The sequence below is a fragment of the Komagataeibacter sp. SM21 genome, assembly GCF_041402665.1.
Classification (GTDB): domain Bacteria; phylum Pseudomonadota; class Alphaproteobacteria; order Acetobacterales; family Acetobacteraceae; genus Komagataeibacter; species Komagataeibacter saccharivorans.
In genome coordinates this window covers 173,014-286,235 of record NZ_JBGLOV010000001.1, presented here as the reverse complement: position 1 = coordinate 286,235, position 113,222 = coordinate 173,014, and the positions used below count along the sequence as shown (strand labels likewise).

Here is a 113,222-nt window from a genome sequence, read left to right as displayed (position 1 = left end):
CACTGTTTTCGACCGGTTCGACCGACTGGCGACCGCTCGCGTCGGGCAGGCCCAGCTTCATGCGGCTGGCGCGCACGCCCGTTACGCTGCTGTCGCCTTCAAACGCCTGCGGGGCTGCGAGCCATACGAACTCGACACCTTCTTCCTCGGCGTTTTTCACTTCACGCACCGAACCGGGCATGTTGGCGCGGTCGCGGCGGTACAGGCATTTGACCGATTTCGCGCCCTGCCGGATGGCCGTGCGCACGCAGTCCATGGCCGTATCGCCACCGCCGATCACCACAACCGACTTGCCTGCCGCATTCAGTTCGCCACTGTCATATTCCGCGACCGTATCCCCAAGCGAGACACGGTTGGACGCGGTCAGGTAATCCAGCGCGCGCACGATGCCGCCCAGCCCCGCGCCGGGACCGCCGATATCGCGCGACTTGTACACGCCCGTCGCGATCAGCACGCTGTCATGGCGCGCACGCAGGGTGGAGAACGCGATGCTGTCCGCCCCGTCGGTATCACCAACCCCCTTGCCGAGATGGAAGGTAATGCCCGATTCCACCAGCAGCCTGTGGCGGCGCGTGACAATGTCCTTCTCCAGCTTGAAGCCGGGGATGCCATACATCAGCAGGCCGCCAATGCGGTCGTAACGGTCGTAGACGTGGACCTGATAGCCCTGTTCGCGCAACTGCACGGCAGCCGCCAGACCACCGGGACCAGCCCCGATGATGGCCACGCTTTCATTGCGTTCGGCCACCGGCACGACCGGCCTGACCCAGCCGTTATCGAAGGCGGTATCCGTGATGTAGCGTTCCACCGCGCCGATGGTGACGCTTTCGAACCCTTCCTCGATCACGCAGTTCCCTTCGCACAGGCGGTCCTGCGGGCAGATGCGGCCACATATCTCGGGGAAGGTGTTGGTTGCGGAGGAGAGTTCATACGCCTCCTGCATCCGGCCTGCCGCCGTCATCATCAGCCAGTCGGGAATGTTGTTGCCCAGCGGACAATGCACCGAACAGAAGGGCACGCCGCACTGCGAACAGCGCGAGGCCTGCGTTTCGGCCTTCGCGGGCACGAATTCGGCGTAAATCTCGTTAAAATCCTTGCGGCGCGCCTCGGCAGGCCGTTTGTCCGGCTGCTCCTGCGCCACAGAGACGAATTTCAGCATGCGCTCGGCCATCGGTCTGCCCCCGGTGTGCGTGAAGGTAAGGAACGCGGCAGGCACGACAGGCGTGCCCGCGACGTGGCACAGGTCTTACGCAACACCCCGCGCCAATAAAAGACAGTAGTACTGACCTTAATACCGAAATATGCTGAAAAATACCGAAAAACCGAAGTTTTCTGTCTTACGGCACCCCGGTCAGGATCAGATCCATCGGGGATGGGGCAATGCCCAGCATGGCAATCGTGCGCGCGCCGGGGGCCACGACATTATCGACATATAGCAGCCTTACCTGATCGCGCGTCAGCACCCGGCCCGGCAGGTGTTCGAGTATGCCGCCCTGCAGCAGCGCCAGCCAGCGCGGCACGGCCACAAGCGGGCGTGGATGTCCGGCCCACCGCGCCGCCCATGCCACGATCTGGCGCATGGTCAGGATACGGGGACCACCGAATTCGAAAATCGCGCCCGCCATGTCCTCCCCTCCGGCTGCGATACGGACAATCCCCTCCGCCACGTCCCCGACCCATACCGGCTGGAAACGCGTCGCCCCCGCATAGACCGGCATGACAGGCAGCATCCGGGCCATGCGGGCAAACATGTTGGGAAACGACCCTTCCTGACCGAATATGAGCGATGGCCGCACGATCACCGCTTCGGGCATGCACTGGCTGACCGCCGCTTCTCCCGCCGCCTTGCTGCGCGCGTAAGCCGATGGGCTGTCCATCGTCGCCCCCAGCGCGGAAACATGGACAAGCCGCCCCACCCCCGCTGCGGCGCACAGCCGGGCCACGCGTCCCGCACCCTGCACATGGATGGCATCGAACGTCGCAGCCCCGTGGGGCGAGAGAATGCCCACCAGGTTTATGACCAGTTCACTCCCCTCGATAGCGGCGACACAGGCTGCCTCCTCCGTAATGGAGGCGACAATCGGCACGATCTGCCCCACGTCACCCAGCATGCGCAGGCCCGCTGCGCTGGTGGCGGCGCGCGCGGCCACGCGCACCACATATCCAGCCTGCGCCAGCCGCTGCACAACGTGGCGGCCCACAAAGCCGCTACCACCAAAAACCGTCGCCACCCTGCGTGTCATTCCCTGCTCCCGTTCCGGGGTTGGTAATCGTGGGCGTATCCTGCGCCTTTGAGGACGGATGAAGGCATTCGCTTTTTCCACCCCTCCTTCCACCGCACGGACAGGCCCGAAAGAAAAAATGCGCCTGTTTTCAAAAAAATGCATTTACCCTGTTGACCGCCCCGGCGTGCCGGACTAAACAGCGCTCACACCACCCCGGCGGCCTCCGCTGGGGAGCCTCTGAGCCCAGATGGCGGAATTGGTAGACGCGCAGGTTTCAGGTACCTGTGGCCGCAAGGTCGTGGAAGTTCGAGTCTTCTTCTGGGCACCATCTCTCCTAAAAAGATAATAAACCCCTCCGGGGGCGGTCAGGACAGCCTCTCGAGGACTGTCCCGTTATCTTTTTGCCTGTTCGCCCGTTCAAATTGGTGTAAACCGCCCACGAACACACAATTTACGTACAGGCCCACCGTCCGCGCCCCGCATCCGGGACCCGGCGAACAGAGAACGGATTGCCTTCCTTGCGGTTGCGTTCCAGACCTGCCACCGTGAACTGACCATCGTGACGGAGCAATTTCCACATGGCTGTAAGCCCAGCACCCGAGAGCATCCATTTCCATCGCGGCGACCTGCCGGCGGACGTTACGTTTCCCGCCGCCGTTGCCGTCGATACGGAAACGATGGGGCTGAACCCGCATCGTGACCGGCTCTGTCTCGTGCAGCTTTCAGGTGGTGACGGACATGCCCATCTGGTGCAGATGCCCGCTGGCGTCACGGCGGCGGACTGCCCCAACCTCGTACGCGTGCTGACCGACCCGGACCGGCCCAAGATCATGCATTTCGCCCGCTTTGACGTGGCGATCCTCCAGCACACGCTCGACATCACGGTAGCGCCGTGCATCTGCACCAAGATCGCATCCAAGCTGGTGCGCACCTATACCGACCGCCACGGGCTGGCCAATCTGTGCCGGGACATGCTCGGGGTGGATCTGAGCAAGCAGCAGCAGTCCTCGGACTGGGGCGCGCCGCAGCTTACGCCCGAACAGCTTGCCTATGCCGCCTCCGACGTGCTGTACCTGCATGCATTGTGGGAAAAACTCGAAGCCCTGCTGCTCCGCGAGGGGCGGCGCGAACTGGCGCAGGCATGCTACGATTTCATGCCCACCCGCGCCCGGCTGGATATTCTGGGCTATGGGGAACCGGATATTTTCGCACACCGGGCCGCCTGATAGAGCGCCCCCGGTCTGACCGGAGCCATTCCATGATGATAGCAGGTCGGGCATGAACAGCAGCCTTTCACCTTCCCTTACCGCCAATATCGGCGAAAGCGCCACGCCGCAGCATCTCCATATGCTGGCGGAGGCATGCAACGTGCTGCGCACGGAATCCGCGGGCCTGCACGCCATGATCAGCGCACTGGAAGCCCCGTCCACGCCCGATCAGGAGGGACTTGGCGCCGCCTTCATCGAGGTGGTCGAGCGCATCCTGTCGGGTAATATGCGTGTGGTCGTGACCGGCATTGGCAAGTCGGGGCATATCGGGCGCAAGATACAGGCGACGCTGGCTTCCACCGGCACGCCCGCGATTTTCGTGCATCCGGCGGAAGCCTCGCATGGGGATCTGGGCATGCTGCAGAAGGGTGATGCGGTCCTTGCCATTTCCAATTCGGGTGAAACGGCGGAAATGGCGGACATCATTTCCCACACCCGCCGGTTCGGCCTGCTACTGATCGCCATGACATCGCGCGCGCATTCCACGCTGGCCCGCACGGCGGATATCGGGCTGCTGCTTCCCTACGCGCCCGAAGCCTGCCCCATCGGCCTGGCCCCCACCACCAGTTCCACCATGCAGCTTGCGCTGGGCGATGCGCTGGCCATCGTGCTGCTGCAGCGCCGGGGGTTCAGCGCCAATGATTTCGGCATTTTCCATCCCGGTGGCCGGCTGGGGACGCAGTTGCGCCGCGTGCAGGAACTGATGCACGGCGGCGACCGCATGCCGCTGGGCCATCCCACCATGCCGCTGCGGCAGGTCATTATGGAAATGACCCGCAAGACCTTCGGCTGCATGGGCGTTGTGGATGAGGGCAACCGGCTGATCGGCCTGATTACCGACCGCGACCTGCGCCTTGCGCTGGAACAGGACCTGGACCACACCTGCGCCGCCGACATCATGAACGCCCATCCCCAGACCATCGGCCCCGATGTGCTGGCGGCGGAGGCCCTGCGCATCATGAACGACCGCCCGCGCCCGATCTCCAGCATCTTCGCGCTGGATGAAGGCGGGCACCCGGTTGGCATCGTGCATCTTCATGACCTGCTGCGTGCCGGCGTTGCATGACCGAGCCGACCGACGACAGGGATACCGGCACCGATCCCGGCGGCATCCAGCGCGAGGATTACGCCCGCAGCGCCGCCGACATCGAACGCCAGCGCAGCATATTCGACCAGTCCACCCGCACGCGTCTGCTGCCCAATGCGGAATCCCTTGCGCGCCGCCAGACGATCCTGCGTTCGGCCAAATGGGTTCTGCCGCTGCTTGCCCTTGTCCTGCTTGGCTCCATCGCTGCGTGGCCCGCGGTTGAACGCGCGGTGATCATGCATACCGGCACCATGGCGCAGATGAGCCGGGTGCGCGTGAAAAGCGGCAGCATGCTCAACCCGACCTATCGCGGTCTGGACGATCACGACCACCCCTACATGGTCACCGCCGATGAAGCCCGCCAGATATCGAACGAGCGGATCGACCTTACGAATGCAGCCGCCGACATATTGCTGGATGACCGGAACTGGCTGTATGTCACCGCGCGCGATGGCGTGTATATCCAGCACAGCCAGTTGCTGAACCTTACGCACGACGTCACCCTCTATCGCAATGACGGGACCATCATGCTTACCCCCAGCGCGGATATCGACATGCGCCACAACATCATCGTATCCGATAGCTGGATTCATGGTGAAGGCCCGATCGGGACCATCGACGCAGGCGGCAGCATGCTGGACACGCGGGGCGGCATCATGCTGTTTCGTGGCCCCGGTCGCATGATCCTCAACGCAGCGGAAAGATCGAACTGATGGTGCGCGTATCCTCCCACCTGTCGTTTGGCGGGGTTCTGCTCGGGCTGGTCGTGGCAGGCCCCGCCATGGCGCAGGGGCTGGACATGTCCCATGGGCAGCAGGTCAACGTCACCGCGCTGGGTGGCTTCGACTGGGACCAGAACGCGCAGACCGTCACCGCCTATGATCAGGCGCAGGCCATCCGTGGGGATGTGACCGTGCGGGCGGACCGGCTGATCGCCTATTACCGCAAGAAAACGCCCACGACCGCCACTGTGGCGACAGGACAGGCCGCCACGCCCCGGCCCGGCCCACCGGGAGCGGACGCCCCCCTATCCGCCCATCTGGGCATTGCCCCCCCGGTCGAAACCCGTCGCCCGCATATTGTCGATGACCCGACCCAGCCCGCGAATACGCAGGCTTCCCCAGCCCCCACGGCAGCAGGAACGCAACCGGCCGCCCCGGCAGCCGCAACAGCCGGGGGCGCAGGGGATGTGGATACCAGCCTTGCGACCGCGACCGACGTGCTGCCGCAGGATCTGCCCACACCCGATGGACCTGCGCCCGCCGGTGCGCCCGGTGGCGACAAAGGTGCTGCAAGCGCAGGCGGCCCACCGTCCGATGGCGGCGATGGCGGCGGCGCGAGCGAGGTCTATCGCCTGGAAGCCATCGGTCATGTCCATGCCTTCAACACCAATGACCAGGCATGGGGCGACCATGCGGTCTATGACATGGACCAGGCCGTTCTGGTCATGACCGGCGCGCACCTGAAAATGACCTCTCCGCAGGATATCCTGACGGCGCGGGACGTGCTGGAATACCATTCGCGCGAACATATGTCCGTCGCCCGCGGCAACGCGACCATGACCACGAATGATGGCCGCCAGATGCGCGCCGACGTACTGGTGGGCTATGACAAGCCAAAGGACCAGCGCACCCATCCGGGCCGTGATCACACCGGTAGCCAGCCGGGGAATGCAAATGGCGCGCCCGATGCGTCCCAGCCCGCCGGAACAGCCGCCACCGCCAATGACAGACCGGCCCCCGGCGCAGGCACGATGGACCATATGAACGCTTTCGGTCATATCGTGATCCGGACCCGCATGGAAACCGTGACAGGCGACCGGGGCGTATACGTGCCCGATACGGGCATTGCCCGGCTGGTGGGTGACGTGCATATCACCCGTGGGGAAAATCAGGTCAGTGGTACGGCGGCCATCGTGAACATGCACACCGATATCGCCACCCTGACCGACAGCCCCGGCTCACGCGTCAGTGGCCTGATCATACCCAATCAGGCCGGAAAAGGTGACAAGGGATCAGCAAGATGAACATGACACAGCCATCCGATGGTCCCCAGACCGCCGAACCGCCCGCCCCCTCCGCCGGGCTGATCGCCAGCGGCATCGGCAAAAGCTACAAGAAACGGCAGGTCGTGCGTGATGTGTCGCTACAGGTCCAGCGTGGGGAGGCCGTGGCCCTGCTTGGCCCGAACGGCGCGGGCAAGACCACCAGCTTCTACATGATCGTGGGGCTGGTGCGTCCCGACATGGGCACCATCACGCTGGATGGCGCGGACATCACGCAGTTGCCCATGTATCGCCGCGCGCGGATGGGCATTGGCTACCTGCCGCAGGAATCGAGCATTTTCCGTGGCCTTAATGTCGAACAGAACATCATGGCCGCCCTTGAGATCGTCGAACCCGACCCCGACCGGCGCCAGACGATGCTTGATGGCCTGCTGGGGGAGTTCGGCATCACACGGCTGCGTCATTCCCCCTCCCTCGCCCTGTCGGGGGGTGAGCGGCGACGGCTGGAAATCGCCCGCGCGCTGGCCAGCCAGCCGCATTATATCCTGCTTGACGAACCGCTGGCCGGTATCGACCCCATCGCGGTGGGGGAAATCCGTGATCTGGTGGCCCACCTGAAGGACCGTGGCATCGGCGTGCTGATTACCGACCATAACGTGCGTGAGACGCTGGAAGTGATCGACCGGGCCTATATCATGCATAGCGGGCAGGTCCTGACCGAAGGGCGGCCAGAGGAGATCGTGGCGAACGAAGATGTGCGCCGTGTCTATCTGGGTGAAAAATTCACGCTGTAAGCCTGCGGTCCCCACCCTGTATTTCTGCGCCCCCGTGCAAGGGGGCGGACTGTAAAAAACTGTAGTCTTTCATGCAGGGAAAGCATGGACAGCAGGCGGGGAACCGTGCCCAAATGTACCCGTTCGGGATCATGTGCCCGACAGGTACAACGCAACCACCCCTATCATGCACGCCTACGGGAGCAGGATCGTCACCCTGACTGAAACAATAGCTGACTGAACGTATTCCGTCTCCCGCATGCGACTGCGCTGTGATTTTATAAGGAGTTGCCCCTTATGCACATCAGTGTTGCCGGAAAACAGATCGACCTGTCCGATGCCCTGAAATACCGGGTAAGCGCCCATCTGGACCGTATTTCGGAAAAGTATTTCGGACAGGCCATGGAAGCACGCGTGACCTTCAGCCGTGCGCGTTCGTTTTTTACCTGTGACATCAATCTTCATGCCACGCGCGGCCTGACCCTGCGCGGTGAAGGCGAAGCCGCCGATGCCAATTCCGCCTTCGATGACGCGGCGGAACACATTGCGCGCCGCCTGCGCCGCTATCACCGCAAGGCCACCAACCACAGTCACCTCAAGACCCGCCAGCAGATGCCGGAAATCGGTCGTGACTATGTCCTGCGCCCCGGCATGACCGAAGCAGCCGCCACGGATGAGGAAACCCCCGTCGAGGAGGAGGACGCGTCCCTGCCCGCGACCGGCCCCTACGCCACCATCATTGCCGAACACCCGGCCGAGATCGTGACGCTGAGCGTCAGCGAAGCCGTCATGCGCTTCGATCTTGCCGACAGCCAGATCCAGCTTTTCCGCAACAGCGCGACCGATACGGTCAATGTGCTCTACCGCCGGCCGGACGGGAACATCGGCTGGCTTGATCCTTCGGCCAGCCCGCAGGACGGCTGACCCGCCCTGCCCGCGCCGCCCGCCAGTGCGGGCGGGCAGCATCGTGACCCTTCCATACAAACCGGCCCTGTCCCGACATGCGGGACAGGGCCATAAAAATGTAAGGCTGCTGACGGTTACCGTCAGTCCATCAGTGCAGCGGGACCGGCATCATCTCGTGCTGGAGGATGGCGTTGACCGCCGTTTCCCGGTCATCCGTCACCGCCATCGGCGTGCCATCAGCGGCATGGATGGCAAAGGCATCTTCCCCATCCACCTGAATTGCCCGGATATAGGCAACCGATTCCACGCCCAGTCCACGCAGCTCACCCGTGCTGATCGTGTGGGGATCGCATACCGGCGTCTCCGCCTCGTTATGCAGCAGGACCCGGCCATTCTGTGTTGTGACTCTCATCACGTTCTCTCCTGCATCATGAAGGGATGTCACCCTTCTTCCGCGCATCGCAACATGGGCCGTTCCATTACGGCGCAGGCTGTCATTCCTCGTCAATCACCCTCACGACACGTTGTTTGCGCGCGGGCGGCACATCCACCACGGGCGGAACACGTTCATGCGACGGCGCCACCGGCGCACGCGAGATCTCGATCTTGCGTATCCGGGCTTCGGGCTGGGGACGGGTCAGTTCGATATGCAGCAGGCCATTATCCATCCACGCGCCGCCGACCTCGATTCCTTCGGCCAGTACGAAAGCCTTCTGGAACTGGCGTGCCGCGATGCCACGGTGCAGGAAGATGCGGCCCTGACCGTCATCACTCTGCCGCCCGCGAATGACAAGCTGGTTGTCTTCCTGTGTTATGTGCAGGTCTTCCATCACGAACCCGGCGACAGCCAGTGTGATGCGCAGGGTCGTTGGGCTGACCTGCTCTATATTATAGGGCGGATACCCGTCCGACGCATTCTTGGATGCGCGTTCGAGCATCTGCTCCAGATGGTCAAACCCCAGAAACATGGGCGACCCGAAAACTCTTCCCGACAAATCGGCCTCCTCTGCTTGAGCGAGACAGGAAACGGAAAAAACGGACCCGGAACGGCGCCCGCCTTCCATCCCTTCACGATATGGTAGAATAATAGCCATACGCAAGGGTACGCTCCCATAACCGTACATATGCCCCGTTTACGGGCATTTTGGCTGCATCACCCACTGGCATCCCGTGTGTGGAAACGCTAAATGGCGAACTATGATTGATCATGATGTCATCGCTCAGGCGACCCCCATGCCGATCCTGGTCGCACCCCAGGCGGTCCTGCGCCAGAAAACCCGCCTTGTCCGGCCCGAGGACATGAGCGAACTGCGCACCACCATTCCCCGCATGTTCTCCGCCATGTACCAGGCCCCCGGTATCGGGCTTGCGGCCCCGCAGGTGGGGCTGGGCATGCGCTTCGCCATCGTGGACGTGGCGGACAAGGACGAGAAGCGCAACCCGATCGTGCTGATAAACCCCGAAGTCATTGCCGAAACGGACGGCATGGCCGCACGGGAAGAAGGATGCCTGTCGCTGCCCAACCAGTATGCCGAGGTTGTCCGCCCCGAAGCCGTGCGCGTGCGTTATCAGGACATGGACGGCAGGCAGCAGGAACTGGAGGCCGACGGCCTGCTGGCGACCTGCCTGCAGCATGAAATCGACCATCTCGAAGGCATCCTGTTCGTTGATCATCTGTCCACGCTCAAGCGCAACATGATCATGCGTCGGCTGGCCAAGGAACAGCGCCAGAAGAACTGATCAGCCCCGCTGAACGCCCCTGCGGACCACCGCCGGAACCACGGCCTGCCGCCCATGGTTCCGGCCAGCCTGAACGGACCCAAACGACATGCGACTGGCCTTCATGGGCACGCCCGACTTCGCGGTGCCGGCGCTCCGCGCCCTGCATCAGGCCGGACATGAAATCGTAGCCGTATACAGCCAGCCCCCGCGCCCGGCGGGACGGGGGAAGAAACTGCGCCCCTCACCCGTGCAGTGCGCGGCGGAAGAACTGGGCATTGCGGTACGCACGCCGCTGCGCCTGCGCAATAATACGGACGAACTGGCCCATTTCCGTAACCTGCATCTGGATGCCGCGATTGTCGCCGCATACGGGCTGATCCTGCCTCAGGACATGCTGGACGCCCCCCGGTATGGCTGCCTGAACATCCATGCCAGCCTGCTGCCACGCTGGCGGGGGGCTGCCCCCATTCAGGCCGCGATCCTGGCGGGTGACAGCGAAAGTGGCGTGACCATCATGCAGATGGATGCCGGACTGGATACCGGGGCCATGCTGCTGCGCGATCGCGTGGCCCTGACCCCGCACACCACCGCAACCAGCCTGCATGACGATCTGGCCGCAATGGGGGGGCGCCTGATTGTCGAAATCCTGCGCCAGATGCCCCAGGCAGGTACGCCGCAGCCCGATACGGGCGTTACCTATGTGCAGCGTCTGAGCCGGGAAGACGGACGCATAGACTGGACCGCCCCCGCGTCCCATATCGACCGTCAGGTCCGCGCCCTGACCCCATGGCCCGGCACCTTCACCACGCTGGACGGTCAGATATTCAAGATCGGGGCCACGGCGATCACAACCGATACGACGCAGGCCGTCCCCGGCACGGTCATTGACGATAGCCTGCTTGTCGCCTGCGGTTCGGGCACGACGCTGCGCATCACCCGCCTGCAGCGCCCCGGACGCGGCATGATGGAAGCCGCGGACTTCCTGCGTGGGCAGGCCATCAGCCGCGGGACCCGCTTTGGCATGGAACCGTCCGATGCCTGATACGCCTGTTTCCCGCCCGGATGATGCAGCCCCCCCTTCGGTCTGCCGGTGGGCGGTATTGATCGAATATGATGGGCGGGGCTTCGTGGGATGGCAGCGACAGCCATCGGAAACCCTGCTGTCCATACAGGGATTGCTGGAAGGGGCCGCCAACAGGCTGACCGCAGGCCGTACCGTGCCCAGCATTACCGCAGGCCGCACCGATGCTGGCGTGCATGCCAGCGGTCAGGTCGCGCATCTGGATTTCCCCGCCGATGTGACATTATCCAGCGCCACGGTGCGCGACGGGCTGAATTTTTACATGAAGCCCCATCCGGTGGTGGTCCTGATGGCCCGCCCCGTGCTGCCACAGTGGAACGCCCGCTTTTCGGCGCGGATGCGCTCGTACCGCTACCGTATCCTCAACCGCGCGGCCCGACCGGCACTGGATGAAGGACGGGTCTGGCACGTCAAGTCACCGCTGGATGTTGAAGCCATGCAGCAGGCAGCCCGGGTACTGGTGGGCCGCCATGATTTCACATCCTTCCGCGCCACCGCCTGCCAGGCCAGAAGCCCCATCCGCACGCTGGATCAGCTTGAGGTCCGGCGCGAGGGAGAGGCCGTCATAATCGAAACCCATGCGCGCTCCTTCCTGCATCATCAGGTACGGAACATGGCCGGGACACTGAAGCTGGTGGGTGAAGGCCGGTGGGACGTGGAACGTGTTGAACAGGCCCTCGCCGCCCGTGACCGCCGCGCCGCCGGCCCCACGGCCCCACCCGATGGCCTGTGCCTGACCGGGGTGGGCTATGAAGACAATCCCTTCATCCGCTAGCCCGGCAGACCTTCCCCGCCGTTACACAGCAGACAGAAGCATGCCTTGACTGGTGGCCTTCTGAGCGGGTGCCTGTGCGGAGTTTCGTGTTTCATCCAACGCCCGAAAGCATTCGACACGCATCGTCCTGATCTGTTTCTGACGGGATAAGGTCTGTCATCATTCGACCAAAGGACGGCGGATTACCGGCAACTGCGTGCACCATATCCGGCTGAAGCAGAACCATAAAAGGCTGCTCGTTTCCGCCCTGCACCCAGGACATGTTGCGCGTGGAGATATTCAGCACGCTTTCCGACGCATCATAGAAGCCGTTTGAAACAGCCTGTCCAGAGATCATAAGAAAGCTTCAGGTGAAGCTTCTTGTAAAAAGGCGACACCAGAAAACTGTTCCTGTTTTTTATCAGGAATTTCTTTTCAAACAATCTCTCCGGTCTATCTGCCCGACCGAACGTGCCTCAACGGGCATGATTTACGCAGCGACACGAGACCTCGGACTTCGCGCGGGACCACCCCATCGCGGCACATGTTCAGTGCGCGCCGCCCTGTTGCATGAGCAGGGGATAGAGGAATTCATGCCACGCCCGCTGGTCGGGTGAAAACAGCGCCGTCACGCCACCCAGCGCGACAAGGCTGCCCAGAATGGCCAGAACCATCAGGACCGCCTGCCCGCGCCGCAGCAGCAGGCCCACGCGGGCAACATACCATGTCAGCCACAGGCTGTAGACGAACTCCGTCCCGTTCAGGACCAGTTCACCGGTCTGGGTTTCCAGCAGTCTGGGCGAGGCCAGCGCCATGATCAGGGCGACAACAAGCCCCACGAACAGCGTGACCCAGTCCGTCCACCATGCAGCCGTGATGTAGCGCAGCCACAGCCCTTCGCGTTTCCAGTGCCGCGCCAGCGCATGTGTCACCACGGCGGGCATCAGGATCAGGCACAGGGCGAACAGCACCTTGACCCCACTAAGCGGCTGCGGGGCGTAGGCAACGGTCAGGCCACCACCCACCAGCCACAGCGCCAGACGGGGGGCAAGGGCTGACAGCACGGAATCGCGCGTATTGCCAAAATAGGCAATGCCTTCCGCACGGCCACGCCCCAGCAGCAGCATACCCTTAAGGATACCGCCTAACCCGGATGCGGTCGGGTCGGGAGAGGAACCGCGATCGGCCATTAGTGCATTACCTTTTCAAGAAACCCGGCATAGATCGCCGTCAACTGCTTCAGGTCAGCCAGACTGACATGCTCGTCCACCTTGTGCATGCTCGCCCCCACCAGCCCGAATTCCGCAACGGGGCAGTAACGGCTGATAAAGCGCGCATCGGATGTGCCACCACCCGTATCAAGGCGGGGTACCTGACCGGTCTCGGCGCGGATTGCGGCACGCAGGGCCTCGACCGGCGCATCGGGCTGCGTCAGGAACGATTCCCCACTGATGGAAATACTGACTTCGGCGCCGGGAGCATGCCGGGCCGTAACCGTACGCAGCCAGCCGGACAGGTCCGCACCCGTATGCAGGTCGTTAAAGCGGATGTTCAGCCGGGCATGCGCCTGCGCCGGAATGACATTTGTGGCCGTATTGCCCACATCCACGCTGGTCACCTGCAGGCTGGAGGGTTCAAACCACTCGCTACCCGTATCCAGCGGTGCCGCAGTCAGTTCCCCCAGCAGCGCCAGAAGGCGGTGCACGGGATTATCCGCGCGGTGCGGGTAGGCCACATGGCCCTGCGTGCCGTTGACGGTAATGCGGGCGTTCAGGCTGCCACGGCGACCGATCTTGATGACCTCTCCCATCCCGGCGGGATTGGTCGGTTCGCCCACAAGACAGAAATCCGGTATCTGCCCCTGCTTTTCCATCCATTCCAGCACGCGCACGGTGCCGTTGGTGGCGGGGCCTTCCTCGTCTCCGGTAATCAGCAGGCTGATGGAACCACGCTGATCCGGGGTCTGGTCCAGATACAGCCGTACGGCTGCGACAAAGGCGGCGATGCCCCCCTTCATGTCGCATGCACCCCGACCGAACAGGATGCCGTCATGAATTTCCCCGCCGAAGGGATCATGCTGCCACCGGGCGCTGCCTACCGGCACCACATCGGTATGCCCGGCAAAACACAGATGGGGATGGCCCGTGCCCAGACGGGCAAACAGGTTGGGCGTGCGGGCCTCTCCCTCCCCGAACGGGAGGAGGGTCACGCTGAAACCGATCTGCTCCAGCACACCGGCCAGCGTGTTGATGCAACACCCATCATCAGGGGTGACGGAAGGACAGCGGATCAGATCCCGCGCAAGGGTGACAACACCACCGGGGTCGTGTTCCATACCGGCCATTCCGTCATCCGCCATCGCGATCAGCCGCGCAGCAGGTCGTTGATCGAGGTCTTGGAGCGTGTGCGTTCGTCCACGCGCTTGACGATCACGGCGCAGTCCAGCGACGGCAGCGGCTTGCCATCAGCCGATGTGGCCTGACGCGGCGGCAGCGTGCCGGGCACGACGACCGAGTAAGCCGGAACGCGGCCCATGAACACTTCGCCCGTGGTGCGGTCGACGATCTTGGTGGATGCGCCAAGAAACACGCCCATGGACAGCACGCTGCCGCGTTCGACCACCACGCCTTCGGCCACTTCCGAACGCGCACCGATGAAGCAGCCGTCCTCGATGATGACCGGGGCGGCCTGCAGCGGTTCAAGCACGCCACCAATACCGACGCCGCCGCTGATGTGGCAGTTCTTGCCGATCTGCGCGCAGCTTCCGATCGTAACCCAGGTATCGACCATCGTCCCGCTATCGACATACGCACCGGCGTTGACGAAGCTGGGCATAAGCACGACGCCGGGGGCAATGAAGGCGGAACGACGCACGATCGAACCCGGCACGGCACGGAAACCGGCCGCGGCGAAAGCCGCCTGATCCCAGCCTGCGAATTTCAGCGGCACCTTGTCATAGCTGGGCGCACCCGCACCGCCACCTTCGACCAGACGGTTGTCATTCAGGCGGAAGGACAGGAGCACGGCCTTCTTCAGCCATTCATTGACAGTCCAGCCATCCGCGCCCGGCGTGGCGACGCGCAGCTTGCCGGAATCCAGCGCCAGCAGGGCGGCCTCCACCGCATCGCGGTCGGCCCCGGTTGTGGCGGTGGACAGCGTCTCGCGACGCTCCCACAGGGCCTCGATCTGGCTCTGAAGGGATGTATCGGTCATATTTGCAAAATCCTGTCTGGGGCTGGTTTCCCCGGCGGGACATGCCGGGGGCCTGTGTTAATTTGCCTGCGGACCATGCGGAGGATCGGGGGCAATGTCAACGCACCGCCCCGGATTACCCCGCTCGCCCGGTCATGCGCCGCGGATCAGGGTTCCGGGGCCAGCTTCGGTGAACAGTTCGAGCAGGCAGGAATGCTGCACGCGGCCATCGAGAATGACCGCCGCCTTCGCACCCGCGCGCACGGCTTCAAGGCAGGTCTCCACCTTGGGGATCATGCCACCCGAAATCATGCCGCTGGCAATGCCCTTACGCGCGTCTTCCGCCGTCAGTTCCGGGATAAGCCTGCCTTCGCCATCAAGCACGCCGGGCACGTCCGTCAGCATGATCAGGCGGCTGGCATTGATCGCGCCTGCAATCGCACCGGCAGCCGTGTCGGCATTGATGTTATACGTCTCGCCATTCTCGCCGCCACCGATGGGGGCGATAACGGGGATCAGCCCCGAGCCGGACAGTGCATAGATCACGCGCGGGTCGATGCGGGTAGGTTCCCCCACGAAACCCAGATCAAGCAGGCGGTCGGTTTCCACCCCGCCCACGCGCGCGCGGCGCTGGAGCCTGCGGGCCGAAATCAGACCGCCATCCAGCCCGGAAATACCTACGGCCAGCGCGCCCGCGCGGTTGATGAGACCGGCGACCTGCTTGTTCACCTTGCCGCCTAGCACCATTTCGATCACGTCGATCATGGCCGCATCGGTTACGCGCAGTCCATCGATGAAGGTCGATTCAATCTGCAGCCGCTTGAGCATGGCGCTGATCTGCGGACCACCGCCATGCACCACGACGGGATTGATGCCGACCTGCTTGAGCAGCGCGATGTCATGGCCAAACGCGCTGGACAGCGAGGTATCGACCATCGCGCTGCCACCATATTTCACCACGATCGTGTCACCGGCATAGCGGCGCAGATAGGGCAGCGCCCTGGCCAGAACCTCGGCCCGTACCTGTGCTTCCCGGTCGCCCGGTTCTGTTCCTGTCATCCGAACGGTCCCTTCGCTCCTGACTGCTGAATATCCCTGCCCCCGCCCGTTAACATGGGCGGATGGACCCTATCTGGCGGCCTGCACCGGATTGGCCAGTCGGGCCAGTTCCGCGCGCAGCATCTCGATCCCTTCCCCGCTTTCGCTGCTGGTGGCCAGCACATCGGGGAAAGCCGCGGCATGCGCCCTTACGATTTCACCCACTTCGCGCAGCTTGGCCGCCAGCGCATTGGGTTTGGGCACGTCGCATTTGGTCAGCACCACCTGAAAGGTTACGGCGGCGCGATCCAGCATCTTCATGATTTCCTGATCACTGGCCTTGACCTCCACCCGGCTGTCCAGCAGCAGCACGACACGGCGCAGCGTCGGCCTGCCGCGCAGGTAGGAAAACATCATGCCCTGCCAGTCTTCCTTCACCGCTTTCGCCGCCTTGGCAAAACCGTAACCGGGCATGTCGACCAGCGTAAGCCGGTCGGCCAGTTCAAAGAAATTGAGCTGCTTGGTACGTCCCGGCTCGGACGAGGCGCGCGCCAGCGCCCGACGCCCGGTCAGGGCGTTGATCAGACTGGACTTGCCCACGTTGGAGCGGCCCGCAAACGCGATTTCCGGCAGCAGCGGATCAGGCAGCTGGCCGAGCTTCTGTGCGCCAAATACAAAATTGAACTCACCGGCGAACAGAACGCGCCCGATTTCACGGTCGCGTTCCAGTTCTTCAGGTGTCAGCGGGGGGGAGGAAAAATCCACCATCTCGATCCCTGTGGTTATTTCTTCCCGGCGGGGAGTTTGGGCTTGCTGTCAGAACGGTTCTTCACGCGGCGCTGGATCAGCGTCTGCTGCGCCATCGTCAGCAGGTTGTTCCAGCAGTAGTAGATCACCAGCCCCGAAGGCTGACGCGCCATGAAGAAGGTGAAAATGACCGGCATGAGCTGGAACATCTTCTGCTGCGCGGGGTCCGCCGCCGGGGCGGGATTGATCCGCTGCTGGATGAACATCGTCAGCCCGAACGCAATCGGCCACAGGCCAAGCTGGAGCATGGGCGAAATGACGGTGGGGTCCCACGGGATCAGGCCGAACAGGGTGAACAGGTTTGTCGGGTCAAATGCCGACAGGTCATGAATCCAGCCAAAGAACGGCGCATGACGCATTTCGATGGTAACGTACAGATCTTTATACAGGCACCAGAAAACCGGGATCTGCAGCAGCATGGGCAGGCAGCCGCTGGCCGGGTTCACGCCTTCCTGCTTGTACAGGGCGATCATCTGCTGGTTGAGCGCCATCTGGTCGTCCTTGTAGCGCTCACGCAGGGCTTTGATCTTGGGCTGAAGCTGACGCATCTTGCCCATGGACTGGAACTGCTTGGTCGCCAGCGGGAAGAACAGCGCCTTGACCAGCAGGGTGAACGCCATAAGGGCAAGGCCGAAATTGCCCAGCATGGTGTTCAGCCAGTCCAGCACCGTAAAGATCGGACGCGTCAGAAACGCAAACCAGCCAAAATCGACCGCTTTCCAGAAATCGGGGATATGCAGGCTGGATTCATATTTTTCCAGCAGCGGCACTTCCTTGGCACCGGCAAAGACATGGCTGGCGGAAACCGCCTCCCCGCCACCCGCCACAACCAGTGGCGTGCGCGCGGTAAAGCCTACGTCATAGACACCCTTGTCCCCGCCGGTGGGCTGATAGGAATAGGTGCCCGCCACGTCGCTATCCTGCTGCGGAATAACGGCGGACAGCCAGTATTTGTCGGTAATGCCGGCCCAGCCGCCCTGCCCCGCCTTGGTCCATGCGATGTTACCCGGCGGCACGGCCCCCTTGCGCAGGGACTTGTACGAGCTTTCGTCCAGCTTGTGATCAATGACCGAAATCGGCCCTTCATGCACAAGGTAACCACCCGTCTCGACCGGGGTGTAGCCACGTTCCACGCGCGAGAAGGGATAGAGGGAAACGGCTTCCCCCCCATGGTTGATCACCTTCTGCGTGACCGCGAACATGTAATTCCGGTCAATGGCGATATTGATCTGGAATACCTGTCCCTGACCGTTATCCCATGACAGGGTCACTGGCTGGGCCTGTGTCAGCGTATCGTGGTCGGCAGTCCAGACGGTGTTGGCATCAGGCACGCTGACATGGCCACCACTTACATTGGCCCAGCCGACCTCGACCAGATTGGGTTCCGCCTGATCGCGCGGCTCCAGCACACGGACCAGCGGGCTGCCTGCTTTCACGGTCTCATGATAATTCTTGAGCACGAGGTCATCGAGACGTGCGCCACGCAGGTCGAGCGAACCATGCACGCGGTCCGCGTCGATCGCCACGCGCGGATCGGGCTGGCTGGCGTCAGCCACCGGCGGTGCGGCGGACGTATTGCCGCCAGCCGCGACGGGCGGCAGGCCCGGTGTGGCATTGGGGGCCTGCTGCTCGACCGTCTTATGGTTCTGCTGTGGCAGGAAATACTCGAAACCGACCAGCACCACGGCAGACAGTGCTGTTGCCACCATAAAACGCTTGATATCCATCAGCGACCCGCCAGACTTTTACTGTTTTTCATGGAGTCATGCATGCCACATCCGCAGGCCCCATGGGGAACCGGATCATGACCGCCCGCGTTCCACGGGTTGCAGCGCAGGATGCGCCACACGGCCAGCACCGTACCGCGCGCTGCCCCATGCCGGGCAATCGCGTCACGTGCGTAATGACTGCATGAAGGGGTAAACCGGCAATGCGCGCCCCATATGGGCCGGATCACCAGTTGGTATGCGCGAATGATCGCGCGCAGGATGTGGGCAGGCGGGCTTAGGGAAGACGTAGTCACGATTCTTCCTTCACCCCCGCCTTGCGCAGGGCCTTGCGGTAATCGCCCACAAGGGCATCAAACCGCCGATCCCGCGTGCCAGACCGGCCGATAACCACGATATCGACACCTTGCAGCGTACGTTCGCGATCCAGCAGCCGGACGACTTCCCGCAGGCGTCGCCGGACCCGGTTGCGCACAACGGAATTACCCACTTTCTTGGTAACGGTAAAACCGTACCGGGCAGCTTCCGTGTCGCCGCGTTCAAGCGCCTGCAGCACCAGCCCCGGAACGGGTGCCTTGCGACCTTTGGCCGCCACCCGCAGGAACTCGGCGCGTTTTTTAAGACGCGTGGACTTATCGGCCACTTTCAGCCGCCCCTTTGTAGAGACATTTCGCGTTCCGGACGCACAGGCGCCCGGAACGTGCAGACGTCACCTGCCTCAGGCAGAAAGACGCTTGCGGCCCTTGCTGCGACGGTTTGCAACAACCTTGCGGCCACCAACGGTTTCCATACGCGAACGGAAGCCGTGGCGACGCTTGCGGACCAGCTTCGAGGGTTGATACGTGCGCTTCACAACGGCACTCCCAGATTGACAATGACAGACAGGTTACGGAATAAATTCCAGCAGGCCCCATATCATACGGAAGGCCCGAGCGGCGCCTTATACTGCCGCTTTCAGGCAACGTCAATGCTGACCGCCCCTTCCCCCCGTAACCGGATGTTTTCCATGACCAGCCCAGCCTGCGACTCTGCACCCGCCCTGAATGAAATGCTGCGCAAGCACCTGCATGATATCCGGGGCCATCTTTCCCCGGCCATGCTGCAGGCGGATTCGCTGGCGCTGAGTACTGATGAACGGACACGAAAGGCGGCACAGGCCATTCTGGACGCGCTCGACGCCACGACGGCGGAACTCGCCGCCATGCGCCGCCTGCTGGGATCGCGCCAGCCGTAACGGGGAATGCAGGATGGAGACGGCTATTTCTTTTCGATCAGTTCGATCTTGTAGCCGTCCGGGTCTTCCACAAACGCGATGACGGTCGTGCCAAACTTGACCGGCCCGGCTTCACGCGTGACCTTGCCACCCCCGGCACGCACCTTTTCCACAAGGGCCGCGACATCAGGCACGCCCACGGCAAAATGACCGAATCCGGTGCCCACATCGTAACCGTCATCCTGACCCCAGTTATAGGTCAGTTCGATTTCAGCCTGTCCGGCAGCGTTATCGCCATAACCAATGAAAACGAGGGTATACTTCCCTTCCGGCACGTCCTTGCGCCGCAGTTCGTGCATGCCCAGCAGCCGGTAAAAGGCAAGGCTTGCATCAAGGTTGCGGACGCGCACCATCGTATGCAGGTAGCTTCCCATTTTACGTTCTCCCTTCAGGTTATTTTTTCATCCCCGCCACCGATACCGGTCAGGAAAAGTCCCGCTTCATTCGCCATGGTGATGCAGGCGGCGGGATCGGTAATCAGCGTGGCCCCGGCCTCGATGGCGATACCGCGCAATCCGGCCGCGATGACACCGGCAAGGGTACGCGGACCTATTGTGGGCAGATCAGCGCGGCGTTCCTGTCCCGGCTTGGCCATTTTGACCAGAACGCCACCGGGGCGGTCCGGTTGCCGCAGACCTGCCACGCGTTCGAGCATGCCATCCGTGCCTTCCAGTGCCTCCACCGCCAGCACGAGACCGCCCTGCACCACGCAGCCCTGACCGATATCCAGTTCACCCAGCCGCCGGATCACTTTCCGGGCCAGCATGATATCGGCGCGGGCAGCTTCATCGGGTGTCACTGCACCCATCGCCCCACGACGCGCGACGGAGCCGGACAGATATTCATGCGCCCCCCGGATGGTGAAGCCTTCCTCACCCAGCACGCGCACGATGGCACCCAGCAGTCCGTCATCGCCTGCAAACAGGGCCTTGCCGATACGCGCCAGAATACGCGCGCCCGTCGCATCCGGCCTCAGGTTGATAAGGGAAGGCCGACGCACCGGCCCGATCAGCACAAGGTTACGGCAGCCATGTTCATGCAGCGCGGACAGGATTTCCCCCGCGGCCGCAAGCCGGATCATGCGGTGTGGCCATCGGCCGATCACATCCGGGTCTGCAAAGCCCTGAAAGCCGACGATAAAGACGCGACCGCCCGCCTGCTCAACCGCCTGGGCGACCTGCCCCGGCAGGGGACCACCACCGGCCAGAATGCCGACGCAGGCCGTCTCCCGCCGATACGCGGCAATATCAGGCGCCATCGCTCTCGATCATGTCCCCGCTCTGAACACGTACCAGGCCGCGATGGCTGGGGGCTGCGATGAAATCAAGAATCTCGACCACGCGCGCATCATCGGCGTAGCTCTGCCTGACATGCTCCAGCCGGTCCTGAAAAACCGCGCCGGTGGCATGGGCGGCCTTGGGATACAGGGCACGGAAGGCCTGACGCATGCGCCGCACTTCCTCGGGCTGGACGCCGTTACGGCGCAGCCAGATCCAGTGCAGACCCACCAGTCGGGCGCGATTGCCCAGCACGCTGCCATACGGGATCACATCGGCCTCGACACCACATACACCCCCGACAAGGGCGGCATGGCCGATACGCACGAACTGATGCAGGGCAGCGGCCCCCATGATCCGGGCATCGTCGCCAATGGTCACATGGCCACCCATGACCACGTTGTTCACGATGATCACGCCACGCCCCAGCGTACAGTCATGGGCCACATGGGAATTGGCCATGATGAGACAGTCGGCCCCCACGCGGGTAATGCCCGTGCCGGTCGCCGTGCCGCGATGGATCGTTACATTTTCACGAATTGTGGTACGCGCGCCGATGATGCACGACGTTGGCTCACCCCGATATTTCAGGTCCTGCGGGGCCATGCCTACGGTCGTGAACGGGTAGCAGACAACCCCCTCGCCCAGCGTGGTATGGCCATCGATCACCACATGGGAGACAAGTTCGACGTTATCCCCGATTACGACATCGGGACCGACCGAACACCACGGGCCGATACGTACGCCAGTGCCAATCCGGGCACGGCTGGAAACAATAGAGGACGGATGAATCTCAGGCGCCTTGCCACGTCGGTCATCCATTTGGGCACCGTTAGGTGAACTTTCAGCCAGAATAGCCTCCCTTCCCGCAAGTCCCTGTGGGCACAACCCACAGGGCGACGTCCGGCCCGCCCGCGCGGGGGGAAGCCAGTACGTCCGTTTCCTGCGGAATTACCCCATGATCATGGCGCTGAACGTCGCCTCTGCAACGGATACGCCATCGACGCGCGCCACACCCTTGAACTTCCACACATTGGCGCGGCTGCGTTCTTTCTCGACGTGAATGCGAAGCTGGTCGCCCGGGCCGACGGGGCGGCGGAATTTCGCGCCATCGATCGTCATGAAGTAAACCAGCTTGCCTTCAAACGCGGCACCCAGCGTCAGCACCACGAGGGTCGCGGCGGTCTGGGCCATGGCCTCGATGATCAGGACACCGGGCATCACGGGACGCGCCGGGAAATGCCCCTGGAAATGCGGCTCGTTAACCGTGACATTCTTGATGCCGACAGCCGACTGCCCCATCACGATATCAACCATGCGGTCGATCAGCAGGAACGGATAGCGATGGGGGATCGCCTCCATTATCCGCATGATGTCGATCGATTCCAGCGTCGCAGGTGTTGCGTCCGCGGGCTGTGCCTCTACTTCTTTATCCACGTCGTCCAACCACTTGTTCGGTCAGGAAGGAACCCTGCCACCAGAGGGAAAACAGTGGCTTCCTGCCGGTTGAATATCTGACAGCGGCAGGCAATCAGGCCTTTGTGGCCTTTTCGCCGCCTCCATCCTGCGTCGTTTTTCTGGCCATCCTGCGCAGAAAGGCCACGTTCCGGAAAAACTCCCGAAAAGGCATGGCCGGACTGCCGATCACGTCGGCTCCGGCCTCCACATCGGACATGACGCCACACTGGGCGCCGATCCGGGCCTTGGTACCGATCTTGATATGTCCGATCAGCCCGGCCTGCGCCGCAACCGTCACGAAATCACCCAGTTCGGTCGAACCGGAAATACCGGCCTGGGACACCACGATACAGCACCGTCCCAGCCGCGCATTATGGCCAATCTGCACCAGATTGTCGAGGCGTGAGCCAGCGCCGATCACGGTATCGCGGATGGAGCCGCGATCGACCGTGGAATTGGCGCCGATCTCCACCCCGTCCTCCAGTATGACGCGACCAAGCTGGGGCACGGTTTCGAAGCCTTCCGCCGTTACGGCGAAGCCGAACCCGTCCTGCCCAATCCGTGCGCCGGGCAGCAGCGTCACGCGTTCACCCAGCAGCGCATGCGAAATGGCGACATGCGCGCCAATACGGCAGCGCGCACCGATTTCCACACCCGCCCCGATGCTGACATGCGACCCGATATCCGCGCCCGCGCCAATACGAACCCGCTCACCCAGCACCGTAAACGGCCCGATGGCCGCTGTCGGATCAATTTCGCACCCTGCACCGATTACGGCTGTCGGATGGACACCGGGCTTTACCGGGGGAAGCGGGTAGAACCGGGACGCGACACGGGCCCATGCCTGGTACGGTGCCCTTGATACCAGAACGGCGGCATGGGCAGGCACCTTGTCGGCAAAGGCGGGAGCAACGATCACCGCCCCGGCCTGTGTGCCTTCCAGCAGGGGCAGATAGCGCCTGTTATCGAGAAAGCTGACCTGATCGCGCGTGGCGGACTGAAGGGGGGCGATACCAGTGAAACGACTGGCGCCGGCCCCATCCGCCGCCATGCGCAGTTCAGCCCCGCTGCACTGCGCCAGTTCATCCAGCCCGAAGGGACCCTGCGTTATGAAAAAACGCGGATCGCCCGGCACGTTATCCGGCATTACGGTCATGCAACAGACCTTAATGCTTTGCCGGGGCAGCGGGAGTCGGGACTGAAGCCGGCTTGTCGGCATCCGCCGTGGTGGGCATGGTGCCGGACTTCGCCAGCACTTCGGGATCGACATCGGCAGCCGGGATGAACACGGTGGGCAGCACGCCATTGAGCTGGCTTGCAACCTGCTGCGTGATATCAAGGCTTTCCTGACTCAGGGCCACCTGTTCACGGTGCAGCACAAGGTTCATGCCATGGCTGGCCGCGACCTGCCGGATGATCTGGATCAGTTCACGCTCGATCTGACCCAGTGAAACCTGTGCCGCTTCCTGAATCACGCGGTTGCGATTGCGGAAATCCTTCTGCGCCGCCAGCACGCGTTCCTGCAACTGGCGCTCGCTTGCCTGGATCTGGGTGGACGACATGGTCCGCGCCTGCCCCTGTAGCTTCTGCTGCTCGTCACGCCAGCCAGCCTGTTCCTTCTGCGCATCGCGGGCAAGGTCATCACGCCGTGCCCCCAGAACGCGCTCCGCCTGCTGCGCGGCAGAGGACAGACGCATGACTTCGGGCACGCTGATCACGCCGATAATGGGTGCTGGCGGCGGGGCGCTCTTGGCGACATCCGGCGCCTTGGGCACGGGCGGCTGCGGCAGGATGGGTGGATTCTGCGACTGCGCTTCCTCGCTATCGGCGGCGGAGGCTGGCAACTGAACCGGGGACGGCGCCGCTTCATGCTGGGGGGCATGGGCTGCGGGCTGGGCCGTCTTGGGCACGAACCAGCCCGCATTCCCGTTGGCGGCCTGGGCATGCGCGCCCGAAATGGCCTGATATCCCCACCCGAGCAGAGCGGTTGCGGCAAGCAGACGGATGCCGGATTTACGCAACATTATCACCTCAGAATTGTTGGCCGAAACCAAAGCGGAGCAACTGGGTCCTGTCGTTCGTGCCCTTATGCAGCGGCACACCCAGATCGATGTTCACAAGACCGAACGGACTTTTCCACGCCACACCTACACCGGTGGATACCACGGGCGTAAGCGTATCGTCATAGACCGGCGTATATTTGGGCCAGTCCTTCATGGATGTATAGCGGCGGCGGACGCGCAATCCGTCCAGTCCACCCATATCCACGAAATAACGTCCTTTTATCCCCATGGCCGATGCAAAGGGAATGGGAAAGTCTACCTGGGCGGATGCGGTATACATGAACCGGCCACCAAGGAAGTCCTGCTGCGAATGCATGGGGTTACCGTCACGCGCCGGGATGGCGTAGCTTCGCGGCCCGACACCACCATCCATGAACCCACGCAGTGAGTTACCGCCCAGATAGAAGTTATCGATGATATCGCTGCGACCGCCGCCCCAGTTCATGATGTCGCCCGCGCCACCACGGAAACTGACCGTCCATTCATGATTGCCCATGATGCTGTCCAGCGGAATATAGTAGGCGGCATCCACCTTGCCACGCAGGTAGCGTTCATTGCCGCCGATACCGGCGAAGTCACCGCCCACGCGGATCACGAAGCCCTTATGCGGCTGCTGCCTGCGGTCACGTGTATCGTAGGTCAGCGTGGTGCTGAGCTGCGACAGCAGCGACCAGCCGTTCTGGTCCTGCACGTAATATGACGAATCCGACCACGTATCACCGATATCACGATCGGTAAGCGTATAGCTCCACGACTGCGACAGGTGGTTGTTATAGGAATAACCCATACGCAGGGTCATGCCGATACGCGCTTCGGAATAGCTCTGGTAGGTCATGTAGCGGTTCTGGATACCGAACAGGTCGATACCCGCCACAAGGTTGCGGTTCAGGAAATACGGGTCCGTCAGCGAGATGTCGGCCTGTTCCTCGTAATACGCCGCCGTGCCGGTGAAGCCCGCATCGATACCCGTGCCCAGCAGGTTGTGCTGCTTGAGGCCAAGGTTACCCAGCACGCCCGCATCGGTCGAATACCCGCCACCGAGCGAGAACTCACCCGTTGGCTTCTCCACCACATCGGCCGAGATGTTGACCTTGTCTGGCGCAGAACCGGGGGTCTGGTCGATCGAGACGGTCTTGAAGAAGCCGAGATCCTCAAGGATCATCTTGGAGTATTTGCGGTCAAGCGGGGTGTACGGGTCGCCTTCGGCCATCGGCAACTGGCGGCGGATCACCTTGTCCTCGGTGATCGTGTTGCCGTTGATGTCGATGCGCTCGACATACATCCGGGGGCCTTCGCTGATGTCAAACAGCAGGTTGACCGTATGCTTTTCCGGGTTACGGGCGATTTCCGGGTGGACCATGGCGAAGGGATAGCCCTTGCCCTGCAGCATTTCCTGCATGTCGGTCGCGTTATGCTGGATCGCGCTGCCATCGTACCACTGATTATGGAACAGCGAGATGTATTTGCGCATGGACTCCGCGGTTACGTGCCGCAGGGATGAACGGACATCCATCTTGTTCAGGCGGTAACGCGGGCCTTCTTCCATCGTATAGGTGATGTAGAAGGACTTGCGGTCCGGCGACAGTTCGCCCGTGGCGTTCTTGATCTGGAAATCGACGAAGCCGTTCTTCAGGTAGAAGCGGTGCAGCAGTTCCGCATCGTATTTGATACGCTCGGGGCTGTACTGATCGCTTGAGGCAAAGAAGCGGTACCACGCCGTCTCCTTGGAGGAGACGACACCAGCCAGCGCCGCGCTGCTGAAAGCGTGGTTGCCGACGAAGGTGACCTTCTTGATCAGCGTCTTCTGCGCTTCATTGATATGGAAGATCACGTCCACGCGGTTATGCGCAAGGCGGATGATCTGCGGCGTAACCGTCGCGGCGTAACGCGCCTTTTCCGCATAGACGCCCAGGATCTTCTTCCGGTCGGCCGAAATGCCCTGGGGCGAATAGACCGCGCGCGGACGCAGCGAGATGACCTTGGTCAGGTCATCGTCCTTGGCCGCGTGGTTTCCCTCGAACACGATACGGTTGACGATCGGGTTCTCGACCACATGCACCTCAAGCACGTTACCAACGCGCTTGAGGGTTACATCATGGAACAGGCCGGTGGCGTACAGGGTCTTGAGCGAACGGTCGAGCAGATCCTGATTGAAACGGTCGCCGGGCTGGACAACCATGTAGGACAGGATGGTGCTGGTCTCGATCCGGCTGTTGCCCTTGATGTCCACCGCCTCGATCGGGTCTTCCAGCGGCGGCGGCTTGATCGCTTCGACCTGTGGCCCCTGCTGCTCCGCATCGCCCGGCGCCATTTCCCCACCGAATGGTGTGTTCTGTGCCGCTTCTTCCTGTGCGTATGCACTGGCCGTCCCGAACAGCGGCACAACGCAGACAGACGCAAGCAGCGCTGAACGTTTACTCGACAAAATCGCTATTCCTCACCACTCGGCATGCGGATCAGCCATGCATTAAGACCGGATGGAGGGCCGGCTCCCTTCCTGTCATGTATCAGCTTTCGTGGCGGACCTATCCGATATCCGTCACAATGTGCAAGCACTTGTATCACTCAGCGTACCTTAGCCCTGTCCGGCACGTGAGGCGAGCCACTGAAACAGCCCGAAATGTGACAGATCGTTAAATGTTGAGAACAGGAACAGCCCGGCAATAAGTGCGAAACCGGCCTGAAAACTGATTTCCTGCACACGGCGTGAAACCGGCCGCCCCAGTATGGCCTCGCAGATATAAAATACCAGCCGTCCCCCATCGAGAATCGGCACGGGAAACAGGTTGATCAGCCCGAGGTTGATCGACAGCAGCGCCATGAACGAGACAAGGCTGGAAAATCCGTACTGCGCGACCTGCCCCGACATCTGGGCGATACGCAGCGGACCACCCAGATCCTTGGTGCTGTGCTGGCCCGTAATCATCTGCCACAGGCCGTCCAGCGTCTGGACGGAGACATGCCATGTCTCCTTCACGGCGGAGACGAAGGCCATGGGCAGGGACTGCGGTTTGCCGATCTCGGCTGCGAAGGACACGCCGATCTGACCGTGACGGGCTTCCCCCTTATCCCCCACGCTGCCGATATGAACCGGCAGCGTCTGGTCTGCATCCCCCCGATGGACCGTAAGCGTCGTATCGACATCGGGCTGGCCACCGACGAAGGATTGCAGGTCGGTCACGTCACGCACGGCATGGGTGCCGACACGCACGATGACATCGCCCTTTTCCACCCCCGCGGTCGCGGCCGGACTGCCCGGCAGCACCTGCGCGACCTGATTGAGGATATGCGGCTGACCGGACATGGCGAACAGCCCGGTAAACAGGACGATGGCGAGGATGAAATTGAAGACAGGCCCCGCCACGATCACGATGGCACGCGACAGGACCGGCTTGTCATGAAACGTGCGACCCGGCTGCCATGCGGCTTTCTGCTCCTCGGTCGCGTCTTCAGGCCCCTCGAATCCATGGGGGCGGACGTAGCCGCCCAGAGGCACGGGACACAGCCGCCATTCCGTGCCCACGCTGTCATGCCAGCGCAGGAGCGGACGGCCAAACCCGATCGAGAAGACCTCGACATGCACACCCCGCCAGCGGGCGGCGAGGTAGTGACCAAGTTCGTGAATGAAAACCAGAACCCCCAGGACGAGGGAGAAGGCCAGAACAGTCCGGATCAGATCATGCATGATCGCTACGCTATCTCCCGACGGCCCGAAAGACCATCCAGAATCACATCAGGCGGCGCGGGCAACCGTGCGAAGGCGCGCTACACGACGGGCTTCGCTATCCCAGTGCAGTACTTCTTCCAGCGTATCGGCCCGCTGTGCGCCGATTGATTGCATCACATCCTCGACAATGCGTGCAATATCCAGAAAACCGATTTCGCGCTTCAGGAAGGCTTCAACCGCAATTTCATTGGCCCCGGACAGGATGGCGGGCATTGCCCCCCCGGTCCGCAGGGATTCGCGCGCAAGGCGCAATGCGGGGAAACGGACTTCATCCGGGGCTTCGAAATCAAGGTGGGCCAGCGTCGCCAGATCCAGACGCGGCGAATTGGTCGGCATGCGTTGCGGCCATGCCAGCGTGTGGGCGATGGGGATACGCATGTCCGCCGAGCCAAGCTGCGCCACGATGGAACCATCGGTATACTGCACCATGCCATGCACCACGGACTGCGGATGCACGACCACGCCCAGCCTGTCTTCCGTCACGTTGAACAGACGCGCGGCCTCAATCAGTTCCAGCCCCTTGTTGAACATGGTGGCAGAATCAATGGTGATCTTGGCGCCCATCGTCCATGTGGGATGCTTGAGTGCGGCTTCAAGCGGGGCCTTTTCCATTTCTTCCAGACTGGCACGGCGGAAGGGACCGCCCGATGCGGTCAGGATGATCTGTTCGACCTCATCCGCCTGCTTGTCAGCCATGGACTGGAATACGGCGTTATGTTCGGAATCGACGGGCAGCAGGGTCGCACCCGCGTCCGCTACGGCGCGGAGCATGACATCACCCGCGCAGACCAGCGCTTCCTTGTTCGCCAGCGCCACGGACCGGCCGTTGCGCACCGCCGCAAGGGTCGGTTCCAGCCCGGTCGCCCCGGTAATGGCCGCCATGGTCCAGTCCACCGGCAGGGCTGCCGCTTCGATTACCGCTTCACGGCCACCGGCTGTTTCCACGCCACTGCCCGCAAGCAGGGTTTCCAGTTCAGGCAGCAGCTTCTCGTCCGCGATGACCGCGCGCTGCGCGCCCAATGCCCGCGCCTGCTCGGCCAGACGGGCGACATTCCGCCCCCCCACCAGCGCGCCGGTACGGAACTGCCCCGGCGCCTGAAGCAGCAGGTCAACGGTGGAACAGCCGATGCTGCCCGTACTGCCCAGAACGGAAACTGTCTTCATTATCGCGTCATTCCCTAAAACTTTTCATGGCCCGCCCCGCAGGCATGGCCGCGCCTTCAGCGCTGCCCCACATACCAGAAAGCCGCCCGACCGACTGCCCCCAAAGACAGCAGGGCCGCCATGGGGGCCGCAACCAGCAGGCCATCAAAACGATCCAGCAGCCCGCCATGACCCGGCAGGATCGTGCCCGAATCCTTCACGCCACGCGCACGCTTGAGCGCACTTTCCGCAAGGTCGCCGGTCTGGGCCGCGATGGCGACAAGCGCGCCGAATACCGCACCGCGCCATACCGCACCCGGCAGCGCACCGGGCATGAGGCCCGCGATCAGCATGCCCCCCAGCACGGCGCTGAGCAGGCCACCAGCCGACCCCGACCATGTCTTGGCGGGCGAGATGCGCGGGGCCAGCTTGGGGCCACCAAAAATACGCCCGGCCATGTACGCACCCGTGTCGCTCAGCGCCACGCAGGCGACAAGGAACAGGACAACACCCGCCCCCGGTTCGCTCATGTAACGTAGCCACAGAAGGGACAGCCCCGCACAGCCAATGGCAACCTGCCCCGCCCCCAGCGCCGGACCCAGCACAAGGGCCGACAGCATGACCAGCAGCGCACCGCCCCAGTGCCCCGCGATCGCGGCAATTCCGATACACACCGCCCATGCCAGACTGAGCTGACCGCGCCGCGTGTCCAGACCATAGCCGAACATCCGCGCCCATTCGACCGCCATGCCCGCCATGGCCAGCACGATCAGACCGCCATAGACCAGTCCGCCCGCCCACACGCACAGCCCCGCGAACGGCACCAGCACGGCAGCCGAGATCACGCGGGCGCGGAGGTCTTTCCAGTTGGTGGATTTCTTCGGCGCAGTCCCGGTCGGGGACGCACCATTATTTGCAGACTGGCCGGGCACCGAATCGCCTTTCACGCCGTGAGTAGATATCCAGCACGGTATCGAAATGCGTTTCGTCAAAATCCGGCCAGGGCGTTTCGAGAAAAACCAGTTCGGCATAGGCCGACTGCCACAGCAGGAAGTTGGACAGGCGACATTCCCCGCTGGTCCGTACAACCATATCCGGGTCCGGCATGCCTGCTGTCTGCAGGGCGGTTGCGAAAACCGTCTCGTCTATCGCACTGGCTTCAAGCTCCCCGCGCGCGACCGCCTGCGCCATCCGGGCGGCAGCCTGCACGATGTCGGCCCGCCCGCCATAGGACAGGGCCAGCACCAGCACCAGCGTGTCGTTGCCCGCCGTGACCTTTTCAGCCAGCCGGGCTTCGTTCTGGACATCGTCGGGAAAGCGCGACAGATCGCCGATGACTCGCAGCCGCACGCCTTCGCGCGACAGTTCGGCCACCTTGTGCCGCAGGTAATAGCGCAGCAGACCCGTCAGGTCCGCGACCTCACCGGGCGTGCGCCGCCAGTTTTCCGATGAAAAGGCGTAAAGCGTGACCCATTTCACACCCCGCCTGATGGCGGCGCGCACCGTACGCTGCACGGCTTCCCCGCCCGCGCGGTGGCCCGCAAGCAGTGGCAGGCCCCGCATGTTCGCCCAGCGCCCGTTGCCATCCATGATGATGGCAACATGCTCCGGCAGGCACACAGGGGCTGCAGCACGATGATCTGACCCGGACAAGAGCTGGTCGTCCTCCTCAGTCACGCACGGGGAAAAACGGGGCGGATGCTGCGCGCACGAATCGATCAGACCTGCTTGATCTCGCGTTCTTTTTCACTCAGCAGTTCGTCAACACGCTTGACGTACTGATCGGTCAGCTTCTGGATCGCATCCGACCAGACCTTCACGTCGTCTTCGCTGATGTCGCCGCTCTTTTCCAGCTTCTTGCTCTGGTCCATGCCGTCACGACGGACGCCACGTACGGCGATCTTGCCATTTTCAGCATATTTGCCGGCGGCGCGGGCCAGTTCGTTACGGCGTTCTTCCGTAAGCTGGGGAATGGGCACGCGCACCGTCTGGCCATCAGCCGCCGGGTTCAGGCCCAGACCGGCATCGCGGATGGCGCGTTCAACCGCGCCAACCAGCGTGCGATCCCATACCTGCACCGTCAGCATGCGCGCTTCCGGCACGGCGATGGAGCCGACCTGCGTCAGCGGCACTTCGCCGCCATAGGCTTCAACGCGCACCGGTTCCAGCAGCGCCGGGCTGGCACGGCCAGAACGCAGGCCGGCGAAATCACGACGCAGGCTTTCAATCGCGCCGTCCATACGGCGGGTCAGATCCGCCAGCAAAGTTTTCTGATCGACAGACACTGTGGCCCTCCTTCTAATTCTCTATCCACCGGGCATGACAGCCCATGCGCAAACAGGGATGGTCCTGCTTCAGTCCGCCGTCACGATGGTGGTGAAACGTCCCTCGCCCCGCATGACGCGGGAAAAGGCATCAGGTTCGTGAATGTTGAATACCACGATAGGCAGCCGGTTTTCACGCGCAAGGCTGATGGCCGCCGCATCCATGACATTGAGGTCATTGGCCAGCACGTCACGGTAGGTCAGGGTATCATAACGCTGCGCGTCAGGGTTCTTGCGCGGATCGTCTGAATAGACGCCGTCAACCTGCGTACCCTTGAACAGGGCGTCACATTCCATTTCCGCCGCACGCAGCGCAGCCCCCGTATCGGTCGTGAAGAACGGGTTGCCGGTGCCGGCGGCGAAAATGACCACGCGGCCCTTTTCCATGTGTCTGACCGCGCGGCGGCGGATATAGGGTTCGGCAATGGAGGACATGTGGATGGCGGTCATGACGCGCGTGGGCACGCCGTGGCGTTCGAGCGAATTCTGCATGAGCAGCGCATTGATGACGGTGGCCAGCATCCCGGCGTAATCGCCCTGGGCGCGGTCCATGCCACGGGCTGCTGCGGCCATGCCACGGAAGATGTTCCCGCCGCCAATGACCAGACAGACCTCGATACCCGTGCTGGCGACCGCTGCGACATCTGCCGCGATGCCATCGACCGTCGCCGGATCGACCCCGTACGACCCGCTGCCCATCAGGGCCTCCCCCGATACCTTCAGAAGGACGCGCTTGTAGGGGGGAACGTGGGGTTTGACGGGCTGGGTCATTGGTCCTCGGAACAGATCAGGCAAACAGGGCAAGGAACGGGCAGGCCACCCGGCCATGCCCTGTCATATAGAGGGAAGCCCCCCCCCACAAGCCGATGATGCCCCTCTTTTAAGGATTCAGGATGCGTCATCCAAGCCGATGGCGCGCAGGCGGGCGCGCTCCTCATCCCATCCGGCGCGTTCCTTCACATTCAGGAAAAGATGGCATGTGCGCCCCAGCAGGCGGCCCAGTTCGCGCCGCGCCTTTTCGCCTATGGCGCGAATCCGGCTGCCGCGTTCGCCAATCAGGATCGCCTTGTGCGACGCCCGCGCCACGTAGATGGTGACATCGATGCGGACCGAGCCATCGGGCCGTTCTTCAAACCCTTCGGTCTCGGCAGTGGCGGAATACGGCACTTCCTCATGCGTCTGCAGGAATATCTGCTCACGCACCAGTTCGGCCGCGAGCAGGCGGTCAGGCAGGTCGGTCAGGTCATCTTCGGGGTAGAGATAGGGCCCGAGGGGCAGTTCGGTCGCCAGACGGTCCATAAGGTCGTCCACCCCTTCGCCTGAGCGGGCGCTGACCATGAACACATGCTCCACCGGCAGGATGGTGGACAGTTCCGCCGTCAGCGGCAGCAGCGCGTCGCGCCGCACCAGATCGGTCTTGTTCAGCACCAGCCACAGCCTGCGCTTCTGTTCCGCAAGGCGGGTGGCGATGGCACGCAGCGCATCGGTCATGCCCGCGCGCGCATCGACGATCAGCATGGTGATGTCCGCATCTTCCGAACCCGTCCACGCGGCAGCGACCATGGCACGGTCGAGCTTGCGCTTCGGCTGGAAGATGCCCGGCGTGTCAACCAGCAGCATCTGCGTCTGCTGGCGCATGAGGATGCCCAGCACCCGAAAGCGCGTCGTCTGCGCCTTGGGGCTGACGATGGACAGCTTGGTCCCCGCCATGCGGTTGAGCAATGTGGACTTGCCCGCGTTGGGCGCCCCCACAATGGCCACGAACCCGCAGCGTGTCGTGTTGTCCTGATCCAGCCCAGTCATTATTCGTGCCCTTTACGGTGCGTGGAGGCGTTGGCCTGCCTGTCCGCGCCAAGCTGGCGCAGCAGGTCGGATGCGGCGTCGCTTTCGGCCGCGCGCTTGCTTCCGGCTACGCCCTGCCCGGTTTTTCCCTGTGCGTCCACCGCAATGACGAAACGCGGCGCATGCGATGGGCCATCCGATGATACAACGCGGTACTGCGGCAAAGGCAGCGCGCGCGCCAGCACCCATTCCTGCAATGCGGTCTTGGGGTCCTTGGGCGGCCTGGCCTGCGCCACGATGGATTCATTCCATACCCGCCGCACGAAGCCACGCGCGGGGTCCAGCCCGCCATCCAGATAAATGGCGCCAAGGATGGCTTCCACCGCATCCGCCAGCACATTGGCGGTCTGGCGCACCCCGGCACGCGCCTCGTGCTCGGCTACGTCCAGCGCGGAATGAAGCCCCATATCCTGCGCAATCCGGGCCAGCACCGTGCGCGAAACCAGATGCGCGTGCCGGGGGCCAAGCGCGCCTTCCTGCTCATCGGGGAAGCGTTCGAGCAGCCATTCCGCCATAAGCAGGCCCAGCACGCGGTCGCCTATGAATTCCAGCCGTTCGTTGGACCCGGCCCCACGCTGCGCCGTGCCCTGACGCGCGCGCCTGCCGCCATTGCGCTCATGCGCGGCGGAGCGGTGCGTCAGGGCGCGCAGCAACAGTTCGGGCCGGGTGAAATGGTAGCCAAGACACCCTTCCAGCCGTTTGATTTCGGCTGCGGGCACACCTGCCGCCTGCATATCAGCGAACCCCCATGAACAGTCTGTTCCACCGGATTTCAGCAGGCCAGTACCAGAACTGCCAGAACGGATGCGCGCCATCAACGGACATGAAGATCCATTTCGCCTGCCCGACCAGATTTTCCATGGGCACGAAGCCCAGATCCTGCGGCTCGTCCCCCATGAAGCGGCTGTCGGCGCTATCATCGCGGTTGTCGCCCATGGCGAAGAAATAGCCCGGCGGCACGACATATTCCGGCGTGTCGTTCTTGCCGCCCTCATCCGTCAGTTTCAGGATATCATGCGCAACCGGCCCATGACCGCCACTACCGGGCAGGATCTCGCGGTAGCGATCCCCTTCCATGTGGGTGCGGTGTTCATCGATCGCCACATATTCGCCTTCCGGCTCACGCGGGACTTCCTGACCGTTGAGGTAAAGCCTGCCCATACGCATCTGGATCACATCGCCGGGCAGGCCGACAATGCGCTTGATGTAATCAATGGACGTATCCTTGGTGAACCGGAACACGGCCACGTCGCCACGATGGGGCAGGCTGTTGAATATCCGGCCTTCGAACAGGTTTGGCGAACCGGGCAGAGAAAAGCGGGAATAGCCGTAGCTGTATTTTGCCACCCACACATAATCGCCCACCTGTAGCGTCGGGATCATGGAGGCGGAGGGGATATTGAACGGCTCAAACAGTACGGTACGCACACTGATGGCCAGCACCCCGGCAATGACGATGGTGCGCAGCAGTTCAAGCAGACCGCCCTCGCGGCGCGATGTCCCGGCCTTGGGAGAGGAAGAAAATGTCTTGTTATCGTCCATTGGCATAAGCGCTCTTTAATCCGGATCTGGTATCGACCGGGCACGGACCGCCGGACGAATAACGTGCGGATCAAGCCCACGCACCCCCGCCGTGTCAAGCATTGCCCTTGCGGAAGGGAATGGGATCAGTCCGCGGCGGCCTTTTCCGCCATGATCATGACCTGCGCGAAGGCATAGGGATGCTCGTCCGTCATCGTCAGGAAAATCCGCGCGGCATGTCCGGCAGGCAGCAGCGTTTCCAGCCGCGCCAGCGCACCGCCGGTCAGCCGCATGACAGGCTGGCCACCGGGCAGGTTTTCAACCCCCATGTCGTGATGGAACACGCCCTGCGCGAACCCCGTACCCAGCGCCTTCGCACAGGCTTCCTTCGCCGCCCAGCGCTTGGCGTAGGTACCCAGTCGGGCGGTTCCCTGCCTGCGCTCCGCTGCTGCCTGTTCCCGGTCCGTGAAGACCCGTTTCAGGAACCTGCCATCATGACGCGCCAGTACCGTCTCGATCCGCCTGACATCGCACAGGTCGGAGCCTATGCCGATCAGCATGACCTAACCCCTTGCCCGTTCAACCTGAACCACGCCCTTGGCGGAACGCAGCCCCACCATGATGGCGGTCAGGTGCCGCAGGTCGCGCACTTCGATATCAGCAAGGATTTCCATGAATTCAAGCTGACGGTTGACGATACGCAGGTTGGCCATGATGCCTTCATGCTTGGTGGCGATATTGGTCAGCGTCGCCAGCATGGCCGGTTCATTGGCCGTCACCACGCTCAGCCGCCCGGTATGGTGCCCGGTCGCATTGCGGGCGATCAGGTCGTAATCCCAGTCGAGGTCCATGAAGCGTTCAGGCGTTGCGGCAAAGGTTTCCAGCGTCTGGCACCCCAGCGTATGCACCGTGATCCCCTTGCCGGTCGAGACGATCCCCACGATCCGGTCACCGGGCAGCGGATGGCAGCATCCGGCGAAATGCACCGCCATGCCCGCACCCACGCCCGCCAGCGCCATGCCCGCTGCCGGTCTGCGCCGCCCTGCGGCACCGCCGGACGCCCCGGCGGAGGAACGCATGGACAGGCCCGGCACCATACGCGGGGCACGCGGCGCGCGACGCAGTTCGGGATAGGCAAGCTGCACCACTTCCCGCGCGGACTGGTTGCCATTGCCCACGGCCACATACAGGTCGGCCACGGTCTGCAGGCGCAGGTCCTTGAGCAGGCTGTCCAGCACCTTTTCCGATCCGTCCACCCCTTCCTGCCGGAACGCCTTGGCCAGCGCCACACGGCCACTTTCCAGATGGGCTTCACGCTGCTGCAGGGCGACATGACGGCGGATACGCGCCCGCGCCTTGCCGGTGACGACAAAGCGTTCCCACGACGGCGAAGGCGTGCCGCCGCGCGCGGTCATGATCTCGACCTGATCGCCGTTCTGCAGTTCATGGCGCAGCGGCATGAGCCGCCCGTTTATGCGCGCACCCACACACGCATCGCCAACCTGACTATGCACGGCATAGGCGAAATCGACCGGCGTCGCCCCACGCGGCAGGGGAATGAGCTGCCCCTTGGGGGTAAAGCAGAAAACCTGATCCTGATAGAGTTCGAGCTTCGTGTTCTCGAGGAACTCGTCAGGGGCTGCCGAATCTTCCAGAATGTCCAGCAGGTCCTGAACCCAGCGCAGCCCGGACACGACACCCCTGGCCGCGCCATTGGCGCCCGCATCGGGCAACTGTTTATACAGCCAGTGCGAGGCCACGCCGTTTTCGGCCACGTCGTGCATTTCCGCCGTGCGGATCTGCACCTCGATCTTCTGGTTGCGCGGATGGCGCAGCGTCACCCCGGTATGCAGGCTCTGGTAACCATTGGCCTTGGGGGTGGAAATATAGTCCTTGAAGCGCCCGGCAATAACCGGATAGGCGCCATGCACCGCCCCAAGCGCGATATAGCAGGCTTCCCGCGATGGAACGATGATGCGGAACGCCATGATGTCGGAAAGCTGCTCGAACGCGACATTGCGCCGCTGCATCTTTTCCCAGATGGAATAAGGCGTCTTTTCGCGCCCGGTCACATCCACGCCTTCCACCCCGGCATCGGCGCACAGGGCCAGAAGTTCGCGGCGGATTTCCTCGATAACGTCAGCACCCTGCCCGCGCAGGTAATTGAGGCGGGCGCGGATGGTCGCCATCGCTTCCGGCTCAAGTGCCGCGAAAGACAGGTTCTGGAGTTCGCCCTTCACCTTGTCCATGCCGATACGACCGGCAAGGGGGGCGTAGATTTCCATGGTTTCGCGCGCGATGCGCTGCCTGCGGTCCAGACGCTGCACGTAATGCAGCGTGCGCATGTTGTGCAGGCGGTCCGCCAGCTTGACCAGCAGCACGCGGATATCGCGCGACATCGCAAGCACGAGCTTGCGGAAATTTTCGGCCTGCTTGGTCCGGTCGGACTGAAGCTCCAGCCGCGTCAGCTTGGTGACGCCATCAACCAGTTCGGCAACCGTATTGCCGAATTTGTCGCGCAGTTCCTGCTGGGTGACACCCGTATCCTCGATGGTGTCATGCAGCAGGGCTGTAATGATGGATGCGGTATCGAGGTGGAAGCCCGCCAGTATGTTGGCGACGGCCAGCGGGTGGGTGATGTAGGGATCACCGTTGTCGCGCGCCTGCCCGGCATGGGCGGCCTGCGCCACCGCGAAGGCCCGGCGGATCAGGTCCGCATCGGCCGACGGGTCATAAGCGTGGATGCGGCGGATCAGCCCCTCGCACGAGATGACCCGCTCCCCTTCGCCCTGCACGGCAGGCAGGGCCACCGCACCCTCGGTCACTCCACCTGTGGCAGGCACAGGCATGGAAGAAGATGTCGTTTCCGATCTGACCGGGTCAGTCACCTTCCACCCTTTCGCCAGATGTTACCGGCCCCGTCCGCTCAGGGCCGCCTCGACAGAGGCTTCAAGTTCTTCAGCCGTCATGCCGCCGGAATTGCGGGCCTCTTCCTCGGCCGAGACATCCTGCAGGCCGAAGATGTTCTGTTCGGTCGGGATCAGGTCGACCACTTCCTCATCAGCGGGCTCAGGCTCGGGCGCGCGGGCCAGGGAGCGGACGAGGTCGCTGCGGATCTGGTCCAGACCGACGGTCTGGTCAGCAATTTCGCGCAGGGCGACGACGGGGTTCTTGTCGTTGTCGCGGTCAACCGTCATTTCCTCGCCCCGGGACAGGGCGCGCGCACGCTGGGCAGCCAGCAGCACCAGTTCAAAACGATTGGGAACCCGCTCAACGCAGTCCTCGACAGTGACGCGTGCCATCAGGCCTGAACTCCGGTTATTAATTGGTTACGTGGATCAGAATTTACCTTACTAGCCCCACCCCTGTCCTGATGCAAGCATTCAGTCGGCGGGCGTGGCCTTCATCACGACGATGTCCTGATCCGCCACGCCGGGCAGGAAGGCGTCAAGCCCCTGCCCCGTAACCGGGTCGCGCCAGTCGGGCATGACATCGCGCAGCGGCAGCACGACAAAGGCCCGCTGCGTCGCGCGCGGGTGTGGTATAATGGGGTCAGGACTGGCGCGCACCAGATCGCCCATGGAAATGATATCAAGATCAAGCGGCCGGGCGGCGTTGACCACCGTGCGCCTGCGCCCGGCGCGGGCCTCGATTTCATGCAGCCGGGCCAGCAGGCCAGCCGGATCGATCCGGCCCGACAGCCGCACGATGCCATTAACATAAGGTGGCTGGCCCGATGGTGGCACGGGCGCGCTTTCATACCAGCGCGACACCGCCACGACCGACAGGCCGGGAATGCGCCCCAGTTCGTCCACCGCCCACAGGCAGGTGGCAGCCGCAGTTTCACCACTTTCGCGCGGCAGGTTCGCGCCCACCGCAATCACGATATCCGTAAGGGAAGCAGGAGGTTGCAGCATTGTCATATGAAAACTGTATTCCGGGCGTTCACGGTCGGTTAGTAATTCCCCCCACAGGAAACTTCTGGAAGGCAACCGGCTTCATACACCATGAATCATTATGTCCGACAACTTTCACTTCGATGCCCGAATACATACCCATAACGAAATTTAACGTGACCGCGACATCTCCACTTTCTTGTTTCAGGGACTGACCGTAAATGTTTTTTCAACCACAGGATCGGCTCTGCCTCTTCATAGATGGCACCAGCCTGTATTCCGCATCCCGCAACCTTGGATTTGAAGTCGACTATCGCAAGCTGCTGCAGTTTTTCCGCTCGAAATCAAACGTCCTGCGCGCCTATTACTATTCCGCCGTACTGGACACCGAAGAATATTCTCCGCTGAAGCCCCTGACGGACTGGCTGGTCTATAACGGCTATACGCTGGTGACCAAGAACGCGCGGGAATTCATCGACCATAACGGCCGCCGCCGGGTGCGCGGCAACATGGATGTCGAACTGACGGTGGACATGATGGAAATGGCCCCGCATATCGACCATGCGGTGCTGTTCAGCGGGGATTCCGATTTCCGCCGCGTGCTGGAAGCCGTGCAGCGTCAGGGCGTGCGGGCCACCGTGGTCGGATCGATCAAGACCACGCCACCGCTGATTGGCGACGAACTGCGCCGTCAGGCCGACCAGTTCATCGAACTGGCGGATATCGCCACCCATTTCATGCGTCGCCAGATTGAAAACCGGCCCCAGCGCGCGCCTGCGCCGCCCGTTCGCCACCCGGCGGACCAGATGAGCGAAAACGACGACGAATAACGGCCATCCCCGCCCGGACAGCCGGGCGGGGAACCTGCCTTCAGCCCTGTAACTGCAATACCTTACGGGTGCGCTCACGCACCTGCGCGCACATCTGCGCATCCTGCCCCAGTCGCGTGCCGAAGGACGGCACGATCTCACGCAGGCGGGCATCCCACTGCGGCATGCGGCTGGCGAAGCAGCGCTGCAGCACCGTCAGCATGATGGGGGCCGCCGTGGATGCGCCGGGGGATGCCCCCAGCAGGGCCGCCACGGACCCGCCGGCACCGGTCACGACCTCCGTCCCGAACTGAAGCACGCCGCCGCGTGTCGCATCTTTCTTGATGACCTGCACGCGCTGGCCCGCGGTAATCAGTTCCCAATCTTCCTTGCGGGCGGTGGGGACGAAATCACGCAGCGCCTTCATCCGGTCCTCATTGGACTGGAGCACCTGCTGGATCAGGTATTTTGTCAGCGCCATATTGTCGCGGGCGACCGCCATCATGGCCCCGATATTGTCCATGCGAATCGAGCGCGGCAGATCCAGCCACGATCCCGACTTCAGGAACTTGGTCGAGAACCCGGCATACGGCCCGAACAGCAGCCCGCGCTGTCCATCGATCACGCGGGTATCGAGATGCGGCACCGACATCGGGGGCGCACCGACCGACGCCTTGCCATACACCTTGGCATGATGGCGGGCGACGACATCGGGATTGGTGCAGCGCAGGAACTGGCCGCTGACCGGGAAACCGCCAATGCCGTGCGCTTCGGGTATGCCACTTTTCTGCAGAAGCGGCAGCGCGCCACCGCCCGCACCAATGAACACGAACTTCGCGCGCACCTTGCGCTCCGCCCCGCCATGCATGGCGCGGACCGATACATCCCATTCATTGTTGCCTGCGGGCTTCAGGTCCTCGACTTCATGGGCGAGGTTGAGTTCAAAGTCAGGCTTGCCCTGCAGAAGCTGGATCAGGCGGCGTGTCAGCGCACCGAAATTCACGTCCGTTCCCGCCGGGTGCCACGTGGCGGCAAGCGGCTGGCCCGGCGCGCGGTCCTGCATGACCAGCGGCATCCACTGGGCAAGCTGCGCCTCATCGGTCGAGAAGGACATGCCTTCGAATAACGGATGATCCTGCAACGCCGCATGCCGCCTGCGCAGGAAATCCACGTTTTCCGGTCCCCAGACGAAGCTCATATGCGCGATGGGGTTGAGGAAATCGCGCGGGGAAGCGATCTGTCCCGTTTCCACAAGATAGGACCAGAACTGACGCGAGATCTGGAAGGCTTCGTTGACCGCGACCGCCTTGGAAATATCCACATTCCCGTCCGGGCGGAGCGGCGTGTAGTTCAGTTCGCACAGGGCGGAATGACCCGTGCCCGCGTTGTTCCACGCATTGGAACTTTCCAGCGCCACATCATCGAGCCGTCCGAACAGGGCAATGGACAGGTTGGGCTCAAGCTGCCGCAGCAGCGCGCCCAGTGTTGCACTCATGATCCCGCCGCCAATCAGGACCACATCATAGGTGGAAGCGGAGGATGAGGGATTCGAGGTCATGGCTTTCTCCGGATCGGCATCGGAAACCCGCTGCGTGGCTGTTCATCGGCTGGACCGGGCAGCCACCCGGCGGCGCGGGGAACCCGGCCTGTTTCATACGTTCATGTCTGACGGCGGCGGTGGCGCGCATGGGGTGCCCATACCCGCCGGAGTGTCGCCGTCGTCATTTCTGTCAGCCCTTTCCTTGCCACCATGTGGGACGAGGCGGGGCATCATCTCTGCGCGAGGAACCCGGTCCATCGCATCGCCCCACGGCGGACGCAGGGACGCGCAACCGCGCCTGCCGCCCTGAAGGCAGGCCCCGGCCCCATGGACACTATCGCGCGAGCGGGCCGCCCCTCCTTACACACATCACATCGCAGCGTCATCCGCATTGATCCATGCTGGCCACCGGATTCCCGCCATAGCCGTGGCGGATCATGACGGCGGCCACCAGACACGACAGCATGCGTACGGGTACCGGGTCGGCCCGGCTGGTCAGGATGACGGGCACACGCATGCCCATCACGATGCCTGCGGCCTGTGCCTGCCCGATGAATGTCATCTGCTTGGCCAGAATATTGCCCGCCTCCAGATCAGGGGCGACCAGAATATCAGCAAGCCCGGCCACGGGGGACACCACGCCCTTGCATGCGGCGGCTTCGGGACTGATGGCGTTATCGAAGGCCAGCGGCCCGTCAAGGATGCCGCCGGTGATCTGCCCGCGTTCGGCCATCTTGCACAGGATCGCCGCGTCCAGCGTAGAAGGCAGCGCAGGGTTGACCATTTCCACTGCCGAGAGCAGCGCGACCTTCGGCTGGTCCAGCCCCAGCATGCGGGCAAGGTCGATGCTGTTCTGGACGATATCGCGCCGCATATCGATTTCGGGGGCGATGTTCACCGCCCCATCCGTAACCAGCAGCACGCGCGGGGCCTGCGGGGCGTCGATTACATACACATGGCTCATGCGGCGGGTGGTGCGCAGCCCCCCTTCGTGATGGCCGAGTTCATGCAGGAAGATGCGGGAGTGGAGCGAGCCTTTCATCAGGGCCGCCACCTTGCCCCCATGGGCCATCTGCACGCCATGGCGGGCTGCGTCCTCAGGCGTTGCGACATCGGCAATATGGCACGCGGTCAGGTCGATCCCGGAGGCTGCAGCCATCTGGCGGATCAACGCCGCCGGACCGATCAGCGTCGGCACGGCCAGACCACGCGCCGCGATGCCAGCCGCGGCCTGCAACGCCGGCACGCTGCATGGATAGACCACGCCCAGTTGCATGGGGGGATGGCTGGCTATGGTCTGGGCAAGATCGTCAAAAAAACGCAGGGACCGCATCATCTCTATTCTTTTTCCGGTTACGGACTGGCCGTTGGTCCTGATGCCACAGCCCCCCGGCCTTCCCTGCCATCATCTTTATGCGAGGCCCCTGCCCCGCGTGACATCCCTGCGTGACCTCATGCATGCTGGGCGTCACTTTGGCGCAGGTCCCCCACAACCGGACCGTGTGCATTCAAACCAAGGAGAACACGCATGTCCACCGCTCCCCTGATCGGTTTTGTCGGATTCGGCGCCATGGCCTCCCGCATGGGCGCAAATCTGGTGAAGGCAGGATACCGGATCGCCGCCTATACCCCGTCGGGCAAGGGCGGAGACGGCAGCACGCGCTTTGTGCCCACGCCGCGCGCACTGGCGCAGGAAGCCGATATCCTGATCGCCTGCGTGCCTGATGATGAAGCACTTGCCAGCGCCCTGCACGGCCCCGATGCCGCACTGGCCGGGCTGAAGGCCGGTGGCCTGCTGATCAATACCAGCACGGTCGCACCGGAAACCTCCGTCGCGCTGGCGCAGGAATGTGCGACGCGCAACATCGCCGTCATCGATGCCCCGGTGGCGGGCAGCACGCCGGAAGCGGAATCGGGCAATCTCGTCATCCTCGCAGGTGGCACGGCGGACGAAATCGCGCGCGCGCAGCCGGTTTTCGATGCCATAGGCCGCCTGACCATCCATGCCGGCCCGGCGGGCAGCGGGTCGAAGCTGAAACTGGTCATCAACGGCATCATGGGCGCGACACTCGCCGTCGTGGCGGAGGGGGTGACCTATGGTCTGGCCGCAGGACTTGACCGGAGCATGCTGTTCGATGCGCTGGATGCGGTGCCGGTCATCTCCCCCCACCACAAGCGCAAGCTGAAAGCTGCGAAGGAGGGTGATTTCAGCCCGCAGTTCCCCACGCGCCTCATGCAGAAGGACATGCGCCTGCTCATGACCGATGCGGCCCGGCAGACCGCCCCGCTGCCAGCGATGGCCGCCGCGACGCAGAGCCTGTCACTCACTCGCCGTCGCCACCCGAACGAGGATTATTCCGCCCTGTTCGCTGTCATGGAAAGTCTGGTGACCAACACGCCCTGACCGCCTGCCCCATGCCTGCCGGGAAAATGCTCAGGCGTGGGTTCCTATATCCGGCGGCGCAGCAGGGCGCGCATGACGGCCAGCCTGTCACCCAGACCGCGCGGCTGCGTGCCCTCGCCCCGAATGGCGTGGGGACGCATGTCGCGCAGGCCCAGTATGGCAGGCAGTCCAGCCGACATGGCGGCACGCGGCAGGCGCGCGCCCTCGCCGCGCACCATAGCCAGCCAGTCCCGTCCCTGCTGGCGCAGTCCATCGCGCAGGGTGGCGATCTGGGTGGCTGTCGCCTGCCCGGTGCGCAGGCCATCACGGGTCAGGCCGGTTTCGGCCAGCATATCATCCGGCAGGGGGCAGCGCCCGCCGTGCAGCACGACAGGCAGGTAGCGCACCAGCGCGCCCACCCCATAAATCCCGCCCATCAGCCGGATGCGCGCCAGTTGTTCCGCATCGGTCACGCCAGCGGCTTCGGCCATGGCGACCTGCACGCCGCCCGCGCCGTCCAGCATGCTGGCCTGCCATGTCGGCCTGTCCGGCAGGCCATCGAGTTCACATTCCCGTGCCGTAATGATGCCATCCAGCGTTTCACGCCGCACTGCCCCACGCGCCAGCAGGTCAAGGACGGCGCGTGCCGTGTCATGGCGCTGCGCGTTGCCGCTTTCCAGCACGTCGCGCCACCATTGCAGGCGGATCAGCCCCGCCATGGGACCGGCGACCGACCATGAAGCCGATGTACCCACCGCCCGGATACATTCATGGTTGAAGGTAATCAGCGTCAGGGCTGCGATACGGGCGGCAGGGGGCAGGAACAGCGAACAGAAGAAACGGTCCGGGTCGACCTGACGCGCGGCCTGCATGGTGGAAAAGGCCACTTCCCCGGATTGGGGTGCATCCATCTGGCCGGTCATGGCGTTTGCCCCACGAGGGAACGGAGGGGCATGGTCATAGGACCGTCACTTGACGCACCCGCTCCGCCCCCATAGCAATCTTGGTATGGCGGTCGCAGGCCGCCCCTTGCACTTTCCAGGAGAATGTTCATGGCTTTTGAATTGCCGTCCCTTCCCTTCGCCTACAATGCGCTGGCCAACCGTGGCATGTGCCAGGAAACGCTGGAACTGCATCATGACAAGCATCATCAGGCCTATGTGACGGCCCTGAACGGCTTTGTCGAATCCAAGCCGGAACTTCAGGGCAAGTCGCTCGAGGAAATCATCCTGACGGTCAAGGGCAAGCCTGACCTGGCGCCGGTGTTCAACAATGCGGGACAGCATTGGAACCACATCCTGTTCTGGCACAACCTGTCACCGGCGGGTGGGGCGATTCCCGATTCCCTGTCCAGGAAGCTGGTCGAGGATTTCGGCAGCATCGAAAAGTTCAAGGCTGACTTCAAGGCAGCCGCCGCATCGCAGTTCGGCTCGGGCTGGGCATGGCTGGTGCTGGCTTCCGACGGCAAGCTGAAGGTGACGAAGACCGCCAATGGCTCCAACCCGCTGGCCGAAGGCCAGGGCAAGGTGCTGCTGGGTCTGGATGTGTGGGAACACTCCTACTACCTCGACTTCCGCAACCGTCGCCCCGACTACATCGTCAACTACCTGGACAAGCTGGCCAACTACGAGTTCGCCGAAGCGCAGCTCCAGTCCGCCTGATCCCCATCCATCAGGCACGATGTGGAAAACCCGGCCTTGCGCCGGGTTTTCTGTATCCGCGTCCTGAAATCTTCATTCCCTGCCGTCTTATCGCGTGTCCCGCCCCAGCGTGCGCAGCGGCGTGCCGCGCATGAGTTCGGTCTCGATCTGTTCCAGCGTCATGCCCCGTGTTTCGGGCACATGACGGATGACCATCACCATGAACAGCGCGTTAAGCGTTGCATAACCCCACAGCACCCGGTTCGTGCCGAAGATTTCCAGACCGCTGAGGAACGTGGCGCTGACCAGCAGGTTGGCGATCCAGTTGGCGCAGGTGGAACACGCCATGCCGAACTCCCGCCCCCGCAGCGGCAGGATTTCGGCACAGAGCAGCCATGCCAGCGGACCGGCGGAAAAAGCGAACGCCGCCACGAACAGAAGCATGAACGCCCCCATCAGCAGCCGCATGCCCTCCGTCGGGGGTTCGCCGCCCGCGAACATGATCGCCTGTCCCGCCATGGCCACCGCCATGAGCGCGAAGCCGCAGATCAGCATGGGCCTGCGTCCCACCCGGTCCACACATGTCATGGCGATGGAGGTGGACAGGAAATTGATGATCCCAACCCCGACCGGCCCCCACACCTGCACATCGTGCCCATACCCCGCCAGCCCGATGATATGGGGGGCATAATACAGGACCGCGTTGATGCCGGAGAACTGCTGCGCCACCTGTAACGCCACGGCGAGCCACAGCCCGCGCCGGCAGTTGGGGTTGTTGATGAAACTGGTAATACCATCCCCGCGCGTTCCCAGCCGCGCCATGATCGCATTGCGTTCCGCCGTGACCAGCCGGGGCAGGCCCCGCAGTTCGATCAGCACACGGCGCGCATCCCGTTCGCGTCCCTGCGCCAAAAGCCAGCGCGGGCTGGGCGGCAGGAACAGCACGCCCATCATGAACACAAGGCCCGGAAAGCCCACGATGCCCAGCATCCACCGCCATCCCCCGAAATAGGAAAACAGCCCGTCGGACACGAAAGCGGACAGCAGCCCGAGCGAGATCATGAGCTGGTAGCCCAGTATCATCGCACCCCGGCGGCCTGAATCTGCGATTTCAGCGATGTAGAGGGGGGTGACGAAGGTGGTCGCCCCGGTAGCCATGCCCAGCAGCAGCCGGGCGATCAGCAGTGCGCGGAAGGTCTCGGCTTCAGCGCATAACAGCGGGCCGAATATGAACAGCCCGGCGGTCAGGACCAGCGTGCGCTTGCGACCCCATACGTAGGACAGCCACGCAGCGCCGATCACGCCAAACGCAGCGCCCAGCAGCATGATGGCGACGACCGATTCGCGCTGGAAATCCGACAGGATGAATTCCTGCGCCACCAGATCCAGTGCGCCGGACATGACCCCCGTATCCAGCCCGAACAGGATGCCGGACAGGGCTGCAAGCCCGGCGGCCAGTCCCGCCCGCCCACGTATCGCTGACCCGGTCCGGACGGCGGGGCCAGTCTGCGCGATGCCGGACTGCCTGTGCATTATGCCTCCATCTGCTTTCAGTAAAGAACGGCACAACGCAGTGGAAGTTCGCCCCCAACCGGTCAGGAAGGGGCGAAAAGGTGGGATCAGGCGTCTTTTGCGGTCTTTTCCGGCGCGCTGTCATTGGCCGGGGTGGCGGAGCTTGTGATGACCGAACTTATGGTATCACGCAGCACCATCACACGCACGCCCGCCGCGATTTCGATCTCGACCTCGTTCGACTCCGCCTGCACCTTCTGCACCACGCCAATGATGCCGCCCCCGGTCAGCACGCGGTCGCCACGACGCATGGCGGCGAGGCTGTTGCGCAACTGCTTCTGCTTGAGCTGCTGCGGGCGGATCAGCAGAAAATAGAAAATGGCGAACATGGCCACGTAGGGCAGCATCGCCATAAGGCCATCAGCACTCAGGAAACCGCCACCGGCGGACTGGGCATGGGCAGGCGTGGTCAGGAAATCGTTGAAAATGGAAGGCATTGCTATCTTTCCGGCACAAGGGGAAACTGAACGGGTTGCAGGTTTGTCATGCGGACCATAGTTTTCGCCTGTTTCCCGTCAAGGCGTTCGCCTGCCGCAACTGGCCAACGCGCTCCGGATCACCCGGTGGCATGCCCACCGTATTCGCCATGCTGAATCAGGATCGACGATGGACAGCAACACCCTGCCCCTGCTTGAACGTATTGCCGCGGCCCTTGAACGGCTTTCGCCGCCTGCCCCCTCCCTTGCCGGGCTGGACGGGGCGGATGCCTTCATCTGGCATCCCTCGCTGGGACGGCTGACCCCCGTGCCCCATGTCGCGCATGTCGAGATGGAACTGCTGCAGGGCATCGCACGGCAGCGCCAGATGATACTGGACAACACGCTGCACTTCGCACGCGGGCTTCCGGCCAATAACGCCATGCTGTGGGGGGCGCGGGGGATGGGTAAATCCTCGCTGGTCAAGGCTGCGCACGCGCAGGCCAACATGGTGGACGGCAGACCCGCAAGCCCCGGCAGGGGGCGGCTGGTGCTGGTGGAAATCCAGCGCGAGGATCTGGCCACCCTGCCCGAACTGCTGGCCCTGCTGCGGTCCAGTCCGCGCCGGTTCATCGTATTCTGCGACGACCTGTCGTTCGAACGCGAAGACGCGGACTACAAGGCCCTGAAATCCGTTCTGGATGGCGGCATCGCGGGGCGGCCGGAAAATGTGCTGTTCTATGCCACATCCAACCGCCGTCACCTCATGCCGCGCGAGATGATCGAGAACGAAAGCTCGACGGCGATCAACACCTCCGAAGCAACGGAGGAAAAAGTATCGCTGTCAGACCGCTTTGGCCTGTGGATCGGTTTCCATAACTGTGCGCAGGATACGTTCATGGACATGGTCCGGGGCTACGCCAGGGAACGGAAGCTGCCGATCGGCGATGAAGAACTGACCCGGCGGGCCAATGCGTGGTCGCTGGCGCGGGGCGGGCGGTCGGGCCGCGTCGCATTCCAGTTCATCGAGGATCTGAGCGCCGAACTCGCCCCCGGCCCGTAATTACACCATCCACCCCGCCCCCGTTGCGACAGCATCGGGCAGGCGGGGGAAACCACGGCGATAGATTACAAAATAATTAAAAGACTGAACCATTTGCCCTGCCCGTAAAAAACATCCTTAATATCGCCGTGGTGGCAGGATACGGTTGGGAACAAGTGCCCCCTTGCAATCGGCATCCCGCCCCATGGCACATCCGGCTGCCATGCCCCGTTAACAGTCAAGAGAGACAATGGATCAGTCGTCACCGCCTGACAGCATGCAGTCCACCGCCCCGGTCAACGGGCGGGACCTGCGCCGAATCCGTGCCAACCCCGATTTCTGGTATCCCGTTGCCTGGTCACGGGAACTGAAACCGGGCAAGACCATCGGCACCCGCTATGCGGGGCAGCCCATAGCCCTCGTACGTCCCCGCGAAGGGGGCAGTGTTTTCGCGCTGGAAGACCGGTGCGCCCACCGGCAGGTCCCGCTGAGCAAGGGACAGGTCAAGGGTGACTCCGTACAGTGCTGCTACCACGGATGGGCCTATGGCCGTTCGGGCCGCTGCATCGACGTGCCCTACCTTGGCAAGGGCAAGCTGCCCAACGGGGTGCGTACCTATCCCGTGCGGGAAATGGACGGGCTGATCTTCGTCTTTCCGGGCGATGTGGCCAAGGCGGATACAACACCCCTGCCCCGGCTGGCGGAAGTTGCGAACCCGGCCTACAAGACCCGCCGGTTCGGCCAGCTTGTGAACTGCCACTATAGCTTCATGCATGAAAACCTGATGGATATGAACCATCAGTTCATGCACATGAAGCAGATGGGCCAGATGAAGCCGCGCTTCCTGGGGCAGGAACGCGGACCGGGACTGGTGGAAGCCCGCTACAGCTTCGCGCGCACCGGCGGCAAGCAGCCGCTGGGGGAAGCGCTGATCTTTGGCCAGAAGCGCGACAACAGCGAGAAATTCGCCTTCCGCGATGTCATGACCATCCGCACGGTCTATCCCTACCAGACCCTTCATATCCAGACCGGCGACAATGCCCCGGTCATGGATCTGTGGATCGCCTATGTGCCGCAGGATGAAGCCGAACTGACCAACCGGGTGTTCGGGCTGCTGTCCATCAAGCGGCCGGGCATTCCGGGCGTTCTGGATCTGGCATGGCCGTTCCTGACCGCGTTCACCGAACGGATCTTCCGCGAGGACCGGGAAATCGTGGAACTGGAACAGGCCGCGTGGAACGAACAGGGCGGCGACCGGAATCAGGAAATCTTCCCCGTCATCTGCAACCTGCGTTCGCTTCTGGCGGAATGCGGGCTGCCCGCGGATCAGGATACGCCTGCGCCGATCGCCACAGGTGCGCCCCAGCCGCATGCCTGAACGCAATGGACAGGGAACCGGCCCCGTGCTGGAGGCCGGTGAATACAGGCTGCGTGAAGTCCGCATGTCCGATGCCGGGACCATGCACAGGCTGATCAATGACTGGAGCGTGGTGCGGATGCTCAGCCGCGTTCCGTTCCCCTACGCCCTTTCCATGACCGAGGAATGGATCGCCGCCACCATCGAGCAGGCCCGGCGTGGCGAAGCCTATCACTTCGCCATCACCTGCCCGCAGTCGGACCAGCCTGATGCGCTGATCGGCTGCATCGGGCTGCGCATCAATCCAGCCGACCGGTCCTGCACGCTGGGCTACTGGGTCGGGCGCGCGCACTGGAACCGCAAGGTTGCCAGCACGGCGGCGGGACGGCTTGCCCGCTGGGCGCTGGCCAATCTGCCGGTGGACCGCCTTACGGCATCGGTCGCCCATGACAACCATGCCTCGGTCGCGGTCCTGCGCCGCATCGGCTTTCGTGAAAACGGGACGGGATCACAGGAATTCGTCTCACGCGGGGGGGAATATCCCGTCCGCCTGTTTGAAGCGCGTCATGCCGACTTTGCCGGTGAAGGCGAAAACGGGGCGGCGGAAACCGCACCGGATGGTGGCCGCAAGATCGTGCTGGTGGCGGCTGTCGCACTGGTCGATTCGGATGCGCGTGTCCTGCTGGCCCGCAGGCCGGAAGGCAAATCCATGGCCGGCCTGTGGGAATTCCCCGGTGGAAAGGTCGAGGCGGGCGAAACACCGGAAGAGGCGCTGATACGGGAACTGGATGAGGAACTGGGGCTGGATGTCGCCCGCTCCTGCCTTGCCCCGTTCACGTTCATTTCCCACGATTACGGGCATTTCCATCTTCTCATGCCCGTCTATGTCTGCCACCGCTGGAAAAATACACCCACCCCCCGCGAAGGGCAGAAACTGGAATGGGTGCCCGCCACCGGGCTGCGTGATTACCCCATGCCCGATGCCGACCGCCCGCTGGTCCCGCTGCTGCAGGACCTGCTGTAGCTTCTAGCCCTTCGTAATATCTGGCAGCGCTGCCATCTCGGCCATTTCGGTGGCCGGGAACATGGTGGGCGCCTGACCCGCCACCTCCACCGCCATGCTGAACAGGCCACCCGCCTGCGGCAGGGTTGCCAGACGCCCGTCTGGCGTGTTCTTGCGCGCGGTGGTGATGTACACGGTCCGCAGGTCAGGCCCGCCAAAAGCCACTTTCGTTACGTTCTGCGCCGGAACGGTGATGGGTTCGAGCCGCGTGCCGTCCGGCTGGAAACGTTCGATCCGCCCCCCGTTCCATACCCCGACCCACAGGACACCCGCGCTGTCGACCACCACGCCATCGGGATAGCCATCCGCCAGACGGGCAAAGACGCGCCGGTTGGTCAGTTCCCCGTCTGCCGCCAGATCAAAGACATAGATGATCCCGGCAGGGGAATGATTGTGATACAGCTTCGTGCCATCGGGGGAGATGGCAGGCCCGTTGGTGACGATATACCCCTCGTCATGTCGCTGGACACACAGTCCATCGGGCTTGCGGGTTACGGAATACAACGCACCCGTGGGCGTGCTTTCGCCATCATCCATGGTGCCGAACCACAGCCGCCCCATGGAATCCACACAGCCATCATTGATCCGGTTGCCCGGCACGCCCGGTTCCACCGCGACCTCGCACCGAAAATCGCCGGATGCCGGGTCGAAACGGTACAGGCCATCTTTCAGCCCGCACATCAGCGTCCCGTCACTGACCGGCACCACGAAACCGGGCCGTTTCGGCGTGGGCCATGATGACCGCGCCCCTGTGGCGGGATGAAAACGATGGATGGCGTGGCCCACGATATCGACAAAATACAGCGCCTGTTCACGCGCGGACCATACCGGCCCTTCCCCCAGTTGCGCCTGAATGTCCCATACGCAACGTGGTTGTGGCATTGCTGCCGTGTCCATGGCTTCTCCTTCCGGTTGGCGGCCTGTCGTTATAGGATGGGGAGAAAATGCTCCTGCCCGCAATATAGTGGAATGTGCTTCATGAACCCCACCGCCTGCCTGCTGGTCATAGGCAACGAGATCCTGTCCGGCCGGACACAGGACGTGAACGTGCAGTATATTGCACGCCGCCTGTCCGAAACCGGGATTACCCTGAGCGAAGTCCGCATCATACCGGACATCCGCGCGGTCATCGTGCGCACCGTGACCGAAGCCCGTGCCGCTTACGATAATGTGTTCACCACCGGCGGCATCGGGCCAACGCATGACGATATCACCTCCGCCTGCGTCGCGGAATCGTTCGGCGTGCCATGGGTTCACCACGCGGAAACCTTCCGCCTGCTGGAAGCCCATTTCGCACCCGGTGAATTCAACGCCGCCCGTCAGCGCATGGCCACGATGCCGCAGGGGGCGGTACCAATCCGCAATTCCGTATCGGTCGCTCCGGGCTTCAGCATGGGAAACGTGCATGTCATGGCGGGTGTGCCCCGCATCATGCGCGCCATGTTTGAAGAAGTGCTGCCCACCCTGCCCCACGGCACGCCGGTCACGTCACGGGCATGGCATGCGACGGGACTGTATGAAGGCGCGCTGGCCGCCCCGCTTGAAGCGATCCAGAATCACTACCCCACCATTGATATCGGGTCTTATCCCTACCGTCTGGATGAAACCCAGCGCGGGGTGTGCCTGCTGTGCAAGGGAACGGATGCGCAGGCCGTATCGGCCGCCGCCACCGCCGTGCGCGACATGATCGCACGACTTGGCTTCGAGCCGTATGAAGGCGAACCGGCCAAAAGCTGAAATCAGGACCGTGCCAGTAACCTGCCCCAAGGCAGGCTGCTGGCACGGAGCCGACAATCAGGCTACGGCCTCACGCCCCATGGCGAGGAATTTTTCCCGTCGCTGCGCCTTGAGCAGCGCGGGATCTTTTGCCAGCAGCGCAGGCAGCTCGGCTGCGATGGCGTCACCCACGGCGCGAATCGCAACCTGCGGTTCACGCTGCGCGCCACCCAGGGGTTCGGGAATGATCCGGTCGATCAGACGGAGCTGAAGCAGGTCCTGCGCCGTAAGCCGGAGCGCATCGGCGGCTGCGGCGGCCTGCTTGGGATCACGCCACAGAATGGATGCACACGCTTCGGGGGAGATGACGGAATAGATCGCGTGTTCCAGCATCATCACGCGATCGCCCGCACCCAGTGCCACGGCGCCGCCAGATCCGCCCTCACCAATGACGGTAGCGATGACCGGCACGGGCACGGTCAGGCAGGTTTCGATGGAGCGGGCGATGGCTTCCGCCTGACCGCGTGCTTCGGCATCGATACCCGGCCATGCGCCGGACGTGTCGATAAAGGTCAGGACCGGCAGGCCGAATCGCCCCGCCAGTTTCATCAGGCGCTGCGCCTTGCGGTAGCCTTCCGGCCGGGCCATGCCGAAATTATGCTTTAGCCGCGTTTCGATTTCCGCGCCGCGCTCGGTCCCGATCACCACGACCGGCTGGTTACGGAAACGCCCGATACCGCCGATGATGGCCTTGTCCTCGCCGAACAGGCGATCACCGGCCAGCGGCGAAAATTCGGTAATCAGCGTGCTGATGTAATCGACCGTATGCGGCCGCTGGGCATGCCGTGCGACCTGCACCTTCTGGCCCGGGGTCAGCTTGGCATAGGCGGCACGCAACTGCCGGTCGGCTTTCTCGCTCAACCGGGTGATCTCTTCCGCAATGTTGATCCCGTCCGGACCGGACATCCTGCGAAGCTCGTCGATCTTGTTCTCAAGCTCGGCGACCGACTTTTCGAAATCTAGAAACTGGCGCATGCGCTGCCGATAGCACAGCCTGCACGCCAGCCAAACATTTTCACGCAGGGAATTTTCCCTGCCGTGCATTTTTACCTATTCCGCATCCGCCGCCATGGTTTCCGACAGCGGGTGATGCGCCGCCACCGCATCGCGCAGCCGGTCAAGCATGACATGGGTATAGATCTGGGTCGTCGCGATATCCGCATGCCCCAGCAGCACCTGCAACGCACGCAGGTCCGCGCCATGGGCCAGCAGGTGGGTGGCGAAGGAATGGCGCAGCACATGGGGCGAAAGCCGCTGCGGGTCCAGTCCCGCGCGCAGGGCCACGTCATGCAGGATGCGGTCGAATCCCTGCCGGGTCATGGGCTGGCTTTTTCCCCTGCCGGGAAACAGGAAGGGACTTCCACGCGCGGAATCGATGTCCATGAGCGCATGCGCCGCCGCACGCGCACGCGCGGACAGGGGCACCATTCGTTCCCGCCCCCCCTTGCCGCGCACCAGTATCATACCCGGCGCGGCCTGTAGCGCACGGCGCGGCAGGGACAGCAGTTCGGATATGCGCAGGCCCGACGCATACAGCATTTCCAGCGCCGCACGCGCCATAAGCAGCCGCCGCCTGCGCGCAGGCGTTGCATCCGCATCCGGTTCGCACGCCGCAAGCAGGACCGTGACTTCCCCTTCCGACAGGAAGCGCGGCAGCGGCGCATCCAGCCTGGGTGCTTCCAGCAGGGCGGCGGGGTTGTCCGGTCGCAGTCCCTCACGTGCAAGGAACAGGAAATACTGCTTCAGGCATGACAGCCTGCGCGCCTGCGTGCGCGGGGCCAGCCCCTGCCCGGCCAGACCGGACAGATATTCCCGCAGGTCGCCTTCCCCCGCATCCAGCGGCGTAAGCCCGCGCGCAGCCAGTTCACGCTCCATATCCGCCAGATCGCGGGCATAGGCGCGGATGGTATTCAGCGCGGCGCCACGTTCAGCCGCCAGCATTTCCAGAAAGGCATCGACGGCGTCCATGCCCATATCGCCCGCAGCCTAGTGCGCGGGGGCCAGCGGGGCGACCGGCAGGGCGCTTGCCACGCCCATCGGGGCGGCGATCGGAGCCGGCGCGGGGGCCGCCGCCATCGGGATATCCTTGTGCACGTCATGCGCCACCAGCGCGGGCGGAAACGCACCCAGCGAGACAAATGCCCCCACGCCGCACACCGCAACGACGCCTATTACGGCAATAAAAATACGGACCATCCAACCGCTTCCCATATCCTGCAGATGCCGGTGTTCCGCTGCCGGGGCTGGCGGAGCGCCCACCCGCCCCATGCGGGGCCGCCCCTGACCGCGGACTCTACCGGTTCCGTCCTGCTGTATGTTAGGTTGCCGTTCATGTCACGCCCGATTCCCCCCGACCGGCCCAGTCCGGAGGACCCATCCCTCACCATCCCCCTCGACCTCAATGCCGTTGGTCCCACCACCCCGTGGCGCGAAGGCAGCGGACGTACCATCGTGCTGGTGGGGCTGATGGGGGCGGGCAAGACGACCATCGGGCGCATCCTGTCCGCGCGGCTGGGCATGCCCTTTGTCGATTCGGATGAGGAAATCGAACGCGCCGCCGGCTGCACCATTGCCGACCTGTTCCACAGATATGGCGAACCGGAATTCCGCCGGGGCGAAAGGCTTGTCCTGCGCCGCCTGCTGTCGGGACCGCCGGTGGTGCTGGCGACAGGGGGCGGGGCATTCATGGACGCACGGACGCGTGCGGGTATACGCGAGCATGCCGTTTCCGTCTGGCTGCGCTGCCCGCTACCGGTTCTGGTGCAGCGCGTGGCGGAACGTACGCACCGGCCGCTGCTCAACGCCGCACCGCCCCATGCGGTGCTGGCGGATCTCATGCGCATACGCCATCCCGTCTATGCGGAGGCTGACATCATCGTGGATTGTGGAGACGACAACGTGGAACATAGCGCCGAGCGCGTCATACAGGCCCTGAAACACAACCAGCAGCCCCTGCGCGTGCCCGTGCGGCTGGAACGGGCCAGCTACGATGTCATGATCGGCCCGGACGTGATCCGCCGCGCAGGCGCGCTGCTGGCCCCGGTTCTGCCGCAGAAGCGCGTCATGATCCTGACGGACGAAACCGTTTCCCCCCTGCACCTGCCCCGTCTGCTGGAAGGGCTGGAGGAAACCGGCATCCGCGCCGAGGTCATCACCATCCCGCCCGGTGAGGGATCAAAAACCATCAGCATGTATGAGCGCGTGACCAACGCCCTGCTGGAAGCGCATGTGGAGCGTGGCACCACGGTCGTCGCACTGGGCGGCGGCGTTGTGGGCGATCTGGCGGGTTTCTGTGCCGCGACCACGCTGCGCGGCCTGCCTTTCGTGCAGATCCCGACCACGCTGCTTTCGCAGGTGGATTCGTCGGTTGGCGGCAAGACCGGCATCAACACGCCGTTTGGCAAGAACCTGCTGGGGGCCTTCCACCAGCCCATCGCGGTGCTGGCCGATACCTCCACCCTTGCCACCCTGCCGGTGCGCGAACTGCGCGCGGGCTATGCTGAAATCGTCAAGTCCGGGCTGCTGGGCGATGCGGGACTGTTCGACTGGTGCGAACGCCATGGCGCGGGCGTGCTGTCGGGTGATCCCGCAGCCCAGGCCGAAGCCATCGGCATGGCCTGCGCGTTCAAGGCACGGGTGGTAAGCGATGATGAACGCGAGGAGCGCACGGCCGATGGCCGCGCGCTGCTCAATCTTGGCCATACCTTCGGCCACGCGCTGGAAGCGGAAATGGGCTACAACGGCAGCCTGCTGCATGGGGAAGCCGTATCCATCGGGCTGCGGCTGGCCTTCATGCTGTCGGTCCGGCTGGGCTACTGCGCGGCGGCGGATCTGGACCGCGTGACATCCCACCTTGAACGCCTGTCCATGCCTGCGCGGATCAGCGATACGGGGCGCAATTTCTCCGCCACGCAACTTGTGCGCAACATGCAGCGCGACAAGAAAATGCGCGACGGACGCCTGTCCTTTGTTCTGGTGCGCGGCATTGGCCGGGCCTTCACCTGCCGTGACGTGCCCGATGACGCCGTGATCGAGGTCCTGCGCGCTGATGGCTGCACGCCCTGATCCGCCCATCACCGCCATGTGACTTTTTTACAACGCGTTACCCCTTCCCCTGACAGCGGGAAGGGGCATTTACCTTATTTCAATCCTTGCACCGCACAACGATCGGGCCATGGCCCCTGTGCGGACAGGACCAGTTCCCCTTTCCCGCACAGACCCATCGGCACAGCGATAACGGCCCGAAGGCCGATTGTGTCAACCTGTATCAGGCCGATGTGGAACATGCCCCCATTTTCCACCAACACGAAGCCGCCTGATCAAGCTTCAAGGATGGGAACATGAGTCTTCGCGCGGCTTTACTGGCGACTCCCATAATCGCGGCCCCGGCGGCTGCCGCCATGGCCACGACCATTACGGGTCCCTATGTCGATATCGGGGGCGGCTACAGCCTGACCCAGACCCAGCATGTCCATAATTACGATGTGGAACGGCGTGACGCCATAAACAACACCTATCTTAACGGGGCGTCGCCCGCCATCGTCCGCGATTTTGACAAAGGGATCGACCCCGGCCTGCATGAACGCGAACAGGTGCGCCATGGTGCCGGATGGACCGGTTTCGCCGCCTTCGGCTGGGGCTTCGGCAATGGCCTGCGGGCCGAGGTGGAAGGGGTCTATAACTGGTCGGACCTGAGCAGCATCAGCGCCACCACGGGCGACCCGAAAGGGCACCCCATGCATGGCAGGACCAATGGCAGCGACCGGTCCTATGGCGGCTTCGTCAACGTGCTGTATGACATCGACCTGAAGCGCCTGTTCAACATCGACGTGCCTGTCACGCCGTTCGTCGGTGTCGGTGCCGGTTATCTGTGGGAAAACGTGAACAGCACCACCGCACTGCAGACCGCCATCAGCCAGCATGGCACCAATGGCAGCTTCGCCTATCAGGGTATCGTGGGCGCCGCCTATGACATCCCCGGGGTTGCCGGGCTGCAGATGACCACCGAATACCGCATGATCGGGCAGGTCGAATCCTTCGATAACGGCTTCATACAGCAGTCCTATTCCGGCCCGCTGGGTCATGACAGCACCCGACTCCGTTATGACCAGCGCTTCAACCACCAGTTCATCGTGGGCGTCCGCTACGCCTTCAACACTGCGCCGCCACCACCCCCGCCGGCCCCCGCCGTCGTGCCGCCCGCGCCGACAGCAGCCCGCACCTATCTGGTATTCTTCGACTGGGACGGCTCCGCCCTGACCGGCCGCGCGCGTGAGATCGTGGCAGAAGCCGCCCAGGCTTCCACCCACATCCAGACCACCCGCATCGAAGTCAACGGCTACACCGACAACTCCGCGGCCCATCCCGGCCCGCGTGGTGAGAAGTACAACATGGGTCTGTCCCTGCGTCGCGCTGACAGCGTGAAGGCGGAACTGATCCGTGACGGCGTGCCCACCAATGCCATCGACATCCATGGCTACGGCGAAGCACACCCGCTGGTGCCCACAGGTCCAGATACCCGTGAGCCCCAGAACCGTCGTGTCGAGATCATCCTGCACTGATCGGAACCGAAACGGCCTGCAAACGATATTCCTGATCAGGCAGAGGGGGAATGCACCGGCATTCCCCCTTTCCTGTCGAATCGTCCGGGCCTGAAACGGAAGAAAGCAGAGGTCTTCCGTTTATAATAATGACCTATGCAAAATAAGGAGATCTATCGGCAATATCGGAAAAACCCTTATAAACTCACGTCTTTTGATCGGCATCACCAAAGATACCCGTGACATATGTGTTTTTTTGGTCACACCCGTCCGGCTTGCACCATTTAGCCCATTCTCAAGCCGCTTCAGACACGCTAAGCCCCGCATCATAGCTTGCGGGTAATCTCAGGCTGCCCTGTATCGGGGCAAAACCATTGCCCGGACCACAAGAACAGGGCCCGCCCTGCAACAATAGACTTTAAGGACTTAAACATGCGTCTTCGCGCAGCGTTACTGGCAACCAGCCTGCTGGCAGCGACACCGTTCGCAGCCAAGGCCACGACCATCACCGGCCCGTATGTCGATATCGGCGGTGGCTACAACCTGACCCAGACCCAGCACGGGCACTTTGCCGACACCAACTCCGGTGCAGGCACCCCCGGCGAGCCGGGCCGTGAAAAGCTTGGCCACCGTCATGGCTGGACCGGTTTCGGTGCAGTTGGCTGGGGCTTCGGCAACGGCCTGCGTGCGGAAGTCGAAGGCGACTACAACTGGTCCGAAATCTACAGCCAGTCCCGTGGCGACAAGGGCAGCGACCGCTCCTATGGCGGCTTCGTCAACGTGCTGTATGACATCGACCTGAAGCGTCTGTTCAATATCGACGTGCCTGTCACGCCGTTCGTCGGTGTCGGTGCCGGTTACCTGTGGCAGAACGCCCACAACGTTACCGTCGGCGCGAACAACCCGTCGGGCGCCCGCAGCCTGAGCGGCACCAAGGGTGGCTTCGCCTACCAGGGTATCGTCGGTGCAGCCTATGACATCCCGGGCGTGCCGGGCCTGCAGATGACCACCGAATACCGCATGATCGGTCAGCCGCAGAGCTTCACCATGGGCAACTTCACCGCTGGTGACGGCCATGCAAGCTTCGACCACCGCTTCAACCACCAGTTCATCGTAGGCGTCCGCTACGCGTTCAACAACGCGCCGCCGCCGCCGCCGCCGGCTCCCGCCGTCGTGCCGCCCGCGCCGACAGCAGCCCGCACCTATCTGGTGTTCTTCGACTGGGACGGCTCCGCCCTGACCGGCCGTGCGCGTGAGATCGTGGCAGAAGCCGCTCAGGCTTCCACCCACATCCAGACCACCCGCATCGAAGTCAACGGCTACACCGACAACTCCGCGGCCCACCCCGGCCCGCGTGGTGAGAAGTACAACATGGGTCTGTCCCTGCGTCGCGCTGATAGCGTGAAGGCGGAACTGATCCGTGACGGCGTGCCCGCCAATGCCATCGACATCCATGGCTACGGCGAAGCACACCCGCTGGTGCCCACAGGTCCCGACACCCGTGAGCCCCAGAACCGTCGCGTGGAAATCATCCTGCACTGATCCAGCGCAGGGCGACTACCGGAAAGGGGGCACTTCGGTGCCCCCTTTTTTTATTTCTAAACGTTTCTTTATCTTCAGTAGGCTATCGTAACTTTGTGTCCATTTTGCCACAAAATACTCTAAATCTTTTATTACAAGATTGTGCCTGCTTTGATACAGCCCATATAATTAGTTGTTATTAAACAGAAAAAACACTTGCATATGCATGCGTCGCTATGGTGTCACCTTTCTGCCGCGTCTGGATAACAGACAGAATGAAACCACCTGAAGCACACTGTGTTTGATCTGGTGAAATCGATTAATCTTCGCATCACGCGAAAGATGTGGTTTACAAAGAAGTAATAACATGAGGAAGGATGATCATATGCGTCTCCGCTCTGCTCTGCTGGCGACCAGCCTGCTGGCAGCGACACCGTTCGCAGCCAAGGCCACGACCATCACCGGCCCGTATGTCGATATCGGCGGTGGCTACAACCTGACCCAGACCCAGCACGGGCACTTTGCCGACACCAACTCCGGTGCAGGCACCCCCGGCGAGCCGGGCCGTGAAAAGCTTGGCCACCGTCATGGCTGGACCGGTTTCGGTGCAGTTGGCTGGGGCTTCGGCAACGGCCTGCGTGCGGAAGTCGAAGGCGACTACAACTGGTCCGAAATCTACAGCCAGTCCCGTGGCGACAAGGGCAGCGACCGCTCCTATGGCGGCTTCGTCAACGTGCTGTATGACATCGACCTGAAGCGTCTGTTCAACATCGACGTGCCTGTCACGCCGTTCGTCGGTGTCGGTGCCGGTTACCTGTGGCAGAACGCCCACAACGTTACCGTCGGCGCGAACAACCCGTCGGGCGCCCGCAGCCTGAGCGGCACCAAGGGTGGCTTCGCCTACCAGGGTATCGTCGGTGCAGCCTATGACATCCCGGGCGTGCCGGGCCTGCAGATGACCACCGAATACCGCATGATCGGTCAGCCGCAGAGCTTCACCATGGGCAACTTCACCGCTGGTGACGGCCATGCAAGCTTCGACCACCGCTTCAACCACCAGTTCATCGTAGGCGTCCGCTACGCGTTCAACAACGCGCCGCCGCCGCCGCCGCCGACTCCCGCCGTCGTGCCGCCCGCGCCGGCAGCAGCCCGCACCTATCTGGTGTTCTTCGACTGGGACGGCTCCGCCCTGACCGGCCGTGCGCGTGAGATCGTGGCAGAAGCCGCTCAGGCTTCCACCCACATCCAGACCACCCGCATCGAAGTCAACGGCTACACCGATAACTCCGCGGCCCACCCCGGCCCGCGTGGTGAGAAGTACAACATGGGTCTGTCCCTGCGTCGCGCTGATAGCGTGAAGGCGGAACTGATCCGTGACGGCGTGCCCGCCAATGCCATCGACATCCATGGCTACGGCGAAGCACACCCGCTGGTGCCCACAGGTCCCGACACCCGTGAGCCCCAGAACCGTCGCGTGGAAATCATCCTGCACTGATCTGGCAGTCAATAAAGGGAGCAGTCATCTGCTCCCTTTATTACTTTTCATTTCTTTTATTTCCGGCCTCATTCCCCTATGAGGTGCCTGCCGGTAACAAGCCTGTCTGTCGCGCATCTGTCCGATAGCAAGGCCCTTCCACTCGATGCAGGCAGAAGGATACCATCTTGCCCCAGCTTTCCCGTGAGAAAGTCACACAATTTCTGAAATTCGGAATTGTCGGCCTGTTTGGGCTATTCTGGGACACAACAGCCGTTTACAGCCTGCGTCCGCTCATCGGACTGACGACCGCCACAATTGCGGCCTATTTTATTGCGGCGTCGATCAACTGGCTCGTCAACCGGCTGTGGACCTTCCGCAAGGCGGGCAACCAGCATCATTTCGTTATCCAGTGGCTGCGCTTTCTTGCGGGCAATTCGCTGGGCTTCTTCCTGAACCGCGGCTGCGTGTTCATGATGTTCCACCTCTCCCCGGTCTTCAAGGCCAACCCCGTGCTGGCGCTGGCCGCGGGCGCGGTAGCGGGCATGCTGGCGAACTTCCATATCAGCCGGAAGCTTGTCTTCCATTCATGCCGCCCGGCCTGTCAGCAGAAAAGTGCCGAGATCACGCCCTTTCAGCCGCAGCGCGCCGTGGCCCAGAATGCCGTTTCCAGACGGACCGAGGTTTCGAATTCCCGCCGCAAGGCCGGATAACGCATCTGCGCGCCATAGGCCGCGCCAACCTGCTCAAGGCGGCTGATACCATCTTCCACCAGCGCGGTATATTCATCCCCGCCATAAAGCGCGATCCATGACCAGTAGGGATTTCCCTCCCGCCGGGTCGCGGGATCAGCATGCAGTCGCGCGCCCACCTCCGCATAGCCGATCAGGCAGGGAGCCATGGTCACCAGCAGATCGAGCAGGTCGCCCGTCTGTGCGCGATCAAGGATGAAACGGCTGTAGGCCAGCAGTTCGAGCGATTCTTCCGCCCCCTCAAGATCGGCTTCCTCGATCCCCCATCCCCGGCAATACGCCACATGCATCGACAGTTCGGTATCCAGTATGCCCGACAGAAGCTGGGCGGCATGCCGCATGCCCGCAACACTATCCGCTTTATGAACCGCCAGCGCGCAGGCACGGACATACTGGATCAGGTACAGGTAATCCTGAATCAGGAAATTCCTGAACGCATCGGGGCTGACCGTCCCCGCGCCCATACCCTGCACAAAGGGATGACGTACGAAATCCAGCCATCGGGGCATGCAGTCCTGCCGCAGTCGTCCCGCCAGTCCCCGTGTCAGCAGTGGCCAGTCCCGTTCCGCCTGCCAGTCGTGCATCATGTTTCCTTTTCGCCTGAGTATGCACGCACATCACGCATCGGCCATATGGGCAAAACACGCATGTTCTCACTTCCGGTCCGCTGCTACGTGCGCTAGGTGAATGAATCCGGTTTTACATCTATCTTCAATACAGGATCGTCTGTTTCCCGCCATGCCCACAACAAACGACATTCGTGCCACCTTCCTCGACTATTTTGCCGGGAATGGGCATCAGATCGTGCCGTCCTCGTCACTGGTGCCGCATAACGATCCCACGCTGCTGTTTACCAATGCTGGTATGGTGCAGTTCAAGAACGTTTTCACCGGGCAGGAAACACGTCCCTATTCCCGCGCGACAACGGCGCAGAAGGTCGTGCGCGCGGGCGGCAAGCACAACGATCTGGACAATGTGGGCTATACCGCCCGCCATCACACTTTTTTCGAGATGATGGGCAATTTCTCGTTCGGGGATTATTTCAAGGCCGAAGCCATCGAACTGGCATGGAAGCTGGTGACCGGCACGTTCGGGCTGCCCAAGGAAAGGCTGCTGACCACCGTCTATGCCGATGACGAGGAAGCAGCCGCCCTGTGGCGCAAGATTGCCGGCCTGTCCGATGACCGGATCATCCGTATTCCCACATCCGACAATTTCTGGCGCATGGGTGATACCGGTCCCTGTGGCCCGTGTTCGGAAATCTTCTATGATCATGGCCCGGAAGTGGCAGGCGGCCCGCCCGGCTCCCCCGAGGAAGACGGCGACCGGTTTACCGAAATCTGGAACCTCGTGTTCATGCAGTATTTCGAAAACCCGCCCGGCACCCGTTCTCCCCTGCCCCGTCCGTCGATCGACACCGGGCTTGGGCTGGAACGCTTTGCCGCAATCCTGCAGGGCAAGCGCGACAACTACGATATCGACACGTTCCGCGCGCTGATCCTCGCCTCCGCCGAGATCACGGGTCAGGACCCCGATGGCCCGTTCAACGCCAGCCATCGCGTTGTGGCCGACCATCTGCGCTCCTCTTCCTTCCTGATCGCCGATGGCGTGCTGCCCTCCAAGGACGGGCGTGGATACGTGCTGCGCCGCATCATGCGCCGCGCCATGCGCCACCTGCACATGATGGGCACCACGGAACCGACCTTCTACCGTCTGGTCCCCGCGCTGATCCGGCAGATGGGCGAAGCCTATCCCGAACTGGTGCATGCCCGCGCCCTGATCGAAGAAACGATGAAGGGCGAGGAAGAGCGCTTCAAGGCCATGCTCGACCGCGGCCTGTCGCTGCTGGCGGACGAGACGGAACGCCTTGGCGATGGCGCGCCGCTGCCCGGCGATGTGGCGTTCAAACTGTATGATACATTCGGCTTCCCGCTTGACCTGACGCAGGATGCCCTGCGCGGCAGCAGCCATGGCGTGGATGTGGCGGGCTTCAATGAAGCCATGGACGTGCAGCGCAGGCGCGCCCGCGCGGCATGGAGCGGTTCGGGCGACAGCGCCACCGAAACCGTATGGTTCGAAGCCCGCGACACCTTCGGGGCGACCGAATTCCTCGGCTACACCACCGAAACGTCGGATGCCGAGGTGCAGACCATAATCGTGGACAATGCGCAGGTGGAAAGTGCCGGCCCCGGCACGCAGATCGCACTGCTGCTGAACCAGACACCCTTTTACGGGGAAAGTGGCGGTCAGGTTGGCGACACCGGCACGGTCACGGCGCCGGGCCTGCGCATCGCCATCACGGATACCCAGAAGAAGCTGGGCGACCTGCTGGTGCATTACGGCACGGTTGTCGAAGGCACGGTCAAACCCGGCATGGCCGTTACCGCACAGGTTGACCATACCCGTCGCAGCGCCATCCGTGCGCATCATTCCGCAACCCACCTGCTGCATGAAGCCCTGCGCCGCCGCCTTGGCGCGCATGTCACGCAGAAGGGCAGCCTGAACGCACCCGACCGCCTGCGCTTTGACGTAAGCCAGCCCCGCCCGATCACGCCGGAAGAACTGGCCGAGATCGAAGCGGAGGTGAATGCCCGCATCCGTGAAAACACGGAAGTCACTACCCGCCACATGACGCCGGAAGAAGCCATCGAACAGGGTGCGATGGCCCTGTTTGGCGAAAAATACGGCGATGAAGTGCGCGTGGTGTCCATGGGTGGCCCGGAAGAAGGGCGAGCAGGCTGGTCCATCGAACTGTGCGGTGGCACGCATGTGCGCCGCACGGGTGATATCGGTCTGTTCCGCATCACGTCCGAAAGCGGCGTCTCCTCCGGCGTGCGCCGGATCGAGGCGGTGACAGGACGTGCCGCAGAAAACGCCACCGTCGCGACCGAGGAACGCCTGAACCAGATTGCCGCCATGCTGCGCGTGCCGCCCGCGGAAGCGCCCGAGCGCCTTGCCGTGATGCTGGAAGAACGCAAGGTCATGGAACGCCAGATTTCCGATCTGCAGCGCAAGCTTGCATCGGGCAGTCAGGCCGCCAGCAGCATCGAGGACATCAACGGCATCAAACTCGATGCCCGCAACGTGGGCGAACTGCCGCCCAAGGAACTCAAGCCGCTGGCGGACTCCCTGCGCACTGAAATCGGCTCCGGCGTGGTGGTGCTGATCTCCACCGCCGATGGCAAGGGCAGCATCGTGGTGGCGGCTACGCCCGATCTGGCGGAACGGGTCGATGCCGTGACGCTGGTGCGCGTGGCCAGTGCCGCCATGGATGGCAAGGGCGGCGGTGGCCGACGCGACATGGCGCAGGCCGGTGGCCCGGACATCACCAAGGTGGATGCCGCACTTGATGCGGTGCGCGCGGCACTGAAGCAGGCAGCGGGCTAGTCCCCGCTTCTTGCTGCGGTCCAATACCATGCAACGGCGCGCCCAGTCGCGCCGTTGTGCTGTACTGTGCAATCACAGGATGAAATATATTCAGTACAGAAAGTGAATATTTATTAATTATATTGTGGTTACATAGTATTTCCACTGCACTGCATTGAGAAACATTTATGCCCGCCGGGTGTTTCCCATGGTATAGGGGATAGGAGAGACAGGCCGGACCATCGGATGCCACGGCGGCTGTACCGCACGGCATGCTTCCCCCAATGTCCGGACATTCAGGTGACAGGATTTTACAATGGCCGATACCAATACTGCCCGGGATACCCTCATCGAGCTGCTGCAGGGCGTGGAACGTTTCAATACGGAAGTTTTCCCCCAGAACCGCGAGCTGTTCGCCAGTCTGGCTGAAAGCCAGTCCCCTGATACGCTGTTCATCGCCTGCGCCGACAGCCGGGTTAACCCCAGCATGATTACCCAGACCCAGCCTGGTGACCTGTTCGTGCTGCGCAATATCGGCAATATCGTGCCTGCCTATGGGGAAATGCTTGGCGGTGTCTCGTCTGCCATCGAATATGCGGTCAGCGCGCTGAAGGTGTCCCATATCATCGTATGCGGTCATTCAAACTGCGGCGCGATGAAGGCCCTGCTCGATCCCGATCCCACCAACCTGAACAAGATGCCGACCGTCGCAAGCTGGCTGCGCAATGCCGAAGCCGCGCGCGCCGTGCTGGAGGCATCCGATGCTGGCCCCGCGACCGTACGCAGTCTGGCAGAACAGAATGTCCAGCTTCAGATCGCCCATCTGCGCACCCATCCCGCCGTAGCCGCAGGGCTTGCCCGTGGCACCCTGACGTTGCAGGGATGGTTCTATGACATCGCAAGCGGGGAAGTTGTCGTTCTGGATGAAACGTCGCGGCAGTTCGTCCATGTGGATGAAGCCATCGCCCGGCTGCGCGCCCAGTCGGGTACGCCCGCCACCGCCTGAAGGCTCCCACCGGCATGGGGTGTGGCTGGCGCTGTTTGCGTGCCTCACCACCATGCCGCCTAGCCCCGCGCAGGCGGCGGCCAGCCTTAAACTGTCCACATGGAATCTTGACTGGCTGACCACCCGCACGCAGGGCGATGCCGCCCTGCCGCCGGATGTAACGCCCCGCACGCCCGCCGAACTGGATGCACTGGCCCGGTATGCCCGCCACCTTGCACCCGACATTGCGGCGCTGGAGGAAGTGGATACGCCGGAACTGGCCGCCCGGCTGTTCCCTGCCCCTTCCTACCACATCATCATATCGGGCGATCAGGTGGTGCAGAAGGTCGCACTCGCCATCCGGGCCGACCTGCAGGTGGAGCGCCATGCGGATGTTACCGCGCTGGATGTCTATCCCGCCACCGCCCCGCGTCACCTGCGTTCCGGTCTGGATCTGAGCATTGGCAGCGGGCCGGACACGCTGCGGCTGCTTGTCGTTCACCTCAAGGCGGGATGCAGGGATTCGTCGCCCACCAGCCGCAAGCCTGCCTGCCGTACGCTTTTACGGCAGGTTGCCGTCATTCAGGACTGGATCATGGAACGGCAGGATGAAGGCGAGGCTTTTGCCGTGCTGGGCGATTTCAACCGCCTGCTCGCCCCCGATGACCCGGCGCTGCGCAACCTTGCCGAAAACGGACCGCTGACCCTTGCCACGGCGGGCCATGCCAGCCCCTGCGGGCAGGGCAGCTATTTTATCGACCACATCATACTGGGGGGTGCTGCACGCGGCTGGCTGCAACCCGACAGCCTGCGCGTCATGCTTTATCGCGGCAGTGGACAGGAGCGGGCCATGCGCCTGTCCGATCACTGCCCCGTCTCGGTCCGGCTATCGCCCCCCTGAACCTGAAGGACCGGAGGGCATGGCAGACAACCTTATTCCGGCCAGATGCCCGAAGCATGCAGCGCATTCCACCCCACACCCAGCACGACCAGCACGAACACGATTGCCCCCATCAACTGGAACAGTTCCTTGTAGGGCATGAACGGAGCGGACGCGCCAGCCATGGCGGCGGCATGGCTGCTGGATGTCGCAACAGCGTCATCGGCCTGCGGCACCACCTGTGTCTGGGCCACGGGCACCGGGCCGGGATCGGGCACGTCGGTCGCCGCAGCCGATGCCTCGTCTTCCTGCGTGGCGTCGTGCAGTGCCTCGACCGGATGATCCACGCCCACGGGAACAGCGGATTCCGCTACAACAGTCCTGTCCTGATCGGGTGTGTCGGTCATTGACGCTGTACTCCTGCTTTCCCCAACTCTGTGCCATATACCTGTCAGTTCGGCAAAGAACCAAACGGCAGATCAGACATCCCGACATACTACCACCCGCTGCCCGCGCAGGAGAAAGCCATGCCCCTGAAACTGACCCGCAGGCAGAGCCTGACCACCCTGCTGGCCGGACTGCTGCCCGTCCTTACGCCCCATGGCGCCATGGCCCGCACGCCCCTGCGCATTGGCATGATCGGGTCCGGCCATGTCGGCAGCACGCTGGGGCAGTTATGGAGCCGGGCGGGGCACGAGGTCATGCTGTCCGCCCTGACATTGAGGGAGGCGCAGGAACGGGTTGAGGAACTGCATTTCGGCAGCGCGGGCACATCGCACGATGCCGCTGCCTTTGGCGATGTGGTAGTGCTGGCGGTACCCTATGGGGCATTGCAGCAGCTCGGGCATACGATTGGCCCGATCCTGAATGCAAGGCCACTGATCGACGCGACGAATCCGTATACATGGCGCGATGGCAAGATTGGCCGTCAGGCGCTGCTTGAGGGCGCGGGCATGGTCACGCAGTCGCTCTTTCCCACCGCCGCCGTAGTGCGGGCCTTCAATTCAGAGGATATGACAACCCTGCTGGCCCAGAGCAACCGGCCACCGCCACGCATGGCGCTGCCCATGGCGGGCGATGTGGCGCGGGCGCTCACTATGGCGGGCTGGCTGATCCATGATGCGGGATTTGACCCGGTCATGGCGGGTGGCCTGTCAGCGGCAGGCCTGTTTCAGCCCGGCGGCCCGGCATTCGAGGCCCAGATGGACGCCGATGACCTGCGCCGGCTGCTGGGGGTTACGGGCGACAGTGCCGTTGAACGCAGCCTTGCCGCCCGGTTTGCCGCAGCTCAGGCTTCCGGCGGCAGGTAGGCGGCCCGGCGCAGGGCAAGGCCGAACTGGACCCAGCCGATCCCGGCTGCGATCAGTTCAATGGCGATGAATGTCCCGATCAGCCACAGGCCCGACCATGGCAGCGTGATGTACAGGCACAGCCCGACCAGAAGGCTGATCAGCCCGCCGAACAGGATGATCCACCAGCCCTGCAGCCCACGTTGCCGGAACGCCATGATGATGCGCCCGATTCCCGACACCACCAGACAGGCGGCGATGAAAATGGTGATGATCAGGGAGCCGGTGGCCGGTTCCTCCATCATCATCGTGCCCGCCAGTATATAAAGACCACCGCCAAGGATGGACATCAGCCTGCCATCCCAGTCCCGTACGGCAAAGGCATGGACAAGCTGGACCGCGCCCGCGACGAACAGCACCAGCCCGAACAGGATGGTGCTGGCCAGCGACAGCGCCAGCGCGTCCGCCCAGGCCACGAATCCCAGCCCGAGCGATACCACCCCAAGCCCGACAAACAGTCCCCAGCGCTGCGTAAGCGGCGTTTCCATGCGAAGCCCTTCCCTATGTTCCGGCATGCCGTTTCATAACAGGCCGCCAGCCCCCTGCGATACAGGTTTTGTCATGTCCGACGCAGGGTCCAGCCCCACGCCATGATTGACACGAACGGGCTGTACCCCTATACGCGCCCGACTGCCGGGAATGTGGACGATACGGCTGGTGCCCATGGGTGATTGCTCCCCGGTGCCGGTAATACGTGGCGCGCCCGTCCTGTTCATGGGGAACAGGACCTACCGGTGCAACGACATGAAACACGGCCCGCCGTGGTGCATGCAGATGAATGAAGTGAGAGCGCGACATGAGCAAGCGCCTTGAGAGCAAGTATAAAATCAACCGCCGCCTTGGCGTGAACCTGTGGGGCCGTGCGAAGTCCCCGGTCAACAAGCGCGAATACGGCCCCGGCCAGCATGGCCAGCGCCGCAAGCAGAAGCCGTCCGACTTCTCCGTGCAGCTTATGGCCAAGCAGAAGCTGAAGGGCTACTACGGCAACATCGGCGAAAAGCAGTTCCGCAAGTATTACGATGAGGCGGTGCGTCGCAAGGGCGATACCTCCGAAAACCTGATCGACCTGCTGGAACGCCGGCTGGACGCGGTTGTCTACCGCATGAAGTTCGCGATCACCCCGTTCGCGGCACGCCAGTTCATCAGCCACGGCCATATCACGGTCAACGGTCGCAAGGTCAACATCCCCTCCTTCCTGGTGCGTGATGGCGACGTGATCGAAGTGCGTGAAAAGTCCAAGCAGCTCGCCATCGTGCTGGATGCGGCACAGAGCGGCGAACGCGACGTGCCGGAATACATGGAAGTCGACCATCGCCAGATGAAGGGCACGTTCCTGCGCAGCGCCAAGCTGTCGGATGTCCCCTATCCGGTCCAGATGGAACCGAACCTGGTCATCGAATTCTACTCTCGCTGATCAATACCCGGAACCGGGCAGGCGTGACGCCGGGCGTGGGGCTTTGTCCCCGCGTCCGGCGTCCGCGTTTCTGGCCCCTGCCCCGTTCCCTATCCTTTCCGCCGGGCCAGCCGCAGGAATGGACAAGCACGTGACCGCCAACGCTGCCGATACCTCCCTTACCGCCGAAATTGTCCGGCGGCGCACCTTCGCCATCATCTCCCATCCCGATGCGGGTAAGACCACCCTGACCGAACGCATCCTGCGCGCGGGTGGCGCGATCCAGATGGCGGGCAACGTGCGGGCCAAAGGTGAGCGGCGGCGTACCCGTTCGGACTGGATGGGCATCGAGCGCGACCGTGGCATTTCCGTCGTGACATCGGTCATGACGTTTGAATATGGCGGCTGCATCTTCAACCTGCTCGACACGCCGGGTCATGAAGACTTCTCGGAAGATACCTACCGCACACTTACGGCGGTAGACGCGGCGGTGATGGTGATCGACGCCGCCAAGGGAATCGAGGCCCGGACCCGCAAGCTGTTTGAAATCTGCCGCCTGCGCGATATCCCCATCGTCACCTTCATCAACAAGATGGACCGCGAGTCGCAGGACCCGTTCGCCCTGCTTGATGAAATCTCATCTTCGCTGGCACTCGATACCGCTCCGGCCACATGGCCGGTGGGACGTGCCGCGAAATTCGTGGGCACCTACGACCTGCGCAGCCGCGAACTGCATGTAAACGAGGAACTGGACCAGTCCGACCCGCGCATGGTGCAGTTGAGCGAGGATCTGGAACTGGTTGAAGCGGCACTGCCCGAATTTGACCGGGAAAGTTTCAATGCGGGCCATCTGACGCCGGTATTTTTCGGTAGCGCGATGAAGGAAATCGGCGTGACCGACCTGCTGGACGCGCTGGCCGCCTTCGGGCCGCCGCCGCGCGATCAGGCGACGGAGACCCGCAACGTCCGCGCCGACGAACCCGCCCTGACCGCGCTGGTGTTCAAGATCCAGGCCAACATGGACCCCAACCACCGAGACCGCATGGCATTTGCGCGAATCTGTTCGGGCAGGCTGCAGCGCGGCATGCGGCTTAAGCACGTACGCATCGGCAAGCAGTTCGCCCTGCATACACCGCAGTTCTTCTTCGCGCGTGACCGCCAGTTGGCGGAAGAAGCATTCGCGGGCGACGTGGTGGGCATTCCCAATCATGGCACCCTGCGCATTGGCGATACGCTGACGGAAGGCGAGGACCTGCGCTTTACCGGCGTGCCCTACTTCGCGCCTGAAATCCTGCGCCGCGTGCGGCTGGATGATGCGATGAAGGCGAAGAAGCTGCGTCAGGCGCTGACCGAACTGGCGGAAGAAGGCGTGGTCCAGCTTTTCCGCCCGCAGGATGGCGCGCCCCCCATCGTGGGCGTGGTGGGCACGCTTCAGCTTGACGTGCTGCAGGCCCGGCTGAAGGGCGAATATGGCGTGGCGATCGGTTTTGAATCCACGCCCTACAACCTTGCGCGCTGGGTCACGGGACCACGGGAAAAGCTGGAAACCTTTTCCATGGCCAACCGCACGGCCATGGCGGATGACATTGATGGCGACCCGGTCTTCCTTGCATCTTCCGCGTTCATGATGCGTCGCACGGCGGAGGGAAACCCCGATCTGGCCTTTCATGACATCAAGCAGATCGGACAGGAAATCGGCTGACCGGATGGCCCGGCGGGACGGGTTGGCCGGGCATTCATCCGCCGCGTGGAGGCACGCGCAGATGAGGTCTTGCGTCCCACCGGCTGTCTGTCGCATCTAGACGCATCATGCCCGATACACAGCCCCGCCTGCACCTGCACGACAGCAGGACCCGCAGCACCGTTCCCTTCGTCCCGCTCGACCCGCAGAACGTGCGGGTCTATTATTGCGGCCCCACGGTCTATGATCTGGCGCATATCGGCAACCTGCGCGCCATGGTTACGGCGGATGTGCTGGTGCGCCTGCTGCGCCACCTGTATCCACGCGTGACCTATGTGCGCAACATCACGGACGTGGATGACAAGATCAACGCCCGCGCCCATGCCAACGGCGAATCCATCGCGGACCTGACGGCACGCACCATCCGCGATTTTCATGAGGACCTGCAGGCCGTCTCCATCCTGTCCCCGGATGCGGAACCGCGCGCGACCCACCATATCGGTGAGATGCAGGACATGATCCGCCGCCTGATCGAAAGCGGCCATGCCTATGAAGCGCAGGGCCATGTCCTGTTCGCGGTAAGTACCTATCCGTCCTATGGCGCGCTGTCGGGACGCAGCCCGGATGACCTGATCGCCGGCGCACGGGTGGAAGTCGCCCCCTACAAGCGTGATCCGGGCGACTTCGTGCTGTGGAAGCCATCGGATGACCAGACGCCGGGCTGGGACAGCCCGTGGGGCCGGGGGCGGCCGGGCTGGCATATTGAATGCTCGGCCATGTCGCATCATTATCTGGGCGAAAGCTTCGACATCCATGGCGGCGGGTCGGACCTTCTGTTCCCCCACCACGAAAACGAACGCGCGCAGAGCATGTGCTGCCATCCGCACGGACGCTTCGCCAATCACTGGGTGCATAATGCGATGCTGCTGGTGAACGGGGAGAAGATGTCGAAATCGCTCAGCAACTTCCTGACCGTGCGCGACGTGCTGCGGGACACCCCGCCCGAAGCCCTGCGCCTGCTGCTGCTGCGCGCGCAGTACCGTTCGGTGCTGAACTTTACGCAGGCCGGTCTGGATGAAGCGCGCCAGATGCTCGACCGCTTCTACCGCGCGCTGGAAAAGCTTGATCCCGGCATCACCGCCCCGCCGCCCCAACGGTTCGTGCAGATGCTGTGCGATGACCTGAACACCCCCCGCGCGCTGGCGGAAATGCACGCGCTGGCCGATGACGCGCTGGCCCATGACGCGGCGGCTGGCGGCAACATTGCCGCTGCCCGCCTGAAGGCGGCGGGCAACCTGATCGGGCTGCTGCATGATACGCCCGAACAGTGGTTCCGTGGCGGGGTAGATGTGGATGCCAGCGCCATCGAAGCCCTGATCGCCGAACGGCTGGCCGCGCGCAAGGCGCGTGATTTCGCCCGCGCGGACGCAATCCGCAATGAACTGGCGGCACAGGGTATTGTGCTGGAAGATGGCCCGCAGGGCACGACATGGAGACAGGCATGACCGGACGTGACGGCGGGGCGGATATTGGCCCCATAGGCAACAGTCCGGTCGTTATCCTTGTCCGCCCGCAGATGGCGGAAAACATCGGCACCACCGCGCGCGCCATGGCCAATGGCGGCCTGTTTCACATGCGGCTTGTCGCCCCGCGCGACGGCTGGCCGCTGGAACGCGCATGGCGCAGCGCATCGGGCGCGGACCGCATTCTGGAAGCCGCCACGGTGCATGAAACGGTCGATGACGCAGTAGCCGACCTGCATCATGTCTTCGCCACCTGCCCGCGCCCGCGCCACATCGTCAAACCCGTGCTGACCGCCCGGGGCGGTGCCGCAGAACTGCGTGAGATGACCGGGCGTGGCCTGAAGGTCGGGCTTATGTTCGGCCCGGAACGCGCCGGACTGGATAACGAGGACATGGCCCGCGCCGATGCACTGATCCGGTATCCGCTCAACCCCGCCTTCATGTCGCTCAATCTGGCGCAGGCGGTGATGATCATGGCCTATGAATGGTGGATGGCCGAAGACGCCACGCCCCAGCGCACCCTCATGACCAACGAGACGCATGTCGCGACACGGGGCGAACTCGACAACTTCATGCGCCACCTGATCGGTGATCTGGATGAATGTGGGTTCCTGCGCAACGAACAGAAGCGCGCGGGGATGGTGCGCAACCTGCGCCACTTCTTCCTGCGCGGGGAAGTGACGGAACAGGAACTGCGCACCCTGCACGGCGTGGTGACGGAACTGTCACGCGGACGCAAGGCACGGCAGAAAGACGCCAAATAAGGGATGGCCATAACCACCCTTTAATAAAAAAGCCCGGTGCGAACCGGGCTTTTTTCATGTCAGCGCGCTGCAATCCGCAGGCGCCCCGCAACACGCTCCCGCCCCATGAGCGGCAGCAGGTCACGCATTTCCGGTCCACTATCCTCCCCCGTCAGGGCAAGGCGCAGCGGATGGAACAGGGCGCGGCCCGTGCGGCCCGTGGCCTCCCGGATGGCGGTGGTCCATGTCTTCCACACCGTGTCGTCCCATGGCGCATCGGGCAGGACTTCGAGGGCCTGCAACAGGAAAGGCGTATCTTCCGCTTCCATTACCGGGGGCACGATCTCGCCCGCAACCACATCCCACCAGTGGCGCAGTTCGCCCGCCATATCCACATTGCCACGCACGGCAAGCCAGAAGGCTTCCGTCGCCCCTTCTGGCAGGCGGCTGCGGATTTCATCGAAAGGCATGGCGTGCATGATGCGGCGGTTCAGGCCCAGCAACTGCCGCATGTCAAACCGCGCGGCGGAACGCGAAACGCGGTTGAGGTCATAGCTGGCAGCCAGTTCATCAAACGACAGCGGGGCCGGGTCATCCGCGCTGCCCAGCCGGGCAAGATAGGACACAATGGCCGATGGCTCGATCCCGTCCTGACGCAGCGCCCGAATCGAAAGCCCGTCAAACCGCTTGGACAGCTTGCCGCCGCCTTCATCCAGCAGGAGCGGCAGATGCGCGAAGGTGAAGCGGTTGCGCTTCGCACCCAGCGCCTCGGCAATGTCGATCTGCACGCCGGTATTGGTGACGTGGTCTTCCCCACGGATGACGTGGGTAATGCCCGTTTCCATATCATCGACGACCGAGGCCAGCGTATACAGCACCGTGCCATCGGCACGGACCAGAACGGGATCGGAAATCGCGGGCAGCTTGACGCGCGACGGCCCCATGACAAGATCGTTCCATTCCACCGTGCGATGGTCGGACAGCCGGAAGCGCCAGTAAGGCACCTTGCCATTGGCTTCAGCCTGCGCGCGCTGCTGGGGCGTCATGCGCAGCATCGCGCGATCATAGACCGGGGGCTTGCGCATGCGGATGCGCGCCTCACGTTTGGAGGCCAGTTCCTGTTCGCTTTCAAAACAGGGATAGAGCCGCCCGCTGGCCTTCAGCTGTTCGATGGCCAGTGCGTAACGGTCCAGACGATCCGACTGGCGGACGAATTCATCCCACCCGATGCCCAGCCAGCGCAGGTCATCCTGCAGGGCCTGCACATACTCCTCTTTCGATCGACCGCGATCGGTATCGTCAATACGCAGCAGGAAGCGTGCATTGTGGCGGCGGGCAAACAGGGCATTGGCAATGGCCTGACGCGCATTGCCGACATGGATCAGCCCGGTCGGGCTGGGCGCAAAACGGAGTTTCATGCCCCCTATATGCGGCGATTACGCCCCAAATGCCAGAGAACACATGCGCAATCCGGTGTGGAATACACCGACCTGCGGCAACGGCCCGACATGCCGGCCCCGTCAGATTCGCAGCAGGGTATCTGAACAGCTTAGCCGTCCAGTACCCGGCACATGGGGCGATTGTTTTAATGGGTTACGGGGAACGCCGCCTTGTTGAAAAAAGGCAGCACCCAAAACTTTTATGACTTCTGATAATTGCGAAGTGAACTGAGGGTATCCTTATGCCCCGTCATCCTCATCATCGCCACGGCGGGGATCAAACGCCCGCCAGTCGCGTTCCATCGGGGTGGCGGCGTGCGCTGCGAAATCATCCAGTTCATTGGCTGAACGCCAGCCCTGATCGCCTGCTTCCAGCACTTCCGCATCCTCCCCAAAGGAGAACCAGGCCTTGAGAATGTCAGCCGCCGAAAGGCCGGGCATACGGCAGCGTTCGATGCTGTCGCGCACATAGGCGCGCGCAAAGGCGTTGGCCTGAATCAGGTCGGGGAAACCACCCACTTCCTCGACAATATTGTCCTCCGCGCCGCCTGACAGATCCAGAATCCGTACGCGCCACCCCCCTTCGGGGGCAAAAATGGTCTCTGACAAGATGAAGCCTTTCGTTATCCGTCCCCACGGGCGGGGCCGCGCGCTGTCAGCCGCCGTTGCGGCGCAGCAGGAACTCGCGCCCGACCTTGACCCGTGGCGTGCCGTCATAGGCCACGATATCCGCCGTGGCGTATGTTTCCGACCAGCGGTCGGGAATGAAGGAACCGGTCCCGATCACATCGACCGGGGCGTGGGCATCCGCCATGCTGAGGCATTTTTCCACACTGAAACCCGAGGACGCAATGATGCGCACATGGGGAAATCCCGCCTCGTCCAGCACTTCGCGCATGCGCCAGATGGCGGCGGCGGAAACGCCGGTGCCGACAAGATAGCTCAGTTCCTTGTCGGAGCGGTAGCGCCGTATGCTGCCCGGCGAGTGGCGTTCCAGCACCGCGTATGAAGACTGCGGGTCCAGCCCCTCCAGAAAGCGGCCGCCATGGGTATCGAGCCGCACGCCGATGCGTCCGGTTGCGGCCAGTTCGGGGAAATGGCGGCAGACTTCCAGCGCATCCGTCACCTCGCGCCCGAAATAATCGACGAGGACGGCAAGGTCCATCTGGGGATAGACTTCATGAAACATCTCGGCCGCGCGCAGCGTGGACCCGGCATACCCCACCAAGGCGTGGGGCATGGTGCCCAGTCCCTTGCCGGTCCCGAAATAATGGGCCGTGGCGTCGTTGGCGCCCCCGACAAAACCCAGCGCGCCTTCCTTCTGCGCGGCGCGACTGCCGACGGAGGCGGCATAGGCCATCTGGTCCTGCATGTCGAAGCCCGCGCAGTGGCGGGCTTCCATCGCCATGAAACGCACATGCGGCAGCGCCATGGCCATCTGATAGGCGTTATGGGCGGCAACGCAGGCCGGGCCAAGCCGCTGGAGCGCAAGCGTCTCCAGCGTGGCGAGCCATGCAAACGACCCGGTCACATAGGCCAGCGGTTCGCCCGCCCCCACCCACGTCCCTTCGGGAAACATGATGGTGCAGTCGATATCCACGCCCTGTTTCGCCGCCACGGCACGGAACCAGTCCACCATGAGGCGGGGGGCGGAAATGACCGGGCGGCGCAGGAAGATGGCGTAAGTCACCTTCCTGTCGCCAAAATGCTCCACAATGGCGCGCGTGCGGTTGAAGTAGGCATCCGTACGGTCGGCAATCACATCATATGCCGCCGGATCGGCCAACGCGCCCTGACCGGCATGGTCACCTTGGGTCATGCACCCTCCTGATCCCCCCTGATGGCGGGACTAGTCTGCCCCGCCAGCGATACGACCGACCCGCGTTTTCAGTTCCTCAGCCAGACGGAACGCCATCTCAAGCGACTGTTCGGCATTCAGGCGCGGGTCGCAGAAGGTTTCATAGCGTTCACCAAGGTCGTCTTCCGTCAAGCGGTGGGCACCGCCGATGCACTCGGTCACGTTCTGCCCGGTCATCTCGAAATGCACGCCGCCGGGGCTGGCGCCAGCGGCCTCGAACACGTCAAAAAACCCGTGAATCTCGGACAGGATGGCATCGAAGGACCGCGTCTTGACGCCCGATGCGGTCGAACTGGTGTTGCCATGCATGGGGTCACACAACCACGTGACCGTGCGTCCGGTGGCCATCACTTTATCGAGCAGCGGCGGCAGATGATCACGCACCTTGCCCGCCCCCATGCGCGAGATGAGCGAAATGCGCCCCGCTTCATCGGTCGGATTGAGGATATCGAGAAGCTGCTCCAGATCCTCGATGGTCGTGGTGGGACCGACCTTGATGCCGATGGGGTTGCGCACGCCACGCAGGAATTCGACATGCGCGCCATCGGGCTGGCGGGTACGGTCACCAATCCACACGAAATGGGCCGAGCAGTCATACCATTCGCCCGATGTCGAATCGATGCGGGTCAGCGCCTGCTCATAGGGCAGCAGCAGGGCTTCGTGCGAGGTATAGAACTCGGTCTCGTCAATCTGGGGCGTGGTGGCCGCCGTCAGGCCGCAGGCAGCCATGAAGTCCAGCGTTTCGCCAATGCGTTCGGCAAGCTGGCCATAACGCTGCGCCAGCGGCGAACGTTCGACGAAGCCGAGGTTCCAGCGATGGACCTCATGCAGGTTGGCATAACCACCGCCCGCGAACGCGCGCAGCAGGTTCATCGTGCCGACGGACTGGAAATACCCCGTCTCCATCCGCCGGGGATCGGGAATGCGCGCAGCTTCCGTAAAGTCGGAACCGTTGATGATATCGCCACGGTAGGACGGCAGGCTCACGCCATCCTTCGTTTCCATATCGGAAGAGCGCGGCTTGGCGTACTGCCCCGCCATGCGGCCGATCTTGATGACCGGCACTTTTGCACCGAACGTCAGCACCACCGCCATCTGCAACAGTACGCGGAAGGTGTCGCGCACGATGTCAGCGGTGAATTCGCTGAAGCTTTCGGCACATGCACCGCCCTGCAGCACGAAAGCCTGTCCCGTAGCGGCCTTGGCCAGATGGGCGCGCAGGCGGCGGGCTTCCCCGGCGAAGACCAGCGGCGGATAACGGCGCAGGCGTGCTTCCACGTCCTCCACCGCTGCTTCATCAGGGTATCGCGGCATCTGCCGCGCCGGAAACGACCGCCAGCTCTCCGGCGTCCAGGCCTGCCGGGAAGAACTGTTATGCTTGTGCGTCGCACTCATGGGTCGGATCCTAATTCCTCTTGATACAAGACAATCCCCGCCGCCTGTGGCGGAAGGGCAGCCTTTATGTCGAAAAAACCCCGGCAACGCAAAGCCTGTTCTGGGCTTTGCGGGGGATCGGTGGGGGCCTGCTGGCGGGAAATGTTGCATTGTCGCCACAAAGCCTGCGTATCATTACGCCAGAAGGTCGCATTGCCATGGGCCGGAACCCATATGTAAAAGCGACATGGTTGGGCTGTCAGACCGGCGCTTCCCCAAAAGGGGGCGGGTTGGCATGCTTGCCACTCAGGTAAAAGGATTACGGATCATGGCCACGTCACGTGGGAAATTCATAACCGCCCTATCGGCCGGGCTGTGCCTGTTCAGCGTGACAGCCATGGCCGCGCCCGCAGCGGACAGCAGCGATGACAGCAGCCAGAACGAGGACCGGATGACCGTTCACGGCCAGCGCGGCCACCTGCCGCCGGGCTATGAGGAAGCGCCGTCCATGGAACTGAACCATGGCCCTGACCCCGACCATCTGGAACACGTCCATCGTGATTCGGTCACGGGCACGGATCTGTCGCGCTTCGGTTCCGCATACCAGAGCAGCGGGATCAACGGTGATGGGCAGCTTGGCGATTCCACCGGCAATGGCTGGGTCGCGCCGCGCTAAAGCCAGCGTGCAATATTAAATAAAAAAACCGTTGGCGGATCGGTCCCCAACGGTTTTTTCATGCCTGGTCGGTCCCGTACCCATGCACAGGACCGGCGCTGGAGCGTCCGCGCCTACTCTGCGCTACGCGGCGTGACGCGCGTGCGGGTCCGCATGGTCACGAATTCCTCCGCCGCCGAAGGATGGATACCGATGGTACGGTCCCAGTCGCCCTTCTTCAGCCCGGCGGTGACGGCAATGGCCAGCCCCTGCATGATCTCGGGCGCGTCATCACCCAGCATATGTGCGCCCACCACCGTCTGGCTGGCCTGATCGACCACCAGTTTCATGAACGTGCGCTGTGCCCGCCCGCTGAGTGTATTGCGCATGGGGCGGAAGCGGCTGATGTAAATATCCACATCGCCGTTATGGGCGGCTTCCGTTTCCGTCAGGCCAACACTGGCCAGCGCGGGGGTAAAGAACACGGCCTTGGGCGTGGTGGCGAACGACCACTGCCGCGGCGGTTCATTGCCGAACAGGCGGTCAGCCAGCATATGCCCTTCCGCAATGGCGACGGGGGTCAGGTTTAGGCGGTTGGTCACGTCACCAATGGCGTAGATGCCGGGGATCGAGGTCTCACCATTTTCATCAACGATGATGCGCCCGTTCTCCTGTGTCGCGACACCGGCCTGAATCAGGCCCAGACTGGCGACTTTCGGATGGCGTCCCGTAGCGAAGAAGACGCAGTCCGTCTCGATACGGGCGCCATTGTCCAGCGTTACGACAAAACTGTCATCCGCCAGCCGGTCGATGCTGGTGGGTGACGCACCGACATGCTGGCGGATTCCGCGCAGGTCGATGGCGTCATGCAAAGCGTGGCGCAGATCGGAATCAAAGCCGCGCAGCGGTAGCTGCTGGCGGTAGACCAGATCCACTTCCGAACCGAGACCACGGAAGATACCGGCGAACTCCACCCCGATATATCCGCCGCCCACCATGCACACCCGCGCGGGCCGTTCCTTCAGGTGGAACGCCTGATCGGAGGAAATGGCATGCCCGATCCCATCGATCGCGGGCATGGTGGGGGTGGAACCCACAGCAATGACAATCCGTGCGGCGGTGACCCGGCGCGGGGCGGCATGGGGGGCAAGCGGGGACGGGTCGATGCGCAGGGTATGCGCGTCCTCGATCGTGGCATGCCCGGTAAACAGGGACACCCCGGCCTTTTCCAGCATGGAGACGTAAATGCCGTTGAGGCGCGTGATCTCGCGGTCCTTGGCGGCGATCAGTTCGGCCCAGTCATTATGGCCCCGCCGCGTGTTCCAGCCAAAACCGTGGCTGTCTTCCACCCAGTCGCCATAATCGCTGGCCTGAACCATAAGCTTCTTGGGCACGCAGCCCAGATTGACGCAGGTGCCGCCCCAGTGCCGGCTTTCCGCCACCGCCACACGCGCGCCATGGCCCGCCGCGATGCGCGCGCACCGCACCCCGCCGGAACCCGCGCCAATTACGAACAGATCAAAATCATAACTCATGCCAGTTCCGCATCCTGTTCCGGCCGGAAGGACGAAACGGCACGCGTCGCTCCGGCAACGGGCCGCCACGCGACGGGGCGGCCCATAAAAAAGCCCCGGCCAGCGCGCCCGGCCGGGGCATGGGATCAACGTTCAGCGAACGCCTTTTCCACTACATAGGCGCCAGGATGGGAGTTGTTGCCCTCATCAAAGCCACGTGCCTGCAGCATCTTTTCCGTATCGGCCAGCATTTCCGGCGAACCGCAGATCATGACGCGGTCATGCTCGGGGTCGAGTTCGGGAATGTTCAGGTCGGTAAAGATCCTGCCCGTCTCGATCAGCTTGGTGATGCGGTCGGTGACGGCAAATTCCTCACGCGTGACGGCGGGATAGTACAGCAGCTTGCCCGACACGTCCTCGCCCAGGAATTCATGCTCGGGCAGTTCATGGCGGATATGGTTGGAATAGGCCAGTTCACCCGAGATGCGTACCGTGTGGCTCAGGATCACGTGCTCGTAACGGTCATAGCATTCCGGGTCCTTGATCAGGCTCATGAACGGCGCAAGCCCCGTGCCCGTGGACAGGAAATACAGGTTACGGCCCGGACGCAGGTTGTCCAGCAGCAGTGTTCCGACCGGCTTGCGCCCGATCAGCACCTTGTCGCCCACCTTCACATGGCGCAGGCGCGATGTCAGCGGGCCATCGGGCACGGCGATCGACAGGAATTCGAGGTGATCCTCGTAATTCGCGCTGGCGATGCTGTAGGCGCGCAGCAGCGGCTTGCCCTCGACCTCGATGCCGATCATCGTGAACTGGCCGTTCTCGAAGCGCAGCGCCGGGTCGCGCGTGGTGGTGAAGCTGAACAGCCGGTCGGTCCAGTGATGAACCGACAGAACGGTTTCAGCGTTCAGGTGTCCGTATTCCTTGCTCGGCTCGGCGAGGTGGAACACGCCTTCCTGCCCCTCGACCGGTGCAAGCCCGGTGAGCATGGTCTCGGAAGTTGGCATAATCAACGTATCGGACATCAGGTTGTCATTCTCCCGGCTGGAGGGACCGCGGACACAGGATCTCCTGAAACATGCCCCCCACCGCACTGCGTGGCTGAGGCGGGAATGTTTAGGCCATCCACAGCGTGGAATTCCAGCACAAACAAATATATCACGCGCCACGGGAAGCTGAATTCACCGCACAATGCCCATGCCGGGGCGCTCATGTCACGTCACACGCGTACGATGCGGGCCTGTATTCAATGAATTCGCGTATGGATGCAAGTACTGAGTCCATTGTCCCCGCCGCGTGGATGACGCACATAGATAGACATGACTTCAGAATTCCCCGACCGGGCCGCCCCGGCCCTGCTGGCGCTGGACGCCGCGATTGCCTCCAGCGGGCTGCATGTTGAAAACCGCGAACGCCCGAAGCTGGAGCGCGTGATCGCCCGCATGCTGCAACCCGGCGCCGACCGGATAGATGACGCCGCCTTCCGCGCGGCCATATGCACCGTCCGGCGCAAGCCGTGGGGTTCGCGCCTGATGGACCTTACGCGCCGCGCAGGGCAGGTATGGGTTACACGCGCGGATACGGAAGCCGCCGCCATAACGGTGGATGATCCCGAACCCGACGATGCGCGCCTGCTTGCCGCCCTCGCCCCCGTGGTGCAGGCCAGACTGCGCGCGCAGGGCGATACGCCACGCGCTGCGGTGGACAATATCCGTGCCGACCTGTTCGATGGCACCGGCCGGGTCCTCTCCCCCGGTGAACTCGGCACGCTTGCCCGTGCGGTGGCGGATGCCTTCGCCCTGGCCGATACGGACACCTTCGCTACCGATCTGGAGCGTGAGGAAAGCAGCCGCAAGGACCGGGACGCAAAAATCGAGGATACGGCCCGCGCCCGCAGGCGCGAGGAAGTCCAGCGCCTGCGCGCATGGGAAAAAAGCCTTGTCCCGTTCAGCGATGTGCCGGGCCTGCTGCGCTGTTCCCAGCGCGAGGCCCTGCGCTGGATTGCGGAAAACCGCCTGCCCGTCGCCCGTCGCGTGCCCCAGTCCAACGGGCAGGAACGCTGGGAGTTCGATCCCGCCGAACTCATGGCCCTGCGCCAGCAGATTCCCGAATGGCGCAGGGATGGAACAGACAGCACCAGCCGCGCCCCTATCGCGCCCGATCTTGGCAACCGGCGCGTGGGCAATGCGGTCATCGCGCAGGTGGCGGCCCTTGACCGCTACGCCGCCCATTTCCGCACCGCACGCGCGCTCAACCGCCGCATCACACTGGTGACGGGACCGACCAATAGCGGCAAGTCGCATACGGCCCTTGATGCGCTGGCACAGGCGGAAAGCGGGCTGGCGCTGGCCCCGCTACGCCTGCTGGCGCATGAGTTCCGCGAGTCGCTCATGGCACGCGGGGTGCCCACATCCCTTGCCACGGGGGAAGAACGCATCGACATGCCCGGCAGCCGCCATCTGGCCGCAACCGTGGAAATGTGCCCGCTGAACAATCCCGTCGATGTCGCGATCATCGATGAAGCCCAGATGCTGACCGACCCCGACCGGGGGGCGGCATGGACGGCAGCCATCATGGGGGCACCGGCGCGGCACCTGTTCGTGCTGGGCGCGCCGGACTGCATTCCCATGGTGAAGCGCATTGCGGAACTGTGCGGCGACCCGGTGGACGAAATCCGGCTGGAGCGCAAAAGCCCGCTGGTTGCCGCCGAACGGGCCGTAAGCCTGCATGAACTGCAGAAGCATGATGCGCTGATCGCCTTTTCCCGGCGCGAGGTGCTGGACCTGCGCGCGATGCTGCTGGCGCATGGCAAGCGGGTGGCGGTGGTGTACGGCGCACTCAGCCCCGAAGTCCGCCGCGCGGAAGCCCAGCGTTTCAATAACGGCGACGCCGATATCCTGATCGCGACCGACGCCATCGGCATGGGGCTGAACCTGACCATCCGCCGGGTCGTGTTCGCGGCCCTGCGCAAATATGACGGCAACCAGACGCGCGACCTCAACCCGCAGGAAGTCAAGCAGATCGGCGGTCGCGCCGGACGCTTCGGCAAGCATGAACAGGGCGTCGTCGCCGTGCTGGAAGGGGTGGGCAGCCCATCGTTCATCCATGCCATGCTGGCCGCCCCGCCCCAGCCGATCGAGGACATGCGCCCGCAGGTCCAGCCGGATGCCGACATCGTGCAGGCCGTCGCGGCCGAAATCGGATCGGACAGCCTGTTTGGCGTGCTGGTGCGCATCCGCCGCGCGGTGCTGCGCCGTGACGACCCGAATTACCGGCTGGCCAACATGGAACAGGCCTTCGCCATCGCAACCGCACTGGAAGGTGTGGCTGACCTGACACTGGCGCAGCGCTGGGTCTACGCCATGTGCCCGGTGGATGACCGTGACAATGGCATCCAGCGTCTTGTCCACTGGGCGGCGGACCATGCCGCGGGCAACAGCGTGGCCCCGCCGGGCACCGGTCCCCTGCCCGCGCCGGAACGGGCGGAACGTACCGAACTGGAACGCGCGGAAAAGCGGCACAAGCGGCTGGTGGCATGGCGCTGGCTGGCGCTGCGCTTCCCCGAAGCCTACGTCAACCGCGAGGAAGCGGAAGCCACGACCGCGCGCCTCAATGACTGGATCGAAGACGTGCTGCGCCAGCAGAGCATCCGCGCCCGCACGCCCCGGACATCCCCCTTCAGCCCGGACAGACGGAGCAGCCCGCCGGGACGGCGCAACCGCGACGCAGCCCCCGGCGGCAAGCGCCCGCCCCGCAAACGGCGGTGACGCGGGCGGAGCGTACCCTGCCCCGTACCACTTCCTTCATGGCGCCCGTGAAGGCGGATCAGGGAACAGAAAGCAGAACGGGCAGGCACGGTACACTGCCCGCCCTGCCCGCTCCATCCAACACGGTGCCCGGCGGTAGTACCCGCCAGCCCTGCTACGGATTTCAGCCCGCGCGGATAACTTCCACCCCGGCCATGTAGGGGCGCAGCACGTCGGGCACGGTGACGCTGCCATCTTCGTTCTGGTAATTTTCCATCACGGCGATCAGCGTGCGGCCCACGGCCAGCCCCGAACCGTTCAGGGTATGGACGAAGGCAGGCTTGCCATCCCCCGCGCGGAAACGGGCGTTCATGCGGCGGGCCTGAAAATCGCGCGTGGTGGAACACGACGAAATCTCGCGCCACGCCTGCTGGCCCGGCAACCATGCCTCAAGATCGAAGGTCTTTGCGGCGCCAAAGCCGGTATCCCCCGCGCAGAGCAGCATGCGCCGGTAGGGAATGCCCAGCCCTTCCAGCACCATTTCCGCGCAGCGCGTCATGCGCTCATGCTCGGCATCGCTTTCTTCCGGCGCGGTGATGCTGACCATCTCCACTTTCTGGAACTGGTGCTGGCGCAGCATGCCACGGGTATCACGTCCCGCGGCACCTGCCTCGCTACGGAAGCATGAAGACAGGGCGACAAGGCGCAGCGGCAGCACGTCCGCAGGCAGGATCTGGCCCGATACGGTGGCGGTCAGCGGCACCTCCGCCGTGGGGATCAGCCAGCGGCCATCTTCCGTGCGGAAGGACTGATCGGCGAATTTGGGCAGCTTGTCGGTGCCATACATGGCTTCGCTGTTGACCAGAACGGGAACGGCCGTTTCCTCATACCCGTTGCTGCCGGTATGCAGGTCCAGCATGTACTGGCCCAGCGCGCGCTCCAGACGGGCAAGCTGGCCACGCAGCACCACGAACCGCGTGCCCGACAGGCGGGATGCGGTTTCGAAATCCATCATGCCCAGCGCTTCGCCCAGCTCGTAATGCTCACGCGGGGTAAAGGCGAACTCCTTGGGCGTTCCCTTCTGGTGAACCTGCACGTTGCCGCTTTCGTCCGCACCGTCGGGCACGGTCGCGTCAAGCTGGTTGGGCAGGCGTTCCAGCGTGTTGCGCAACTGGCCGTCCAGCGTATCCACCTGCGTCTGGAGTTCTTCCATCCGCGCCTTGCCTGATGCCACCTCGGCCTCAAGGTCGGAGGTATCGCAGCCCTTGCGGCGCAGCGCCCCGATTTCCTTGGAGATCGTGCGCCTGCGGGACTGGAGTTCCTGCAGTTCGGTTTCCGCCGCGCGGCGTTCCCTGTCCAGCACAAGCACGGTGGAAGCCACTGCAGGCTCCCCGCGCCGCTTCAGGGCGGCGTCAAAACCATCGGGGTCGGCGCGGAGGGCGCGCAGGTCGTGCATCAGGATGTCTCCTCGGTCTCTTCAGGCGGATTGCGCGGCTCGACAAGGCGGGCGCAAAGAATGGAAATCTCGTAAAGCCCGATCAGCGGCACGGCCAGTCCGGTCTGGGTAATCACGTCAGGCGGCGTCAGGATGGCCGCGACCACGAACGCGCCCACATAGGCGTATCGCCGTACCTTCGCCAGTCCCTTCGATGTCACCAGCCCCACCCGCGCCATGAGCGTCAGCACCACAGGCAGTTCGAACGCCATGCCGAACGCCATGATGAGCTTCATGACAAGCGACAGGTATTCCGACACCTTGGCCTGCAGTTCGATCTGCAGCCCGTCCTGTCCATCCGCCGTCTGGAAGGAGAGGAAGAACTTCCACGCGGCAGGGAAAATGAAATAATAGGCCAGCGCGGCACCCAGGGCGAACATGATCGGCGTCGCGACAAGGAAAGGTGCGAAAGCACGTTTTTCGCTACGGTACAGTCCAGGCGCGATGAATATCCACGCCTGCACCGCCACCATGGGAAAGGACAGGCAGGCCGCGCCAAAGAAGGCGACCTTCATGTAGGTGAAGAATGCCTCATACAGCGCGGTATAGATCAGGTGCGGCTGTTCCCCCTTCTGCCGCATGATCGTGCCAAGCGGACGGGCAAGGAAGAAGTAGATCTGTTCCGAATAATAGTAACAGACGGCGAAACACACCACGAACGTCGCCATGGACCACAGCAGCCTGCGCCGCAATTCCACCAGATGCTCCAGCAGCGGCATGGGCTGGTCGTTGATCGAATCCTCGTTCAGGGTCCTGTCTCCTGCGTCCATCGCGTTAGGTATTCCTGCCTGCCGTCATGACGGATACGCGCTGGCCCCGATGGATGACGCGCACCGGCGGCAGGAAGGCGGGCGGCGCCAGATGGGGCAGTTCGGCAGCAATGCGGCGTGCGGTGCGGGGCGGCAGGAAATCCGGCGCATCAGGCACCGGTCCCGTATCGCGGTCCATCTCATCCACAAGGGGCGGAATGTAATGGCGGGCGGGCAGCGGACGTTCCGGCAGGGGGGGCGCTGTCCCGGCGGCGGGGGATGGCGGGGGCGGGTTTTCCACCAGCGGCGGCATGGTCAGCGAACGGCGCAGCGCGCCATCACCATCAATGGCCTTCATCAGCTTGTCGCGCACGTTCAGCCGCCCCAACTGGCCAAGCTGGTCGCGCGCTTCGGTCAGGTCGGCTTCACGCACCATCTCGTCAACATGGGACTGGAACTCGGTCGCAAGCCCGCGTGCCTTCTTGATCAGGCCCGTGACCGTGCGGATGGCGACGGGCATGTCCTTCGGGCCGATCAGCAACAGGCCGACCACCCCGACAAGGGCAAATTCAGACCACGCGAAATCGAACATGAACCCTGTATCCTTCCCCAGCGCGCCACGCGCACGTACATACGACCATACGCCCCCGCACACCTATCATGACATGGGCGGGTCAGGAACCTCGTCATCCGTGCCGGGCTGCATACCCGTATCGGGCACGTCCACCAGAAGCTCCTCGCGCCGGGGCAGGTCGCCAAGGTCCTTGAGGCCGAAATGCCGCAGGAAACCCGAGGACGTGCCCCACAGGATCGGCCGCCCCGGCACTTCCTTACGCCCCAGCGGCATGATCAGTTCGGCTTCCAGCAATGTATCGAGTACCTGCTGGCTCAGGCTCACGCCACGGATTTCCTCGATCTCGGCGCGGGTGCAGGGCTGGTGATAGGCGATGATGGCCAGCGTTTCCATGGTGGAACGCGCCAGCCTGCGCGGGCGCGGCATCACGCGGGTCAGCCGGGATGCAAGGTCGGGCGCGGTGCGGAACTGCCATCCCCCCGCCACTTCCACCAGCACCACACCCCGCCCCGCATACTGCGCGCCCAGTGCCGCCAGTGTCGCGGCGACATAGGCGTCGCGGTCGGCTACATCATGCGGGACGCCACCCTGCGCGCTCAGCACCTCCGCCACGGCACGGGTGCTCAGGGGATCGGCGCGGGCGAATATCAGGGCTTCCGCCAGCCTGATGGAAAACTCGCGCACCGGGATGTCGACAGCCGGAGCCTCATCACCGATCAGTTCGCCCTGCGCATGCTGCGTATCGTTCATCAGGCCATGTCCCCTTCCGGTTCTGTTGCCACGGCGCTGTCATCCGCCATGCGTTCACGTAGCAGGATACGACCGAACTGCCGGGCCTGCTGGAGTTCAATCGCGCCATTGCGCGCCATTTCAAGGCTGGCCAGCAGCGTGCCCGCAACCGCGGCGCGACGACCGGTTTCGGCCATGTCATCCGCCATGTCGGGCTGCGGCAGGGGATCAGGCAGGAAATGCTCCAGCCCGCACCAGCCTTCCTCCCCCACGCCACCGCCCAGCATGCGCCGCAACCGCGCCAGCGCGTCCTGCACGGTCCAGAAACGCAATACCCGTGGCTGATAGACGGACCGGCGCACGCGCCGCCGCATGGCCGCCATATAGCCCCGCATGAGCTGGGGCACATCCACCGCCAGCCCGGAGCGGTCGATTTCCACCAGATCCTCGCGCTGTCCGCGCTCGAACACCACATGCCCCAACTGGGGACGGGCCGCCAGCCACCGGCCAAGCTGGACCATGCGCTCAAGTTCCAGCAGCCGTTCATGCAGAAGCGCCGCCGCTTCTTCCGCATCGGTGGCTTCCTCATCGTCTTCAGGCAGAAGCAGGCGGGATTTGAGCCATGCCAGCCACGCCGCCATAACCAGCCAGTCCGCCGCCAGTTCCAGCCGCACCGTCTGGGCGGAGCGGACAACGGACAGGAACTGCTCGACCAGTTGCAGGATGGATATGCGCCACAGATCCACCTTCTGCGCCCGCGCTAGTTCCAAAAGCAGGTCCATCGGCCCCTGGAAACCTTCCAGATGGACGATGGGAGCGGTGGAGGCGACGGACTGCGCAGCGGGGACGGATGTACTGTCCCCGTTCACCCATCCCTCCGCTGTGTGGTCCGTATCACGACTGTCTCAGGAATGGACCAGATCACACGGCAGACTTTTTGCCCTGGCCTTCTCGCAAAGCCCCGTGGCCTGCGCTTTGGTCAGCCCCTTTACCCGCAGGCGGTAGAAGGTGCGGTCATTGCGTTCGGCCTTCACCACCGCTGGCTGGTACGCCCCGAAAATGGCGGGGTAACGGCTGCTCAGGCTGTTCCAGCTTTTCAGGGCCGCCGCCTGGGAATCGAGGGCGGCAAGCTGGACGCCATATGCGCCGCTCCCCTCACCCGCCTCGCCCGATGCAGGCGGCGGCAGGGTTGCTGCGGGGGATGGCGCTTCGGCTACGGATCGGGACGGTGGCGGGGCCGCGGCCTCCGGTTCCGGGGCTTCCTGTGCAGCCGGGGGCGGTGCGGCCGGGGTCGCGCCAGCAGGCGGGGCTGGTGGCGTGGGCGTGGCTTCGGGTGCCGTGGCGGCATCAGCCGGGTGTGCTGCGTCCGGGCCAGCGTTCTGGCCATACTGCCGGGCCATGGCATCGGGCTGCGGCTGTTCCGGCGGCGGGGAAAGACGCATCACCCCGCCATCAGCGGGCATGCCATCGGCGGCGCCAAGTATCTGCATGCCGCCCGGATCGGCCGGCTTGACCCGCACCGGCCCCGGTGGCGGCCCCAGAACGGGAATCCCGCCCTGATGATGGCCGAACAGCGACCAGCCACCGATCGCCACCACCAGCACGCCGCCCAGTCCGGCGGCACCGTAAACCAGTTTGCGCGTTGTCGGGTCGTGACCGATCAGACTGATCCCGCCAAGCCGCGCCAGCATGCCACGGAAGTCCATGCCCGCCCCGCTGCGTCCCGGTCGGGAGCGGCCACCCTCGGGTGGTTCCATGGGGTTGCGCGGGTCGATATCGGGATTGGAATCCGCCCCCATGCGTTCGCGCATCCGGCTTTTGGATGCGGCATAGGGATCTGGCGCCGCCGGGTTGTGGCGGTCATCGTCAGGGGGCGTATCAGGGGATGATGTATCGTCAGGACTCATCGCATCTCCTCGACCGGCTGCACGCCGAGTACTTTCATTCCTGAACGCAGCACGGTTGCCGTTGCTTCGACAAGGGCCAGTTTCATCCGGGTCGCCTCAACATCGTCTTCCTGAAGGAAACGCAGGGTGGTGTCGTCACGTCCCCGGTTCCACAGGGCATGGAAATCCGACGCCAGTTCATTGAGGTAGAAGGCGATCCGGTGCGGTTCATGCGCGGCGGCGGCCGATTCCACCATGCGCGGCCACTGCGCCATGCGCTGCAGCACGGCCAGTTCCGCATCCGATGTCAGGCCCGACAGGTCGCCCTGCGCCAGTTCGGCAGGCGTGATGCCACCGGGCAGCCTGCCTTCATTGACCAGACCGGCTGCGGCCCGCAGCACCGAACAGCAGCGCGCATGGGCGTACTGGACATAAAAGACCGGGTTGTCGCGGCTCTGGGCCACGACCTGATCCAGATCGAATTCCATCTGCGCGTCAGCCTTGCGCGTCAGCATGGTGAAGCGCACGGCGTCACGCCCGACTTCGTCAATTAGGTCGCGCAGGGTAACGAAGGTGCCCGCGCGCTTGGACATGCGCACCGGCTGGCCATCGCGCACGATGCGCACGATCTGGCACAGCAGCACGTCCAGCACGGGGCGGCCATCCGTCGCCAGCGCCGCCACGGCTGCCTTCATGCGGGTGACGTAACCGCCATGATCCGCCCCCCACACATCGATCAGCACATCCGCGCCCCGGCGGATCTTGTCCGCATGGTAGCCGATATCATTGGCGAAATAGGTGTTGGACCCGTCGGACTTGCGCAGGGGCCGGTCCACGTCATCCCCGAATTCGGTGGAGCGGAACAGCGTCTGCGGGCGGGCTTCCCAGTCATCGGGCAGCTTGCCCTTGGGCGGTTCCAGCACGCCTTCGTAAATCAGGCCCTTTTCTTCAAGACGGGCAATGGCGCGGTCGGTTTCGCCATCCGCCAGAATCCGGGCTTCGCTGGTAAAGACATCATGATGCACGCCAAGGGCGGCCAGATCCTGCCGGATCATGCCCATCATGGCATCGACCGTCTCGGTCCGGACGGTATCGAGCCATACGGACGGGTCGGCGGGTTTCGCGTCCGCCGCCGCAAGCGTCGCGCCGTGTCGCGCCACCAGCGCCTCGCCCACGGGGACAAGGTAGTCACCACCGTACTGGATCGCACCACCGGGCACGATGGCGGCGAATTCCGCCTCGTCCATGGTCGTGCCCAGCGCCTGCAGGTAACGCCAGTACGCCGCCCATGCCAGGGCGATGACCTGCGCCCCGGCATCATTGATGTAATATTCCTTCGTCACCGCGTAACCCGCCTTGGCCAGCAGGTTGGCCAGCACGTCCCCCACCACGGCGCCGCGGCAGTGACCGACATGCATGGGGCCGGTAGGGTTGGCGGAAACATATTCCACATTCACCCGCACGCCCTCGCCTGCGGTGCCCTGACCGTAATCCTCGCCCGCTTCAAGCACCTCGCGCGCGATGCCCTGCCACACCGATGCGGACAGCGTCATGTTGACGAAACCCGGCCCCGCCACTTCGGCGCGCGTGATGCCGGGCGCGCCCGCCAGCACCGTAACCAGTTCCGCCGCGATTTCAGCCGGGCGACGCCGCGCGGCCTTGGAGATGACCAGCGCCGCATTGGTGGCCAGATCGCCATGGGCGGGATCGCGGGTGGAGGTGACTTCCACCCGGTCCAGCGTGGCGGGCGGCAGGTCAGGCAGGATTTGACGCAGCGCGTCGCGCACATGCGAGAGGTAACGGGCGAACAGACTTTCTGACATGCGGCTCGGTTTCCCAAAAAACGGCGCCGGACCCCGCGGCCCGGCATAAATGGCCTGCCGTGATGCCAGATGGCATGACAGGCGGATGATCTTGCTGCGCGTGTTTCACCCCGGCGAGGACAGGTCCGTCAACCGTCGATATTCTTCCATCGCGCAGCGATCGGTCATACCGGCAATATAATCGGCCACCACGCGGCACGCACGCGCCATGTCCCCGCCATCCCGCGCGGCCAGAGCGGACTCGCGCCAGCCATCGGGCAGCAGCGTCACGTTTTCCGACAGGATGCTGAAAATCGATTCGACCGTCAGCCGCGCCTTGCGGGTCATCCGGTTGACGCGCCAGTGGCGGTAAAGGCGGGCATACAGGAATTTGCGGATTTCCAGATTGGCCGCCGCGATGGCCGGACTGTACGCCACGACCGGGGCGGCAGCATTGCGTATGTCGTCCGATGACCGGGGGGACAGCCGTTCAAGATTGCGCTGCGTCTGCCCGATCAGGTCCATCGCCAGCGCGTTGATGACGCGGCGCAGCGTTTCATGCCGCAGGCGGGGATCGTTATTGCCGATGCTGTGGCCCGCCTGATGCTGGGCGGCGCGGGCTTCGGCCAGTGCTTCACGCACCACCGGCAGGGCTTCCAGTTCCTCGATATGCAGGAGACCCGCCCGCAGGCCATCGTCAAGATCATGGGCGTGATAGGCGATGTCATCCGACACGGCGGCCACCTGTGCCTCGGCCGAGGCATAGCTTTGCAGTTCCAGCCCGTGCCGGGCCGCGTAATCGGCGACATAGGTGGTCGGATGATCCACCGGGCCATTATGCTTGGCCAGCCCTTCGAGCATTTCCCATGTCAGGTTCAGCCCGTCGAAGGCGAAATACCGCCGTTCCAGCAACGTCACCAGCCGCAGGGACTGGGTATTGTGATCGAACCCGCCCCACGGCTTCATCGCTGCCGCAAGCGCTTCCTCCCCCGCATGGCCAAAGGGCGTGTGGCCAAGATCATGGGCGAGGGCAAGCCCTTCGGTCAGGTCTTCCTCCAGCCCCAGCCTGCGCGCAATCGAGCGCGCGACCTGCGCGACTTCCAGCGAATGGGTCAGGCGCGTGCGGAAGAAATCCCCCTCATGGTTCAGGAACACCTGCGTCTTGTATTGCAGGGTACGGAACCCGGCGGAGTGGATGACCCGGTCGCGGTCACGCTGCCAGGGGCTGCGTGTCGGGGCTTCCGCTTCGCGATGAAGGCGGCCACGCGCGGTGGCGGTCTGGACAGCGTAGGGTGCAGTACTCATATATGATCAAGACCCAGCCATGGATAAGACGGCACATGATGATACCGCCGCCTGCATCCATAACCCGCGCGCGGCCCGTGGCCAACATGATCCCGTGTCTGCGCGTTCCACACACCATGGTGAAGCCCGATGTCGATGCCCCCTTCCCCCACCGCCGAAAGCTTCCGCGTATCGGATTCGGCTGCCCGGCGCCTGCGTGAGATCCTGGACGAACAGCCCACGGGCGCGGACGACGAACCGGCGCTGCGCGTGTCGGTTCTGGCGGGGGGGTGTAATGGATTTCAGTACAAATTCGCGCTCGATCCCGCCACCCTGCCCGATGATATCGTCATTACGGCAGGCGATGCCCGCGTGCTGGTCGATCCGGCCAGCATGGACCTGCTGGCCGGGGCCGAACTGGACTTCAATGACAGCCTGATGGGCGCGCATTTTACCGTGCGTAACCCCAATGCCGCGTCATCGTGCGGATGTGGCACGAGCTTTTCGGTCGAATGATGAAACTCACGACCTGGAACGTCAATTCCATCCGCCAGCGTCAGGACCATGTGCTGGACTATCTTGCCCGCGAGCAGCCCGACGTGCTGGCGTTGCAGGAAATCAAATGCGCCACCGAAATCTTCCCCGTCGATGTGTTCAGGGCTGCGGGCTATGACAGCATCGTGGTGGGACAGAAAAGCTATAACGGCGTCGCCATCCTGACCCGCCACCCGCATACGGTCCCCCATACCAGCCTGCCCGGCTGGGAAACGGAACCGCCACAGGCACGCTATGTAGAAATCCGCACCTGTGGTCTGGTGGTTGGCAATCTTTACCTGCCCAACGGCAATTCCGGTGGAACGCCGGGATACGAATCAAAGCTGGCTTTCATGGAAGCCCTCGCCCTGCATGCGCAGGCGATGCTGAAGGCGGGGCAGGATTTCATCCTGATGGGGGATTACAATGTCTGCCCCACGGAAGAAGACTGTGCCCCGGGCGCGCTGTCACCCGATGACGCACTGGTCCGCCCGCAGACCCGCGCGGCCTTCCGCCGTCTGCTGTGGCTGGGGCTGACGGACGCACTGCGCGCCCTGCACCCCACCGGGGCGTTCTATACGTTCTGGGATTATCAGGCGGCTGCATGGCAGCGTAACAGCGGCCTGCGCATCGACCATGCCCTTCTGTCGCCCCGCGTGGCCGAACGGCTGCTGACCGCCCTGCCTGCCCGTGACGAGCGCGGCAGGGAACAGCCATCCGATCATGTACCGCTGACGATCACCCTTACGCCGGCTGACGCTGGCGCGGCGGACTGACCACACCGCCCGCCGGTGGACTGGCACCGCCCATGCAGCGGTCATGGGCGGGTAACAGGCGGAATTCACGTAAGGTGCCCGCCACGCGGAACTGCCCGAAATCCAGCTCCACATTGTCGGCCACGCCATTGATGAAATAACGCATTCCGGTCTGGAACATCGGCGTCATGTCGTGCGTGGCGCTGTTGTAATACGCAACATGCACCCGCACCGCCGGAAGGGTGGCCAGCGCGGGAAAAGGCACGGCAACCGGGGCCGCCTGCTGGCCCAGCAGCAGCACATACGTGCCCAGCGCCCCGGTTTCGACGGTTCCATCAAACAGATCGGGGGAAATCTGCCCCCTGCCTGCAAGGGCGGCTGCAATGACGGCGCGGGTATACGCTACGGGAAACAGCGTGCCCACAGGCAGGGCAACATCATGGGTGGCGGGGGCAGTATAATGCACGCTGCCGCCCCTGGTCCCCATCCGCGCTTCACCCGCGATGCGGGGCGCGGGTGTGCCATTTTCCGTCTGGTCGGCACGGAATACGAGGGATGAGCCGTCCTTTTCCTCCAGCACAGCATAATCCGAATCGCTTATGGCTTCCGCCCCGCTACGCCCCGTGGTGCGCAGGTGCAGTTGCTGCTGCGTAGACCATGCCGAACACATGTCGGACAGGACAAAAGTCAGTTGCCCTTCCGCCGTGACGACATCGCCATCCCCCACGGCGGAGAGGGAAAGATCATAGACCGCGCGATGCGGGGCCATGACGGGGGCGGAAGCGGGGGCCGCGACCGAATGGCCCCGCCACAGGGCGATTACGCCCGCAACGATGACCATGCAGCCATGGGCAAGCGCCCCGGCACGCCCCACCCGCGCCATGAGGGTCAGTTCTTGGCCTGACCGGGCTTGGGGCGGGGCAGGTCGAGCGCGAGGGAGAGTTCCTTCAGCCGCTGCGGCTCGACCGGGGCCGGTGCCCCCATCATCAGGTCTTCGCCCTGCTGGTTGAGCGGGAACAGGATCACTTCGCGGATGTTCGGCTCATCAGCCAGCAGCATCACGATACGGTCCACGCCGGGGGCCGAACCACCATGCGGCGGCGCGCCATAACGGAACGCATTCAGCATGCCGCCAAAGCGGGCTTCGACCTCGCTGGCGGGATAGCCCGCGATCTCGAACGCACGGATCATCACATCGGGCTGGTGGTTACGGATCGCGCCCGATGACAGTTCCACGCCATTGCACACGATATCGTACTGGTAGGCCTTGATGGTCAGCGGGTCCTGATTCTGCAGCGCGTCCATGCCGCCCTGCGGCATGGAGAACGGGTTGTGGGAGAAGTCAATCTCGCCCGTTTCCTCATTGCGCTCATACATCGGGAAATCCGTGATCCAGCAGAAGCGGAAGGCGTTCTGTTCGATCAGGTCCAGTTCGGTCGCAACGCGCGTACGCACCGCCCCCGAGAACTTGACCATCTCATCGCCCTTGCCCGCCACGAAGAACACGGCGTCGCCCGCCTTCAGCCCTGTTGCCGCACGAATGGCCTCGATACGCTCGGCTTCAAGGTTCTTGGCGATCGGTCCCTTGCCGCCATCTTCGGCGAAGATGATGTAGCCCAGCCCACCGGCACCGGATTCGCGCGCCCAGTTATTGAGCTTGTCAAAGAAGGCACGCGGGCGGTCACCCGCACCCGGCGCGGGAATGGCGCGGACCTGACCACCATCGGCGGCGATGCGGGCAAACAGGCCGAAACCGGAACCGGCGAAGGCTTCGGTCACGTCGGACAGTTTCAGCGGGTTGCGCAGGTCAGGCTTGTCGCTGCCATACACATCCATGGCCGTGGCGTAGGGAATGCGCTCGAACGGGGCCTTGCTGACGGTCCGGCCACCGCCGAATTCGCGAAACACGCCTTCCATCACGGGTTCCAGCGTCGCGAACACATCTTCCTGTGTTGCAAACGCCATTTCGAAATCGAGCTGATAGAACTCACCGGGCGAGCGGTCGGCACGCGCCGCTTCATCGCGGAAGCAGGGTGCGATCTGGAAATAGCGGTCGAAGCCCGCGACCATGGCAAGCTGCTTGAACTGCTGCGGGGCCTGCGGCAGGGCATAGAACTTGCCCGGATGCATGCGCGCGGGCACGAGGAAGTCGCGCGCGCCTTCGGGGGAGGATGCGGTCAGGATCGGCGTCTGGAATTCCATGAACCCCAGATCCGTCATGCGCTTGCGCAGGCTGGCGATCACCTGCGCGCGCAGCATGATGTTGCGGTGCACCTTGTCGCGCCGCAGGTCGATGTAGCGGTAGGTCAGGCGCAGGTCTTCAGGGTAATGCTCGTTCCCCGCCACCTGCAGCGGCAGCACGTCGGCGCTGGACTGGACCGCGATTTCTCGCGCGCGCAGTTCGATCTCACCCGTGGGCAGGTTCGGGTTTTTGGTCGCGCCATCGCGCAGCACCACTTCGCCCGTTACCGTCAGCACGCTTTCCACGCGCACGCGCTCGGCCGTTTCCAGAACGGGGGAACCGGCGGGGATCACGATCTGCGTCATGCCAAAATGGTCGCGCAGGTCAATGAACAGCAGGCCGCCGTGGTCGCGCTTGCTGTGTACCCACCCGGAAAGGCGGGCCGTCTGCCCGGCGTCAGCAGCCCGCAGGGCCGCGCAGCTATGGGTACGATAGGGATGCATGCTCTTGTCCTGATTCTACCAGAGTCCGGGGGGCGCGCCTGCCATGGACGCGCCCGGTTTCAGGCGCGACAAAGCCAATCCCGCCCCCGCCTGTCAAGGTTATAGGTGATGTGTCACACGTATTCGGGAAACAGGTCGCACAACCCGTCGGCCGATGCGGGGCAGCGGCCCCGTTCGGTAATCAGTCCCGTCACCAGCCGCGCGGGCGTGACATCAAAGGCCGGATTGGCCCCCTTGCTGCCATCGGGCACAAGCTGCACGGTGGTCACGGCGCCGGTTTCGTCGCGTCCCTGTATATGGGTGACTTCGCGGCCGTTGCGTTCCTCAATGGGGATTTCCGTCACACCGTCACTGATGGTCCAGTCGATGGTGGTGGAAGGCAGCGCCACCCAGAAAGGCACGCCATTGTCATGCGCGGCCAGCGCCTTGAGATACGTGCCGATCTTGTTCGCCACATCGCCCGTACGCGTCACGCGGTCGGTACCGACGATGACCATGTCCACCATGCCATGCTGCATCAGGTGGCCACCGGCATTATCCGCAATGACGGTATGCTTCACGCCATGACGCCCCAGTTCCCACGCGGTCAGCGACGCGCCCTGATTGCGCGGGCGGGTTTCATCCACCCATACATGCACGTCAATGCCACGGTCATGCGCCATGTAGATCGGCGCAAGGGCCGTGCCCCAGTCCACCGTGGCGATCCAGCCCGCATTGCAGTGGGTCATGACATTGACCGGTCCGGGGCGACGGCTGGCAATCTCTTCGATCAGTTCCAGTCCCTGTCGGCCAATGGCCTCGTTCTGGATGACGTCCTCATCACAGATGCGTCCGGCCTCGTCATAGGCGGCTGCCACGCGGTCAGCCGGGGCCGTGGTGCGCAGGCGCGTCAGCATGCGCCGGATGGCCCATGCAAGGTTGACCGCCGTGGGGCGGGTAGCCGCCAGCAGGGCGGCATCACGCTCCATCGCCGCATCGCTGCTGTCCTGACGCAATGCAAGGGCCAGCCCGTAGGCCGCCACCGCACCGATCAGCGGTGCGCCGCGCACCTGCATCGTGCGGATGGCATGCGCCACCTGATCGCGTTCGGTCAGGCGCAGGATGTCCAGCGACCACGGTAGCCGGGTCTGGTCAAAGATATGGACTGACCAGCCATCATCCGCATCCACCCAGACGCTACGATAGGAGACGTTGTCGATTTTCATATAATATTTGCCGCCATAGAAAAACCAGAACACCAGAAGGGCGCGTAGGGAAGCATCCGGCAGGCTGGTATTCAAGCCCCCTTCCCCCGAATCCCGCATGACCGGGCAGTCGGGGCAGCTTCATCCCGTCAGACCACGCGAAACCATCGCTGCGAAACCGGTCGTATCATACAGCCAGTTCATGGATGGTTCCATATATGCGGGCGCAGTGCCGGCGGCGGAAGGGGCGCCACCTGCATCGGGCAAAAAATATCCCGCCATGCAGCCTGCATGGCGGGATGAAACAACGCGAAAAGAATGAAGCCGGAAGGCTCAGCCCTGCGGGCCGTCGGTCAGCGGCAGACGCGTGAGGATGGTGGTCAGCCGCTGGGCAAAGCCGGTCGGGTCCTTCGGGCTTTCGCCATCCTGGATGCGGGCCATATCCATCAGCACAAGGGCGATATCCTGCACCGGGTCGCCGTTCTTCACCCGTGCCGCCAGATCAAGGACAAGCGGATGCGCGGGATTGACCTGCAGCACGGGGGCCGTGTCTGGCACCTGCTGGCCACTGCGCTTCATCAGCCGGATCATCTGCAGGTCGGGACCGGATTCGGGAGCCGCCAGCACCACGGCGCTGTTGACCAGACGGTTGGTGCCCTTCACATCAGATACCGCATCGCCCAGCGCTTCCTTCAGCGCGGGAATGACGACTTCCAGCGCATCCTTTTCAGCCTGCGTTTCTTCCGGTGCGCCAAACTTTTCCAGATCGGTATGGAACTGGCTGATATTGCGCAGCGGGGTGTCCTTGTACACGCCCAGACGATCGGGCCAGAAGGAATCCACCGGATCGGACAGCAGCAGAACCTCGATCCCACGCGCGCGGAAACCTTCAAGCTGCGGCGAGGAGGACAGCATCTCCGTGCGGTCGCCCGTCAGGTAGTAAATGGCTTCCTGCTCGGGCTTCCTGCGCTCAAGGTAGGCATCGAGCGTAGTCCAGCCTTCCTGCGTGCTGGAACGGAAGCGCGCGATGGTGGCCAGGTCGGTACGGTGTTCCGCATCGTCCCAGATACCTTCCTTGAAGGTGGGGCCGAAATTGTCCCAGAACTTCTCAAAATCCGCTTCGTCCTTCGCACGGGTCCTGAGTTCGGAAATCACGCGGTTGGTAACGGCCTTGCGGATGCGGGCCAGCACCGGCGTCGCCTGCAGCATCTCACGCGAGACGTTCAGCGGCAGGTCTTCGGTATCGACCACACCGGTCACGAAACGCAGCCATGGCGGCAGCAGCCCCGCATCGTCCGTAATGAACATGCGGCGGACGTGCAGGCGGATCTGGCTTTCACGCACCGGTTCGGCAAACTCGAACGGCTTGCTGCCGGGAATGAACAGAAGGGCCGAGAATTCCAGCGTGCCTTCGGCATGCCAGTGCAGGGTCGCCCACGGCGTATCGAAATTGTGGCTGACGTGACGGTAGAATTCGTTGAGCTGTTCCTCGTCGATCTCACCGCGCGGCTTGCGCCACAGGGCCGTCCCCTTGTTGGCGGATGTTTCCTCGCCTTCCTTGACGATGGTGATCGGCCACGAGATGTGATCGGCCCATTTGCGCACGATCGTCTCAAGCTGCCATGAATCGAGGAAGTCGTTCGCATCGTCCTTGATATGCAGGATGATGTCCGTGCCCGCCCTGTCGCGCGTGGCGGGGCTTATGGTGTAATTGCCCTTGCCGGTGGAGGACCAGCGCCATGCTTCGTCACTTCCGGCGCGGCGCGAGATCACATCCACCCGGTCCGCCACCATGAAGGCCGCGTAGAAGCCGACACCGAACTGCCCGATCAGGTTGGGCTTGTCCTCGGGCTTCGCGTTGGCCAGTTCCTCGCCAAAGGCGCGGGTGCCGGAGCGGGCGATGGTGCCAAGGTTGCGGGCAAGCTCATCCTTGCCCATGCCCGCGCCATCATCGCTGATGGTCAGCAGGCGGGCATCCTTGTCCGGGTTGATGCGGATCTTCGCATCATCGGGCAGCGCGCGCGCGCCATCGGTCAGGGCTTCGAAACGGCGCTTGTCCGTCGCATCCGCCGCGTTGGCAACCAGTTCACGCAGGAAGATTTCACGTTCGGAATAAAGGGCATGCACCACAAGGTCGAGAAGGCGTCCGACCTCGGCGCTGAATTCATGCTGTTCGCCCGTGGTTTCGGACGGGCTTGCTGTGGTCTGATCGGTCATTGGCTGTCCTGTTGTTTATAAATGGGCTGTTAAATTACAATTTGTATTGGATATGGAAATGTTTGCAGCGTTTTCAATGGGTGATCCTGCCGTGCCCTAGTCAAAATCCACGGGCAGGTCCGCATTGCGGGCATGCGCGAACAGACGCGCGATCTGCCGGGGCAATACCCGCCCCAGTGACAGGTCAGCGGGGATTTCATCCGCGCCGAACCACCCGATTTCAGATGTTTCGATACTGGTGCGGGCCGCACCGCCCGTCAGTTCACAGATGAAGCACAGCGTGTAGCACGAAAACGGTGCCGGCGGGTGCCCCTGCCGGTCGCGGTCCCATACGGCGGCAAGCCGGGTTACGCGCACGTCGTAACCGCTTTCCTCGCGCACTTCCTTTACGGCGTTTTCAACCGGCGTCAGGTTCACATCGGCCCAGCCGCCGGGCAGGGTCCACCGGTCGTGATCCAGAACTTCACGCACCAGCAGCACACGCTGGCGGTCATCGAATACGGCGGCGCGCACCACCACCTTCGGCGTGGCGTAACCGTGCTGGCTGCTGAACAGGTCCAGCACACGCTTCATGTCGGCAGCACCGCCTGCGGCCATCATGTCCGCCGCGATCTGCATTATGCTTTCATAGCGTTCCCGGTCGAAGGGGCTTTCGGCATAGGTCAGGCCACTCTGGGCCAGTGCCTGAAGGTCACGCGCCCAGACCAGCCATTGCGGGGTCAGTTGCATGTTCATGCGCCCTCTCCTTCCGGCGACCATCCGGGTGGGGCCAGTTCGAAACTGCTGAACAGGAACGCAGGCGCGACCTGACAGGCCACAAGGCTCCACGCCCCCTGCGATGATGCCGCCTGCCACATGCCTGCGGGCACCACGGCCTGAAGCGCCTGCTGGCTGCCCGGAAGCGGGCCAAGGATGGTGCGCGTAACCGGCATTCCCTCCGCCGCCATTTCCAGAACCAGCGGACTGCCCCCCTGCCAGCACCAGATTTCCGCCGCATCGACACGGTGCCAGTGCGACCGCTCCCCTGCTGCAAGCAGGAACTGGATGGTCGAGACAGCGCCCCGGCCACCATGGACTGGCGTATCGCGCCATATCTCGCGGTAGCTGCCACCTTCGGGGTGCGGTTGCAGGTCCAGCATCCGCCTTACCTCGTGTGCGGGTACGGCTGGATCTCGCAGGTCGATCATGATTGCGTCCTTGCTCCGGTCTTCATCCACACATCGGCGTAGCCCCGTTGACAGGACACGGCAATGCCCGCCCGGTATCCGCTCAGCGTGTGGGCGGGGGCTGTGGGGCCGGCGTAAAATCGAGCGTCTGGCTGGTATAGGTTTCCACAACCTCGCTGAACGGCAGGCCGTGGGCGTCGCGCAGCACGGCGCGCTGGCGCAGGATGATGGCGGGGGGCACGATCATCGCGCCCACTGCTACCGGGGGCTTTTCATCTGACGGCGACCACAGCCGGACGAATTCCAGCCGCTCCCGGGAAAAATGCAGCGGGGCGACCACATGGCCGAAAGGCATGTCGGTCTGGTCAAGCGCGTCATTCATCTGCGCCGTCAGCCGGTCGGGCACGTACCAGTTATCGGCAACCGACAGGACATGCGCGCCACATACCAGTTGCACCTGCCGGTGCCGGATGGCCTGCGTGGCGGTGACGGCCAGATCGGTCCGTACCCGCTCGGGCACGGTTTCGGGACTGTTTCCGGCTACCTTGTGTGCGACCACCACGGGCCTGTCGGCCATGCGATGGGTGGCGCACCACTCCTCAAGCGCACGCGTCGCGCTGGGATGGGTGAGGAGGGTGATTTCCAGTTCCTGAATGGCCGCCAGCATACGGGCACGCCCAGACGGCGTATCGGGCCAGCCCGAGGCTGCTGCCGGTGCGGTACCAGCCCATACCATTCCCGTCGCTGCTGCGGCCATGGCCAGAAATCCGCCTTTGCGCATCGTGCAACCCCATGATGGCTCCTGCATGGGCAGCGGCGACCATGCCCGCATATCCCGCCTGTTCCAGACGGAAGGTTACCGGCATGCGCCACAAGGGCCACCCGCAACATCATACCCTGATGAGCGCAGCCATGACCGGACGGCAGCAGCCCCTGCCCTTCCGGCCTGCGCACGCCAGCACCCTTCCCCCTGCCGGAGGAGTGGCAGGAGGGAACGCATGTGTCAGTTCGCCGGTAGCTTACAGCGCGTTGCTGCGCACGCGCATGTAAAGGATGATGGTCTGGCGGGGCACGGAATCCAGATCTTCCGCTTCCAGATCACGCACCACCACGTAATCACCGAACGCACCCGGCTGCGACGTGATCCAGCGGCCATACAGCCCTTCCAGCACCGGTGCCAGCCAGGTTCCCGGCGGTTCGCCCGCGCTGCCGACCTGCGGCAGGTCTTCATGCACGATACGCAGGGTCTTTTCCTCGCTCAGCAGTTCGAGCGAGACATAGCCCCAGCCCAGCATGGACAGCAGGGCGTTCAGTTCGATCTGAAGCGTATCAAGCGTATTGCACAGCGGCGGCGCCAGACGGCCCGCCATGCCACGACCGACCTCGCGCAGAAGTTCGTTCCTGACCTCGATCCCCGCCTGATCGTCGATTTCCCAGGACAGCGCCTGAAGGAACAGGGAAAAATCCGGTTGTTTCTTGAAAGTTGTCATTACTGGTCCATAACAAGATAGTGGTTCGAAATCATGGCACTCCCCCGCGGTCGTGCTGTCGTCGCGCTGATTACGCTGCCACCATGCCGCACCGGGGCTGCGGATAAAACAGCAATAATCTACTCTGCCACCGAATAGGCCCCGCGGCTAGGCCGTCCATGCGCCCCGCGCGCCGCTGGCGCACGGGACACGGAGCGGCCCGGTCAGTCGCGATAGGTCCGGCGCTGGTCCTGCAGTTCCTTGTATCGACGGGTGGCGTGGCGGACGAGCGCACGTGTCATGACCGCCGTCAGCAGCACGCAGGCAAACAGGCCCAGCACCAGCACGCGCGAGGGATGGTTGTGCATATACCAGTCCGGCCACATCCACAGCGGCAGCGACCCCACCGTATAGAGCGGCGAACTGCGATAGGTGGACAGCGTATCGCCATGCACCAGCAGCAGGTCGCCCTGTATCTGCGGCTGGTCCTTACGCGATTCCAGCACCTGGATCAGGTTGTTCAGTCCCTGTCCATCGGCTGAAAGCAGGGCCAGGACCGTGCGCCCGGCCATGAGCGGCGACTGGGACTCCATCATCGCGCCGACCCCGCCGGTCAGGTCGCTTTCCATTTCCGTCGTCCCATGTCCCTGCAGCGCGGCCAGCGGACTGCGGAACGCATTCCATATACCACCCAGCGGCGTGCGGATGGACATGTGCAGGCGGCCATCGGAAATCTGGTAAGCCGAATTGGCCAGCAGCGGCGAGATGTCCCCGCTTTCACCCAGCGTGCTCAGGACGATCAGGTTCCGGTCCGCAACATCGCTGACATGGTCGGCGGTCACGATCTCAACACCCGCAACCGGATACCATGACGATGCGCCCATGAACCCCATCAGGTCCATGAACACGCTGATCGTGCTGGCGGAAGGATGATCGGGCAGCACGACGGCAGTACGGGACAGGTCGGCATAGGTCGTGAACGGGTACCCCGCACTGGCCAGATAGGCCAGGTTGGGCATGGTGGTGATATGGAAGGCGTTTGAAAAATTGATCGTGGAATCAGGATCAACCGACAGATGAAGCACGTTCAGCCCGGCCCGGCATACCGCGCTCGACATGGGCATGGCGTCGAAATAGAAATGAAGCTGGTTCTTGCCATAGATCAGCCATGGCGGCAGCGAGACGATATGGCTCTCCACCCCCGATGCCGCGTGCAGGCCCAGATGTTCCAGCACGTTCTTGATGGCATTGCTGTCATCACGCAGGGAATAGGAGCGGACATAGACATCGTTCACCCCCACATCCAGATGCGACCGGGACACGTCCACAATCGGCCCGTCGGGGGAGCGGAAACGCACATCCATCTTGTACGGACGGTCATGCCAGGTGTACAGATCCGGCGGCACGCGGAACGGCACGCTCATGATACCGGGTGTATAGCCCACCCCCTGCAGCACGCCGGGCGGCACCAGTTCACCCAGCTTGACCGGCCGGTTGGTCGGAATGAAGGCGGGCGCGTCGTTAGGCCTGCTCGGCGCCAGATCGATGGGGGCAATGTCCGCACGCGGCGCGTTGGGCAGCGTGGCGGAACCGAAGCCAAGTCCCTTGCTGGCCGTAATCACCTCATCACGGTCGCGGCCCGTCACCACCAGAACCGTGCCATTGGCGTCGGACGGATTGGCAAGCTCCAGCACGGTCGGCCCGTTGACCTGCAGATGCCCCAGCGCCGCGGGCAGTTCCGCAACCACGCCCACCGCAACCGCATTGCCCCGCTGCGGTATGGTGGAGAAGACGGGAAAGGTCACGCCACGGAAATCGGTCTGTTTGCCGAACCATGAGGCGACGATGCTGCTCGCGGTCAGGATTTCAGAATCGTAGCTGGCCGCCAGCACCATGGGAATGGTCGCCTGCTGGTCCACTGCCTTGTCGAAAAACGGCTGCGGCAGGCGGGAAAGCTGCCTGCGCGGCGGCAGGGGAATGGTCGTGACCTGCAACTGCGAATTTTGGGAAATGGTTGCCCACATCAGCTTGTCGGTCGGGTCGGCACAGCCCTGCGTGCCTGCGGCGAAATTGAAATTCAGCCGGTTCCCGTTCACGAAGAAGATCGGGTTCACATCGAACGCAATCGGCCCGAATGCCGGCTGCGAAGGGGTGGGACGCAGCGTGCCGACATACTGTTCGTTCAGCGTGATGGTGACGGCGCTGGTCTCGGGCCGCAGGCTGGGTGACATCGCCCCGGAAACGATCAGCCGCGCGGAGGTGACAAGCCGGTCGGCGGGCACACCGAATTCCAGACCCTGCAACGGCGAGTTGCTGCGCATGGTCAGGGCGCGCGGTGCGCCAAGCTGTTCCAGCGTATAGGTGTGGGTGGTGGCCATCTGCTCCCCCGCCCCAGTGGCGTTCTCACCACTATCCACTGCGGCTTCCGCAGCGGCGGCGTCGGTATCGGCATCGCTCGCCGGGACCGGCGCTGGCGTGGATACGGGTGCGGACGCGGGTGAGGGTGAGGGGGAGGAAGCCGCCTGCGCCGATGCCGCCCATGACAGGCATGCCAGCAGCGGCAGTATTTTCAGGCTGCGCGTGCCGGACAGCAGACCGGTCTTGCGCCTGCGCTGGGCGCCATCCGTCCCGGCCGTTCCTTCATCCGTTAACACATTTTCCTCACTGAGACTGGGATAGCTGGCCTCTGCCCCCGCATTGCGCCGCCGCCTGGGGAAATAGAACAGACCTTTGATGTTGATAAGGATTTCCATCACGCTGCGCAGGGGTTGATCATATCTGTAATCGTTCCAGTCCATCCACGCATCTGCACGACCGAACACGATGCGGACGATACTGGCTTCTTCCGGAATGGAGCCTATATCCCATTGCAGGACGCATTTGCCATTGCTGCTACGGATCACACGCGCCCTGAGATGCGCCTGCTCCCCTTCGATGCCGACGCGGACATCGACCTGCTGCGGTGCCGTGACCGGGTGGGGCCAGTTCATGCTGACCGACGCCCCCCCCATGGACAGGTCCTCGGTCATGCCATTCATCGTGACGCCATCCTCGCCCATGATGCTGACCGGCAGTTCCGCGCGGATACGATGGCTATACCGCTTCTGCTGCGTTTCCCGGCCCACGGCAATGGCGGCAAGGATAATCAGCAGGCTGATCGCGGCCCACAGGGAATTGAGCAGATAACCACGCCGGGCGATGAAATCGACATGCTCGAAAAACAGCCCGTAGATTCCCCGCGACAGGCCGATCAGCATCACGATGCCCAGAATGATATTGGGATAGACCGCGCGCAGGTCGAAATACCCGCTTTCCAGCACGCCGCCCTTGTTCGTGACATTGAAGCGGGCGCGTCTGGGACGCAGCAGGGTCGCGATCGTCACGCGCACCAGAAACAGCGCCATGGTGGTTTCGTACACCTCGCTCCAGAACGAATACCGCCAGCCCTTGTTGATGCGCGACGCCGTGGCAATCGCGTGCAGCATATGCGGAACAGCGTAGGCCAGCACCGCCAGCGGCGAAGCGGTAATGATATTCTGGCCAAAAAACAGGAAGGCCAGTGGCGAGGTCAGGAACACCACCCGCGGCACCGCGAACAGGAAGGAGATCATGGCCGACAGGTAACAGAGCCGCTGCCCCCAGTTCAGCCCCGGCCCCAGCAGGGGATTGTCGATACGGAAAATCTGCAGCATGCCGCGTGCCCAGCGGACGCGCTGGCCGATATGCGTGATCAGCCGTTCCGTCGCCAGCCCGCCTGCCAGCGGTATGCGCAGATAGGCGGTGGACCATCCCTGACGCTGCATGCGCAGGGCGGTATGCGCATCCTCGGTCACGGTCTGGGTGGCGAAGCCGCCTATGCCCTCGATCGCCTCACGACGCAGGATGGCGCATGAGCCGCAGAAAAAGGTCGCATCCCAGAAGTCATTGCCATCCTGCACCACGCCATAGAACAGGTTGCTTTCCGGCGGGGTACGGAAACCGGTCGCCAGATTGCGCTGGAAGGGATCGGGGGAATAGAAATGATGCGGGGTCTGCATCAGCGCGATCTTGGGGTCCCCGATCATCCAGCCCATGGTTAACTGAAGGAAGGCGCGGGTGGGAATATGGTCGCTGTCCAGCGTCAGGATGAACTCGCCCGATGTCCGTTTGAGCGCGTAGTTGAAATTACCGGCCTTGGCATGTTCATTTACGGGGCGCGCGATGTAGGCCACCCCGCACTCTTCGGCAAACCGGGCGAATTCTTCCCGCTTTCCATCATCCAGGACATAGACGTTCAGCTTGTCACGCGGCCAGTCGATGCCCAGCGCGCCAAGTATGGTCAGGCGGACAATGCTCAGATCCTCGTTATAGGTGGGGATGTAGACATCGACCGTGGGCCAGTCCCTGGCATTGTCGGGCAGGGGAATGGGCGCGCGGCCCAGCGGGTAGATGGTCTGGAAATAGGTCAGGAAGAGCATCACCAGCGCATACAGTTCCGCCGTAAGCAGGAACGTGCCCAGTCCGATCTCGATCCAGGTGTCGAAATAAAGCGTATCGGTCAGACGCCATGTGAGATAGCGCAGGGATACGGCAGCCGACAGGACTTCCAGAAAGACCTGGACATGCCGGGTCTTTTTTCTGCCAACCACGAAAAAGACGGCCATGTAGACAAAGGCCACGACCAGTTGCTGGTTGGGCGTCAGCGTGACCGTACTGGCCGCGAACAGGGCGCACAGGGCGATAGCAACCGTAATTCCAATTCCCGGACGGGATGCGAGGAACAGTTCTAACCGGCGCGACCATGCCGATTCGGCCCGTGTTGGCGACTCAACCTCTGACATAAATCCACTCGTCCGAAATAAACTGCAAAAACAGAAAACTGCATTCAAAAACTGTCAGACAGTCATTACGCCTGCCGCCAGCATGCACAACGGCACTCCAGCCGCCTGAAAACCGGCGGGCGGTCTGGACGGAAAAGGCTCAGATCGTGCGAAACGGCGGGGATAATGCCCCGCCTGTCCCGGTCGTCATATCGTCACATGGTTTCAGGGAAGCCATAGCGGACTGGCCCTGAAACCACGCGCGATACGTTCCTTTTCAGGATTCTTCTTCTTCCCGGCGGCGCAGCAGGGCGTCGCGCAGGGTGGATTTGGGGGTCAGGCGTTCGGTCGCGCGGCCACCAAGGATCATGAACATTTCGCTCATGGTCGGCGAACCATCAGCCGACGGAGTGGAGACGGTTTCGCTGTTGGGGTTCGAATTCGACTTGGTCATGCTCTTCACCTTGGAATGTTGGGGACGGGAAACGCGCACGGGAACGGAGCTGAACAGCCTGCGTTCATCCGGTGGGCGGTTGAGGGAGAAAACAAGGCTACGGCTTGCAGGGCGCGGGCGTTCCCCGCGCTGGTGCCGCGCCTTGGGAACGGGCATCCAGTCCTCCTCCCCGGTTTCCTCCGGGAAGGATAGCGGAAGCTCCAGCGCATGTTTTTGTGGCGACGACATCGGTTCCTTATAGGGTGGTAGGGCACGGGGCCAGCGATCCACTTTGGCGTTCCGGCGCGCGGGCTGCAATGCCGGTGTGGGGGCAGGCTCCTCCACCGGTGGGGCGGGAGCGGGCTCATGCGCTTCCACCGGCGGCGATTCGATTGCGGGAAGCGGCGGAGCCTGCGTTTCGTGTGGTTCCGGTTCTGACAACGCAGGCGGCTCAGGCGCCACGGCAGCTTCCGGCGGGGGGAGCGCGGGTTCTTCCACCGCGGGTGGCGGCGGCGGCGCTTCATGCGCTACGGCAGGCGCGGGCGGGTGGCCGTCGTGCGCGGGCTCGGACGGCACATCGGTGCCGATGGCAGGCAGGGCATGATCCCGGTGTTCGGGCGTCTCTTCCGCCGTTACGTCTTCCGGCCCGTCTTCGCCTTCATCGTGTTCTTCTGGCTCTTCTGGCTCTTCTGGCTCTTCTGGCTCTTCTGGCCCGTCGCGCATTTCCGGTTCTTCAGCCGGTTCGTTTTCACCCGGTTCGCTGTCACCCTGCCAGTCGTAAGGGTCCTCGGTCTCGGCGGGGCCGTCTTCTTCGTGGGTGGAAGGCGGGGCGATCGCAGGGGGACCATCCGGGGGCTGAAAGGCGGGGTCGCTAAAGGGACGGTAAACGAATCCCTGCTCGACACCGAAGCTCTGCAGGACACGTTCTATATCCTGCGGACGCTCCCCTGCCGGGGCCTGGCCATTGCCTTCAACCCTGTCTTCCGACCCTGAACCGCTCACTTCGCTTGCTCCTCTGCTCGCGCGATATAAACCAGAAGCGTCAATGCCGCGGAATAATAATCCGGCGAATGGTCCAGTGTCGGCAATTCCGCGACGGAAGCAAGCCCCGTGCACTGCGCCACCGCCAGATATCCCGGTGGAGCATTATAAGGCGAGCGCGCACCCGTCGTCAGGTCCACCCATGCAGGCAGCCCGTCCGCGCCAAAATGATTCCAGAACCGGGCATAATCCGCCTGCAGGCGTGGCGTCAGCATGTGGGCCCAGTACAGATACAGGGGCACACGGATCGCATCATAGGAAAAACGCGGCGGCCATCCCTTCGCGATGGAGAAAACCTGCGTATGCCGGTCCATGGCGACCCAGTCCGCAGGCAGCCGCCACTGACCGAACCGGGCCTGCAGGATGATGCGCATGCCATCATGCATGATCGTGCGCCACGCCCGGTCGGCCGTCAGTTCCATGGCCTGCAGCAGCGCAGGCATGATGTAATAGGACAGGTTGAGTGTCACCACATCCGGCGTGACAAAACCCGTCGCCCCCGGCAGCAGGACCCGATACCCCCCGACCTGCAGGGTCATGTGTTTCAGGACATCGCGATAGATCGCAATCGCATCATGCACCAGATCGGTGCGTCCCCATCGCACCCCCGCGCGCCCAAGGGCCAGTGCGATCAGCAGGTCGCCGTCGGTGGCGTTGTTGGTGTCGGGCACGGCGGGATCATGGTCGGGCAGGAACCGCCATGAAAACAGTTTGTCCTTCGTATGCTGCAAGGTGGTGCGCGCCCAGTTCCACATGACCTCGAACGACTGGAGATCACCGGCGGCAACGGCAAAAAGCATGCCGTAGCCCTGCCCCTCGCTATGGGACTGGCCATTATTGCCGGTATCGACAATGCGGCCGTCAGGACGGAAATATTGCGCACGGAAGATGGCCCATTGCGCCGCGATGGCATCCGGTCCCGGCGGGGCGACAGGGGAAGCCGCACGGGCGCACGACATCCCGCCCCCGATTGCCGCAAGGGCCGCCAGCATGGTGCGGCGGCCCATCGCCGGGCGCGGAGGGAGCGGTGCGCCGCTGTCAGATGTCATGGAATTCGCGCGCATCAGATAATCATGCATCCTGTGGAGTTATCAGGTTTTCCTATCCGAAATCCATCAAACTGCAACCGCAGCCAGTCCCTGCGTACCTTCGCCCGCGCGGCAGCACGTCGGTTCAAGGCGCTTCCAGCAGCAGGCGTCCGATCCGGTCCCAGACCATGCTGGCCAGAATGGCGTGCCCCATCTGGGAAGGATGCGTATCATCAGCCAGCCAGTTGGTATGGTTTTCGACGTTGTAGAGCGGCTGGTCAGGCGCGAAGGGATCGATCTCGATATCAGGGGCAAGCGTTCCGTCGTGGATCGCGGCTTTCAGTGCCGCACGCGGCGCGCCGCCGGTACTGGTCTCATCAATCAGGGCTACGGTGAAACCGGCCTTTTTAAGCCGCCTGATGATTTCCGCGATGTTCCGCACGGTTTCATCTGCCGGGATATGGCTGGAAGGCAGGTGGTCATTATAACCACCGAACACGACGGCCACCTTCGGGCCGACACCCCGGCCTACCGTTTCCGCCGCGGGAACCATGCCCAGCATCTGCCGCGTGTTCGCACCCGATACCGCCAGATCATAGCTCTGGTAACGTCCGTACTGCTGCATGAGGTATGGCCAGTTCCGGCCATCGGACAGGCCATACCCCTCCGAACGGCTGTCACCGATCGTGACAAGGGCCGGGCGAAGCTGGGGCATGTAGTTTCCGGCTGCCGCTGCCGCTGCATGGAACAACCGCCGCTGCGCGGGATCAGGTGCATGGTCGGCAATAACCAGACCGCTCCACTGTCCCGTATTGCGCCCCTGCGAAAACCACGGACCGCCATCCATGTTGAACCCGACATACCCCCCGGCCAGTCCGCCCGCCGCCACGCTGCCGGACAGGCTGGCGGCTGCATTGCCGGAATGGAGGCCATAGCCCGCAGGTGTCGCATACACGTCGAACGCGGCGGGCGCGTTGGTAATGACCAGATCCGTCCGGCGGTCCGGGCTGGCTGCATCACCTATATGGGCGAACCCGTCCAGACTGTAACTGCCGAAAAAGACCCTGAACGTCCGCCCCCGCCCGGCACTGCCCAGCAGGACCGGCACGGGATAGGCCGCATATCCGGAATTGGAGGAAGCATAGGTGCCCACACTTCCAAAAAAGAAGTCATTCGCCGGAACCTTCACCCCCGCCGGGATGACAAATCCCCCCGGCCCGTTCTCTTCCCCCCATGAAAGGGTCTCGTTCCCCGCGATACGGACCTCACCGATATGGACCACGTGCCGTCCTTCGGTCGCCAGCAGGTGATGGCCATGCCCGCTCTGGTCATATACCCGCAGGACCGTGGCGAACGTGCCTGCGTCACGCCCGGCCAGACGTGTTCGCAACGTGTCCTGATCCAGCATGCCGCCGGGCAGGATCGCAAGCGTGGTCACGACCCGCCTGCCCCCCTGCACCGTTTCCACATCGACCGCAGGCCCGACATAGCCGGAAACCATCTGCACCGCGCCCCCCGCAAACACCACATGACCGGCCAGCGCATCCGCCGGACGCGCGACCACCATCGGTTCCCACCGCGCGCTTCCCGCCGTTACCGATGCCGCCTGCCAGACCTGTCCGCCCGCCTGCCAGATATCGCCCGTGGCGTAACCCTTCGTGGTGTCATCATGTAGTCCCGGCGCGCGGTCCATACCGCCGGATCGGCTATCAGGCGCAGGAATGCACACGCCGCTTCCCCCCGGCGCATCCGCGCATGACGCCGCATGGCCGGGCAGCGCATGGCCCGTGATCCCAAGGGTCAGTAAGGCAAGGCAGAGAGATTTCTTTTTCATGGCCTGCGATCCCGGTTGCGCCGCATCTCTCCGCTCAGTCCTCTTCCGCCGACAGGCGGGAAGAGGACGCAGCCTGCGTTTTGTCAGGCGCATCAAATACGTAATGAAACATCAGCATCCCGCTGGTTTCCGACCAGCTTCCCGCGCGCGTGAAACCGCCATTCAGCCCCAGCCGGAACTGCGGCGTAAGCTGGTAGACCAGTTGCCCCGACACGTTGCCCGCAACCCCGCTTGCGCCACCCCCTGCCAGTCGGCCACTGCCCTGCGACAGCGTGGCCTGAAGCTGCGGGTCGCGCGGATAGACCGGGGAACTGCCGCTATGGTAATTCTGGTATCCTGCCTCTCCACGCAGGAACCAGTTCCAGCGGCCCTGACGCCCGGACCATGTAACCGGCACCATCGCGCCGTAATAGGAGCTGGGGGAAAAGTATCCCCCCTGCCCCATCGTGAAGAAATAGGTGTTACGCCTGTACCCGAAATAGATCAGGTCCAGCCCCACGCGCAGGGCCTGCCGGTCGTTGTGATTCCACACGATCACATTGCCACCGGCGCCGGCCTCGCCTTCCGTATTGCCAACGACATTGGTGCCTTCCACATAGGCGCCGCCGCCGCCGGCATACAGGGTCCAAAACGGACGGGCGTATTCTATCGCCCCATGACCGAATACACGCGTCACCCCGCCCCATGTCCTGCCGGTACCGGGATCGGTCATGCCGGCATAGGACAGGATGCTATCGGTCACCATGCGGCGGCCGCCACTGATGTGCAGCCGCAGGTTACGCGTAAGCGAGGGCGCGAACTCGACACCACCCAGAACGTTGGTAATGGGGAAGCCCAGCGGTGATGTGCCCACATCGCCCGTAAACCAGCGGTTGGTGTAACTGACACCCAGACTGACACCCTGCGCGTCGTAATGGTTCTTCAGCGTGCCGCCATTGACCCCGACCGTCCCGAACATGTTCATGCCATAGGATGTCGGCTGGGGCCTGCCGGTGAACAGGAATGTCGGCGTAAGGGAAAATGTCAGCCGGTGCGCCCATGACGAGAGCGGGAAGGTG

Annotated in this window: 108 protein-coding genes and 1 tRNA gene (2 of these 109 only partly in view); 35 read left to right on the top strand and 74 right to left on the bottom strand. The window is 63.4% G+C overall.

The window, feature by feature from the left end:
* Together ACBR42_RS01285 and ACBR42_RS01280 are read right to left on the bottom strand one after the other, a co-directional pair.
* Positions 1 to 1,171, bottom strand: the 5' portion of a protein-coding gene (locus ACBR42_RS01285) for an NAD(P)-dependent oxidoreductase (protein WP_132305722.1). The gene continues 284 nt to the left of window position 1, outside the view; 1,171 of the gene's 1,455 nt are visible here — the first part of the coding sequence; its start codon is at positions 1,169 to 1,171; its stop codon lies off the left edge, out of view.
* A gap of 166 nt (positions 1,172 to 1,337) precedes the next feature.
* Complete coding sequence (locus ACBR42_RS01280) at positions 1,338 to 2,243, bottom strand: complex I NDUFA9 subunit family protein (protein ID WP_371207089.1); 906 nt, start codon at positions 2,241 to 2,243, stop codon at positions 1,338 to 1,340.
* Between the two features lie 223 nt (positions 2,244 to 2,466).
* Here ACBR42_RS01280 and ACBR42_RS01275 point away from each other — a divergent pair.
* The 7 genes from ACBR42_RS01275 (at position 2,467) to hpf (ending at position 8,282) form a co-directional block, all read left to right on the top strand.
* Positions 2,467 to 2,553, top strand: a tRNA-Leu gene (locus ACBR42_RS01275).
* Positions 2,554 to 2,803: 250 nt separating this feature from the next.
* Complete coding sequence (locus ACBR42_RS01270; RefSeq protein ID WP_102324565.1) at positions 2,804 to 3,451, top strand: ribonuclease D; 648 nt, start codon at positions 2,804 to 2,806, stop codon at positions 3,449 to 3,451.
* Positions 3,452 to 3,503: 52 nt separating this feature from the next.
* Positions 3,504 to 4,559, top strand: a complete 1,056-nt coding sequence (locus tag ACBR42_RS01265) for an SIS domain-containing protein (RefSeq protein WP_102324566.1) — start codon at positions 3,504 to 3,506, stop codon at positions 4,557 to 4,559.
* Positions 4,556 to 5,293: an LPS export ABC transporter periplasmic protein LptC gene (gene lptC / locus ACBR42_RS01260; RefSeq protein ID WP_102324567.1), complete on the top strand. Its 738-nt coding sequence runs from the start codon at positions 4,556 to 4,558 to the stop codon at positions 5,291 to 5,293. Before ACBR42_RS01265 ends, lptC begins: the two co-directional genes overlap by 4 nt.
* Positions 5,293 to 6,606: a hypothetical protein gene (locus ACBR42_RS01255; protein ID WP_371207088.1), complete on the top strand. Its 1,314-nt coding sequence runs from the start codon at positions 5,293 to 5,295 to the stop codon at positions 6,604 to 6,606. The genes lptC and ACBR42_RS01255 overlap by 1 nt, the downstream gene beginning before the upstream one ends.
* Positions 6,603 to 7,379 (top strand): LPS export ABC transporter ATP-binding protein, encoded by a 777-nt coding sequence (lptB, locus tag ACBR42_RS01250; protein WP_102324569.1) that lies wholly within the window; start codon positions 6,603 to 6,605, stop codon positions 7,377 to 7,379. Before ACBR42_RS01255 ends, lptB begins: the two co-directional genes overlap by 4 nt.
* Positions 7,380 to 7,655: 276 nt before the next feature.
* Entirely contained in the window at positions 7,656 to 8,282 is a 627-nt protein-coding gene (hpf, locus tag ACBR42_RS01245) for a ribosome hibernation-promoting factor, HPF/YfiA family (protein ID WP_102324570.1), read from the top strand.
* A gap of 130 nt (positions 8,283 to 8,412) precedes the next feature.
* Here hpf and ACBR42_RS01240 read toward each other — a convergent pair whose 3' ends face one another.
* Both ACBR42_RS01240 and ACBR42_RS01235 read right to left on the bottom strand, forming a co-directional pair.
* Complete coding sequence (locus ACBR42_RS01240) at positions 8,413 to 8,676, bottom strand: DUF1150 family protein (protein WP_102324571.1); 264 nt, start codon at positions 8,674 to 8,676, stop codon at positions 8,413 to 8,415.
* Positions 8,677 to 8,758: 82 nt separating this feature from the next.
* Positions 8,759 to 9,232, bottom strand: coding sequence for an Hsp20 family protein (locus ACBR42_RS01235; RefSeq protein ID WP_102324572.1), 474 nt, complete (start codon positions 9,230 to 9,232; stop codon positions 8,759 to 8,761).
* Between the two features lie 229 nt (positions 9,233 to 9,461).
* On the opposite strand from ACBR42_RS01235, the gene def reads away from it, so the two are divergent.
* The 3 genes from def (at position 9,462) to truA (ending at position 11,842) form a co-directional block, all read left to right on the top strand.
* On the top strand, positions 9,462 to 10,004 hold the full coding sequence (gene def, locus ACBR42_RS01230; RefSeq protein ID WP_102324573.1) for a peptide deformylase: 543 nt from the start codon (positions 9,462 to 9,464) through the stop codon (positions 10,002 to 10,004).
* Between the two features lie 88 nt (positions 10,005 to 10,092).
* Positions 10,093 to 11,028, top strand: coding sequence for a methionyl-tRNA formyltransferase (fmt, locus tag ACBR42_RS01225; RefSeq protein WP_371207087.1), 936 nt, complete (start codon positions 10,093 to 10,095; stop codon positions 11,026 to 11,028).
* Positions 11,021 to 11,842 (top strand): tRNA pseudouridine(38-40) synthase TruA, encoded by an 822-nt coding sequence (gene truA, locus ACBR42_RS01220; RefSeq protein ID WP_118962436.1) that lies wholly within the window; start codon positions 11,021 to 11,023, stop codon positions 11,840 to 11,842. Before fmt ends, truA begins: the two co-directional genes overlap by 8 nt.
* Positions 11,843 to 11,933: 91 nt before the next feature.
* On the opposite strand, the gene ACBR42_RS01215 is transcribed toward truA, so the two are convergent.
* The 10 genes from ACBR42_RS01215 to rpmH form a co-directional block, all read right to left on the bottom strand.
* On the bottom strand, positions 11,934 to 12,179 hold the full coding sequence (locus ACBR42_RS01215) for a hypothetical protein (protein ID WP_371207086.1): 246 nt from the start codon (positions 12,177 to 12,179) through the stop codon (positions 11,934 to 11,936).
* Positions 12,180 to 12,369: 190 nt separating this feature from the next.
* Complete coding sequence (locus ACBR42_RS01210; protein ID WP_174234072.1) at positions 12,370 to 13,011, bottom strand: hypothetical protein; 642 nt, start codon at positions 13,009 to 13,011, stop codon at positions 12,370 to 12,372.
* Complete coding sequence (dapE, locus tag ACBR42_RS01205; RefSeq protein WP_371207085.1) at positions 13,011 to 14,165, bottom strand: succinyl-diaminopimelate desuccinylase; 1,155 nt, start codon at positions 14,163 to 14,165, stop codon at positions 13,011 to 13,013. The genes ACBR42_RS01210 and dapE overlap by 1 nt, the downstream gene beginning before the upstream one ends.
* 20 nt (positions 14,166 to 14,185) lie before the next feature.
* Positions 14,186 to 15,034, bottom strand: coding sequence for a 2,3,4,5-tetrahydropyridine-2,6-dicarboxylate N-succinyltransferase (gene dapD / locus ACBR42_RS01200; RefSeq protein ID WP_110547137.1), 849 nt, complete (start codon positions 15,032 to 15,034; stop codon positions 14,186 to 14,188).
* Positions 15,035 to 15,166: 132 nt separating this feature from the next.
* Positions 15,167 to 16,072 carry an acetylglutamate kinase gene (gene argB / locus ACBR42_RS01195; protein WP_102324579.1) on the bottom strand — a complete coding sequence of 302 codons (906 nt, stop codon included), beginning with the start codon at positions 16,070 to 16,072 and terminating at the stop codon, positions 15,167 to 15,169.
* Between the two features lie 69 nt (positions 16,073 to 16,141).
* On the bottom strand, positions 16,142 to 16,819 hold the full coding sequence (gene yihA, locus ACBR42_RS01190; protein WP_102324580.1) for a ribosome biogenesis GTP-binding protein YihA/YsxC: 678 nt from the start codon (positions 16,817 to 16,819) through the stop codon (positions 16,142 to 16,144).
* Positions 16,820 to 16,833: 14 nt separating this feature from the next.
* Entirely contained in the window at positions 16,834 to 18,585 is a 1,752-nt protein-coding gene (gene yidC / locus ACBR42_RS01185) for a membrane protein insertase YidC (RefSeq protein WP_282759553.1), read from the bottom strand.
* Positions 18,585 to 18,881 carry a membrane protein insertion efficiency factor YidD gene (yidD, locus tag ACBR42_RS01180; RefSeq protein ID WP_102324582.1) on the bottom strand — a complete coding sequence of 99 codons (297 nt, stop codon included), beginning with the start codon at positions 18,879 to 18,881 and terminating at the stop codon, positions 18,585 to 18,587. The genes yidC and yidD overlap by 1 nt, the downstream gene beginning before the upstream one ends.
* Positions 18,878 to 19,228 carry a ribonuclease P protein component gene (gene rnpA, locus ACBR42_RS01175; protein WP_102324583.1) on the bottom strand — a complete coding sequence of 117 codons (351 nt, stop codon included), beginning with the start codon at positions 19,226 to 19,228 and terminating at the stop codon, positions 18,878 to 18,880. Before rnpA ends, yidD begins: the two co-directional genes overlap by 4 nt.
* A gap of 75 nt (positions 19,229 to 19,303) precedes the next feature.
* Positions 19,304 to 19,438: a 50S ribosomal protein L34 gene (gene rpmH, locus ACBR42_RS01170; protein WP_007399178.1), complete on the bottom strand. Its 135-nt coding sequence runs from the start codon at positions 19,436 to 19,438 to the stop codon at positions 19,304 to 19,306.
* A 153-nt stretch (positions 19,439 to 19,591) separates the two neighbouring features.
* Between rpmH and ACBR42_RS01165 the strand changes: the two genes are divergently transcribed.
* Positions 19,592 to 19,819 (top strand): hypothetical protein, encoded by a 228-nt coding sequence (locus ACBR42_RS01165; RefSeq protein WP_102324826.1) that lies wholly within the window; start codon positions 19,592 to 19,594, stop codon positions 19,817 to 19,819.
* Between the two features lie 23 nt (positions 19,820 to 19,842).
* On the opposite strand, the gene gloA is transcribed toward ACBR42_RS01165, so the two are convergent.
* From gloA to folK, 20 genes are all read right to left on the bottom strand, one after another.
* On the bottom strand, positions 19,843 to 20,232 hold the full coding sequence (gene gloA / locus ACBR42_RS01160; RefSeq protein ID WP_102324584.1) for a lactoylglutathione lyase: 390 nt from the start codon (positions 20,230 to 20,232) through the stop codon (positions 19,843 to 19,845).
* Positions 20,233 to 20,246: 14 nt separating this feature from the next.
* Positions 20,247 to 21,116, bottom strand: coding sequence for an LpxI family protein (locus ACBR42_RS01155; protein WP_132305700.1), 870 nt, complete (start codon positions 21,114 to 21,116; stop codon positions 20,247 to 20,249).
* On the bottom strand, positions 21,106 to 21,957 hold the full coding sequence (lpxA, locus tag ACBR42_RS01150; protein ID WP_102324586.1) for an acyl-ACP--UDP-N-acetylglucosamine O-acyltransferase: 852 nt from the start codon (positions 21,955 to 21,957) through the stop codon (positions 21,106 to 21,108). The genes ACBR42_RS01155 and lpxA overlap by 11 nt, the downstream gene beginning before the upstream one ends.
* A 129-nt stretch (positions 21,958 to 22,086) precedes the next feature.
* Complete coding sequence (gene fabZ, locus ACBR42_RS01145; RefSeq protein ID WP_102324827.1) at positions 22,087 to 22,572, bottom strand: 3-hydroxyacyl-ACP dehydratase FabZ; 486 nt, start codon at positions 22,570 to 22,572, stop codon at positions 22,087 to 22,089.
* 94 nt (positions 22,573 to 22,666) lie between these two features.
* On the bottom strand, positions 22,667 to 23,749 hold the full coding sequence (gene lpxD, locus ACBR42_RS01140) for a UDP-3-O-(3-hydroxymyristoyl)glucosamine N-acyltransferase (protein ID WP_174234074.1): 1,083 nt from the start codon (positions 23,747 to 23,749) through the stop codon (positions 22,667 to 22,669).
* 10 nt (positions 23,750 to 23,759) lie between these two features.
* The gene (locus ACBR42_RS01135) at positions 23,760 to 24,617 is read right to left on the bottom strand and encodes an OmpH family outer membrane protein (RefSeq protein WP_102324829.1); all 858 of its coding nucleotides are present in this window, start codon (positions 24,615 to 24,617) and stop codon (positions 23,760 to 23,762) included.
* 7 nt (positions 24,618 to 24,624) lie between these two features.
* On the bottom strand, positions 24,625 to 27,039 hold the full coding sequence (gene bamA / locus ACBR42_RS01130) for an outer membrane protein assembly factor BamA (protein WP_102324828.1): 2,415 nt from the start codon (positions 27,037 to 27,039) through the stop codon (positions 24,625 to 24,627).
* 192 nt (positions 27,040 to 27,231) lie between these two features.
* Positions 27,232 to 28,341 (bottom strand): RIP metalloprotease RseP, encoded by a 1,110-nt coding sequence (rseP, locus tag ACBR42_RS01125; RefSeq protein WP_371207084.1) that lies wholly within the window; start codon positions 28,339 to 28,341, stop codon positions 27,232 to 27,234.
* A 48-nt stretch (positions 28,342 to 28,389) separates the two neighbouring features.
* Positions 28,390 to 29,547 (bottom strand): 1-deoxy-D-xylulose-5-phosphate reductoisomerase, encoded by a 1,158-nt coding sequence (dxr, locus tag ACBR42_RS01120; protein ID WP_371207083.1) that lies wholly within the window; start codon positions 29,545 to 29,547, stop codon positions 28,390 to 28,392.
* Between the two features lie 56 nt (positions 29,548 to 29,603).
* Positions 29,604 to 30,473: a phosphatidate cytidylyltransferase gene (locus tag ACBR42_RS01115; protein ID WP_371207082.1), complete on the bottom strand. Its 870-nt coding sequence runs from the start codon at positions 30,471 to 30,473 to the stop codon at positions 29,604 to 29,606.
* Positions 30,436 to 31,116: a polyprenyl diphosphate synthase gene (gene uppS / locus ACBR42_RS01110; RefSeq protein ID WP_243705376.1), complete on the bottom strand. Its 681-nt coding sequence runs from the start codon at positions 31,114 to 31,116 to the stop codon at positions 30,436 to 30,438. The genes ACBR42_RS01115 and uppS overlap by 38 nt, the downstream gene beginning before the upstream one ends.
* A 128-nt stretch (positions 31,117 to 31,244) precedes the next feature.
* On the bottom strand, positions 31,245 to 31,811 hold the full coding sequence (frr, locus tag ACBR42_RS01105) for a ribosome recycling factor (RefSeq protein WP_102324592.1): 567 nt from the start codon (positions 31,809 to 31,811) through the stop codon (positions 31,245 to 31,247).
* A 69-nt stretch (positions 31,812 to 31,880) separates the two neighbouring features.
* Positions 31,881 to 32,621: a UMP kinase gene (pyrH, locus tag ACBR42_RS01100; RefSeq protein ID WP_102324593.1), complete on the bottom strand. Its 741-nt coding sequence runs from the start codon at positions 32,619 to 32,621 to the stop codon at positions 31,881 to 31,883.
* A gap of 117 nt (positions 32,622 to 32,738) precedes the next feature.
* Positions 32,739 to 33,653 carry a GTPase Era gene (gene era, locus ACBR42_RS01095; RefSeq protein WP_118962445.1) on the bottom strand — a complete coding sequence of 305 codons (915 nt, stop codon included), beginning with the start codon at positions 33,651 to 33,653 and terminating at the stop codon, positions 32,739 to 32,741.
* Complete coding sequence (gene rnc, locus ACBR42_RS01090) at positions 33,653 to 34,426, bottom strand: ribonuclease III (protein WP_102324595.1); 774 nt, start codon at positions 34,424 to 34,426, stop codon at positions 33,653 to 33,655. The genes era and rnc overlap by 1 nt, the downstream gene beginning before the upstream one ends.
* Position 34,427: 1 nt before the next feature.
* Positions 34,428 to 35,234, bottom strand: coding sequence for a signal peptidase I (lepB, locus tag ACBR42_RS01085; protein ID WP_102324596.1), 807 nt, complete (start codon positions 35,232 to 35,234; stop codon positions 34,428 to 34,430).
* A gap of 125 nt (positions 35,235 to 35,359) precedes the next feature.
* Positions 35,360 to 35,773, bottom strand: coding sequence for a holo-ACP synthase (gene acpS, locus ACBR42_RS01080; RefSeq protein ID WP_102324597.1), 414 nt, complete (start codon positions 35,771 to 35,773; stop codon positions 35,360 to 35,362).
* Between the two features lie 3 nt (positions 35,774 to 35,776).
* Positions 35,777 to 38,062 carry a bifunctional (p)ppGpp synthetase/guanosine-3',5'-bis(diphosphate) 3'-pyrophosphohydrolase gene (locus ACBR42_RS01075; protein WP_110547147.1) on the bottom strand — a complete coding sequence of 762 codons (2,286 nt, stop codon included), beginning with the start codon at positions 38,060 to 38,062 and terminating at the stop codon, positions 35,777 to 35,779.
* A gap of 60 nt (positions 38,063 to 38,122) precedes the next feature.
* Positions 38,123 to 38,515, bottom strand: coding sequence for a DNA-directed RNA polymerase subunit omega (gene rpoZ / locus ACBR42_RS01070; RefSeq protein ID WP_102324599.1), 393 nt, complete (start codon positions 38,513 to 38,515; stop codon positions 38,123 to 38,125).
* A gap of 81 nt (positions 38,516 to 38,596) precedes the next feature.
* Positions 38,597 to 39,136, bottom strand: a complete 540-nt coding sequence (folK, locus tag ACBR42_RS01065) for a 2-amino-4-hydroxy-6-hydroxymethyldihydropteridine diphosphokinase (RefSeq protein WP_371207081.1) — start codon at positions 39,134 to 39,136, stop codon at positions 38,597 to 38,599.
* Between the two features lie 194 nt (positions 39,137 to 39,330).
* Between folK and ACBR42_RS01060 the strand changes: the two genes are divergently transcribed.
* Positions 39,331 to 39,939: an NYN domain-containing protein gene (locus ACBR42_RS01060; protein WP_102324601.1), complete on the top strand. Its 609-nt coding sequence runs from the start codon at positions 39,331 to 39,333 to the stop codon at positions 39,937 to 39,939.
* Between the two features lie 40 nt (positions 39,940 to 39,979).
* Here ACBR42_RS01060 and ACBR42_RS01055 read toward each other — a convergent pair whose 3' ends face one another.
* Entirely contained in the window at positions 39,980 to 41,476 is a 1,497-nt protein-coding gene (locus ACBR42_RS01055) for a malate:quinone oxidoreductase (RefSeq protein WP_371207080.1), read from the bottom strand.
* Between the two features lie 364 nt (positions 41,477 to 41,840).
* Positions 41,841 to 42,794 carry a bifunctional enoyl-CoA hydratase/phosphate acetyltransferase gene (locus ACBR42_RS01050; RefSeq protein ID WP_371207079.1) on the bottom strand — a complete coding sequence of 318 codons (954 nt, stop codon included), beginning with the start codon at positions 42,792 to 42,794 and terminating at the stop codon, positions 41,841 to 41,843.
* 192 nt (positions 42,795 to 42,986) lie between these two features.
* On the opposite strand from ACBR42_RS01050, the gene ACBR42_RS01045 reads away from it, so the two are divergent.
* Complete coding sequence (locus tag ACBR42_RS01045) at positions 42,987 to 43,862, top strand: NAD(P)-dependent oxidoreductase (RefSeq protein WP_371207078.1); 876 nt, start codon at positions 42,987 to 42,989, stop codon at positions 43,860 to 43,862.
* 44 nt (positions 43,863 to 43,906) lie between these two features.
* Here the strand turns inward: ACBR42_RS01045 and ACBR42_RS01040 are convergent, their stop codons facing one another.
* Positions 43,907 to 44,764 (bottom strand): squalene/phytoene synthase family protein, encoded by an 858-nt coding sequence (locus ACBR42_RS01040; RefSeq protein WP_110547150.1) that lies wholly within the window; start codon positions 44,762 to 44,764, stop codon positions 43,907 to 43,909.
* A gap of 129 nt (positions 44,765 to 44,893) precedes the next feature.
* On the opposite strand from ACBR42_RS01040, the gene ACBR42_RS01035 reads away from it, so the two are divergent.
* Positions 44,894 to 45,502 carry a superoxide dismutase gene (locus ACBR42_RS01035; RefSeq protein ID WP_102324830.1) on the top strand — a complete coding sequence of 203 codons (609 nt, stop codon included), beginning with the start codon at positions 44,894 to 44,896 and terminating at the stop codon, positions 45,500 to 45,502.
* A gap of 87 nt (positions 45,503 to 45,589) precedes the next feature.
* Here ACBR42_RS01035 and ACBR42_RS01030 read toward each other — a convergent pair whose 3' ends face one another.
* Both ACBR42_RS01030 and yajC read right to left on the bottom strand, forming a co-directional pair.
* Positions 45,590 to 47,014 carry a sugar porter family MFS transporter gene (locus tag ACBR42_RS01030; protein ID WP_180967519.1) on the bottom strand — a complete coding sequence of 475 codons (1,425 nt, stop codon included), beginning with the start codon at positions 47,012 to 47,014 and terminating at the stop codon, positions 45,590 to 45,592.
* Between the two features lie 86 nt (positions 47,015 to 47,100).
* Positions 47,101 to 47,490, bottom strand: a complete 390-nt coding sequence (yajC, locus tag ACBR42_RS01025) for a preprotein translocase subunit YajC (protein WP_102324606.1) — start codon at positions 47,488 to 47,490, stop codon at positions 47,101 to 47,103.
* 169 nt (positions 47,491 to 47,659) lie between these two features.
* Between yajC and ACBR42_RS01020 the strand changes: the two genes are divergently transcribed.
* The 3 genes from ACBR42_RS01020 to mutT all read left to right on the top strand — a co-directional run bounded on the left by ACBR42_RS01020 (position 47,660) and on the right by mutT (position 50,892).
* Positions 47,660 to 48,532 carry an ATP-binding protein gene (locus ACBR42_RS01020; protein WP_118962449.1) on the top strand — a complete coding sequence of 291 codons (873 nt, stop codon included), beginning with the start codon at positions 47,660 to 47,662 and terminating at the stop codon, positions 48,530 to 48,532.
* Positions 48,533 to 48,788: 256 nt separating this feature from the next.
* The gene (locus ACBR42_RS01015; RefSeq protein WP_371207158.1) at positions 48,789 to 49,889 is read left to right on the top strand and encodes a Rieske 2Fe-2S domain-containing protein; all 1,101 of its coding nucleotides are present in this window, start codon (positions 48,789 to 48,791) and stop codon (positions 49,887 to 49,889) included.
* Positions 49,882 to 50,892, top strand: coding sequence for an 8-oxo-dGTP diphosphatase MutT (mutT, locus tag ACBR42_RS01010; RefSeq protein ID WP_132305680.1), 1,011 nt, complete (start codon positions 49,882 to 49,884; stop codon positions 50,890 to 50,892). Before ACBR42_RS01015 ends, mutT begins: the two co-directional genes overlap by 8 nt.
* Positions 50,893 to 50,895: 3 nt before the next feature.
* On the opposite strand, the gene ACBR42_RS01005 is transcribed toward mutT, so the two are convergent.
* Entirely contained in the window at positions 50,896 to 51,828 is a 933-nt protein-coding gene (locus tag ACBR42_RS01005) for an SMP-30/gluconolactonase/LRE family protein (protein WP_371207077.1), read from the bottom strand.
* Positions 51,829 to 51,909: 81 nt separating this feature from the next.
* Between ACBR42_RS01005 and ACBR42_RS01000 the strand changes: the two genes are divergently transcribed.
* Complete coding sequence (locus ACBR42_RS01000; RefSeq protein ID WP_102324835.1) at positions 51,910 to 52,668, top strand: molybdopterin-binding protein; 759 nt, start codon at positions 51,910 to 51,912, stop codon at positions 52,666 to 52,668.
* A 57-nt stretch (positions 52,669 to 52,725) separates the two neighbouring features.
* Here ACBR42_RS01000 and ACBR42_RS00995 read toward each other — a convergent pair whose 3' ends face one another.
* The 3 genes from ACBR42_RS00995 to ACBR42_RS00985 form a co-directional block, all read right to left on the bottom strand.
* Positions 52,726 to 53,682 carry an acetyl-CoA carboxylase carboxyltransferase subunit alpha gene (locus ACBR42_RS00995; protein ID WP_371207157.1) on the bottom strand — a complete coding sequence of 319 codons (957 nt, stop codon included), beginning with the start codon at positions 53,680 to 53,682 and terminating at the stop codon, positions 52,726 to 52,728.
* A 75-nt stretch (positions 53,683 to 53,757) separates the two neighbouring features.
* Positions 53,758 to 54,681: a tyrosine recombinase gene (locus ACBR42_RS00990; protein WP_371207076.1), complete on the bottom strand. Its 924-nt coding sequence runs from the start codon at positions 54,679 to 54,681 to the stop codon at positions 53,758 to 53,760.
* A gap of 12 nt (positions 54,682 to 54,693) precedes the next feature.
* Positions 54,694 to 54,903, bottom strand: a complete 210-nt coding sequence (locus tag ACBR42_RS00985; protein ID WP_102324609.1) for a hypothetical protein — start codon at positions 54,901 to 54,903, stop codon at positions 54,694 to 54,696.
* Between the two features lie 135 nt (positions 54,904 to 55,038).
* On the opposite strand from ACBR42_RS00985, the gene aroB reads away from it, so the two are divergent.
* The 5 genes from aroB (at position 55,039) to ACBR42_RS00960 (ending at position 61,955) form a co-directional block, all read left to right on the top strand.
* Positions 55,039 to 56,772 (top strand): 3-dehydroquinate synthase, encoded by a 1,734-nt coding sequence (aroB, locus tag ACBR42_RS00980; RefSeq protein ID WP_371207074.1) that lies wholly within the window; start codon positions 55,039 to 55,041, stop codon positions 56,770 to 56,772.
* Between the two features lie 275 nt (positions 56,773 to 57,047).
* Positions 57,048 to 58,268, top strand: coding sequence for an OmpA family protein (locus ACBR42_RS00975; RefSeq protein ID WP_371207073.1), 1,221 nt, complete (start codon positions 57,048 to 57,050; stop codon positions 58,266 to 58,268).
* A 411-nt stretch (positions 58,269 to 58,679) separates the two neighbouring features.
* Positions 58,680 to 59,789, top strand: a complete 1,110-nt coding sequence (locus ACBR42_RS00970) for an OmpA family protein (protein WP_102324611.1) — start codon at positions 58,680 to 58,682, stop codon at positions 59,787 to 59,789.
* Between the two features lie 364 nt (positions 59,790 to 60,153).
* Positions 60,154 to 61,263 (top strand): OmpA family protein, encoded by a 1,110-nt coding sequence (locus ACBR42_RS00965; protein ID WP_371207071.1) that lies wholly within the window; start codon positions 60,154 to 60,156, stop codon positions 61,261 to 61,263.
* A 167-nt stretch (positions 61,264 to 61,430) separates the two neighbouring features.
* Positions 61,431 to 61,955 (top strand): GtrA family protein, encoded by a 525-nt coding sequence (locus tag ACBR42_RS00960; RefSeq protein ID WP_102324613.1) that lies wholly within the window; start codon positions 61,431 to 61,433, stop codon positions 61,953 to 61,955.
* Here ACBR42_RS00960 and tenA read toward each other — a convergent pair.
* Positions 61,877 to 62,581 carry a thiaminase II gene (gene tenA, locus ACBR42_RS00955; protein ID WP_102324614.1) on the bottom strand — a complete coding sequence of 235 codons (705 nt, stop codon included), beginning with the start codon at positions 62,579 to 62,581 and terminating at the stop codon, positions 61,877 to 61,879. The two genes, ACBR42_RS00960 and tenA, sit on opposite strands and share 79 nt — an antisense overlap.
* 151 nt (positions 62,582 to 62,732) lie before the next feature.
* On the opposite strand from tenA, the gene alaS reads away from it, so the two are divergent.
* The 3 genes from alaS to ACBR42_RS00940 all read left to right on the top strand — a co-directional run bounded on the left by alaS (position 62,733) and on the right by ACBR42_RS00940 (position 67,246).
* Positions 62,733 to 65,381 carry an alanine--tRNA ligase gene (gene alaS, locus ACBR42_RS00950; protein WP_371207070.1) on the top strand — a complete coding sequence of 883 codons (2,649 nt, stop codon included), beginning with the start codon at positions 62,733 to 62,735 and terminating at the stop codon, positions 65,379 to 65,381.
* Between the two features lie 295 nt (positions 65,382 to 65,676).
* Positions 65,677 to 66,366, top strand: coding sequence for a carbonic anhydrase (locus tag ACBR42_RS00945; protein ID WP_102324616.1), 690 nt, complete (start codon positions 65,677 to 65,679; stop codon positions 66,364 to 66,366).
* Between the two features lie 52 nt (positions 66,367 to 66,418).
* Complete coding sequence (locus tag ACBR42_RS00940; protein ID WP_371207156.1) at positions 66,419 to 67,246, top strand: endonuclease/exonuclease/phosphatase family protein; 828 nt, start codon at positions 66,419 to 66,421, stop codon at positions 67,244 to 67,246.
* A gap of 32 nt (positions 67,247 to 67,278) precedes the next feature.
* On the opposite strand, the gene ACBR42_RS00935 is transcribed toward ACBR42_RS00940, so the two are convergent.
* Positions 67,279 to 67,632 (bottom strand): hypothetical protein, encoded by a 354-nt coding sequence (locus ACBR42_RS00935; RefSeq protein ID WP_102324617.1) that lies wholly within the window; start codon positions 67,630 to 67,632, stop codon positions 67,279 to 67,281.
* Between the two features lie 120 nt (positions 67,633 to 67,752).
* Between ACBR42_RS00935 and ACBR42_RS00930 the strand changes: the two genes are divergently transcribed.
* Complete coding sequence (locus ACBR42_RS00930) at positions 67,753 to 68,535, top strand: NADPH-dependent F420 reductase (protein ID WP_371207069.1); 783 nt, start codon at positions 67,753 to 67,755, stop codon at positions 68,533 to 68,535.
* Here the strand turns inward: ACBR42_RS00930 and ACBR42_RS00925 are convergent.
* On the bottom strand, positions 68,514 to 69,062 hold the full coding sequence (locus ACBR42_RS00925; RefSeq protein ID WP_102324619.1) for an HdeD family acid-resistance protein: 549 nt from the start codon (positions 69,060 to 69,062) through the stop codon (positions 68,514 to 68,516). The genes ACBR42_RS00930 and ACBR42_RS00925 overlap by 22 nt on opposite strands.
* A 33-nt stretch (positions 69,063 to 69,095) precedes the next feature.
* On the bottom strand, positions 69,096 to 69,290 hold the full coding sequence (locus ACBR42_RS00920; protein WP_132305664.1) for a hypothetical protein: 195 nt from the start codon (positions 69,288 to 69,290) through the stop codon (positions 69,096 to 69,098).
* 80 nt (positions 69,291 to 69,370) lie between these two features.
* Between ACBR42_RS00920 and rpsD the strand changes: the two genes are divergently transcribed.
* The 4 genes from rpsD to ACBR42_RS00900 all read left to right on the top strand — a co-directional run bounded on the left by rpsD (position 69,371) and on the right by ACBR42_RS00900 (position 73,935).
* The gene (rpsD, locus tag ACBR42_RS00915; protein WP_102324620.1) at positions 69,371 to 69,988 is read left to right on the top strand and encodes a 30S ribosomal protein S4; all 618 of its coding nucleotides are present in this window, start codon (positions 69,371 to 69,373) and stop codon (positions 69,986 to 69,988) included.
* A gap of 118 nt (positions 69,989 to 70,106) precedes the next feature.
* Positions 70,107 to 71,669: a peptide chain release factor 3 gene (locus tag ACBR42_RS00910; protein ID WP_110546882.1), complete on the top strand. Its 1,563-nt coding sequence runs from the start codon at positions 70,107 to 70,109 to the stop codon at positions 71,667 to 71,669.
* A gap of 107 nt (positions 71,670 to 71,776) precedes the next feature.
* Entirely contained in the window at positions 71,777 to 73,153 is a 1,377-nt protein-coding gene (gene cysS, locus ACBR42_RS00905) for a cysteine--tRNA ligase (RefSeq protein WP_371207068.1), read from the top strand.
* On the top strand, positions 73,150 to 73,935 hold the full coding sequence (locus ACBR42_RS00900; protein ID WP_174234077.1) for an RNA methyltransferase: 786 nt from the start codon (positions 73,150 to 73,152) through the stop codon (positions 73,933 to 73,935). The genes cysS and ACBR42_RS00900 overlap by 4 nt, the downstream gene beginning before the upstream one ends.
* A 59-nt stretch (positions 73,936 to 73,994) precedes the next feature.
* On the opposite strand, the gene gltX is transcribed toward ACBR42_RS00900, so the two are convergent.
* From gltX to ACBR42_RS00880, 4 genes are all read right to left on the bottom strand, one after another.
* The gene (gltX, locus tag ACBR42_RS00895) at positions 73,995 to 75,332 is read right to left on the bottom strand and encodes a glutamate--tRNA ligase (RefSeq protein WP_110546885.1); all 1,338 of its coding nucleotides are present in this window, start codon (positions 75,330 to 75,332) and stop codon (positions 73,995 to 73,997) included.
* A 261-nt stretch (positions 75,333 to 75,593) separates the two neighbouring features.
* A complete protein-coding gene (locus ACBR42_RS00890; RefSeq protein WP_102324625.1) occupies positions 75,594 to 75,962 on the bottom strand; it encodes a hypothetical protein in 369 nt (122 codons plus the stop codon).
* Positions 75,963 to 76,008: 46 nt separating this feature from the next.
* On the bottom strand, positions 76,009 to 77,172 hold the full coding sequence (locus tag ACBR42_RS00885; protein WP_371207067.1) for a nicotinate phosphoribosyltransferase: 1,164 nt from the start codon (positions 77,170 to 77,172) through the stop codon (positions 76,009 to 76,011).
* A 30-nt stretch (positions 77,173 to 77,202) separates the two neighbouring features.
* Positions 77,203 to 78,606, bottom strand: coding sequence for a class II 3-deoxy-7-phosphoheptulonate synthase (locus ACBR42_RS00880; protein WP_102324627.1), 1,404 nt, complete (start codon positions 78,604 to 78,606; stop codon positions 77,203 to 77,205).
* A 307-nt stretch (positions 78,607 to 78,913) separates the two neighbouring features.
* Here ACBR42_RS00880 and ACBR42_RS00875 point away from each other — a divergent pair, with 307 nt between their 5' ends.
* On the top strand, positions 78,914 to 79,261 hold the full coding sequence (locus ACBR42_RS00875; protein WP_102324628.1) for a hypothetical protein: 348 nt from the start codon (positions 78,914 to 78,916) through the stop codon (positions 79,259 to 79,261).
* A 113-nt stretch (positions 79,262 to 79,374) separates the two neighbouring features.
* On the opposite strand, the gene gorA is transcribed toward ACBR42_RS00875, so the two are convergent.
* Entirely contained in the window at positions 79,375 to 80,775 is a 1,401-nt protein-coding gene (gorA, locus tag ACBR42_RS00870; protein WP_118962456.1) for a glutathione-disulfide reductase, read from the bottom strand.
* A gap of 125 nt (positions 80,776 to 80,900) precedes the next feature.
* Positions 80,901 to 81,779, bottom strand: coding sequence for a ferredoxin--NADP reductase (locus tag ACBR42_RS00865; protein ID WP_102324630.1), 879 nt, complete (start codon positions 81,777 to 81,779; stop codon positions 80,901 to 80,903).
* 294 nt (positions 81,780 to 82,073) lie between these two features.
* Here ACBR42_RS00865 and ACBR42_RS00860 point away from each other — a divergent pair, with 294 nt between their 5' ends.
* The gene (locus ACBR42_RS00860) at positions 82,074 to 84,521 is read left to right on the top strand and encodes a helicase-related protein (protein WP_371207066.1); all 2,448 of its coding nucleotides are present in this window, start codon (positions 82,074 to 82,076) and stop codon (positions 84,519 to 84,521) included.
* A gap of 163 nt (positions 84,522 to 84,684) precedes the next feature.
* Here ACBR42_RS00860 and serS read toward each other — a convergent pair whose 3' ends face one another.
* The 8 genes from serS to ACBR42_RS00820 form a co-directional block, all read right to left on the bottom strand.
* Positions 84,685 to 85,956 carry a serine--tRNA ligase gene (serS, locus tag ACBR42_RS00855; RefSeq protein WP_110546889.1) on the bottom strand — a complete coding sequence of 424 codons (1,272 nt, stop codon included), beginning with the start codon at positions 85,954 to 85,956 and terminating at the stop codon, positions 84,685 to 84,687.
* Positions 85,956 to 86,765, bottom strand: coding sequence for a twin-arginine translocase subunit TatC (gene tatC / locus ACBR42_RS00850; protein ID WP_282760942.1), 810 nt, complete (start codon positions 86,763 to 86,765; stop codon positions 85,956 to 85,958). The genes serS and tatC overlap by 1 nt, the downstream gene beginning before the upstream one ends.
* Positions 86,766 to 86,769: 4 nt before the next feature.
* Entirely contained in the window at positions 86,770 to 87,336 is a 567-nt protein-coding gene (tatB, locus tag ACBR42_RS00845; protein WP_282760943.1) for a Sec-independent protein translocase protein TatB, read from the bottom strand.
* A 66-nt stretch (positions 87,337 to 87,402) separates the two neighbouring features.
* Positions 87,403 to 88,068, bottom strand: coding sequence for an SMC-Scp complex subunit ScpB (gene scpB, locus ACBR42_RS00840; protein WP_102324634.1), 666 nt, complete (start codon positions 88,066 to 88,068; stop codon positions 87,403 to 87,405).
* A complete protein-coding gene (locus ACBR42_RS00835) occupies positions 88,068 to 88,916 on the bottom strand; it encodes a ScpA family protein (protein WP_132305652.1) in 849 nt (282 codons plus the stop codon). Before ACBR42_RS00835 ends, scpB begins: the two co-directional genes overlap by 1 nt.
* A 36-nt stretch (positions 88,917 to 88,952) precedes the next feature.
* Complete coding sequence (locus ACBR42_RS00830) at positions 88,953 to 89,954, bottom strand: SPOR domain-containing protein (RefSeq protein ID WP_371207064.1); 1,002 nt, start codon at positions 89,952 to 89,954, stop codon at positions 88,953 to 88,955.
* Complete coding sequence (gene argS, locus ACBR42_RS00825) at positions 89,951 to 91,756, bottom strand: arginine--tRNA ligase (RefSeq protein WP_110546892.1); 1,806 nt, start codon at positions 91,754 to 91,756, stop codon at positions 89,951 to 89,953. The genes ACBR42_RS00830 and argS overlap by 4 nt, the downstream gene beginning before the upstream one ends.
* Positions 91,757 to 91,861: 105 nt before the next feature.
* Positions 91,862 to 93,040, bottom strand: a complete 1,179-nt coding sequence (locus ACBR42_RS00820; RefSeq protein WP_102324637.1) for a deoxyguanosinetriphosphate triphosphohydrolase — start codon at positions 93,038 to 93,040, stop codon at positions 91,862 to 91,864.
* 129 nt (positions 93,041 to 93,169) lie between these two features.
* Between ACBR42_RS00820 and ACBR42_RS00815 the strand changes: the two genes are divergently transcribed.
* Both ACBR42_RS00815 and ACBR42_RS00810 read left to right on the top strand, forming a co-directional pair.
* Positions 93,170 to 93,535, top strand: coding sequence for a HesB/IscA family protein (locus tag ACBR42_RS00815; RefSeq protein WP_371207063.1), 366 nt, complete (start codon positions 93,170 to 93,172; stop codon positions 93,533 to 93,535).
* Positions 93,532 to 94,329 carry an exodeoxyribonuclease III gene (locus ACBR42_RS00810; RefSeq protein WP_371207062.1) on the top strand — a complete coding sequence of 266 codons (798 nt, stop codon included), beginning with the start codon at positions 93,532 to 93,534 and terminating at the stop codon, positions 94,327 to 94,329. Before ACBR42_RS00815 ends, ACBR42_RS00810 begins: the two co-directional genes overlap by 4 nt.
* Here ACBR42_RS00810 and ACBR42_RS00805 read toward each other — a convergent pair.
* From ACBR42_RS00805 to ACBR42_RS00745, 13 genes are all read right to left on the bottom strand, one after another.
* Positions 94,298 to 95,191, bottom strand: coding sequence for an EipB family protein (locus tag ACBR42_RS00805; protein WP_371207061.1), 894 nt, complete (start codon positions 95,189 to 95,191; stop codon positions 94,298 to 94,300). The two genes, ACBR42_RS00810 and ACBR42_RS00805, sit on opposite strands and share 32 nt — an antisense overlap.
* A gap of 5 nt (positions 95,192 to 95,196) precedes the next feature.
* Positions 95,197 to 96,993, bottom strand: coding sequence for an aspartate--tRNA ligase (gene aspS / locus ACBR42_RS00800; protein WP_102324641.1), 1,797 nt, complete (start codon positions 96,991 to 96,993; stop codon positions 95,197 to 95,199).
* A 113-nt stretch (positions 96,994 to 97,106) separates the two neighbouring features.
* Entirely contained in the window at positions 97,107 to 98,198 is a 1,092-nt protein-coding gene (gene mtnA / locus ACBR42_RS00795) for an S-methyl-5-thioribose-1-phosphate isomerase (RefSeq protein WP_102324840.1), read from the bottom strand.
* Positions 98,199 to 98,510: 312 nt separating this feature from the next.
* Positions 98,511 to 100,394 (bottom strand): molecular chaperone HtpG, encoded by a 1,884-nt coding sequence (gene htpG, locus ACBR42_RS00790; protein ID WP_110546897.1) that lies wholly within the window; start codon positions 100,392 to 100,394, stop codon positions 98,511 to 98,513.
* 96 nt (positions 100,395 to 100,490) lie between these two features.
* On the bottom strand, positions 100,491 to 101,129 hold the full coding sequence (locus ACBR42_RS00785) for an NUDIX hydrolase (protein WP_132305644.1): 639 nt from the start codon (positions 101,127 to 101,129) through the stop codon (positions 100,491 to 100,493).
* On the bottom strand, positions 101,126 to 101,581 hold the full coding sequence (locus ACBR42_RS00780) for a cupin domain-containing protein (RefSeq protein WP_371207060.1): 456 nt from the start codon (positions 101,579 to 101,581) through the stop codon (positions 101,126 to 101,128). The genes ACBR42_RS00785 and ACBR42_RS00780 overlap by 4 nt, the downstream gene beginning before the upstream one ends.
* Before the next feature lie 82 nt (positions 101,582 to 101,663).
* Positions 101,664 to 102,317 (bottom strand): hypothetical protein, encoded by a 654-nt coding sequence (locus tag ACBR42_RS00775; RefSeq protein ID WP_371207059.1) that lies wholly within the window; start codon positions 102,315 to 102,317, stop codon positions 101,664 to 101,666.
* A 262-nt stretch (positions 102,318 to 102,579) separates the two neighbouring features.
* Positions 102,580 to 103,050 (bottom strand): cellulose biosynthesis protein BcsD, encoded by a 471-nt coding sequence (gene bcsD / locus ACBR42_RS00770; protein ID WP_102324647.1) that lies wholly within the window; start codon positions 103,048 to 103,050, stop codon positions 102,580 to 102,582.
* Between the two features lie 203 nt (positions 103,051 to 103,253).
* The gene (gene bcsA / locus ACBR42_RS00765; protein ID WP_371207058.1) at positions 103,254 to 107,849 is read right to left on the bottom strand and encodes a UDP-forming cellulose synthase catalytic subunit; all 4,596 of its coding nucleotides are present in this window, start codon (positions 107,847 to 107,849) and stop codon (positions 103,254 to 103,256) included.
* Between the two features lie 256 nt (positions 107,850 to 108,105).
* The gene (locus tag ACBR42_RS00760; protein WP_371207057.1) at positions 108,106 to 109,263 is read right to left on the bottom strand and encodes a hypothetical protein; all 1,158 of its coding nucleotides are present in this window, start codon (positions 109,261 to 109,263) and stop codon (positions 108,106 to 108,108) included.
* Positions 109,260 to 110,366 (bottom strand): glycosyl hydrolase family 8, encoded by a 1,107-nt coding sequence (locus ACBR42_RS00755; RefSeq protein ID WP_371207056.1) that lies wholly within the window; start codon positions 110,364 to 110,366, stop codon positions 109,260 to 109,262. Before ACBR42_RS00755 ends, ACBR42_RS00760 begins: the two co-directional genes overlap by 4 nt.
* Before the next feature lie 109 nt (positions 110,367 to 110,475).
* Positions 110,476 to 112,164 carry an SGNH/GDSL hydrolase family protein gene (locus tag ACBR42_RS00750; protein ID WP_371207055.1) on the bottom strand — a complete coding sequence of 563 codons (1,689 nt, stop codon included), beginning with the start codon at positions 112,162 to 112,164 and terminating at the stop codon, positions 110,476 to 110,478.
* Positions 112,165 to 112,198: 34 nt separating this feature from the next.
* On the bottom strand, positions 112,199 to 113,222 hold the final stretch of the coding sequence (locus ACBR42_RS00745; RefSeq protein ID WP_371207054.1) for a cellulose synthase subunit BcsC-related outer membrane protein. It continues 2,798 nt past the right edge of the window; only the last 1,024 of its 3,822 coding nucleotides appear in the window; its start codon lies beyond the right edge, outside the window — the gene reads right to left on this strand; it ends in the stop codon at positions 112,199 to 112,201.

What these genes read in the sequence shown, in the direction of transcription:
- ACBR42_RS01000 (WP_102324835.1), top strand. Translation starts at nt 51,910, where the DNA reads ATGAACCCCACCGCCTGCCTGCTGGTCATAGGCAACGAGATCCTGTCC.
- ACBR42_RS00820 (WP_102324637.1), bottom strand. Translation starts at nt 93,040, where the DNA reads ATGAGTACTGCACCCTACGCTGTCCAGACCGCCACCGCGCGTGGCCGC.
- ACBR42_RS00930 (WP_371207069.1), top strand. Translation starts at nt 67,753, where the DNA reads ATGCCCCTGAAACTGACCCGCAGGCAGAGCCTGACCACCCTGCTGGCC.
- lptB (WP_102324569.1), top strand. Translation starts at nt 6,603, where the DNA reads ATGAACATGACACAGCCATCCGATGGTCCCCAGACCGCCGAACCGCCC.
- gltX (WP_110546885.1), bottom strand. Translation starts at nt 75,332, where the DNA reads ATGAAACTCCGTTTTGCGCCCAGCCCGACCGGGCTGATCCATGTCGGC.
- ACBR42_RS00920 (WP_132305664.1), bottom strand. Translation starts at nt 69,290, where the DNA reads ATGAACAGGACGGGCGCGCCACGTATTACCGGCACCGGGGAGCAATCA.
- serS (WP_110546889.1), bottom strand. Translation starts at nt 85,956, where the DNA reads ATGCACGACCTGCGCGCCCTCCGCGCCGACCCCGATGGTTTTGACGCC.
- acpS (WP_102324597.1), bottom strand. Translation starts at nt 35,773, where the DNA reads ATGCTGATCGGCATAGGCTCCGACCTGTGCGATGTCAGGCGGATCGAG.
- cysS (WP_371207068.1), top strand. Translation starts at nt 71,777, where the DNA reads ATGCCCGATACACAGCCCCGCCTGCACCTGCACGACAGCAGGACCCGC.
- ACBR42_RS01265 (WP_102324566.1), top strand. Translation starts at nt 3,504, where the DNA reads ATGAACAGCAGCCTTTCACCTTCCCTTACCGCCAATATCGGCGAAAGC.
- ACBR42_RS01215 (WP_371207086.1), bottom strand. Translation starts at nt 12,179, where the DNA reads ATGATCTCTGGACAGGCTGTTTCAAACGGCTTCTATGATGCGTCGGAA.
- hpf (WP_102324570.1), top strand. Translation starts at nt 7,656, where the DNA reads ATGCACATCAGTGTTGCCGGAAAACAGATCGACCTGTCCGATGCCCTG.
- ACBR42_RS01005 (WP_371207077.1), bottom strand. Translation starts at nt 51,828, where the DNA reads ATGGACACGGCAGCAATGCCACAACCACGTTGCGTATGGGACATTCAG.
- rpsD (WP_102324620.1), top strand. Translation starts at nt 69,371, where the DNA reads ATGAGCAAGCGCCTTGAGAGCAAGTATAAAATCAACCGCCGCCTTGGC.
- ACBR42_RS01035 (WP_102324830.1), top strand. Translation starts at nt 44,894, where the DNA reads ATGGCTTTTGAATTGCCGTCCCTTCCCTTCGCCTACAATGCGCTGGCC.
- ACBR42_RS00815 (WP_371207063.1), top strand. Translation starts at nt 93,170, where the DNA reads ATGTCGATGCCCCCTTCCCCCACCGCCGAAAGCTTCCGCGTATCGGAT.
- tatB (WP_282760943.1), bottom strand. Translation starts at nt 87,336, where the DNA reads ATGTTCGATTTCGCGTGGTCTGAATTTGCCCTTGTCGGGGTGGTCGGC.
- ACBR42_RS00965 (WP_371207071.1), top strand. Translation starts at nt 60,154, where the DNA reads ATGCGTCTCCGCTCTGCTCTGCTGGCGACCAGCCTGCTGGCAGCGACA.
- ACBR42_RS00970 (WP_102324611.1), top strand. Translation starts at nt 58,680, where the DNA reads ATGCGTCTTCGCGCAGCGTTACTGGCAACCAGCCTGCTGGCAGCGACA.
- ACBR42_RS01055 (WP_371207080.1), bottom strand. Translation starts at nt 41,476, where the DNA reads ATGACCTCGAATCCCTCATCCTCCGCTTCCACCTATGATGTGGTCCTG.
- ACBR42_RS00880 (WP_102324627.1), bottom strand. Translation starts at nt 78,606, where the DNA reads ATGAGTGCGACGCACAAGCATAACAGTTCTTCCCGGCAGGCCTGGACG.
- ACBR42_RS00810 (WP_371207062.1), top strand. Translation starts at nt 93,532, where the DNA reads ATGATGAAACTCACGACCTGGAACGTCAATTCCATCCGCCAGCGTCAG.
- gloA (WP_102324584.1), bottom strand. Translation starts at nt 20,232, where the DNA reads ATGGGAAGCTACCTGCATACGATGGTGCGCGTCCGCAACCTTGATGCA.
- ACBR42_RS01210 (WP_174234072.1), bottom strand. Translation starts at nt 13,011, where the DNA reads ATGGCCGATCGCGGTTCCTCTCCCGACCCGACCGCATCCGGGTTAGGC.
- ACBR42_RS01030 (WP_180967519.1), bottom strand. Translation starts at nt 47,014, where the DNA reads ATGCACAGGCAGTCCGGCATCGCGCAGACTGGCCCCGCCGTCCGGACC.
- yihA (WP_102324580.1), bottom strand. Translation starts at nt 16,819, where the DNA reads ATGGTGGATTTTTCCTCCCCCCCGCTGACACCTGAAGAACTGGAACGC.
- era (WP_118962445.1), bottom strand. Translation starts at nt 33,653, where the DNA reads ATGACTGGGCTGGATCAGGACAACACGACACGCTGCGGGTTCGTGGCC.
- folK (WP_371207081.1), bottom strand. Translation starts at nt 39,136, where the DNA reads ATGACAATGCTGCAACCTCCTGCTTCCCTTACGGATATCGTGATTGCG.
- ACBR42_RS00995 (WP_371207157.1), bottom strand. Translation starts at nt 53,682, where the DNA reads ATGCGCCAGTTTCTAGATTTCGAAAAGTCGGTCGCCGAGCTTGAGAAC.
- gorA (WP_118962456.1), bottom strand. Translation starts at nt 80,775, where the DNA reads ATGAGTTATGATTTTGATCTGTTCGTAATTGGCGCGGGTTCCGGCGGG.
- yajC (WP_102324606.1), bottom strand. Translation starts at nt 47,490, where the DNA reads ATGCCTTCCATTTTCAACGATTTCCTGACCACGCCTGCCCATGCCCAG.
- ACBR42_RS00935 (WP_102324617.1), bottom strand. Translation starts at nt 67,632, where the DNA reads ATGACCGACACACCCGATCAGGACAGGACTGTTGTAGCGGAATCCGCT.
- ACBR42_RS01155 (WP_132305700.1), bottom strand. Translation starts at nt 21,116, where the DNA reads ATGGCGCCTGATATTGCCGCGTATCGGCGGGAGACGGCCTGCGTCGGC.
- def (WP_102324573.1), top strand. Translation starts at nt 9,462, where the DNA reads ATGATTGATCATGATGTCATCGCTCAGGCGACCCCCATGCCGATCCTG.
- ACBR42_RS00945 (WP_102324616.1), top strand. Translation starts at nt 65,677, where the DNA reads ATGGCCGATACCAATACTGCCCGGGATACCCTCATCGAGCTGCTGCAG.
- ACBR42_RS01165 (WP_102324826.1), top strand. Translation starts at nt 19,592, where the DNA reads ATGACCAGCCCAGCCTGCGACTCTGCACCCGCCCTGAATGAAATGCTG.
- ACBR42_RS00805 (WP_371207061.1), bottom strand. Translation starts at nt 95,191, where the DNA reads ATGGCGCGGGTGGGGCGTGCCGGGGCGCTTGCCCATGGCTGCATGGTC.
- ACBR42_RS00910 (WP_110546882.1), top strand. Translation starts at nt 70,107, where the DNA reads ATGGACAAGCACGTGACCGCCAACGCTGCCGATACCTCCCTTACCGCC.
- argB (WP_102324579.1), bottom strand. Translation starts at nt 16,072, where the DNA reads ATGACAGGAACAGAACCGGGCGACCGGGAAGCACAGGTACGGGCCGAG.
- ACBR42_RS00780 (WP_371207060.1), bottom strand. Translation starts at nt 101,581, where the DNA reads ATGATCGACCTGCGAGATCCAGCCGTACCCGCACACGAGGTAAGGCGG.
- rseP (WP_371207084.1), bottom strand. Translation starts at nt 28,341, where the DNA reads ATGCATGATCTGATCCGGACTGTTCTGGCCTTCTCCCTCGTCCTGGGG.
- ACBR42_RS01255 (WP_371207088.1), top strand. Translation starts at nt 5,293, where the DNA reads ATGGTGCGCGTATCCTCCCACCTGTCGTTTGGCGGGGTTCTGCTCGGG.
- ACBR42_RS00885 (WP_371207067.1), bottom strand. Translation starts at nt 77,172, where the DNA reads ATGACCCAAGGTGACCATGCCGGTCAGGGCGCGTTGGCCGATCCGGCG.
- lptC (WP_102324567.1), top strand. Translation starts at nt 4,556, where the DNA reads ATGACCGAGCCGACCGACGACAGGGATACCGGCACCGATCCCGGCGGC.
- rpoZ (WP_102324599.1), bottom strand. Translation starts at nt 38,515, where the DNA reads ATGGCACGCGTCACTGTCGAGGACTGCGTTGAGCGGGTTCCCAATCGT.
- ACBR42_RS01135 (WP_102324829.1), bottom strand. Translation starts at nt 24,617, where the DNA reads ATGTTGCGTAAATCCGGCATCCGTCTGCTTGCCGCAACCGCTCTGCTC.
- ACBR42_RS00875 (WP_102324628.1), top strand. Translation starts at nt 78,914, where the DNA reads ATGGCCACGTCACGTGGGAAATTCATAACCGCCCTATCGGCCGGGCTG.
- ACBR42_RS00775 (WP_371207059.1), bottom strand. Translation starts at nt 102,317, where the DNA reads ATGGCCGCAGCAGCGACGGGAATGGTATGGGCTGGTACCGCACCGGCA.
- yidC (WP_282759553.1), bottom strand. Translation starts at nt 18,585, where the DNA reads ATGGATATCAAGCGTTTTATGGTGGCAACAGCACTGTCTGCCGTGGTG.
- ACBR42_RS00755 (WP_371207056.1), bottom strand. Translation starts at nt 110,366, where the DNA reads ATGCGCGCGAATTCCATGACATCTGACAGCGGCGCACCGCTCCCTCCG.
- ACBR42_RS00830 (WP_371207064.1), bottom strand. Translation starts at nt 89,954, where the DNA reads ATGAGTCCTGACGATACATCATCCCCTGATACGCCCCCTGACGATGAC.
- tenA (WP_102324614.1), bottom strand. Translation starts at nt 62,581, where the DNA reads ATGATGCACGACTGGCAGGCGGAACGGGACTGGCCACTGCTGACACGG.
- lepB (WP_102324596.1), bottom strand. Translation starts at nt 35,234, where the DNA reads ATGGACGATAACAAGACATTTTCTTCCTCTCCCAAGGCCGGGACATCG.
- ACBR42_RS00925 (WP_102324619.1), bottom strand. Translation starts at nt 69,062, where the DNA reads ATGGAAACGCCGCTTACGCAGCGCTGGGGACTGTTTGTCGGGCTTGGG.
- mutT (WP_132305680.1), top strand. Translation starts at nt 49,882, where the DNA reads ATGCCTGAACGCAATGGACAGGGAACCGGCCCCGTGCTGGAGGCCGGT.
- argS (WP_110546892.1), bottom strand. Translation starts at nt 91,756, where the DNA reads ATGTCAGAAAGTCTGTTCGCCCGTTACCTCTCGCATGTGCGCGACGCG.
- ACBR42_RS00940 (WP_371207156.1), top strand. Translation starts at nt 66,419, where the DNA reads ATGCCGCCTAGCCCCGCGCAGGCGGCGGCCAGCCTTAAACTGTCCACA.
- ACBR42_RS01075 (WP_110547147.1), bottom strand. Translation starts at nt 38,062, where the DNA reads ATGCCTGTGCCTGCCACAGGTGGAGTGACCGAGGGTGCGGTGGCCCTG.
- ACBR42_RS01045 (WP_371207078.1), top strand. Translation starts at nt 42,987, where the DNA reads ATGTCCACCGCTCCCCTGATCGGTTTTGTCGGATTCGGCGCCATGGCC.
- htpG (WP_110546897.1), bottom strand. Translation starts at nt 100,394, where the DNA reads ATGACCGATCAGACCACAGCAAGCCCGTCCGAAACCACGGGCGAACAG.
- ACBR42_RS00900 (WP_174234077.1), top strand. Translation starts at nt 73,150, where the DNA reads ATGACCGGACGTGACGGCGGGGCGGATATTGGCCCCATAGGCAACAGT.
- ACBR42_RS00975 (WP_371207073.1), top strand. Translation starts at nt 57,048, where the DNA reads ATGAGTCTTCGCGCGGCTTTACTGGCGACTCCCATAATCGCGGCCCCG.
- ACBR42_RS00990 (WP_371207076.1), bottom strand. Translation starts at nt 54,681, where the DNA reads ATGGGCATGGACGCCGTCGATGCCTTTCTGGAAATGCTGGCGGCTGAA.
- bcsD (WP_102324647.1), bottom strand. Translation starts at nt 103,050, where the DNA reads ATGACAACTTTCAAGAAACAACCGGATTTTTCCCTGTTCCTTCAGGCG.
- ACBR42_RS01270 (WP_102324565.1), top strand. Translation starts at nt 2,804, where the DNA reads ATGGCTGTAAGCCCAGCACCCGAGAGCATCCATTTCCATCGCGGCGAC.
- rnc (WP_102324595.1), bottom strand. Translation starts at nt 34,426, where the DNA reads ATGCAGGCGGCAGGTGTGCCCGCAGCCGAAATCAAACGGCTGGAAGGG.
- ACBR42_RS01280 (WP_371207089.1), bottom strand. Translation starts at nt 2,243, where the DNA reads ATGACACGCAGGGTGGCGACGGTTTTTGGTGGTAGCGGCTTTGTGGGC.
- aroB (WP_371207074.1), top strand. Translation starts at nt 55,039, where the DNA reads ATGTCACGCCCGATTCCCCCCGACCGGCCCAGTCCGGAGGACCCATCC.
- mtnA (WP_102324840.1), bottom strand. Translation starts at nt 98,198, where the DNA reads ATGAAAATCGACAACGTCTCCTATCGTAGCGTCTGGGTGGATGCGGAT.
- lpxD (WP_174234074.1), bottom strand. Translation starts at nt 23,749, where the DNA reads ATGACCGTAATGCCGGATAACGTGCCGGGCGATCCGCGTTTTTTCATA.
- scpB (WP_102324634.1), bottom strand. Translation starts at nt 88,068, where the DNA reads ATGAACGATACGCAGCATGCGCAGGGCGAACTGATCGGTGATGAGGCT.
- fmt (WP_371207087.1), top strand. Translation starts at nt 10,093, where the DNA reads ATGCGACTGGCCTTCATGGGCACGCCCGACTTCGCGGTGCCGGCGCTC.
- alaS (WP_371207070.1), top strand. Translation starts at nt 62,733, where the DNA reads ATGCCCACAACAAACGACATTCGTGCCACCTTCCTCGACTATTTTGCC.
- tatC (WP_282760942.1), bottom strand. Translation starts at nt 86,765, where the DNA reads ATGGACGCAGGAGACAGGACCCTGAACGAGGATTCGATCAACGACCAG.
- ACBR42_RS01240 (WP_102324571.1), bottom strand. Translation starts at nt 8,676, where the DNA reads ATGAGAGTCACAACACAGAATGGCCGGGTCCTGCTGCATAACGAGGCG.
- ACBR42_RS01060 (WP_102324601.1), top strand. Translation starts at nt 39,331, where the DNA reads ATGTTTTTTCAACCACAGGATCGGCTCTGCCTCTTCATAGATGGCACC.
- ACBR42_RS01015 (WP_371207158.1), top strand. Translation starts at nt 48,789, where the DNA reads ATGCAGTCCACCGCCCCGGTCAACGGGCGGGACCTGCGCCGAATCCGT.
- ACBR42_RS01235 (WP_102324572.1), bottom strand. Translation starts at nt 9,232, where the DNA reads ATGTTTCTGGGGTTTGACCATCTGGAGCAGATGCTCGAACGCGCATCC.
- aspS (WP_102324641.1), bottom strand. Translation starts at nt 96,993, where the DNA reads ATGCATCCCTATCGTACCCATAGCTGCGCGGCCCTGCGGGCTGCTGAC.
- ACBR42_RS01020 (WP_118962449.1), top strand. Translation starts at nt 47,660, where the DNA reads ATGGACAGCAACACCCTGCCCCTGCTTGAACGTATTGCCGCGGCCCTT.
- ACBR42_RS00750 (WP_371207055.1), bottom strand. Translation starts at nt 112,164, where the DNA reads ATGAAAAAGAAATCTCTCTGCCTTGCCTTACTGACCCTTGGGATCACG.
- ACBR42_RS00860 (WP_371207066.1), top strand. Translation starts at nt 82,074, where the DNA reads ATGACTTCAGAATTCCCCGACCGGGCCGCCCCGGCCCTGCTGGCGCTG.
- dapE (WP_371207085.1), bottom strand. Translation starts at nt 14,165, where the DNA reads ATGGCCGGTATGGAACACGACCCCGGTGGTGTTGTCACCCTTGCGCGG.
- dxr (WP_371207083.1), bottom strand. Translation starts at nt 29,547, where the DNA reads ATGAAGACAGTTTCCGTTCTGGGCAGTACGGGCAGCATCGGCTGTTCC.
- ACBR42_RS00785 (WP_132305644.1), bottom strand. Translation starts at nt 101,129, where the DNA reads ATGAACATGCAACTGACCCCGCAATGGCTGGTCTGGGCGCGTGACCTT.
- dapD (WP_110547137.1), bottom strand. Translation starts at nt 15,034, where the DNA reads ATGACCGATACATCCCTTCAGAGCCAGATCGAGGCCCTGTGGGAGCGT.
- ACBR42_RS00865 (WP_102324630.1), bottom strand. Translation starts at nt 81,779, where the DNA reads ATGTCCGATACGTTGATTATGCCAACTTCCGAGACCATGCTCACCGGG.
- pyrH (WP_102324593.1), bottom strand. Translation starts at nt 32,621, where the DNA reads ATGACCCAGCCCGTCAAACCCCACGTTCCCCCCTACAAGCGCGTCCTT.
- bcsA (WP_371207058.1), bottom strand. Translation starts at nt 107,849, where the DNA reads ATGTCAGAGGTTGAGTCGCCAACACGGGCCGAATCGGCATGGTCGCGC.
- lpxA (WP_102324586.1), bottom strand. Translation starts at nt 21,957, where the DNA reads ATGGATGACCGACGTGGCAAGGCGCCTGAGATTCATCCGTCCTCTATT.
- ACBR42_RS00985 (WP_102324609.1), bottom strand. Translation starts at nt 54,903, where the DNA reads ATGGTCCGTATTTTTATTGCCGTAATAGGCGTCGTTGCGGTGTGCGGC.
- ACBR42_RS01040 (WP_110547150.1), bottom strand. Translation starts at nt 44,764, where the DNA reads ATGACCGGCCAGATGGATGCACCCCAATCCGGGGAAGTGGCCTTTTCC.
- truA (WP_118962436.1), top strand. Translation starts at nt 11,021, where the DNA reads ATGCCTGATACGCCTGTTTCCCGCCCGGATGATGCAGCCCCCCCTTCG.
- uppS (WP_243705376.1), bottom strand. Translation starts at nt 31,116, where the DNA reads ATGGATGGCAACGGGCGCTGGGCGAACATGCGGGGCCTGCCACTGCTT.
- ACBR42_RS01050 (WP_371207079.1), bottom strand. Translation starts at nt 42,794, where the DNA reads ATGATGCGGTCCCTGCGTTTTTTTGACGATCTTGCCCAGACCATAGCC.